A 112,596-nucleotide genomic window follows, 5' to 3' on the forward strand; every position below is an offset into this window, starting at 1 on the left:
CGGCTCTTGAGTCAGCGGGTCGAGATAGATGAATACCTTCTCGTTCTTCTCCTCGACCTCGTAGTATTCGCCAATATAGACGACGTCCTTCGAAATCCACGGGAACAGCCACTCCATGTACGGGCTCTGGAATGATGGGATGATATCGGGGTCAATATCGTTCTCTTCCGCAAAGACTTTCCATCCTTCCGTGCTGAACGGCTGAATGACAGTGCAGTGCTTGGCGTCGCTCTTGTCCTGCTCCTTGCTGTTGCAATCCCAGACCACATGGTTGCATGACTCGTGAAGTGGGCGGCGGCGGATTACCTGGTTGCGGCTGGTTAGGTTGTTGTCCTCATACTCGGTAACGAGTCGCCAGTGGCCGACACCGCATTCAATCTGCTCACGCACCGCGACGTTTACAGCTGAGCGTGCAGCGTTGTGTCGCATGTCGGTGCGGTACATGCCCATCAGCGTATCGGCTGAGTCTGGTTTAGCACCATCTTTAGGCCGGTACAGAACATCAATCGGGTTGCGGCGCATCTCTGCAACGAGCTTGCGCACCACCGGGCGAACCACATCGAATTGCCCACGGTACTGAAGCGTTGTGTATTCACATAGCCAGTCATCCCATTGGCTAACCCGACTAAAGTAAAGGTCGTTTGTCGCCTCGGTTCTGGCTTCATCTCCCGACGACCAGTCTATGTCGAACTGGCACAGAATGGAGTTGAGACGTTCGTTGTCTGCCATCATCTTCTCCGTGCGACAGGTTTAATAGGTGCAGGCATTGTTGGTTTTGGTTTGTTCTTCACGACAGGAAATGCAAATGTCAGTGCCAGCGCATCGGCTCTGTTCGGAGATGGAATCCCGCGGCGTTTCATCTCGTCTTTGGACTCAAGGACGATCTTGCCGTCGAGCTTCACTTTGTATTCAGGGGCTACAATCTCATCTGAGGTTTGCTGGTCATCGATGCTTCCGCCCTCATTCAGCCAACTTTTCAGCGCGTTCCACATCTCGCCACGCTTGTTAAGCATTTGAGGGTCTTTGGACTCGCCAGCAAAGTTAACCAGACGCCATCCCCTGCCCCATGATTTGCCGATGGAGTGAATGCCAGTGCCGTAACCGAAGTCGATGAACACAGCATCTGCTTTATGCTCATCCTCAAAGCCTGCGACAATCTGCGCAAACTTCACGTCGTCATCAGTTTTTGGATAGGTGCCAAGAAGCCTGGAGTGAAGTCCTTGCCTCATGTAAATCGAAGCCTCATCACTGCCGGTATAGGCAGGGTCAACACCGATAATCTTCGGCGCAAAGCCATACTGACTATGCTCGAGCTGCCTGTTCATTGCCGCATCGGCGTAGTTTTGAGGGATAAACTGGATTTCAGATGAAGACGGAAACAGGCCGCGAACACGCACTTTGAAGAAGTCGCTATCTTCGCCGTAGTCGCTGGCCCACTCGGCGATCAGCGCCTTGTTGGTCATCTTGGCAAGTCGGCTATCAATCTGACGACGACGCCAGCGATGCTTGAACTTGCGGAAACATTCACGGAAGCGCCCGGTATTACGTGTCGGGTTGCCAAACGCAAACCAGAACGGCTCTCCGTCAGTCAGTCCACCTTCAGCAACTTCCCATATCCTATCCGGTACCGCAGACGCTTCATCGAAGATATAGAACGGGCTGGAAGTGGCCGCGTGGAGACCAGCAAAGGACTCGCTGTTTTCCTCTCGACATGTCTGACCGTCACAGCGCCATGACTCCATGTGATCCACATGGTAGATGTTCATGTTGCCTTTGCCGTTGTTGTACTCGAACCAGTGTCCGGTAATACAGCGTTTCTTCCACTTGCCAAGCTCGCCCCACGTTTTAGTGCGAAGCTGCTCTGAGGTGTTTGCTGTGACCACTCCCTTACATTGTGGTCTGGTACTCATGATGTAGAGGATGATCCAGGCTGTTAATGCCGACTTACCGATGCCGTGACCTGAACTGGTAGCGCATCGATATGCTTCCACAGGCATCACACCGTCAAAATCATTCTCACTGATAGCTTTCGCCCAATCAGAAAGAAACTCTCGCTGCCATTCATCAGGCCCGTCATAGCCGGTCAACTCTCCCTTTCCCCAATCGAACGCATACATCACCCATCCGAGCGGATCATAGAAGAACTCCCCCATGTCCTCGGCAAGCATTGCCTCAAAGTCTGACATCACTTACCTCTTGCTCGTTTGCGGGCCTCCTGAATGCGGTCAATAAGACTGATTTCACCGGAGTGCTCTACTTTTTCTTTGAATGCCTGGACATCGATATGCTTACCAAGCAGTTCGAGGTTCTTTACCTTGTCAGGCCATTTGATTTTCTTCAGGAGGCCAGCGGAATCGCCAGCCATTTCGGTTACATCCATGCCGGATAAGGTTGTTCGCCACACCTTCGGCCAGTCTTTAATGGCTTTCAGTTCACCATTAGCAAGCACGATATCAAGAACATCCATTCCATCAATTTCAACAAGGCGACGAAGCACATATTCAGCATCAACTTTAACCGCTTCGTTTCGCTCTGCTTTCAATTCGGAGATGCGTTGGGCAATGCTAAGTTTTGCTAAGTTCTGAGCGCCTTGCTCATTAGCGGTTTTCTCGCTGTACCCCGCACGAATAGCCGCTTGAGTGGCGTTCAAATCAACGAGGTACTCATGACAGAACATTTCCTGCTTGTCCGTGAGTGCCATATTTCATCCTTAGCTCACAACGCAATTGCCAGAGACGACAGTCACGCCATGAGTATCTTTAACGGTCATTTTGTAAGTACCTGCCGCTTTACCGGTGGTGTTGAATGAATAGCTTCGTCCCGGCTGAGTCACGACATCGTAAAGCGTGGTACCCGCTTCGGTTCTCACATCAAACGGTGGTACGCCGCCAGTCCATGCCAGTGACAGAGTGTCACCAATGGAAGCCGTAGCCGGTAAGTTGGTTGTGATTTTAAGCTTCACGCCATCCTTGTAAGGAATGACGAAACCAGCTTTGTTTGTGGCTGAACCAAGATCCACTTTTGCAATCGCAGAAGGCATTGGGATAGCTGTTGCCCCTGTTGGGTCTGAGTCCAGATAAATTACGTCATCGACCGGCTCGTTTGTGCGATAGAGAAATACTCGCTCATTACGAGGGTCATCAACGACAGTGAAGAAGCTTGCCATTACTTAGCTCCTTTCTTCGGCTTCTTGAGCACCTTGTTAGCCTTAGCGTCAATCTTCGCTTTGGCTGATGGGGACAGCTTGCCTTCGTTCTCCATCTGAGTAGCGCGAGCCTTTGCGTTAGCTGCGTGAGCTTTATCAGGCATCGGGTAGCTTCGTTCTCCAGGCATGCCGAATTCAGACTTTGGAATCTTCTTGCGCTTTGCTGCAGTTAGCTTTGCCATTTAGTTTCCTATAACGATGTATGGTAGTTGGTCGTGGTGAATGAATCGACATTGCCGCCTGAGTAGCAATCCATCTCAATTGCTACCTGCACCGCCTCGCGAGCGTCTTTACCGCATCGCATTGCAGCTCTGGCAATTAATCCACCAGAACCTATGGCGTAAGGCTCAACCTGAAGCGAAATATTTGCCCGGGTATCGCCTTCTTTTTTACTAATTACGTATGCTCGACCGTGGCCAATAATAGCTATGGCAGAGAACCCGAAAGTTGGTAGAAACTCGGTGGCGTATGTCAGACCATTTGACATGAGTTCTTGCAGTTCCATTTCAGCGCCGCAATCACCAGAACACCCAATGGCAACTATCTTGTCTCCGTACACTTCCCATCCGGATGATGGCGCAGTGTAAATCTTCTGCTCACTGAGAGAACAAACGACATCACCAGTTGAAGCTTGGGTGTCGGATGCCAATGTCTTACCGTCCCATGCGACAGTGGTCATATCATGCTCCGGCGGTGAACAGAGTTAATGCTTCCTGCGCTTCACGTACCGCTTTATCAACCCGAGATACCGGAGTTGGCTGCGCAGCCGCAAGAACCAGTTGGTCTTTGAACAGTTCAAACTTGAGCTTGTTACCGTCCACGAAGGTGATCGCCTTTTCTGCTGCTGCAGTATCACTCTGCACCAGGCGAAGGATATCGAGGTTCATCTGCTGTAATTCTGTCAATGCGGTAATCTCTGCCATTGTTGGCTCCGGTTGTTGTATTGCATCGACTTACAGAAACGCCGATGACCAGATGAAGAATGCGAATCCTGACGCTGCGATAACAAGCGCAGATGCGATGTAGAAGAAGTGGTGTATGAAGGTGATGATTCTGTCAGCCAGCGTTGGCTTTATCTCAGGATGATTGAGAACGTCATCGCGTATGAGTGATATTCCGTAGAGCAATGTTACTTCACGCTCTCGCTTCCTCATGAATCACCACGTTAGTTAATCCCCATTATCGAAGCCCCTCATTGAAGAGCTTCTGTAATGAACTATTCGGATACAGGCTCAGCTAACCAATCTTCGGCAAACAGATCGCCCTGAGATGGAACCCATCCAGGCTGCATATGTCCTTGTGCGTTTTTCAGATCGAGGTGTGGCTGAATAGTGAATTCACCTACAATTCCAGCGCGCGCATAATCAGAACCAGGTCGAGCCTCGCTAACTGTGTAGCCGCCAGCTTTAATGACGAATTGGCCTTTGCCATTCCATCCTTCGCGGTAAATCTTCGCTCCGCTCTTAACAGCTTCAAGTGCTTGTCCGAAATTCATGAGATCTCCAAAATTATTTAAGACACTGTGTGTTGATATAGTCCTGCAGATATTCGACCTGCTTAGTCACTGTGGCAATTCGCTCTCTGAGGGTGAAATAATCCCGTTGAGCGGAGTCTGTAAGTCGGGGGCCGGAAGCATCGCCCAGGCCGCCGGAGCTGGTCGCTCCGTTCGCGGGACATTTTGCGTTGATGCGCAACCCACACTTGCCATCACGAACGCAACGCTGCAAATCATCAAGCTGCTTTTTCGCATCAGCTAATTCCTGAGTGTATTTAGCATCCAGAGCAGCAACATCGCGCTGCCGGGTTACCATATCGGTGATGGTAGCGTTAGCCATATTCAGCGCCTGAGTTTTCTCATCTCGCTGCTTCTTGTATTCAGTGGCGTTGTCGCGGTAGTGATTAACAGCCCAGCCAAGCGACACGATTATACAGAAGACAACGGCAATTATGATTGCGGTTAACCTGCTCATTTCTGACTCCAGGTGCAAACCTCATATTCAACGTCGCGCCTATTCATCAGGCCTTTCCACTTCTTGCCGCCAGCATATACCCAGCGCTTTAGCTCAGAGCATGCTCCAGCGTAGTCTTTGGCGTTGAGTTTCTTCAACAGGGTTGAGTTGATGGTTGCGGTAGCGCCGACGTTGTACGCAAAGCTGTATATTGCAGCTCGCTGGGTTTCAGTGGTCTGCACTTTGATATGCGGATCAACCTGAGCGGAGATGCGTTTTAAATCTTTCCGGGTTAGTGCGTCGCATTCTTTATCGGTATATCGTTTGCCGGTGATGATGTCGGATCCGGTATGCCCATCACAGACAGTCAGCACTCCAACAACATCGCGGTATGCCACATACTCACGACCTTCAAGCCCATCCTTTCCGGATAGCATCACGGTGGCAATTGCGATAGCTCCGCCGCCGATACTGGCTGCGATTTTATTTCTGAGCGCCGGTGACATTCCCATTCAATCTGTCCTCGCGCTCTTTGCGCTTGTAGTACCAGTTGATTCCGAATGTGCCGACAGTACAAAGAATACCCACGATTAGAGCCCAGTCATTTAGGGAGAGAACTCCGCCCATTGCAGTAAGTCCTCCAAACCAGTAACTGAACCATTCTCTGATTTTGTCCATACGGTACATGCTCTACCCCCAAGAGGATGGGGATCTGTTCAAATTAGGAATAGGGATGATGGTCGATTGAACAAATCCAGGATACTTTGATCGGTAACGTGGTTTGCTCGCGATTTAAGGCGTGGGCAGATCAGGCAGGAGGCTGTTATCGCAGTCTCCTGCCACCCATTTTCACGAAGCCCGCCATTGCGCGGGTTTTCTTTTTTGAAGCGCACTAGACCACCGTAGCCACAGATATTCAGCAATGAGTTGGTTGGGTCTGGTTCTTGGTGGTAATGCGCTTTAAAAAAGCCAGCGGCGATGCTGGCAATATGAGGGTGGTGCGTTGAGCTTTCGCTCTTATGGTCCTGGTAGGTATCCAGATACGAAAAAGCCCCAGCGATTAACCGGGGCTCTTTTGTGTAATTAGGTCGACAACCAAAGCTATGGCGACGATATCAGATTTATATGAAATATATGCTTTTCAATCCAGTTTTGCAAGACTTACATCTAAATTTGTCGCCTTTTGTTGTGAACGTGATCGCGTTACTTGCAATAAAGCGCTGCTATCAAGACGCATGAATGTACGTTTCATCTCCAGCCATCGATCGGTAAATGTCTCAGACCAGTTCTTTGGTGTGACGCCAACAAGCTCTGCAAGTTGCTGGTATTCGTAAGTTTCGCGCCCTGCCAGTTCTGCTTTAACGTCCTGCGCCGCTAACCAGATAAGGGCCTTCAGCCTATCCAGCGTCTTCCCTGCTACCTTCTTTGTGCCAAGGGAGGCTTTAAACTCTGTCCATGCCCATTGAGTGATCGAAACCTGATTTTCCCATCGCACATTCTCGCTGTAGTTCCAGAGAAGCCATGCTCTCTGATGCTCATCGAGCGACAGTACTGCACGACGCCATGATGCCGTTGAATACTCAACCGGTTGCACCAGTGCTATAGATGAACCTTTTGCGCGTGATTGCTGCCCGGGAATTGGTGGGCTGGTTGGATTCATCAGGCGACCGTTAGCAGGATTAACCACCTTCAGGCGAGATCGGCTGCGCGGAGTCGCTTCAAACATAGCATTCTCGGCAAACGCTACCAGTTGGCCTTTCGTAGCTCCACTCAGATCAGTCGTCGCTACAATGAGCTGCTCGCGTACAAACTGCAGGTATTGAGTATTCATGCTTCTGCTCCTGATGGTTTATAGCGGCTGATGTAATTGCGTAAAATTCGGTAGTCCGTAGCAAATGAACCAGGGCGACGGTAGATGCGTAACCGATTCCAGCGCAGACGAAGGTGATCAGCAAAGTAGGATTCGAATGTCATGCAGCCTCCCCCATACGCAAAGTGATGCTCTGCTGATACCAGTCAGGTGCGGTAAACTCGATGCGACCTAATACGCCAGTAATTCGCAATTGCTTGAGTCGCACTAACTCCTGCTTGTAGTGCTGATAAAGTTCTTCCTTCTGCCACGGCTTAATCTTCATTGGGTGCAGCGCGGCGCGGGATACCTGCTCAATGGTCATCACGCCATATTCGTATTCGGCATGACGGGCAAACTGGATCGGCTCTTCACCTAATCGCCGATGACAACCTACGCAATGGGCCAGCGCGTTAAGTGGATGCCAACGTGTAGCTGTGTGGCGGCGTCCGTTGATGTGCGAACAATGAAGCGATGCGCGGTTATTGCTGAAATCACGACCACAACTTTCACAGCACCAGTTAGCGCGTTCGCGAACCAGCTCAGAAAAAATGGTGTCGTATTTGTCTCTTTTGAGTGCCATATGCTTTCCTTACTGGTCTTGTTGTTCACGGAGTTGCTGAAATTCGCAGTTGCTTGGGATGGTCAGAGCCAGACCAAACTGAGCGCACCACGCCTCGACTTTGCACAGGAAGATATGCATCTCTCCGGTATCGAGTTGAGACGTGTGGCGAGGTTCCCAGGTGGTTTCTTTGGCACCGGTGATGAAATCGGTGTAGGTGACTTCCTCACAGCCGAGGTATGTCTTTTTGAGGTTGCGCTTGACCCACTCAGGGGTAGCGTCAGTGCGGCCGGATTTAATCAGGTATTCGCTGATTTCCGTGTACCACATATGGCTAAGCGCATTTTGACTAAGGCTACGCTTCTCTCTCCATGGCTTTAACTGGAGGCGATAGCATTGGCCGTCATTGAGATATGGTTGCAGGTGCTGACCGATGGCGGCGAAGTTGCCAGCATGCAGCTTGATACCCTGCTCTGGGATATTCATACGCCACCTCCGAGAGGTAACGCAGAATGCAGAAAAACCTCAGCATTAGATAACGCTGACGGGATATGGTAGGTCGCACTCTTTGTGTTTCGCATCTAATTTCCCAATCAGATGCAGAGGTCACAGCCGGGTGCTCAATCCGACTGCGACATAATTATAACACTAATTTTGAGGGTGAGTAATGTTGCTTGACGTTGCGTGGATTAATATTTGTAGCGGTTTTCCGGGAGAAACGCGTATTCGTAAGTGAAGTTGAACGCCTCGTTTTCAGTGTTAAACCGGTGCTCGGTGATATCTCTCCAGTGCCCTCCCCTGAAATACTTCTGAGCCACCCACTTTCCCTCGAACGGAAATACGGCATACGCGCCTACATACCGGTTATCAGCATGCGGGTCAGGATATGACTCACCTTCTGCCAGAGTGTAAACTTGACGCCGCCAACTATGAGACATCCCATTACTTCTTCTCGTTCTGGGCAGCCATATCCAGATAACGCGGATCGGACGCTTTCGGCAGTGTCATACTTTGCTCGCGGTAGTAGCGAACACGCTCCATGAAGTATTCACGAAGATTCTCTGGCTGCTCGCGGGCTACCTGCTCAGCGATAACTGGCATGTTCAGGCGCTCTTTGTACGCTACGCCACTGGCAGCCAGGTCGACGTTAACCTTGTCCTGCTCTTCTTTCGATTTTGCTGCGATGTTATGACCAGACATGATTAATCCCCCTCGATGCTTTGAGAGGGATTATACATCAATCAGTGTCGGGTGAATTTCCATGGATGGGTAATTCTCGCATTCCTTATAGCATCATCTATCTCTTCCTGAGTTGGCTTCTCTCCGGCGAATGCGATTGTGACACCATCCAAGCTACATTGAATTGTATAAAAACGATGGTAATCTCGATCAGCACTTCCGTTTCTTTCAAAAATACCCTCCGGTCTGTAATAAACAACACCGAGAATTTCAACGGCGTATGACAAATCCGTCACCACTGTATTATCGTTTTTATCAAACAGAATAAATGCCGACATAACCACTCCTTTTTTTTATTAACCCTCCCTATGAATAATATCAGCGATTTTTCACAACACAACACATATAAAAATATAAATTCCTTATATTTCAATATTATAATATAGTTTTGACGGACTTCTTTTGATACTTAATGTAATTGATAGGAATCAATTATCTTCTTGTTGTGGTGCTGCTGGCAGTGACATCCAGTGAGTTGGTTTGCAATAAACGCCACCACCATTCGGAAGCGATGCAAACCTAAACCATCCCTCTGTTTCATTTCGTTCCATGTAGCCAACCATCTGCTCTTTCTTATCAGCGCAGTAAACCTGCACATCAACATCGCGTTCCGGCATCCGCTCACTTACCGGAATCCAACAACCCGGAGCTACCGGAGAGTTGCCAGCCAGCGCTGCCGACTCTCTACCTGCCCTATAGGCAAATTCAGCCATCGTACCAAGCATCTGTTTTGCAGATGTTGTGTAATTATTCTTCTGATAATTTTCATACCAGAACCTGCCAAACCACGAGTAGAAGTTATCATCCTCATCAACAGATACTGACTTAAATTCAGGCATATCAGGACCTTTGCGAATCGCCCTAGCAAGCTCGATTGGGTCATCGTACAACCAGTCACCTGTTTGCGGATGATTGGCCTCTGCCAGTTGTGCAGCCCACTCCAACCCGTCTTTGTGCCCTTGCAGATAGTCCAGAGGTAACTCATCACAATTACTTACATGTTCGGTACCCTGAAGAGCGGCGGCGCAGTGGTTCCACCAAGCAGCTCTAATGATGGCATCACCAATGCTCATGTCGGGATTCTGACGACACAATTCCTCCCAGTGCTGTACTGGAAGATGAAGCTGAGCTGGCGCAGCACCAAACGCCGCAATAGCCGAATTAATCACCTTCACAGCATCAGCCATTGCGTAGCCGAGATTACCGCCGTCGCTTTGTGCTGCTGCTTTGCTGAGTATTTCGCTTATCTGGTGCAGGCGATCTAGTGATACAGGACCGTGCGCCGGGTGGTTGTTAGTTGTCATGGGTTAGTCCTCAACCTTAAATTTTATACCTGCATGCTCAACTGCAGACTGAACATCGTATTCCGACCAAAGGTGAAGAAGTGCGCCGTGAAGGCGACCAATTTTAGGGCGCGAAATTCTCACCGTCCGCGATTCCAGTTCTTCAATCCTCTCCCGATAGTCAGCAACCATCCGGCGTACCTGCTCCAGTGGTGTAACGCTGCCACCATCTGGCGGGTCCATGTACTGAGTGCCGGGTAGGAGTTCGCAGAGGGCATTATCCAGTTCTTCCAGATTTTCACGTGCATCCCGCATATCGTCACGCATAGAAACTGCTACAGCTTCAAGTGAATCATTGTCACGCTGTAGCTCCCTGCACTTGCTCTCGGCGTTAGCGAGCTGTACTGCCATGTCAGTGAGTTTTTGCTCTGATGCTGATTCCGATGCTTTCCATGCTTCCCATCTGGTTCTGATATTTAAGTTTGCATACATGCCCCACTCCATGTGGAAATCAGCATCATCACTCATGACCGTCTTGCACCAAGCTTCAAATTTTTCTCTGCTAGTCATAATCCTACCCTCATAAAAAAGGCCAGCTAAGCAGGCCTGTTAAACTAATTTGCATTCATAGGGATAAATTTCCAGAATGGAATCACCCCACTTGCATTCGTAATATTCAACCTCGCCATCCGAATAAATGATGTCCATAACATCCAGTTTGGAGCCTTTCCTTGGATGGTCAGTCCTGTCGCTAAAATCATGCGTCATCTCAACTTTCACCATTTCCTCCGGGCATAAAAAAGGCCGACTATCACGGCCACGCTTGCAGATAGCTCTGCTATGTAAGGTTCAGTCATGCTCGCTTCACTCCGAATGTCTTAACCAGTGCCGACTCCATGCGACCTACACAAGCGCGTATGCGGGCTATCTCTGTCTCTGGAAACATGCTGTATGCCATCTGCTCCAGTGCGCCTTTAAGTGGCTTGCTCTCAACCTTTTCGATACGTGCCAATGCAAAGGCCTTAAGGGACTGCTTGATGCTTCGACCATCTACGCGAGCACATGCCCGGCATAGTTCGGCGTGGAGGATAGTTTCAGGGAACTCCGGGTAATGCTTTTCGATTACCTCGCGAGTATTCAACCCTTCGTCATTAGCACTCATAGTCATTGTCGATTTCCTGTTGTTCGTTATGCGTAAACGCCACCGGATCCAGACCGGAATAGCGACTGCTGAAGTGATAGGTTTTTTCGGCGCCGGGAGCGTGGCGAGATTTGACGCAGATAATTTCCGTGATGCCTTTCAGTTCGGTGTTCGGGTTGTATTTCTCATCCCGGTACACCATGAAAATTACGTCTGCTTCCTGCTCAATTACGCCGGATTCTCGTAGGTCTGCCGCAACCGGGCGCTTGTTGGCTCTCTGCTCAAGATTTCGGTTGAGCTGCGCCAAAGCGATTACCGGGCATCGCAACTCTTTAGCCAGGTTCTTTAGGCCGGTAGCTATCTCCCCGACACTGCGGTTCATGTTCTCCGGATCTGACATGCGCATCTTCTGGAGGTAATCGACGATAACCACACCGAGTCCGCCAAGTTTCTTGTGCATGCGACGTGCCTCTGCGCGTACCTGATGGACGCTGAGAGAGCTTTTGTCGTTGATGTAAATTGGTGAGTCGATGAAGTCTTTCATGCAGTGACCAACCTTACCCCAGGCGCCATCCATCACGCCGCTCTGCTTGCTGAGCAAATCCTCTTTGCTCACTCGGGCCCGGTGGAAAGCGACGCGCTCGGATATCTGCTCCACTGGCATTTCCAGACTGAAGAACAGGACCGGCTTTTTATTTTTCAGGCCTACTGTCTCGGTTACTGTGGTGCTGAACATGGTTTTACCCATTCCAGGGCGCCCACCTACCACGATGAAATCCGTGTTGTTGAACCCGCCGAACGCATTGTCGATGGTTGCCATTCCAAGCTCTGTTTTGTGCTTCCAGATATCACCACTGATGATCGACTGGATGGTCTCCAGGGACATGTCGATTCCGGTGGTGATGTGCTCTGTTCCGCTTTCGTCCTGGCATTCAATCCCTGATACGTCGGCCTGAATGGCGCCGATGATGTCGCTCAGTGAGTCAGATGTTGGCTCTGATAGTTTCTGTAGGCTGGCCTGGAGGATTAACGCCATCCGGCGCCCGGTAGCTAATTCACGAAGCTTCTCGCAGTATGCCGACAGGTTGGCGTATGACGGCGTGTCTTTGCTGCATTCAGCCAGGTAGGCAAATCCTCCGGCCTCTGCCAGATTACCAGTTCGTTCAAGCTCATCAGTAAGCGTCAACAGGTCAATTGGCGTTCCTGCTTCGTTAAGTCGCTTGTAGGCGCCAAGAATCAGCTTGTGAGGCCTTACGGTGAAATGTTCCTCACCCATTCCCTCGATAGCATCTGTAGCTGCATCAGCACCTTCCGGCTTGCTGGCTGCCAGCATGATTCCACCGATGACTGACTTCTCTGCGTAGAGATCGATAAAACGGCTCATGCAGTAACTCCCTTGCGCTGGCGGTGTTCGTTGATGGCTTGCTCGTAGACTGAACCCCAGTTCTTCGGATTGAGTATCCAGTCCAGAGTCAGCCAGGATTCACCCTGCTTGTTGGTGAACAGTGATGACTTTCCGATCAGGTCGAATGCCCTGCTCATATGTTTCAGCTCTCGCCAGTTACCCTGGCTCGTCTTGCCATTCCATACCGCCTCAAGATCTCGGTAGGCAGGTCGGCGCCGGTTCCACTCATGCTGTGAAACCGCTTTAGCCGGGAATTTGTCATTCCAGAGAGAGATTATTTCGTTGTGGGGGCATGCCGCCGGGTTGCTGCCTTGCTCATCAGCCCAAAGCAAAGCGTCTGACAGGTAGCCATCGAAGCGTGTCATGCGGCAAACGTTCTCCGGCTTGATGCTGTGCTTCCAGTTCACATGAGCCCATCTGATAACCAGCTTCAGCTCTTCAGCTGTGTAGCACTCACCTTTGCTTTTCACGGTGGAGAGAACTTTTTCAAATGGCGCCAGTTTTGAGCAGCGGCTTTTGGTCAGCTCGTTGAAGTAATCCATCACTTCCTGAGCGAGCATGTTTTCCCCCTCGGGGGATTTAGGGGGATCTTGTTTTTCTTTCTTTTGAATAGTGTCTTTTGTGTCCCCCTGTTTTGAGGGATACAGCTCCCTCATTTTGAGGGATGTTTTCTCCCTCGTTTTAGGGGATTTCCCCTCACTTTGAGGGATGCACCATTCTGAGATGTTTTTATTAGGTCCGAACATGCCGCCTTGCTGCTTGATCACGTTCATTCTGACGAGTTCTAACTTGGCTTCATTGCACCGCTTGACTGGCAACTTTGTTATCTCGCTAAGTTGCGAATCGCTTATTCTGTCCATTGGCTTATTCCAACCGTAGGTTTTGCGCAGAATGGCAAGCAGCACTTTAAAATGTCGCTTGGTCAGATCAGCGCCTGAATAAGCCTCAAGGAGCATGTTTGATAGCCTGGCGTAACCATCATCGAGATCTGCCACCTGACGCTCCACGGCCGCCAGAATCGGCCTGATTGGTGTAACTGTTGCTAGGCTACTCATGACCGTTCTCCTTACGTTTGAATTCTTCCAGGATGGCTCTCAGCTTTGTACCGACAGCCGGGTTACAGGATTTGATGAACCGGTCACGAGCAATATTTTTATGTACTGACGCCTGGTAAAAACGAGTTTTCTTAGGCATAATTACTCCTGTGAATTGATCCAGTTATTCGGCTAGAATTTCATGGTTATCTGATCAGAACGCTCTGTTACCGCAGGGCGTTTTTTCTTTCCCAATCCCCTCTCTTCCAGCAAGTCAGCCAATCCCACAACCACACGTGAAATGTCGTCGTCAGTAATCGAGTAACCGATGAATTCGAGTAATGCAGCCATGCGCGGTATGTAGTGTTTCTTCCACTGCGTTACCGATGATTTGTTTACGCCAAGATGCGCAGCGACCTGAGTAGTTCCTAGAATGGCGATGCGGTTTAGAATCCAACTCTCAATGTTGCGAGCGCTGGTTTTGTTGCGTTTCGTTAAGTCATCCATCTGTGATAATTCCTAGTGTGTTAAATAGTTAAAAGGCCATGCGCAGACACGCAGAGCCATGTTTGTTGTTTTTTTTGAAGTTAGCTTTTCAGCTACGTAGGCCGGACGGCCATTGTGAAAAGAGCGGTGTTGCTATGCTGCTTTGCCGTTTTTAGTGCCGTATTGCAGCCACACAGGGTCGCAATTTAACGCTAAAGCAATCTCAAACAAGAAACGTGGTCGCTTTGTGACTCCAGCTTCGATAAGCTGAATAGACTGTTGCTTTACACCTGCTTTGGTAGCCAGTTCAGTCTGGGTCATCTTCATGGATACCCGCTTCTTCTTGAGGCGTTCTGATAGAGTTTGCATATTGCCTCCTTCAACAAACTTTCTTGTATTCTTATACAAACTTTCTTGTTTGTCAATTACAGGATTTCTTGTAAACATGGGAGGTTAAGATGAGGTGAAAAAATGAGCATTGCGACGAGAGTTAAATCAAAGCGTGAGGCTCTAGGGCTAACGCAGACGGAACTGGCCTTGATGGCTAAGACTTCTCAACAGGCTATAGAGCAGTTAGAAAATGGAAAAACTAAAAGGCCAAGATATCTGCCAGAGCTTGCTGACGCTCTGAAGGTGCCAATTGATTGGTTATTAAATGGAGGTGAAGATCCAAATATAACTTATGTTGAAGAAAATAAACCTCGAGGGAAATATCCTTTAATTAGCTTTGTAAAAGCTGGAGCGTGGGCTGAGGCATGCGAGCCATACAATATAAAAGATATTGAAGAATGGTATGACTCAGACATGAAAATACTTGGCGATGGGTTCTGGCTTAGAGTTGAAGGCGAGTCTATGACATCCCCTGCGGGGCTGAGCATCCCAGAGGGTCACTTAGTGCTGGTAGATACAGGAAGAGAACCAAAGAGCGGAGACCTTGTTATTGCCAAGCTAATAGACAGGAATGAAGTTACATTCAAGAAATTAATCATAGAGCATGGCAGGAAAATATTAAGAGGCCTTAATCCAAGTTGGCCCATTATGGAAATTAATGGAAACTGCAAAGTCCTTGGTGTTGTTGTTGAGGCGAGAGTTAAATTAATTTAAAGGAAATTATGAAACTATTATTATCAATACCCCTGCTTTTAATATCGTTAAACTCTCAGGCCCAGTGCTGGGTAATAGCAAACATGCAAGGATATGGAGCATTCAGCGGTGACGAGTACAAATTTGATAAGGATGGGATTGGTGATGGAGTGTTTCAGGTATCAATCAATGGAGACAAAGCATCGGTATACAATGTAAGGGATGGTTATGTTCCTGACATGTCTTATGCCGCACTTTCAGAAAATACCATGATGGGTGCATTCCAGGCTGGAGGCGGTATCACAGTGGAGACCTGGTCAATAACCAAAGATAAAAAAGTACTATACACGAAGGTAATGAACATCCCAGGAATGCAGAAGATGACATCTACAAAAACCTTTGTTGGCGATGTTGTTGGTACCTGCAAAGACTGACCACACAAATTTAATACAAACTATTTATTCATATATATCAATGAAATACATTTTTCACGCCCAAAATTACAATCTTTCTTGTAGACACATTACAAACTATCTTGTAAATTTAACCCATCAGCAGGACGCACTACTCACCAGGACGGTGATGCTCTTTACACAACGTCGAACATTCGACTACGAGGCTGAAAAGCCTGAAAACAAAGCAGTGTGCTTTGGGGTGATGTGAATTGCAGCTGCGAGACAGCAATCACGGAGATAAGCATCGTGACACGTCACCACCAAAGCTCATTCAGGAGATCACCATGACACGTAGAACATCATTCAACGGTTCAGCATCAGGACGTCGCAGAGAGCGTCGTGCAGCGTTACAGAACGAAGTGACGGCAAGCTCTGAGGCATTGCACCGCCCTACCGAGTCACGCGTTCAGTTGCAGTGCAAACGCAAGCCCGCGATGCGCTCAGAGGTGGTAACCATCACCACGATGGTAAATCAGTATTCAGGATCAACTTGCTTGCCGGATGTGGCTTTGTACGCCGCGGGACATCGCAGTAGCAAATCGATCACGGCGCGTTAATTAACTTATGAGGTGAGGCAATGGCAAAAATAACATTTGGTTTTTGCGGTGCAGAAAAGGCTCACGCTGTCCAGAAGGGTATTCGTTCGGCGGGATTTAGAACAATAAATACCAGTGATGAACACGGGTTTTATGTTCACGTTATTACTGCAGAAGAAAATAGACAACATATTGAAGATATTAGGAATCACGAACTGGAAGCGTTAAGGGCAAAAGGATGAGCGCCAATGTAGACACCAATCAATGGTGTGGTCAGTTCAATAGGTGCAAAGGATGCAAACTCGATGCTGAATGCCTGGTTAGGCCGGAGGAAATGGCGCTTGTCATAGAAGATGGTAAATACGTTGACCGGTTGGCAATTATAACCACAGCGATGATTGCCAGAGAGCTTGAAGCTCAGAAAAAACAGGCTGCCAGTTAGGCGGCCTTTTTATTAGCTCACGATACAAACAGAGGGTAAGGCGATGAAAAGTGCATATCCAATGAAAAAGATTGGTCAGGTTTATGAATGCCTATTAGATGGAACTCTTCTTGAAGTCACTTACGCATGGAAAGATGGCAGCTCAATGATGAGACATCTAAATGGCCGCCGTTCTGGTAAGGAAGACTGCATTAACGGACAAAGCATTTTCAAATTGGTGAAAGATGTCGAATAGGTCGCCTACGCGGCCTTTTTTATGGGTGCATACAGAGGGTTAGTGTATGGATGAATACTTCGTTCATGGCGCGATTGAGCGCGATGGTGAAGTTGCGCGGGTGAGTGATGAAGAGGCGAAATTCTGGACTGTCTATAAGCAGATTGGCGGACCAAGTTATGCCGTGTTCGACTGCTGCACAAGGTCTGATGCAGAGGCAGCAGCGAACCTACTGAATAAGTTGAAAGCAGTATCTGAATGACCCGCTCCGGCGGGTTTTTTATTGCTGATACCACAGCGCCTTCACGAGGGTGCTCTGTTATCAAACACCCGGCTAGCCGCTGCCACCAACACGAACGCGGCATACAGAATCGGAGGATTTATGTAACAGGTAACAGTGACGACTGAAAACCAACATTGAGGATTATCACACCGATTTAAACAGGAGGCGCATGCAAAGCCTGCTCATCCTGTCTCTGCTGATAACGGTTTGGCTTAACCGTGAAACAGCTCCGAAACGCAGTTCTTCAGGAAGCAATAACTGCGTTAAATCTACCGGCCTATCGCGTCAATCAGGCGCAGACGCACATCATTTCAGGTGATGGGTAGAAGAGACACTTCTAAGCCTGGTAGCCCATGCCATTTCATGGGCACTCATACCTCAGCGGCTTCTCAGAGGACGCTTAGTTATGAATGGCGGCTATCCACCGCTTAATTTCTTGCAGCGATGAAAATTGCATGCAGAGGTCTTTAGCTCAGCGGCGCGGCTTAAGCGCGGAGATGATTATGAGTAACAAAGAATACGAACAGGCTTTTCCCACTCGCGATGATAACTACGACTCGAAATACTCGGGTCCTGGCATGACTCTGCGCGATTACTTCGCGGCGAAGGCTATGGCAGCAATTGTGCGCAGATGGGACGGGCATTCGTTTGGAGGCGGACCGGAATCACCACAGTACAAAGAATTAGCCGAAGATGCGTATTACATTGCTGACGCAATGCTCCGCGCCAGGGAGGAATCATGACAGTCACCCACAACGGCAAGCAGTACCACGCATCAAAACTCAACGACAACGAGTGGCAGCTATCATCAGTCGATAAACCTCGCGAGAAAATCACAATGAACCGATGGCAGATGCACATTGCTGGGTTATTGCAGCAGGTGGAGGGTAAATCATGATTTCACACTACGGAACGACACCAATGATTCGCCAGTGTGTGATGCCTGGAATGATGGCGCTTCATGAGGGCCGCACCTATCGCGTCTCAGCAGTCATTCAGGAGCGCAAATGGGTGTATCTACACACCGATGCAGAGATTATCCGGCTCACTGACTGCGTGATTGACGTCCTTCTCGACGGACGCGGCAACCCTATCCAGCACTAATTTCAACACCATTCCCCCTACTCGTCCGGCTATCGCAGACGGGAAGCGCACAACCAAATTTCAGGAGCCGATTATGCCTCTCGCTAGAACAGTGAAAGAGAGTCAATTGCAGCGACGACTCAGCACACAGAAAGCTCTCTGGTATCGCTATAGAGGCGATCGCAATGGAATGAGAGCACATCTGAACTTGTCGAGAATCGAGGTTCTTAATCAGCGTTATTTCTTGGGCGGATGCCCGTTCTAAAAAGGTAAACATCATGAAATTCGAAAAAGCCATGAGAAAGAAAGCCAAGCTACGGCTGGCACTTACCGGGCCAAGCGGATCTGGAAAAACATATAGCGCATTGCTGGTAGCAAAAGGCATTGGCGGGAAAGTAGCTTTCATCGATACAGAGAAAGGCAGCGCTTCACTTTATTCAGATATCGCTGACTTTGACGTACTTGAACTGGATCCGCCCTTCTCTCCGGAGCGCTTCATTGAGGCGATCAAGTCAGCGGAAGATGCCGGGTATGAAACGCTGATACTAGACAGTATCACCCACGAATGGGGAGGTGTCGGAGGATGCCTGGAATTGGTAGACACAATAGCCAAGGCAAAATACCGCGGCAACAGCTGGTCAGCCTGGAGCGAAATTAACCCTCGACATCGTCTGTTCCTCGACGCAATTTTGCGTTCGCCTATGCACATCATCGCAACCATGCGCAGCAAGACTGAAACAGCCCAGGTAGAAGAGAACGGCCGCAAGAAGGTCGCCAAGCTTGGCATGAAGTCAGAGCAGCGTGACGGCGTTGAATACGAGTTCACCACGGTACTGGATATAGCGCATGAAACTCACCATGCGATTGCCAGTAAGGACCGTACCAAATTGTTCTCAAACTCGGATCCGGTAATTCTTGGAGAAGACACTGGCAAGCGCTTGCTTGACTGGCTTGAGTCTGGAATCAACCAACACGAAGAAGCACTTAAGCAGTTTGTCTCTGATGCAGAAAATGCACCAGACATGGAGACGCTGAAACCTCTTTTCGAAGAAGCATGGAGAACCCTTCGTGGCACCGAATACCAGGCTAAAGCAAAAGAAGTTTACGACAGCAGGAAGCTAGATTTCTCTCCTAACACTGAATCTGCATAACCAACCTACAAGTAGGCGGCCTACGGGCCGATTCACCATGACTCCTGAAACTATCCTCAGCATTCTGCGCAAGGACGCGCGGAACAATATCACTGCGTTCCACAGATGGAAAACTTCAGCAGGCGCACTAAGCCACTCAGAAGGAATCACCCTCAATTACCACGAGCCATATTACGAGGGATGGGCACCTAACTTAGAGATGCAACAAACATTCATCTCGGGCCCGGCGCTGGACCAGATACAACAACACCTGACCGCTGAGGAATGGGGAAACGGAGCGATCGGCGGCTGTGTGTATCGCCTGAAGGAGAACCAATGAGAGAACTTTGGCAACCGTGGGAAAACCTGTTCCTGCATGAAGTTGGCAGAACAATGCCGGTTCATGTTATCGCAGAAAAGCTTGATCGTTCCGAATCGGCAATCACTCGCAAGGCATCACGCATCGGTGCACCACTTATCAGAAAGATGACCGGCAGACCATGGACACCCGCCGAGCTTCATCTCTTTGGCCGGTTCTCAGAGGAAGAGATAGCCACGGCAACCGGTCGCTCCATTTACTCAGTCAGAAGCAAGCGTGACGCACTGGCCCGCTCTGGAGGATTAACTATGCGTGAATGGTCAACGGAAGAGTTAGCGATTCTCATGCGCTACACCAACTCAGAAGTAGCCGAGATTACCGGTCGGAGTATCGAAGAGGTCGGAGATAAGAAGCTGCAGGTGAATATTGAGCGGAATGGATGGGATGTTAACGATCCTGAGAGGGAGGATTCATGACCGGAAAATACACTCTTATTTATGCGGATCCGCCATGGACATACCGAGACAAAGCAGCAGACGGAGAGCGTGGCTCCGGGTTCAAATATCCGGTGATGAATGTTCAGGATATATGCCGCCTTCCAGTGTGGGATCTGGCTTCCGATAGCTGCCTGCTGGCTATGTGGTGGGTGCCAACTCAGCCAATTGAGGCGTTGAAGGTTGTCGAGGCGTGGGGATTCCGCCTGATGACCATGAAGGGGTTCACCTGGCACAAGACGAATAAGCACAAAGGAAACAGCGCGATCGGAATGGGCCATATGACCCGGGCGAATAGTGAAGACTGCCTGTTTGCGGTACGCGGAAAGTTACCAGAACGAATGGATGCTTCTATCTGCCAGCATGTCACCGCACCGAGGCTGGAGAACTCACGCAAGCCTGATCTGGTTCGAGAAAAATTGGTTCAGTTGCTTGGTGACGTTCCGCGCATTGAACTGTTCGCGCGCCAGTCATCGCATGGCTTCGATGTATGGGGAAATCAGTGCGACGGTCCTGCGGTGCAGTTGCTGCCAGGATGCGCAATTGACGTGATGAAAACGGAGGCAGCGTGAATGAGTTGGCTCTTTTCAAAGGCATTTACCGATGAGCATATGTCGCGTTTGCGAGAAAGAATTCAAACCGAAACGGAAAGAGCAGCGAATTTGCTCGATTCAATGTCGGCAGAAGAACAACGGTGCTGGCCGTCGTGGTCAGAGTACAGGTCCACAGTCGAAGAGCTACAGGCAAAGATTAACCAAGGATGGCTATCTCAGGATGTACGCAGCAAAACACCCTTATGCAAATGGCCGGAAGGAAATCCATGCGCATGTGATGATCATGGAACTTCACATAGGGAGGCAGCTTCATGCATGGGAATGCGTCCATCACATCAACGAAATAAAAACAGACAACAGGCTGGAGAATCTACTTCTGATGAAACACTCGGATCACTCCCTGATGCATTCCAAAGAAAAGACCAAGGGAAGAAAGAGAGATGCGGGAGGCCGGTATGCATGAGCTTGCGCTGTTTGCGGGTGCTGGCGGAGGAATACTCGGCGGACACCTCCTTGGCTGGCGAACAGTTTGCGCAGTTGAACGTGATGCCTACGCCGCACAAGTTCTCGCGCAACGACAAAATGATGGAATTCTCCGACCTTTCCCGATTTGGTCTGACGTGTGCAGTTTTGACGGAAAGCCATGGCGAGGAATTGTTGATGTCGTTTCTGGCGGATTTCCATGCCAGGCATTTAGCAAAGCATCAAGAGGAAGGATTACTGCAAAGAGTATGTGGCCAGAAATGCGCAGAATCGTTAGTGAAGTTAAGCCAAGATTTGTCTTTGCAGAAAACGTCACTAAAGAAGCAATCACCATCGCCGCAACAGACCTCATTACAATGGGTTACAAAGCCAAAGCAATTAATCTTTCCGCGAAAGACATGGGTGCAGACCACATACGGGAAAGATTTTGGCTACTTGCATACACCGACGACGAAAGCAAACTACTCCGCGGAATCGATGCAAAAGTGGGAGTCGGCAAGGAATTTCACCATAGCGTTTGGGATTCCTACGCCCCAGAACCAGTCCTGGTTGATGGGGTTCCCTTTAGGGTGGATAGGTACCGAGCCATTGGAAATGCACAAGTTCCAATCGTGGCTGCGGCAGCATTCTCCCTGCTTAAACCAGATTGAGGACGCAGCATGACGCTAACCAAACGAATCACAAGGTCGCTATGTCGGCCTTTTTATTTTCTCGCGTTCACCTTCAACCGAATTAACCGACAGTTCATGGAGCACTGATTATGAGCAAGTATGAAAAATTAGACCGATTAATCATGAATAAAATTGGCGGTCATCCAACTCCGTTTCACCAGATTTTTGTCAGGGATGTTGAGGAAGAATCGAAACGAATAGCAGAAGAAGATGGAAGTGGTCACCCGTTCCGATTTGTTGACCGCAGACTTCAGTCTCTGCGAAAAAAAGGCGTTATCAGAAACGTAACCGGTAAAGGGTGGGTTAGAGCATGACATCAGAAATCATCGATCAGGCCAGCGCTCTCGAAGAGATGATGCGCGACCATGCTATTCAGGCTCACAGACTCAACCACTCAGCAGTATCAGCAACGCACTGTGAGGAATGCGATGAGGAGTTGCCGGATGCGCGCCGGAAAGCGTATCCGGGATGCACGATGTGTGTCAGTTGCCAGGGCGAGATGGAATTGCGTAAGAAGATTGGGAGGATGTGATGGATTACAGCAAGCTGAGCGACGAAGAAATCAATGAGTTAGTTACCAAGCAACTCATTTTATCAGGCTTTTATACCGACGACGCGCAGGAGGTAAGTCATCGTCAATATGTAAGCAAAGGGTGGTGCTGGGGGCGTGGAACAGAAACAGAACTCAGGAACAGAGATGGCTCTGTTTTCGTCACGCACCAGAATGGATTCCAACTTAACTACTGCAATGACGCCTCGGTTGCATGGCCGATTATTATCAGAAACAGGATATCCATTCTTGACCAATTAACAGAGTGGCGTGTTGACGCTAATGGAGTATGTCCAGTATTCGATAAAAACCCACTCCGCGCCGCAATGATCGTCTTCCTCATGATGCAGGAGTCAGCCAATGTTCCAGCTAATTCAACGGGGTCAGATATACGCTGACAATGCCGGGTGGCCGGTAATAATTCACTCAGTCACATCAGAAATAGTCCGCTACTGGCGACAGGGCCGGATCAACACAGCTTCTATCGACCGCTTTAATAACGATTTCGAGCACCTCGACCCACACGAGGCGGCACAGATACGCGCCGAACTTGAAACAGCAGAACACTTAAAACGCCTCCGCGCTATGCGGGCGGCATGAGGAGAGATTATGGGAAAGATGACTTTCGTATTTGAGTATGAGGACGGCAAGGAGCCGCCAGTTAGCGCTGGCATGGAATTTATGGGCGGGAAGATTGTGGCAGCGTCTTTTCGTGACGCTCTTGAAGAGTCCGAGATATGTAATGAACCAGAACCAGCTGATGATTTGCTGGATAAAATTCTCAAACAGAGTTGACGCAACTGATAGCCAGTTATGAGCTGGCTATTGGGTGCGAATGCACTGCCACGTTATGCCCCATTTGCCCTCCAGTGTGAGGGCGTTCTTTTTACCTGACTTCCAGGTTCGATTTCCAAACCGGAGATGAAACCCATGCAACACCAATTACAGCCCGATTCACTGGTTGATCTGAAATTCATCATGGCAGATACTGGTTTCGGAAAGACCTTCATCTATGACCGCATCAAAGACGGCACCCTGCCAAAAAGCAAACTCATCCATGGTCGCGCACGCTGGCTATATAGTGAACACTGCGAGTTCAAACAAAAGCTCTTAAGCCGCCTCGATGGGTAAAATTGCGGGTAAAATAAAACACACTTCTGAAAATTCCCTTTCCATACAATCCCCTGCCATGCAAATTCGATGTATGCAGGGGACACCATTTCTTCGTTACCCGCCATTTCCTCTCATTACCAAAATCCCTGATATCACTGCCATACAAACATTTCGACGTTACCACACATTACTCAACATGAATTAACTACGCCAAACTTTTGCGGGCATATTGTGGGCATACAGAAAAATGACCATGGATTTATGCCCGCATGCTTACGGTAAAGCAAATCGACGCAGCAAAGCCTGCGGAAAAATCATATCGCCTGGCAGATGCCGGAGGACTATTCCTGTTCGTTCCCCCGTCAGGTAAAAAGGTGTGGCGCATGCGTTACCGGTTCGACGGTAAGGAAAAAACGCTGGTTATTGGGCCATACCCGCAAATACCTCTCACAGAGGCCAGGTCAAAACAGTCAGAAGCAAAAATGAAGTTGCTGGCAGGTGTTGACCCGGCAGAACAAAAGCAAGCTATAAAGAAGAAAGAGAAAGAAGCTGTAACTGATTCGTTCGATGACATTTTCCATGAATGGCATGCTCACAAATCAAAGGTATGGTCGAAAGGATATGCTGACGAGATGATGAGCATGTTCACAGATGACATACTGCCGATCATCGGTTATTTACACATGGAGGAAGTCGAGCCAATGACTTTGTTGAAGGTCATCCGGCTGTTCGAGGACAGGGGCGCAATGGAGCGTGCTGATAAAGCCAGGCGCAGATGTGGTGAGGTTTTCAGTTATGCGATCGTAACTGGAAGAGCTAAATACAATCCGTCTCCAGACCTTGCTGGGGCTATGAAGGGATATCGCAAGAACAACTACCCCTTTCTTCCCATGCATCGCATACATGAATTCCAGCGATCCCTGAATGCTTATGGCGGCTGGATTGTAATGAAGATAGCAGCACAGGTATTGCACTATACAGCCATGCGGACCGTGGAAATGAGATCGCTGGCATGGTCAGGAATAGATTATGAGAACAAGATAATCCATATCGATCCATCGGTAATGAAAGGTCGCAGGCTTCACATCATCCCTATGTCAGATCAGGTTGTTGAGCTATTCAAAGTATTGCAGCATATAACTGGTCAGTATTCGCTTTGCTTCCCGGGAAGAAACGACAGGAAGAAGCCAATCAGCGAAAACGCTGTTCTTGGGGTTATTCGCAGCATTGGCTATGAAGGACAAACAAGCGGCCACGGATTCAGGCACCAGTTCAGCACCGTACTAAACGAGAAGCACTGAAATAGTGACGCAATAGAAATGCAGTTGGCACACGCAAGTGGTGGGACCCGCTCTGTGAATAACCACGCTGAATATCTGGATACGCGATGTGAAATGATGCAGTGGTGGGCTGACTGGCTTGATGAGAAGGTATCATAGGGAAGTGACACAAAGCCTTGCAAACCGATGCAAAGCTTTGTGTGTCCCGTTTTTGTCTCAACTCACTTACCGTTATTTTCTTCGAAAAGTTGATAGTACAGATGAGCTCGTTTTTCACCATCGCCTTTTTCTGAAAACATATCTGATACAATATAATTCTGGTATGGAACAAACGGTATCGATGCATCAGTAGACATCAACTTGTAAACGGATAGCATGCTTAGAGTTACCACAGAAAAATAAACTATAATTCTGTTTCTAATAATTAAATTTTTTAGTATTTTGTACACCAGCACTGCCTGAATAAAGCCGGTTATGTATAATATCCTGTTCCATATTAGAGCGAAGTCAAAAAGCAACGTCTGCGTTGCTATAAGCACAAAAAGCGCTGATAAAAATATATTACCAGATAAATCATTCCTGTTTACAACCTTGCGAGAGTAAAAGAATAAAACACAGTTTGTAAAAGCAAAAAGAATTGCGCCAAATGACTTTTCGGATGCACCAAATGTTACATATATTGATAATTTATTAGATATAAAAGGTATACCTAGAGATGATATAAAATTTACAGCAAACTGACCAATTCCTGCAGGTGAAATAAGATAGAAAGCAAAAAATGCTGGAACAAAAACTGAAGATCGTTTTATTAAGTAAGAGAATACTCTATTAAAGTAAATAAATGAATACATTATAGCAGAGTATTGAAATAGAACGGCAACCATCATAAACATGAATGACGATTTATTCTTATCATCAATCCGTTTCATAATGGCAATCATTGTCATTGATACTGCCAGTGACTGCCTTATGGTTCCCATCCACATTGGAAGGAGTGCCCAGCAAAAAACGAATGCAAAGCAAAACGTTGTGCTTGCGTTGAAATATCTAAAAAACTTGAATGCACATATTATGTTTATAGTTGCAATAACAAATAGAAGCAACTGGAAATCACCAGCACGAGATATAATATAGTTTAGAAGATAATAAAATGGCTCCATGCTAACTGTTTCTCCAGTTAGCGCCATAAAATCACTTGCCTTTACAGCATTAAAATACTGCTGGTATACCATCCAGTCAAATCCAGTCTCATACCTGAATGCAAAGAATATAAATATTATTACTGTAGAAAATAGTAAGCCAACCCCAGATTCAATCCCTCCAATAACTCTTGGCGTTGATAAAATCCACAGAACCAATGCAGTTAGTAAGTAAAATCCCATAATGTGAGCCCTAAATTTTATAGGACTCACATTTTACTTGAATAATATTGTTTTGCAACGCGAGGTGCTACTCTGGATAGGCTGCCAGGTACTGGGTTGCCGCATCACATGATAGCGTACTTCCTGGTTTAAAAGACAGCGCGGTGGTTGTAATTCCACTAAGTGGGTTACCATTTACTGAAATTCCTGATGACGATACAGAAACCAATAACTTGAATGGATATTTATTCAGAATGCTAGTTCCAGGTGCCTCTATCGCCACAGGCATAGAGTGTCCAACTGGCCTCGGTTGTGAACAATAATCCTGTTCTTTGATGCAGCAGAGTTAGCAGCAATGGAGAATGATGCTGATGCCCCAGTTACGTCCTGGCAATCTATGTGATAGAAATCACAATCAGCACCGATGTTAATCCCCACAGCCGCTTGTGGCTGCATTCCCTCACCAGGGTAACTCCTGTTATATGATCCACCTATAATCCTGAAACCCTAGACCTACCACTAAACGAAGCACACGATCCTCCAGCATTCTTGTGATTAAAACCTATAGCATCAACTTCATTGAAAACGATATTTCATGCATTTTGTGCAGCGTAGAAAATGGCCCCAAGACCAAAATCACCCACTCAACGTCCATCTGGACGAAAGTATTGATGAGGCTGTTCAGGACAGTATTGTCGATCGATAGCAGAGCATCAGAAGCTGACATGCTCCTAGTAATGATGCCGGTTAAGGCATTGGACGCATTACCGGCCAGTGCATCAAATGACGCCGCCAGCGCTTCATTGCCTGCGCTCTGGTTGCGAAAGATCTCCCACTGGGCAGCGATGCGCGCCTGCTCGTATTCCTTGTCAGCGCTAGCACGTAACATAAGTGCGTTCTGATGAGTGATAAGCCCCTGCTGCTCGAATGCCTGAATAAGCGCGAGTTTTCTGGCATTCTCGTTCGCCAGTTGCTGAACAGGGTCTACGCTACCGAACGCATCTTGCTGTGGAGTTACCGCCTGCAGGGACACCATAAATTCTTATGCTCCCCGTTATAATTCCTTCATTTACCAGTCAGTTCATCCCTGTGCCAGGCGATAAAAAGGCACATTCCTCACTGTTGCAGTAAGATTGTCGGACACCATTGTCTGCTTTGTCGCTATCCGCATCCCTGCTTTTCTCAGCCTCAACACATCAGCGGCAATACGCTGGCTGCCAAACCAGAAAAGCCCGTCCAGCGCAGTGACATCAAGGCCCGATTCCAGTGCCAGCTTCAGACGTTCACGCGGCGCTTTTACTGTTTTAGCAATCTGCTGATATGGCGCTTCGCTTGAACCTGCAGGACTAATGCGCCGGATACGATGTGACAGGCGGTACTGAAATTTATCCGGTATCCCACCGAGACTCGCTTTCAGGCTGTAAACACAACCAAAGCGTTTGCCGTTAAAGATGACGTTTTTCTGACTAAGCTGCAGCTCTTCACGCACGCTGGCAATCAGTTGTGGAGTACGGAGTAATAACAAGCGGATAGGCAGCTCAAAGCTGGTCACGTAGTCCACATTCAATAAAGCAATACGCAGACGTTCTTGGGGCCCCGCCTTCATTTCCCGGCATTCAGCAATAACATCAGCCCACTGGCCGGTAAGACGGGAACACTCTGTCGCCTCAGTAAAACTATATTTTTCAGCCTGATAATCAATACGCTCGGTCACACTGAATTCCCTTCTGGCCAGATCTCGGTATTGGTTGCTCACTTTACCAGCGACGACATCCCTGTGTCAGAAATCTTTTTCTAACCCACTGAAAGTGCCTGACCAATCTTCCCTCGTATCCTCACCATGAGGATACGACAACTAACCGACCCGGTATGTTTTCCGGGTCGGTTAAACGGCGCCACGTCAGACAACAAAACGGTTAACCAGATCCTTCATGGTTGCCGACAGATTGTCCAGCCGCTGGCTGTCGCTCGCAGCCTGAGATACCAACGCCGCATTTTGCTGTGTGACCTGCTCCATCGGTCGCAATGCCAGGTTTATCTGGGTTACCCCTTGTGACTGCTCCGTCGCCACACGAGCGATATCCGCAATATATTGCTTCATACTGGTGGTATTATCCGCCGCGGCTTCCAGCGCGGTAGCAGATGCAGTAACCCGTTCAACGCCCTCACTAATTTTGACCATATTCTGCGCGACCAACTCACGGATTTGGTTAGCCTCTTTGGCACAACGCTGCGAAAGATTTCTCACTTCACTGGCTACGACAGCAAACCCCCTGCCCATCTCTCCAGCACGTGCAGCTTCCACTGCCGCATTCAGCGCCAGTAAGTTAGTCTGAAACGAAATATCATCAATCGAGGTCACAATATTCGAGATTTTCTCACTGGAAGCGCGAATATCCCCCATGCTCTGGTTCGCCGCACTGGCAACGTTACTGGCCTGTCGGACCTCTTTTTCCAGTCTGATTGTCAGATGCTCAGCTTCGCGGGCATTATCCGCTGTTTGCGTAATCGCAGTTGATAACTGCTCCATGCTGGCCACAGCTTCTACTATTGACGCAGCCTGTTCATCTGTACGTTGAGCCAGATCCTGATTTCCCGCCGTAATACTGCTACTGGCATCGGACAAAACCACGGAGCCTTGCTTAATCTCCTGTACAATATGCTGAATACTTTCCAGCATCGTGTTATAGGCACGATTAAGTGAGGAAAGCTCATCTTTGCCCGGGGTCGCCAGACGTTGAGTCAGATCGCCATTCATACCCGCAATCTTGCGTAGCGTGTCACTAAACTGACGGTGCATATTGATTGCGATGGCCCCAGCGAACGTCAATGATGCCAGGAGCGCTAACAGGCTAACAGCCATATATATTTGCCAGTTTTTTCGTGCATCCTGCGCGAGTTTTTCTGCATTCGCCAACAGACGATTCGCCGTCACATTTTCTATCTGCCGCATCACTTCAATACGCTGGGTTTGTACTTTAAACCAGGTAGTAGGATCGACACCAAATCCACCGTTCTCGACATGGTTAAACGCGATCTCGCGAAATGCGAGGGCTTTTGACGCTTCTGCTGACTGTAAGCGGCTTTTCAACATGGCCGCCTGTTCCGGTGAACTCAGGCGTAACGATTCTGCCAACCAAACGTTCTGTTTACTGACGACATCACTGAGTTGATGTAACTGTCCGTCGGCGAAATGACCGGAGGAAAAGATATTTGATAACAGCGCCCGTTCAATACCCGCCTGTTCTTTCAAATTCAGCAGGTTGTAGTAGGCGGCGAATGCGTTTGCCATCTCGCCTGAATCCGTCAACTGCCCCAATCTACCCACAAAATTCAGCACATCAGCAATGACATTGGTATAAAACTTAACCACATCTGATGCTGGAAGCCCCAACTGCGTGACGTTTTCGCGGATGGTAGCGAGCGAAAGAATATTTTTCTTAAACGCAGCGACAGAAGTGGCGACATCCCCTTCCGGTAAGGCAGTATCGGACAGTGACCGCACAAATATCTCGATCTCGCGATCGGTCAAAGTCCGCTGTGCGTTTAACTCATCTTTGAACGTCTTCCCTTCAGCCCCCAGAAACCCGACACTCATGCCGCGTTCTTTTTGCAATTCATGCACTACATTTCCGGCACTGCGTGCGAGCGCTGTCAGTTGGGCAATATTCTCCATCTGCCGTTCTGTCTCAATGCGCGTTAATATTCCTGAACCAGCAAACCAACATAACGCCAGTAATAATGGTTGTAGCGCAATTATTAACTTCATTTTCATCGGCATTCGATAAACCCACCACATGCCACTTCCCTCCATTATCCATATTTTCATTATGGTTATCGGCGTAAAGAAGCGGCTCTTTAAATTTGAACAATGGGCAACTGTTTGTTTTTTAGATTAAATTTTTGCCAAGATAACTCTATTTAATTACTTCAATTAGAATAAAACTCTAAATAATTAACACATGCGAATATATGCTCCATTTTGCTAACTTATTTGGCATATTATTTTTTATTAAAGAATCAGGTAATCATCAACTGATTCAGATAGAGAGAGAAGCACAGGACAGTGACAGCAGCCCGAGATAACAGCCATGGCGCGGCCATCATTCTGGCGTCCCGCCGAACGTTAAGGTTATAATCCTTGCAACGATTTTTTGGATTAGAAGCGACAATGACAAAACTTACCCTACAAGAACAGATGCTTAAAGCGGGTCTGGTCAGCAGCAAAAAAATGGCGAAAGTGCAGAGAACGGCGAAAAAATCGCGCGTTCAGGCTCGTGAAGCCAGAGAAGCGGTTGAAGAAAATAAAAAAGCACAGGTCGAGCGTGATAAGCAGCTCAGCGAACAGCAGAAGCAGGCCGCATTGTCTAAAGAATACAAAGCGCAGATCAAGCAACTGATTGAAATGAACAAAATAACCATTTCCCGTGGCGATATTGGTTACAACTTTACCGATAATAACCTGATCAAAAAAGTTTATGTTGATAAAGTAACCCAGTCTCAGTTGATCAAGGGCCGTCTGGCCATTGCCCGCCTGACGGCTGAAAGCAGCAGCGAGAGCGAATACGCTATTATCCCGGCTGTTGTCGCCGACAAGATTGCCCAGCGCGATGCAAGCTATATTGTTCTCAATTGCGAACTGAGCCAGGAAGCGAAGGACGAAGATGATCCGTATGCTGATTTTGTCATTCCTGACGATTTGATGTGGTAAGAAAAACACCCCGATAATCACCCGGAGTTCCGTCGCGTATTTCGGTGAACGCTAGCGCCGCCACCGAAATACCGTCAACCGCTCTTCTTCCCCACACGCCATCTGCTAAAACTTATAGTGTTCCTTGCTCAGTCCGTATTTTCTCATGCGCAAATACAGTTTCTTACGCGGAATTTGTAAATACTCCGCCACTTCATTAATACGTCCCTGATGAATATTAAGCGCTTCGGTAATGATCTGTCGCTCGTACTCGTCGACCCGACGATCGAGCGGTGTCGGTTCGGGCAAATGTAGCTGTGGATTCGCGGTTTCAGCCAGTGGCAATAACCCAACTGCAAAAAGCTCGGCGGCATTGGCCAGCTCTCGAACATTGCTTAACCACACGCGGCGCCGCATTCCTTTTAGTAATTCCCCGTCAACCTCGGGCACGGGATGATTCAGGCGCAGACAGGCTTTCTGCAGATAATGGCGAAACAGCGGCTCAATATCATCCGGGCGCTGAGACAACGGCTGGCAACCAATTTGCGTCATCGCAAAACAGTAATAAAGTTCGGCCACAATCTGATTAGTTGCCGCCAGTTCCACCAACGAAGTGGCGCCAATGCCAATTAAGCGAAACGGACGCCGCTCCTGGCTTTGCAAATGCACCAGTTGGTGCTGCTGTTCGCGCGTCAGGCACTCAATATGGCTCAGGACCAGCGTTCCCCCTTGCGCCTGGGCAATAAGGTCATTGAGTTGCCCCGCATTCTCTAACGTCAATTCCCCGCGGATAAACGGTCCTTCAGCGCTGCGCCCAAGCTGATGCAAATAACGGGCTCCGGTCATACGCCCCGTTCCCGGCTCGCCATAAAACCAGACGGCAATATCCGTTTCAGCCAGTTGCCGTAAGCGCTGGCGGTACTGATTAACCCAGTCACTGTAGCCGACCAGTTCAACCTGGAGCTTTTGCTGGCAATAGTGACGACGTGCAATCACAGATTTTCTCTGACGCAACGCATCCTCTACCAACACCAGCAGTTTGCCTGGATCAACCGGTTTTTGCAGAAAATCCCACGCACCTTTCTTCACCGCGTCCACCGCCATCGGGACATCGCCATGTCCGGTGATCAACAGGATCGGAAGCTGATTGTCATCCTGATGAAACAACGTCATCAGGTCAATTCCATTACAGCCAGGCATACACACGTCGCTCAGGACAATCCCTGGCCAGTCGGCCTGCAGCCAATTTCGGGCATCAAAAGGGTTACTGCATGCGAATACATGATATCCCTCCTGTTCAAGCAACAAGGTGTAAGCGTCAAGAACATCGGCATCATCATCAATAAGCAGAACAGAATATTCATCACTCAACATCGTTTACATCCGTCAGATTAAATTGCAGAACGACGCAGGCATTGCGCCCCGGGGTCGACGCCAGGCGCAGTTCGCCGTTCATTTGCATCATTAACGATACACAAATCGATAAGCCAATACCGAGGCCAACATCCTTACTGGTGGTAAACGGTTTTAACAGTGATGGTAATAATGCTCCAGGCCAACCGGGGCCGTTATCGCTGATAAATACGCACAACCGGCTGCCTTCGGTCTGCCAGTGAACCTCTATTTTCGCCGCAACCGGACAGGCATCCAGCGCATTTGCCAGGACGTTTACCAGCACCTGCTGGATACGCACTTCATCACCAGCCACCCACACGCCCCGGTCTGGGAGCGTCAGCGTACCCTGCTGTGGCTTGTGTCGCATGGCCAACAGTTCCCAGGCAGCGTTGAACGTTTGTCGGAGATCGACCGGATGCAGAGGCGTGCCAGGTTCGGCCCGGCGAGCAAACTGACGCAGTGAACGGATAATGGCATCGATGCGAGTAATCAGCCCTTCCGCTTTGGTTAATGTGCTTCTGGCCTGAGCGGGTTGCCCCTGTTCGATTGCCCTCCCTGCCGTAAACAGGTACATCGACAGCGCATTCAGCGGTTGATTAATCTCGTGCGCCAGCGTGGTCATAGTCTGGCCGACCACCGCCAGTTTTGCCGTCTGGATCAGCTCATCTTGCGTTGCACGAAGATCGGATTCAATCTCCTTGCGCTCGGTCACTTCCTGCTCCAGCTGATTTTTTTGCGCGCTCAACTGGCCCAGGGTATGACGCAGTAAGCCTGCGATACGCCCCAGTTCATCGCGTCCATATACCGGGATAGAGGCATCCGTTCTGCCAAGACCAATTTGCACCACGGCCTGGTTGAGCGCAGTAAAACGCTTCACCAGACGCGAGCGAATGAAGTAGTGGTTAAGCCCCCAGGCGAGAAGTAGCGCCAGCAGCGTCGCCAGCAGGATAAGTCCACCGCTGACGCGAACAATTTGTTCCAGCCGCTGGTTAAACGTCTGCATTTGCTGATGGCTACTCCCCAGTTGCGCTTCCAGCAGTGTTCGAAAGCGCCCAAGCGTGGCCTCTCTGGCATGGCTGGCATCAACCAGCGCTTTTTGCGCTGCGACATAATCGCGCATCGTATCGGGCATTTTATTTTTCATCATCCCGATTTCCAGCAGCTCATCGATAGTTTGTCGCAGTGTGATAGTACTGGGCCAGTCATCGAGGGTACGGATATTTTCATCTGCCGTTTTCTTCAGATTTTCCAGGTAGCGGATGTGATTCTCCACCAGCATGCCATCGTCGCTACCCGATTTCAGTTCATTGAGCCTGTCGCGTAAATCATCAACGATCTGGTTTTCAATTCTTGCCAGGGTGTAGACCTGCTGCTGCTCGTTTTGCACCTCTCGGGCACGTTTGAGATACAGCGCCGCATCACCATTTTTGGCCTCGATTTGATCCAGCAACGTCCCCTGCTGCCAGGTAAAATCCTGCACCAGTGAATTCAGCTCAGTAGTAAAATCATCATGTAGCCAATCAATGCGCGCGGAAAGCTCGCTCACTTTTTCGCGTACAAGGAACATGTTGTAGAGCACCCGGTCCAGTTCCGCCATCAGCGCCCGGCTATCCTGCAAAATCACCGCCAGCTGCTGCTGTTCTGCTGGTTGCAACCCCCTGCTCAGCACTTCGATTTTATCCAGATGCGAGATTATCTGATTGCGCAGTTGCAGCCTTACTGTTGTATTGGGAGCCAGCAGGAATTCATTTAGCTGGTCCACAACCAGGTTAAGATTTCCTTCAATCAAGAAAGCGGAATGCACGCGCGGGAAGTAATCATCAAGCGAATAGCGTATCTGCGAGCTCTGCTCATGCCAGGAGTACAAACTGACGCAGCTTACGCTCAACGTCAGTAATGCGCCCGTTAGAAAGGCTCCCCGCAGGCTGCTGCTGATGCTGAGTTGGCGAAGGCGTTGCAGTATCGATCCACCTTTCATTTTAATTCTTCCAGTTTTGATATCGCCTGACGCTGGTTTTTAAGAAACCAGAGCTGCCACTCCATCATCTGCTGTTCGGCAACGCTTTTATTATCAAACTGCGCAAGCCAGGCTTCATCTTCACTACTTTTGGCATCTATCGGAACGCTGGTCAGTAAGGCTCTGATTTCGGGTAGCGGGCGTTTCAGGCGTGCTTCCGCACTGTATAGTGCCCGCCATGCATCCTTCAGTTGCGCAAGACGGAAACTGATGGCGGTATCAAACATCCGCTGGACTAACTGTTGTCGCTTAAGGATCAGCCGATAATTAAGCGGAGGCTGGTTCAGTAAAATAGCCTGCTGAGCAGCGCGGGGATTATCAGATGCGAGCTGCGTTACCGGATATTTCCCCGTATTCGCATCAGCAAGGATCCGCTGTCCCTCCGGGCTTAACAAATAGCGGATAAAACGACGCGCTTCATTGGGGTGCTGGCTGTTCTTGAGAACAGCAACATAGGTTGGCGATACCGCCGAGCGTGGAAAATAAGTAAAAGCCAGGTGAGGATCGTTAAGCAACAGGTTGGCATAGTTATCAATGACCGGCCCCGCCACGCCCAGGCCACTCTTAATTTTGTCGGCTACGCCAAAACTGCGTGATGAAATCGTCACCAGATTTCCAGCACTCGCCAGCAGCGTCGCCCACCCCGCTTCCCACCCTTTTTGCTGTAGCAATGACTCAACCATCAGATGGTTGGTATCCGAACGCGATGGGCTACTCATCAACAGCGCGTTCTGATATTTGGGCAGCGTTAAATCCCCCCAGTCGGCAGGAGGCGACAGATGCCGTGCCACCAGCGCAGAACGATTAATCAACAGACCAAAACCAGATATCGCCACTGCCACGGAGGTCGAACGGATAGAGTCTGGCACCAGCCGCTGGCTTTCCGGCAACGCATTTTCGAAAGGCGCCAACTTCTGATGCTCCTGCAGATGCTGCAACAGCATAGGGGATGAGGTCAAAATCAGATCAACATTTTCCGCATTCGCGGTATCCAGCAGTTGCTCCAACGAACTGCTGGTCCGGTTTAACGTGCGAATCATCACCGACCCCGGTTCAGTCTGCCAACGCTGAATAATCCAGGCCGTTGCCCCAGGGGAAAAGGTTGTCGCCATTACCAGCTCTTTACCCTGCGCCAGGCAACTCACCGACAACGACATAAAACAGAGCGAGAACGCCCAACAACGCCCCCGGCCCAAAAGTCTGTTTGTGATCCCGTTCATAAATACCAACATATGCAAAAAATAATATTGAGACAAAACTTACCCGTTTATCACCGACTGGGGGAAGAATAAGGTTATTCGTAGAATAACCAAACGGAAAGTGACGACATCGGTAAAGAATACCCGAAAACGCAGTCTGAATTTGTTAATATCCGCACACGCCGATGATAAAAGCGTCCGTAAAAGAATAAAATTGAAAAGCCATTATTTAAAAAGAGTCAAAATCAGCCACGTAATCCACAAATTGTGTCAATAGTGACACATTTCATCTATTTGAGTTTCTCGCCCGCCTATTTCACTCTTCACTGCGAAAAATCCTGATATTCACATCAATATAGATTTAGGTGATGATATGTTATCCATATTTAAGGCAGGGCCTTCAGCAAATAAAGTCCCGGAGGAGAAAGTCCAGGAAACTTATGGCCGATACCGCATTCAGGCATTACTCAGCGTATTTCTTGGCTATCTCGCGTACTATATTGTGCGCAATAACTTCACGCTCTCAACACCGTACCTGAAAGAACATCTGGATCTCAGTGCCACGCAAATTGGTCTACTCAGCAGTTGTATGCTTATTGCCTATGGGATCAGTAAAGGCATTATGAGTAGTCTGGCAGACAAGGCCAGCCCTAAGGTCTTTATGGCATGCGGCCTGGTTCTGTGCGCCATCGTAAACGTCGGTTTAGGATTCAGTACCGGATTCTGGATTTTTGCCGCTCTGGTCGTTTTCAACGGTTTGTTCCAGGGAATGGGCGTTGGTCCTTCATTTATTACCATTGCCAATTGGTTTCCGCGTAAAGAACGTGGACGCGTCGGCGCATTCTGGAATATTTCTCACAACGTTGGCGGTGGTATTGTCGCTCCGATTGTTGGTGCCGCCTTTGCCATTTTAGGGAGCGAGCACTGGCAAAGCGCCAGCTATATTGTCCCGGCCGGTGTTGCCGTACTGTTTGCTTTTATTGTGCTGATTCTGGGGAAAGGTTCACCGCGCCAGGAAGGCTTACCGGCTCTGGAACAAATGATGCCGGAAGAAAAAGTAGTATTAAATTCCCGACACACTGACCAGGCGCCAGAAAATATGAGTGCCTTCCAGATCTTCTGCACCTATGTGCTGCGTAATAAGAATGCCTGGTATGTTTCACTGGTAGATGTCTTCGTCTATATGGTGCGTTTTGGCATGATTAGCTGGTTGCCTATTTATCTGTTAACCGAAAAACATTTCTCGAAAGAGCAAATGAGCATCGCTTTTCTGTTTTTTGAATGGGCGGCAATCCCTTCCACATTACTGGCGGGCTGGCTTACCGATAAACTGTTTAAAGGCCGTCGCATGCCGCTGGCCATGATTTGTATGGCGCTGATTTTCGTCTGTTTGATCGGCTACTGGAAAAGTGAATCCCTGCTGATGGTCACTATTTTTGCCGCCATTGTGGGTTGCCTGATCTATGTTCCACAGTTCCTCGCTTCTGTTCAGACGATGGAAATCGTCCCCAGCTTCGCAGTAGGTTCTGCAGTAGGACTGCGCGGATTTATGAGCTACATTTTTGGCGCATCGCTGGGCACCAGTCTGTTTGGCGTAATGGTCGACAAAATGGGGTGGCACGGCGGCTTCTATCTGCTGATGGGGGGTATTGTTTGCTGCATCCTGTTCTGCTACCTCTCTCATCGCGGTGCGCTGGAACTTGAGCAACAGCGAAAAAATGCTCAGCAAGAGGAAGCATCACTCCAGTTGGCGGATGCCCGGTAATTCATTTCGGTCTCACAAAAAAGTGCCAGCGATGCTGGCACTTCAATAAACTCAGATAAATAATAAATAACTCAAAGTGATAATTTATTGCTAAACGTAACATTGCAAATTATTGCTTACCATCCGCGACCATAAAGCGAATGATCAAACCACATGTCGGAGCAAGAAACAGGAATAATCCAGTTACCATTTCGTTACCATTGGTCAGCCGCATAGTAAAAACGTAAATTAATGCCGTAAGGATGGCCATGCCGAGAAAAGCGCTAATTGACGCCGCAGCGCCTATAACCTGCCAGATATAGCAACTGACGCACAGAATGCTCAGTATGAGAAAGGTCCAGAAATAGAGCATAGCGATACCTCCTGTCTGCCGTAAACTTAACGTAAGTCCTTACACTCCCTTAACTTTATATTCTAAGACAATTCCTATCTGCATGCAATTTGAGCAACATTTTATTCACAAAAATCATTCGACCGCTTACTATTACACTGTTTCTCCGTCGTTTATTTAATCATCATAAAAACAACGAATTATATATAGGCGAAATTTTGCCCTTAATCGCCCTAAAAACATTTACGAATCTTGAGTAATTATTTCTGGCTGACATTAATTTTCGGGTGTACATTGTGCGTCCGATCATTCATGCCCCCTCGTGGTTTTGTCCTGACTCAGTTTTACACTCTTAACAGGAACCAATGTCGTTCATGGCGGCCTAACGATCAGTGCAGAGTGTAAAGCGACAGGCAAAGAATCTTCGCGATACATCTATTTCGTATCAACAACAGGTGCTTATGTTCCCCCAATGTAAATTTTCACGCGCGTTTTTGCATCCGCGCTACTGGCTCACATGGTTTGGTGTTGGTGTGCTCTGGTTACTGGTACAGCTTCCCTATCCCGTATTGTGTTTTCTTGGTACCCGTACAGGAACGCTGGCTCGTCCATTTTTAAAACGCCGTGAATCTATTGCACGTAAAAATCTCGAACTCTGTTTCCCAAATCTGTCACAGGAAGAAAGAGACAAACTGGTCGATGAGAATTTCCGTTCGCTCGGCATGGGGCTGCTTGAAACAGGTATGGCCTGGTTCTGGCCGGACCGTCGGGTGCGTAAATGGTTTGATGTAGAAGGGCTGGACAACCTGAAGCGCGCTCAGATGCAAAACCGTGGCGTGATGGTCGTTGGCGTACACTTTATGTCGCTCGAGTTGGGTGGTCGCGTAATGGGGCTTTGCCAGCCAATGATGGCAACCTATCGTCCGCACAATAATAAGTTGATGGAGTGGATCCAAACCCGCGGTCGTATGCGCTCCAACAAGGCGATGATCGGCAGAAATAATCTGCGTGGTATTGTCGGCGCCCTGAAAAAAGGCGAGGCAGTGTGGTTTGCCCCCGATCAGGACTATGGTCGTAAAGGGAGTTCTTTCGCCCCCTTCTTCGCAGTCAAAGACGTGGCGACCACCAACGGAACCTACGTGCTGTCACGATTATCGGGCGCAGCAATGCTGACCGTAACCATGGTGAGAAAAGCAGATAACACCGGTTACCGCCTGTTCATCACCCCAGAAATGGAAGGTTACCCGGCAGATGAAAGCCAGGCTGCGGCGTATATGAACAAAATTATCGAAAAAGAGATCATGCGTGCACCCGAGCAGTATCTCTGGATCCACCGTCGCTTCAAAACTCGCCCGATGGGTGAAGCTTCGTTGTATATCTAAAAAGAAAGGCCGTAAGGCCTTTCTTTTTTTCTACGGTTGAATTACTTAACGCCCCATTTGCTGTGCAGTTCAGCCATTCGCTCGTTGTAGTTGCGGGCGATGCAGGCTGATTTATCCTGTTCCTTCCAGCACTCGTTACGCCCTTTCACCCAACCGCGCTGCTCTGCTTTCAGCGTCGGGTTATTGCTCGATTTAACCAGCGCCTGCTTGTAGGCCCCGTTTAACGCTAAATCCATTTCTGAGAGCGAAGGACTCTGGCAGATAATCTCTTCGATACTGCCCTTTGCAACCGCAGCGCAGGAAAAAGAGGGTCCAGTGCTGGTCGATTTTTTGGCCCCAGAAAAGTCAATATTATCTTCAGGCAGGCATACCCCGTGCTTTCGATTCGGCCCACTCCAGGAAACGTCCGGATTTCCGTCATCTTTACGAGAAATAGAAACCGTATTGTTCCCGCTTTTGGCTTCCCAGTAATTTTCATTGAAGGCCTTCACCGTCGCCTTCGAGCCATCAATCCAAACATTGCCTTTGCCATCACTATTCACACCACCAATACTTGCGCAGCTGAAATTAAACGCCAACGGTGAGGCCGCCATCGACGTCAGTGGCGTAAAAACGAGTGCTAACATCATTAATCTGGTCATTTTTAACCTTTTCATTATCTCATTCCGCGAAAAATTAACCGCATTAACATCATGGCGATATGAGAATTCTCCGAGTAACCATTCCGTCGCTCAATAGCAATTTATTACCGGCAGAAATTAAACTGTCGCCGAATCACGACAGTTGTAAGTTATTAAAATTAAATAAAAAAATGCCTCTTGTCTCTCCTCATTTTTAGGCGTACATTAGCGCCGTCTGGAGCATTAAAGCTCAGAATTCTGAGGTGATGCAGCCAAGCAAATGAGGGGTATTCTCCCTTTCGTTCGCGAGTGCATCAGCTCTCTGTCAGGTAAGCATATGTTCATTTAGACGTACCCCAGGTACGCGGAGAGATGAAAAGTGAAATATTTCTTTATGGGCATTTCTTTTATGGTCATCGTTTGGGCCGGTACTTTCGCCCTGATGATCTAAATTAAAAGACGCAGCAAAAAAACAGGAGCCATCAGGCTCCTGTTTTGCATTTTGGGGGAACATTCTGTCAGTCGGTACTTTCAGAAGTCGATTTTGCACTGGTCGGTAACAGGCCATCTGCGCGAAACATCGCCTTGATGCCGCGAATAGCCTGGCGGGTACGGTCACGGTTTTCAATCAACGCAAATCGCACATGCGTATCACCATAATCACCAAACCCAATCCCTGGCGAAACGCATACCTTCGCTTCGTTCAGCAGCTTCTTGGCAAACTCAAGTGACCCCATCCCGGCGTATTGCTCTGGAATTTTCGCCCAAACGTACATTGAGGCCTTTGGCATCTCGACCATCCAGCCTGCTTCATGCAGTCCTTTGACCAGCACATCGCGACGACGTTTATATTGCTCAGCGATATCCCGCACACATTGCTGATCGCCTTCCAGCGCGGCAATTGCCGCAACCTGCAGTGGCGTAAAGGTCCCGTAATCGTGATAGCTCTTGATTCGCGCCAGCGCGTTCACCAGCGTTTTGTTGCCCACCATAAACCCGATACGCCATCCCGCCATGTTGTAGCTTTTCGACAGGGTAAAAAATTCAACAGCGACGTCGCGAGCGCCGGGTACCTGCATAATCGATGGTGCCTTCCAGCCGTCATAAACAATATCAGCGTAGGCCAGGTCGTGAACCACCAGCACGTCATAGCGTTTAGCCAGGGCCACCACTTTCTCAAAGAATTCCAGCTCGACGCACTGCGCGGTCGGGTTGGATGGGAAACCTAAGATCATCATCTTCGGCTTCGGGTAACTTTCGCGTATTGCGCGTTCCAGCTCATTAAAGAAGTCGACCCCCTCAACCAGCGGCACTGAACGCACCTGCGCGCCGGCAATCACCGCGCCATAGATATGGATGGGATAACTTGGGTTGGGCACGAGGACCGTATCACCGTGATCGAGTGTTGCCAGCATCAGGTGCGCCAGCCCCTCTTTGGAACCGATGGTCACAATGGCTTCGGATTCAGGATCGATCTCAACGTCATAGCGTTCCTGGTACCAGCGGGAAATCGCCCGACGCAAACGCGGAATGCCGCGTGAGGTGGAATAACCGTGAGTATCCGGGCGCTGCGCCACGGTACACAGTTTTTCGACAATGTGAGGAGGCGTGGCCCCATCCGGGTTCCCCATACTGAAATCGATAATATCTTCGCCGCGCCGACGCGCAGCCATCTTCAGTTCAGCGGTGATGTTAAAAACGTACGGGGGAAGGCGATCAATACGCGTAAAGCGACGTTCAGGGCGGGAGTCAGCCATAATATCCTCAGATTAACGTTAGCGCCCGGACCGTCCGAGCGACGCTGCCACGATGGTGGCACGTTTAGAAAATAGCCTGAATAATTTCCTTCTGTCGAGAGGCAAAACAAAATATTTTTTCCTGACGAAAAAGAGGAACAGCTGAGTAAAATGAGGAAATAACCATTTTCACAACCCGCCAAAAATTACCATCATTTAACATTTTGTTGTTAAATACATTACCTTGAACGCAGCACTCACAGGACAGGTATTGTAAATACAACAATCATGCAACAATCCCCTTTTAATATTATGGTTTTTCCCCATTAGCTCTGAACTGCGGGGGTGCTGGTCATCCTGCCTCAGGTTACCTATCATAGTGGTTTAACCCTTGCGCAAGAGTCACCCGTGCACGAAATATTCAATATGCTGCTGGCGGTATTTGACCGGGCAGCACTGATGCTGTTCTGTCTGTTTTTCCTGATTCGTATCCGCCTGTTTCGCGAACTGTTGCACAAGTCAGCCCACTCCCCAAAAGAGCTGCTCGCCGTTACCGCGATTTTCTCCATGTTTGCCCTGTTCAGTACCTGGTCAGGCGTACCGGTTGAAGGTTCTCTGGTTAATGTGCGTATTATCGCGGTCATGTCAGGAGGGATCCTGTTCGGTCCATGGGTTGGCATTATTACGGGGCTGATCGCAGGCACCCACCGTTACCTGATCGATATTGGCGGCGTAACTGCCCTACCCTGCTTTATTACCAGCATTCTGGCTGGCTGCATTGCCGGGTGGATCAACCGTAAGATCCCCAAAGCGCAGCACTGGCGCGCGGGTATTTTAGGCGGAATGCTGTGCGAATCACTGACCATGATACTGGTCGTCGCCTGGGCACCCACCACCGAACTGGGGCTGGATATTGTCTCAAAAATCGGTATTCCAATGATCCTAGGCAGCGTCTGTATTGGTTTTATCGTGATGCTGGTACAAAGCGTTGAAGGTGAGAAAGAAGCCAGCGCTGCAAAACAGGCCAAGCTGGCGCTGGATATCGCCAACAAAACGCTGCCGCTCTTTCGCCAGGTCAACAGCGAGTCGTTACGTCAGGTGTGCGAAATTATTCGCCACGATATCCACGCAGACGCGGTTGCCATCACCAATACTCAGCACGTTCTGGCCTATGTTGGCGTTGGAGAGATTAACTACCGCGATAACGATGACTTCGTCAGCCCCACCACGCAGGAAGCCATAAATCACGGTAAAATCATCATAAAAAACAATGATGAAGCACATCGCACCCCGGAAATTCACTCTATGCTGGTGATCCCGCTTTGGGAGAAAGGCGTCGTGACCGGCACGCTGAAGATCTACTACTGTCACGCTCATCAAATCACTTCCTCGTTACAGGAAATGGCGATCGGTCTGTCGCAAATCATCTCCACCCAGCTTGAAGTCTCCCGCGCAGAGCAACTACGAGAAATGGCAAATAAGGCAGAGCTACGCGCGCTGCAAAGCAAAATAAATCCCCATTTTCTGTTTAATGCCCTGAACGCGATTTCATCGTCGGTGCGGCTTAACCCGGACACAGCACGTCAGCTCATTTTTAATTTGTCGCGCTATCTTCGCTATAATATTGAATTAAAAGACGATGAGCAGATCGACATCAAGAAAGAGCTGTATCAAATCAAGGATTACATCACCATCGAACAGGCCCGCTTTGGCGACAAGCTGACCGTTATTTATGATATCGATGAAGAGGTAAGCTGTTTTATTCCCAGCCTGCTGATTCAGCCGTTGGTCGAGAACGCTATCGTCCATGGGATCCAGCCCTGCAAAGGGAAAGGTGTGGTCACTATCAGCGTTGCGGAGTGCGGCAACCGGGTACGGATTGCCGTACGAGACACGGGTCATGGTATCGACCCAAAAGTGATTGAACGGGTCGAGTCCAATGAAATGCCGGGCAATAAAATTGGTCTGTTGAATGTGCACCATCGCGTTAAGCTGCTCTACGGTGAGGGATTACATATCCGCCGTCTGGAGCCAGGCACAGAGATTGCCTTTTATGTACCTAATGTGCACTCGCCCGCAGCCGCGCCAACTACATTATTGCTTTAACCAGGAGTGAAGTCGTGAAAGTCATCATTGTTGAAGATGAATTCCTGGCCCAACAGGAACTGAGCTGGCTGATAAAAGAGCACAGCCAGATGGAGATTGTCGGCACGTTTGACGATGGTCTGGACGTGCTGAAATATCTCCAGCACAACCGCGTTGACGCCATTTTTCTGGATATTAATATTCCCTCGCTGGACGGCGTATTGCTGGCACAAAATATCAGCCAGTTCGCACATAAACCCTTTATTGTGTTTATTACCGCGTGGAAAGAGCATGCCGTTGAAGCCTTCGAACTGGAAGCTTTTGACTACATTCTGAAGCCGTACCAGGAATCACGCATTGTCAGCATGCTGCAAAAGCTGGAAGCCGCCTGGCAGCAACAGCAAACGGGAACGTCCCCTGTAAGTCCGGTGGCCCGCGAAAACGATACGATCAACCTGATCAAAGATGAGCGGATCATCGTGACCCCAATCAACGACATCTACTACGCTGAAGCGCATGAAAAGATGACGTTCGTCTATACGCGACGAGAATCATACGTCATGCCGATGAACATCAGCGAATTTTGCAGCAAACTGCCGGCTTCGCATTTCTTCCGCTGCCACCGCTCGTTCTGCGTAAATCTGAATAAAATCCGCGAGATCGAACCCTGGTTTAACAACACTTATATTCTGCGTTTAAAGGATCTGGAATTTGAAATCCCGGTTAGTCGGAGCAAAGTGAAAGAATTCAGACAATTAATGCATTTATAGTGCTGAAAAAGCGTGACGAATGGAAAGTACAGCGCACGCTTTCAGTCGTTTCCGCAACGAACGGGATAGCTGATCTAAGTTTGTAGTATATTGGTCGTCACTCTATTTTTTACAGGTGATGTCATGGCGAAGCTGAGCGAAAAATATCAACGTACATATCTACGCGAATACGCAAAAGAAGCGGAAAAAAATGCCCTGATATGGATAAGTACGGACGATTATTTAGCTGAGTGCCTAGATATTCATGAACAATGCCATCTGGATTATTCACTGCAACAACAGCTGAGTTCATGGCTTTTTATGCTGCGCATGAAGCGCAGCCCGGAGTTATTAGGATATAAAACCGCGATACAGTCAAATGATATGGAATCTCTACACTTATCCCTGCGACAGTCTGCGATGATTAAACATGTGACGCAGGGTGTGGACTCAGGCTGCGATCACAGTATTAATGTATGGACGACACTAGAGATTCTTGCCGCGGGTTTATTTGACCGAGTACCACTCTTATTGCCTGAAAAATTGGGTATGAGTGATAACGGTCACCCTGTTAACCTGGCCATGACGAATTTAATGATGGCGTTGTGGTACAAACGTGCAGACTTTGCAGTGGATGCCAGAAAAAGAGCGCAAAAGGTACTGACCACGAAGCAAACGGTAAGCGATATGTTCATCCTCAGCTATCTGATGGCGCTCCTGGATGAGGATGTGACAGAAGCAGGCACGCAACTCGATTTATATTGTAAAAGCGTGTCTGCATTGAGAGAACCAGGGCTCACTATGCCCCATAAAATGTTCTGGCCATACGCGCACGGGTTATACAACCTGGCTTATATTGTGTTGGGCAAAGATAAAGCCAGCGCGATGCCGAAACCAACCGCAGAGTGTTTTATGGACGATCTGGCGGAATGGCAAAATAAACATAACTATCGCCATGGCCCGCTATTTATAGAATACCCTAAACCAATTGACCTTATTAACACCCTGATCTCATGCACGCCGCCAGAATGTTGTTTGCATCAACCCTATCTGGATACCGATAAAAAATATAAAAACACAAGATACCTGCATGCCGATTTATTTGAACAACAGATGATCAAGATAATTTTAGAAAATATGAACAGCCAGAACGACAAGGCCGGAGAAGCGCTGAGCGCCATCCGGCCCTGACCTTACAAAATATGGCCCAGCGTCTGACGTAAATGCGCACCAGCGCCAAGTAGTCCAGGATTATCGTGCACGATCAGATACACCGGAATATCCTGCACGTAGGCTTTAAAACGGCCTTTATCTTCAAAACCACCGCGGAAGCCCGACGCTTTAAAGAAGTCGAGGAAGCGCGGCACAATACCGCCGGCGATGTACACACCGCCAAATGTGCCCAGCGTTAACGCCAGATCGCCACCAAAACGTCCCATGATGACGCAGAACAGCGACAGCGCACGACGACAGTCAATGCAGGAATCTTCCAGCGCCCGTGCGGTGATATCCTTCGGCTGCAGATTTTCCGGCAGGCGTCCGTCAGACTTGACGATCGCGCGATACAGATTCACCAGTCCCGGACCAGACAGCACGCGTTCTGCGGACACGTGACCTATTTCCGCGCGCAGAACCTCAAGGATAATTCCCTCTTCCTCGCTGTTAGGCGCAAAATCCACGTGGCCGCCTTCACCAGGGAGACTTACCCAGCGTTTATCCACGTGGACCAGATGCGCCACGCCAAGCCCGGTTCCTGCGCCATAAACCGCAATAGGTTTACCTTCAACAGGTTCCGCGCCACCAAACTGGATTAAATGCTCTTTTTTCAGCATCGGGATCGCCATCGACACAGCGGTGAAATCATTGATGATTTCCAGATGGCTGAAGCCCAGGTTTTTTTTCATCTCAGCAATAGAGAACGCCCAGGTATGGTTGGTCATTGCCACCCAGTCGCCGGTTATCGGACAGGCAATGGCAATACAACCATCTTCAACGCTAACGCTATGCTCATCCAGGTACACGCGCACCACCGCCTCCAGACTTGGATAATCCAACCCGGAATAGGTTTTTGCCTGCGAAATCTCGCCACTGGCAATATCGCACAGAGCAAGACGCGCGTTGGTGCCGCCAACATCCCCTACTAAAGCATATTTTGTCATTCTTCCACTGCTCCGCTAAAGTCAGAATAAATCTTTGCCACACTGTAAATTCATGGGGACATAACAACAACGGTCTGAAGGCTGATGCCCGTGGAAAATCGATCCAGATCACACAATTACTTTATCGTTTCAGCACCATTTGCAGCGATGTCGTCAGGCAGGCTGTGCAAACTATGTCTATGACTCTGTTTTAAGGAATAGAAAATGCTCCATCCGCGAGCCAGAACGATGCTCTTGCTATCAACCCCAGCGCTAATCATTGGCATAGCGTCCAGCCTGGTGTTGATCGTTGTGATGAAAGTGGCTTCCGTTTTACAGCAGTTTTTGTGGGAACGTCTGCCTGTTAGCATCGGTATAGCCCAGGACTCTCCGGTCTGGATTATCGGTATGCTGACACTCACGGGGATCATGGTCGGGTTAGTTATCCGTTACAGCCATGGCCACGCGGGCCCGGATCCGGCCTGTGAACCGTTAATTGGTATGCCGGTGCCAACGTCAGCAATACCGGGCCTGCTGGCAGCGCTAATCCTCGGCCTCGCGGGTGGCGTCAGTCTGGGTCCGGAACACCCCATCATGACCGTGAATATCGCACTGGCAGTGGCACTTGGTAGCCGCATGTTTCCGCGCATTGCCAAGCTGGACTGGACCATTCTCGCCTCTGCCGGCACCATCGGCGCGCTATTTGGTACCCCCGTTGCCGCCGCGCTGATATTTTCGCAAACGCTAAATAGCTCAAACGATGTGCCCTTGTGGGATCGCCTGTTTGCACCGTTAATGGCCGCCGCCGCGGGTTCGCTAACCACCAGCCTGTTTTTTCACCCCCATTTTTCACTGCCCATCGCGCACTACACGCAGATGCACTTGATCGATATCCTCAGCGGCGCGGTTGTTGCTGCCATCGCCATTGCCGCTGGGATGGTTGCCGTCTGGTGTCTGCCGCGTTTGCACCATTTAATGCATCGATTAAGACACCCGGTGCTGATCCTCGGGGCAGGCGGTTTTATCCTTGGTATTTTGGGTGTTATCGGCGGGCCGCTTACCTTGTTTAAGGGACTGGACGAAATGCAGCAAATGGCATTTAGCCAAACGCTGGGGACATCAGATTATTTCATGCTCGCCGTGATCAAACTAACGGCATTGGTGGTAGCAGCGGCGAGTGGTTTTCGCGGCGGACGAATCTTCCCGGCGGTATTCGTTGGCGTCGCGCTTGGCCTGATGCTGCACGCCCATGTTGAAGCTGTGCCGGCTGCCATCACGGTTTCTTGCTCTATTCTCGGGCTGGTGCTGGTCGTCACCCGTGACGCCTGGCTGAGCCTGTTTATGGCAGCAGTGGTGGTGCCAGATTCCACCCTGCTGCCGCTGCTGTGCATCGTCATGCTGCCCGCCTGGCTGCTGCTGGCAGGCAAACCGATGATGGTCGCTGAGCGCCCTGATAAATAGCTATCCGCCGTTGCGAGATTCCAGCGCACGGGTCACCGTGCGCAATAATTCAGGAAGATCGGCTTTCGGTAGCACCACCTCAATTAACGACAGTCGTTGCGGATGGGACAACCGGGCCAGCACCTCGTCCAGCTGTACCGCCTGCTTCACCCGCCAACATTCGGCCTGACATTCACGACTAAACGCCTGCGGCACCGACGTCCAGCTCCAGGCGGCGATGTCGTTATAGCGCTGATTTGCCCCGTGTATGGCCCGCTCCACGGTATAACCGTCATTGTTGAGCAGTAAAATAACCGGCGATTGCCCGTCTCTGAGCATCGATCCCAGCTCCTGAATGGTGAGCTGCGCCGCGCCATCGCCAATAATCAGGATCACCCGACGGTCCGGACAGGCCGTTTGCGCACCAAATGCCGCCGGGAGCGCGTAGCCGATAGATCCCCACAACGGTTGAACCAGTACTTCCGCCCCGCAAGGTAGTGAGAGCGCAGCCGCGCCAAAGGCAGCAGTTCCCTGATCGACGAGGATAATGTCATCAGGCTTCAGAAACTGCTGCACCGTGTGCCAGAAGTTTTCCTGCGTCAGTGGGCCCTTCTCAACCTGAACATGCCTAATTGGCGGACGTTCTGGCGGTAGAGAAAACGACATTTCCAGGCACAGCTCACGTAATGTGGTGACCGCCTGCTCCATCGGGATGTTAAACCAGTGGGATCCAATTCGTGACGCATGGGGCTGAACGTCAATGGTGCGATCCTGCGGTAGCTGTTGTGTAAACCCAGCAGTGAGGGTGTCGACAAATTGTGTGCCGACACACATTATCGTATCGGCATCTTCTATCGCCTGACGTACATAATCGCTGCTGGCTCCAGCGCTGTACGTGCCAACAAACGCCGGGTGACGCTCATCAAACAGTCCTTTGCCCATCAACAACGTGGCATGAGCCATCGGCGTTTCCACCATCCAGCGCTGTAAAACCGGCTGCAGGCCAAAACGCAGCGCGAGGAAGTCGGCCAGCAACGCTACGCGTGGGCTGTCCAGCAATCGTTCACGGGCATGGTAGCGAAACGCCTCTATCACGCTGCTTTCCGGCTCGCTCAGAGGAACAATCATAATATCATTCGGTGGCGTAGCAGGCTGTTTAGCCACATCAGCAGGCAGCATCAGATAGCCCGGCCTGCGCTCGCTGAGCATCATTCGCAACACACGGTCAATTTCATAGCAGGCATTTTGTTCATCCAGTATCGCGCTGGCCGTTGTTACTGCCTGCTGCATGCGGTAAAAATGCTGAAAGTCACCGTCACCCAAAGTGTGATGCATCAACTCTCCGCGACGCTGCGCGCCGCGACAGGGTGCGCCGACAATATGCAAAACAGGAACATATTCCGCGAAGCTACCCGCGATACCGTTAATTGCGCTTAACTCCCCCACACCAAACGTGGTGAGCAGCGCCCCAACCCCGGATACCCGGGCATAGCCATCTGCCGCATAAGCCGCATTCAATTCATTCGCACACCCGACCCAACATACGTTGGGATGTTCAATCACGTGGTCAAGAAACTGCAAATTATAATCGCCCGGCACACCAAAGAGATGGCCGACGCCACAGCCTGCCAGCCTGTCCAGCAGATAATCAGCAACGGAATACGGGGTTTGCATGACAGCTATCCTTCTGACGGTAACCTCATGTTGAGTATCGAAGAACTGTGATGACTGTCCAGGAAAGTCGCTGTGAAAGGGTGGAAAGCAGGATTTACAGTTTTGGCGGTTAAAATTCATTGAAGAATCGACGGTGTAACCGTATACACTGAAAGACACACGCATTGTGGAAGGGAGGTGACATGGTTTATCACGCAGATGAAAATCGTTATCAGACAATGGAGTACCGCCGCTGCGGTCAAAGCGGCCTTAAGCTCCCGATTGTCTCTCTGGGTTTGTGGCACAATTTTGGCGATACCACGCAGGTCGAGAACAGTCGCGCATTACTACAGCGCGCATTCGATCTGGGGATTAACCATTTTGATCTGGCAAATAACTATGGTCCACCGCCGGGTTCGGCAGAACGAAATTTTGGTCGGATCCTGCAGGAAGATTTTTTACCGTGGCGAGATGAGCTTATTATCTCCACAAAAGCGGGCTACACCATGTGGGAAGGTCCCTACGGTGACTGGGGTTCACGCAAATATCTGATTGCCAGTCTCGATCAAAGCCTGAAGCGTCTGGGGCTGGAGTATGTCGATATCTTCTACCACCATCGCCCCGACCCTGAAACACCGCTCAGGGAAACCATGCGCGCGCTGGATCACATCGTCCGTCAGGGCAAAGCGCTGTACGTCGGGTTGTCTAACTATCCAGCAGATCTTGCCAGGCAGGCGATTGAAATACTCGACGATTTAGGTACGCCATGCCTTATTCACCAGCCCAAATATTCCATGTTTGAACGTTGGGTCGAAGGCGGCTTGCTGTCGCTATTACAGGAAAAAGGTGTCGGCAGTATCGCCTTCTCACCGCTGGCTGGCGGACAGTTAACCGACCGCTATCTGAACGGCATTCCTGCGGATTCTCGTGCGGCAAGCACCAGTCGCTTTCTGAATCCGGACCAGATCACTCCACAAAAACTGGAAAAAGTGCGGGCGCTGAATGTGCTGGCAGAACGACGCGGGCAAAAGCTTTCCCAAATGGCGCTGGCATGGGTGTTACGGGATGACAAAGTCACGTCCGTGCTGATTGGCGCGAGTAAAACGGCGCAGATTGAAGACGCTGTCGGTATGCTGGCAAACCGTCGCTTTACGTCTGAAGAGTGCGCGGAGATTGATGCTATCCTGAGTTGATTGAAATAAAGACACATTTATTAACAAAAAGTGCTCTCACTTGCGATTTAAGAGTTAAGGCGATGAAACGGGGCTTTACTGCCCCGTAATATTACGTTAACAGGCCGGCTACGGCTCGATCGTGAAGGAGAGAAAACATGTTCAGGTCACTGATTCTGGCGGCAGTCTTATTGGCTTTTACACCGCTGGCCGCGAACGCTGGCGAAATCACCCTGCTGCCATCAATAAAGTTACAAATTGGCGATCGCGATAACTACGGTAACTACTGGGATGGCGGCCGCTGGCGCGACCGGGATTACTGGCACCATAACTATGAGTGGCGCAAAAATCGCTGGTGGCGTCATGACAACGGCTACCATCGTGGCTGGGACAAACGCAAAGCTTATGAGCGTGGTTATCGTGAAGGCTGGAACGATCGTGACGACCACCGCGGTCGCGGGCGTGGCCACAAACATCATCATTAATGTAACAAAAGGGCCAACGGGCCCTTTTGTTTTTACAAACCGAGTGCAGTTCCTACCAACAGCCAGATATTAAGCGCCACCACCAGTACAACAATCACCCAGCCTACCTGTTTTACCCAACGGGTATTCACCAAATCGCCCATCAGCTTACCGTCACTGGTAAAGATCAGTAGCGGCACCAACGCCAGTGCAATACCAAAACTGAGCAATACCTGGCTCATCACCAGAATACGCGTCGGATCCAGTCCCATCAAAATCACAATAAATGATGGCATCATGGTGACGGTACGGCGTACCCAAAGCGGAATGTGAAAGCGGATAAACCCTTGCATCACCACCTGCCCGGCCAACGTACCGACCACGGTAGAAGAAAGTCCCGCAGCCACCAGGCTTAAACCGAATACCGTCGCCGCAGCGTGACTCAACAGCGGTTCAAGTGTCAGATACGCTTGATCGAGATCGGCAATACCGGTATGCCCGCTAAAGTGAAATGCAGCGGCAGCCGTCGCCATCATCGCAAGATTGACAAATCCAGCAATCGTCATGGCGATTGCCACATCCCATTTCGTGGCCGCATAGCGCTGTTGACGTGTTCCGCCGTGCAGATGCTGAGTTAAGGAAGAGTGCAGATAAATGACGTGTGGCATGATAGTCGCGCCGAGCACGCCAGCCGCCAGGAACACCGCTTCGGAATTAGGCAGGCTCGGGATAACCATTCCCTTGCTAAGTTGCGCGAAGTTCGGCTGGGAAAAGATCAGTTCCACAATGTAAGCCGCAGCCACAAACAGCAGCAAGCCGCCAATCACTTTTTCCAGCGGTTTTTGCCCACGGCGCTGCAACATCAGAATCAAAAAAGTCGCGATACCGGTGAGCACGGCCCCCTGCAATAACGACACGCCGAGGATCAATTTGAAACCAATCGCGGCGCCAATGAATTCAGCAAGGTCTGTCGCCATGGCGATAATTTCGGCCTGCACCCAGTAGAACCACACCACCGGACGAGGATAGTGATCGCGAATTTGCTCCGCCAGGTTTTTACCCGTGGCAATACCCAGCTTTGCCGACAGCACCTGAATCAGCATTGCCATCAGATTTGCCCAGACCACCACCCACAACAGTTTATAGCCAAAGCTGGCCCCTGCCTGGATGTTGGTGGCGAAGTTGCCCGGATCGATGTAGCCGATCGCCGCGATGAACGCAGGTCCCATTAATGCGAGCTTCAACTTGCGCGCTGCCCGTCCACTGCTACTCTCAACGCGATCGTTAGTCATTTTAGTGCCTCAGAAACATAGCCTTTGCTATGTTTCAAGCTACGCCTATTGAGAATGATTATCAAATTCATTTTAATGGGTGAAGTTGATTTCTCTGATAGCGTTTGTCTATGGATCGATAAGGATTCTGGAAATACCGGTGAGATGTTTAATTACTGTTATGAGATTAGCACAATGACATAACTTTTCACTTCCATACTAAACATAACAGAAGTGTATCACCGATCACTAATTTTGAATCTCGTCACAGGTCCTTATTATAGTGTGTGTTTGATCTCGTTTTCTTTATGGTTGTTACATAGAATGTGCACGAAAACTAAACCTGCCTCATATTTGGAGCAAATATGGACCGCGTTCTTCATTTCGTCCTGGCCCTTGCCGTGGTTGCGGTACTCGCACTGCTGGTAAGCAGTGACCGTAAAAAAATCCGCATTCGTTATGTTATTCAATTGCTTGTTATTGAAGTGTTACTGGCATGGTTCTTCCTGAACTCTGATGTCGGTCTGGGCTTCGTGAGAGGCTTCTCCGAGATGTTTGAAAAACTCCTCGGATTCGCTAATGAAGGGACAAACTTTGTCTTCGGCAGCATGAACGACAAAGGCCTGGCATTCTTCTTCCTGAAAGTGCTGTGCCCAATCGTATTCATTTCCGCTCTTATCGGTATTTTGCAGCATATCCGCGTTCTGCCGGTTATCATCCGCGCGATTGGTTTCCTGTTATCCAAAGTGAACGGTATGGGCAAGCTGGAATCCTTCAACGCCGTCAGCTCCCTGATCCTGGGTCAGTCCGAGAACTTTATCGCCTATAAAGATATTCTCGGCAAAATGTCTCGCAACCGTATGTACACCATGGCTGCAACGGCGATGTCGACCGTTTCCATGTCTATCGTCGGCGCGTACATGACCATGCTGGAACCGAAGTACGTGGTTGCGGCGCTGGTTCTGAACATGTTCAGCACCTTTATCGTGCTGTCGCTGATCAACCCGTACACCGTTGATGCCAGCGAAGAAAACATTCAGATGTCTAACCTGCACGAAGGCCAGAGCTTCTTCGAAATGCTGGGTGAATACATCCTGGCAGGTTTCAAAGTGGCAATTATCGTTGCGGCGATGCTGATTGGTTTCATCGCGCTGATCGCAGCCCTGAACGCCCTGTTCGCCACCGTGACCGGCTGGTTTGGTTACAGCATCTCCTTCCAGGGCATCCTGGGCTACATCTTCTACCCGGTTGCATGGGTAATGGGTGTGCCGTCCAGCGAAGCGCTGCAGGTGGGCAGTATCATGGCAACCAAACTGGTTTCCAACGAATTCGTTGCGATGATGGATCTGCAGAAAATTGCCGCCACGCTCTCTCCGCGTGCAGAAGGTATCCTGTCCGTGTTCCTGGTCTCCTTCGCTAACTTCTCTTCCATCGGTATTATCGCCGGTGCGATTAAAGGTCTGAACGAAGAGCAAGGTAACGTGGTTTCCCGCTTCGGTCTGAAGCTGGTGTACGGCTCTACGCTGGTGAGCGTACTGTCTGCATCTATCGCCGCACTGGTGCTGTAAGCGTAAAACAACGTCGTATTGATAAGACCGGGGAGATTCTTCTCCCCGGTTTTTTTATGCCTGCTATTCAGCAAACCGAAGAGATACAGGGTAAGAACAGGTAGGATACAGAAACAAAAAACCCCCGCTTTTCAGCGAGGGTTTCAATTTTGGTGGAGCTAAGCGGGATCGAACCGCTGACCTCTTGCATGCCATGCAAGCGCTCTCCCAGCTGAGCTATAGCCCCACGATGCTATTACGTACGTACCAAATTTATTGGGATTAAATTTGGTGGAGCTAAGCGGGATCGAACCGCTGACCTCTTGCATGCCATGCAAGCGCTCTCCCAGCTGAGCTATAGCCCCATTACGTAAAGCTTGTCGAGTTGACGGGCGGCATCATATGAATTCCCTTCGCGTGTGTCAACGGCAAAATTAACTCATAGAATTCAATCGCTGAAAAAGCAGTCAAATGAAGAACATTGCGTAACAACTCGCATTCAGTAGTTAAACGCGTCACGGTTTCTACTAAAATGGTGCTATAAAATGAGCCACTAATTAACCCCACGACTATTCAGGGAATCGTTATGTTCAAGGAACGGATGACGCCAGAAGAACTTGCTAATCTGACCGGATACAGCCGACAGACCATCAATAAATGGGTGCGCAAGGAGGGTTGGGCTACATCACCAAAACCAGGCGTACAGGGCGGTAAAGCGCGTCTGGTTCACGTCACCGAACAAGTTCGTGAATACATTCGCAGTGCTGAGCGTTCAGCCGAAGGTTTATCAGATAATTTATCGTTATCCGGCGATACCTCTATCGAAGCTCTACTGATTAGGCTCGCCAAAGAGATGACTCCGTCAGAACAAAAAATGTTTACGTCACTGATCCTGCGTGAAGGCATTACGGGTTTGTTACAACGCTTAGGGATCCGCGACAACAAATAATATGAAAAAATTACGCAGCAAAATGACGACCGAAGAACTGGCGGAATGTCTCGGGGTTGCCAAACAAACCGTCAATCGTTGGATCAGAGAACAAAACTGGACCACCGAAAAGTTTCCCGGCGTTAAAGGGGGTCGTGCAAGGCTGATCCATATCGACTCCAGCGTCCGTACGTTTCTGCTCAATATTCCGGCTTTTCGCAAAGTCCCTGAAATTTATCAGGCTGAGGAACCGCTGGCAGAATATACCCACGTGGTGCGTAGCCACGCCTGTCGCCAGATAATTAGCGCACTGGACAACATGTCCCCAACGGAACAAGAAAAGCTGGCAATGTATATTTCGCGCGAAGGTATTCGCACTTTCCTTACCCGTCTGGGTATTGATGAGTCTGAATAACAGGCAAAAAAAACGGCAGGATGCGCTCCTGCCGTTGTTTCATCGCTCAACCGGTCTTACTGCTGGCTTTCACGCTCAGCAATAAACGCCAGCGCTTTATTAATACGCTCAATGCTGCGTGATTTACCAATCGCATGCACCGTTACGTCTAACGCCGGAGACTGACCCGCGCCGGTTACGGCTACGCGCAGCGGCATCCCAACTTTACCCATACCCACTTCCAGCTCATCAGCGGTTGCCTGAATCGCGTGGTGCACGTTTTCTGCCGTCCACTCGCTGATAGCAGCCAGCTTATCGCGAACCACTTCCAGCGGCTGACGCGCTACCGGACGCAGGTGTTTCTTAGCTGCATCCGCGTCGAACTCAGCAAAGTCTTCGTAGAAGTAGCGGCAGCTCTGCGCCATCTCTTTCAGCGTTTTGCAGCGCTCACCCAGCAGTTTAACCAGCTCAGACAGCTGCGGGCCGACGCGAGTATCGATATTTTCCTGCTCAATGTGCCATTGCAGATGCGTTGCCACATATTCAGGTGCCAGCGAATTAATGTAGTGATGGTTCAGCCACTGCAGTTTTTCGGTGTTGAACGCACTGGCAGACTTGCTCACCGCACCAAGGGAGAACAGTTTGATCATCTCTTCACGGGTGAAGATTTCCTGATCGCCGCTGGACCAGCCCAGACGCACCAGATAGTTCAGCAGCGCTTCCGGCAGGTAACCGTCGTCGCGATACTGCATAACGCTGACCGCACCGTGACGTTTAGAGAGTTTTTTACCGTCGTCGCCGTTGATCATCGACACGTGTGCATAAACCGGCACCGGCGCATTCAGCGCTTTCAGGATGTTAATCTGACGCGGAGTGTTGTTGATATGGTCTTCACCACGAATAACGTGAGTGATTTCCATATCCCAGTCGTCGACCACAACACAGAAGTTGTAGGTCGGGGAACCGTCAGTACGGCGGATGATCAGATCGTCCAGCTCCTGGTTGCTGAATTCGATCGGCCCACGGATCTGGTCGTCAAAAATAACGGATCCATCCTGCGGGTTGGCAAAACGCACCACGCATGGTTCATCAGCAGCATGATGTTCATGCCCGTGGCGGCAGCGACCGTCGTAACGTGGCTTCTCACCGTTTGCCATCTGCTCTTCGCGCAGTGCGTCCAGACGCTCTTTGGAGCAGTAGCATTTATACGCGGTACCGGCTTCCAGCATCTCATCAATCACGGCATTGTAGCGATCAAAACGTTTGGTCTGGAAGTACGGGCCTTCATCCCATTCCAGATTCAGCCAGTTCATGCCATCCATAATGGCTTCAATAGCTTCCGGAGTGGAGCGTTCGAGATCGGTGTCTTCAATACGCAGCACAAACTCACCGTCATGGTTACGTGCAAAAAGCCAGGAATATAGAGCAGTACGCGCACCACCGACGTGCAGGTAACCTGTCGGGCTTGGCGCGAAGCGAGTTTTGATTTTCATGAAATGGCCTTACGTTTATAAAGATGCCGACAACCGGCAAATCCTGGAAAGATTATCAGGCTCGTATTCTATCACTGTGGTCTGATTCCTCAATGTTGTTCAGGTTGGAACATCACGCTTTGCCATTTTCGTATACAAATCATGCCGCATGGATTGATTTGCGATCGTTTTGTTTAAATTTACGACGAACGAACAAATTCTTTAGAAAATGCGTTGACTCATTTTCAACTCTCCCTATAATGCGACTCCACACAGCGGGGGTGATTAGCTCAGCTGGGAGAGCACCTCCCTTACAAGGAGGGGGTCGGCGGTTCGAACCCGTCATCACCCACCAACTACTTTATGTAGTCTCCGCCGTGTAGAGTAAGAAATTGAGAAGTGGGTGATTAGCTCAGCTGGGAGAGCACCTCCCTTACAAGGAGGGGGTCGGCGGTTCGATCCCGTCATCACCCACCACTTTCTCGCCAGCTGGATTTCTTACAATAAAATTGAAGTACCGAAGTGGGTGATTAGCTCAGCTGGGAGAGCACCTCCCTTACAAGGAGGGGGTCGGCGGTTCGATCCCGTCATCACCCACCACTTCGGGTCGTTAGCTCAGTTGGTAGAGCAGTTGACTTTTAATCAATTGGTCGCAGGTTCGAATCCTGCACGACCCACCAATGTAAAAAGGCGCCCTAAAGGCGCCTTTTTGCTATCTGCGATTTATAAGATTCGAACCTGCATCGCCTGATGCGCTACGCTTATCAGGCCTACAGACAATACCCCACACCTAGGCCGGATAAGACGTCAGCCGCCATCCGACACAGACAACACTACACGCGTAGGCCGGATAAGACGTCAGTCGCCATCCGGCGCAGACAACACTACACGCGTAGGCCGGATAAGACGTCAGTCGCCATCCGGCGCAGACAACACTACACGCGTAGGCCGGATAAGACGTTAGTCGCCATCCGGCACAGACAATACCGCACACGTAGGCCGGATAAGACGTCAGTCGCCATCCGGCACAGACAATACCGCACGCGTAGGCCGGATAAGACGTCAGTCGCCATCCGGCACAGACATCACATCGTCAATGCCGCTACCAGTTTCTCCAGCGCGGGTGTCGCCTGCAGTTGGTCATACACAATATACAAATCCGCCGGAATACGTTCCTCTAACGGTCGAAATACCACTCCAGGCCAATTCATCTGCGCATAGCTGTCAGCAATTAATGTAATACCAATCCCCATGCTGATCATCGCCAGCACCGTTTGCGGCTCCCTCACCTCACGAATAATCATCGGGGAAAATCCAGCACTCAGGCAAACTCGCTGCAAAAATGCCCAGTCAGTATGAATGGAAGGCATTGTGACAAAATATTCATTTCTCAACGCCTCCAGCGGTATGGACTCACAGGCAGTAAGAGGATGTTCTTCCGGCATGGCAACCAGAAAAGAGGACTCATGCAAACGCAAACTGGTAAACCCGGGAGAAAGCTCCGTAGCCATCCGCCAAATTCCCGCATCCAGTTCACGCCGTTCCAGCATCGTCATCTGCATCGCGGGCATGTTCTCGCGAAACAGCACCTCAACATTGGGATTATCCTTCATAAAACGCCGCATCACCGGACGCATTTTTCCCCACATCGCTGTACCGATAACGCCAAGCTCAATTCGCCCTGCCTCACCACGACCAATTTGCTCCACTCTCGCCAGCGCCTGATTAGCACTGGATAACAGTCGGCGCGACTCTTCCATCAATATCTTTCCCGCGTGAGTTAACGCCACGCTGCGGGAATGACGGATAAATAGCAAAGTGCCGAGCTGTTGCTCCAGCTCTTTAATATGGGTACTGAGCGGCGGTTGCGACATATTCAGGCGAGCAGCAGCACGTCCAAAATGCAGTTCTTCTGCGACAGCAAGAAAATAACGCAGTAACTTCAGATCGATGCGGTGCGTGCGTTCCATGGATAATGCGCTCCTGAAATAAGGATAATGCGCAAAGTTACCACATTGCCTCGCAGAAAATGAAACGGCGGGTATCAGAACCCGCCGCCAATGGAGTGTTAATGTGCCGGTGATTTCTGTGCCAGTCGTTCAGGCTCATGCTTGTACTTAAAGAACAATGCAAAGATAACCGCCAGAGCCAGCGCATACGCGGCAAACACCAGCCAGATAGTTTGCCAATCCTTGACGCCATCGACAGAAAAATAGTCCACCGCCATACCACTCAGAATTGATCCCACCCACGCGCCAACGCCGTTTACCATCGTCATAAACAGCCCCTGCGCGCTGGCGCGAATGTTAGAGCTAACCTCCTGCTCGACAAATACCGATCCCGAGATATTGAAGAAATCAAACGCACAGCCGTAGACGATCATCGACATCAGCAGCAGCACAAAACCAAACGGCGACGGATCGCCAAAGGCAAAGAAGCCAAAGCGCAGCGTCCATGCCAGCATGCTCATCAGCATCACCGTTTTAATGCCAAAGCGTTTAAGGAAGTACGGAATAGTGAGAATAAAGCCCACCTCCGCCATCTGTGAAACGGAAAGCAATATGGAGGGGTACTTCACCACAAAGCTGTCGGCAAATTCCGGGTTACGGGCAAAATCATGCAGGAACGGATTGCCAAAGACGTTGGTGATTTGCAACACCGCCCCCAGCATCATCGCAAACAAAAAGAAGATTGCCATCTGCGGTTTTTTAAACAGAACAAAGGCGTCCAGACCGAGCTTGCTGGCAAGCGTGGTGTTTGCTTTCTTCTCAGCAACCGGGATTTTCGGCAACGTAAGTGCATACAGAGCCAGCAGCAGCGATGCGCCTGAAGCGATATACAACTGCGCGCTGCTCAGTTCCAGTCCCATCAAACTGACTGTCCACATCGCCACAATAAACCCAATGGTGCCAAATACACGAATTGGCGGGAACGCGGTGACCGGATCCTGACCTGATTGCGCCAAGCACGAGTATGAGACGCTATTCGATAACGCAATCGTCGGCATATACGCCATTGCGTTAACCAGCATCACCCAAAACATGGTCTGCGGATCGGTAACGGTTGTGGCATATAGCAACACGCCCGCACACACCAGATGACAAAGCATATAGGCGCGCTCGGCGCGTAGCCATTTATCGGCAATGATGCCCATAATGCCCGGCATGATAATCGCCGCCAGCCCTTTCGAACTGTAAATCATACCGACGTTCGCGCCGGTAAAATCCAGGGTATTAATCATGTAGGAACCCAGGGTTACCAACCAGCTTCCCCAGATGAAATATTGCAAAAACGACATGAGCTTTAAGCGAGATGCGATACCCATTTTTCCGTTCCTTGCCATAAAGTAAGACCCCGCAAGCGGGGTCATTTTTTAGTTATTCAGGCCAGTTTGCGCAAGAATCCGCAGATCAAATTGATGAAATTCTGCCGGGAGAGTTCCGCCGCAGCCAGCGTCTGCGCGTGAGATAATTTAACATCACCCAGACCTTCCGCCAGGTTGGTGATGGCCGCCACCGCAACCACTTTCAAACCGCAGTGGCGCGCAGAGATAACTTCAGGCACCACCGACATCCCCACCACGTCGCCACCGATAATTTGCATCATGCGGATTTCTGCCGCGGTTTCAAAGTTCGGCCCCGGATAAGAGACAAAAACCCCTTCACTCAGCGGGAATCCTTCCTCAGCGGCAACAGTTTGCAGGATCGCACGGTAGTCAGCATCATAGGCATTCGCCAGTGAAAAGAATCGCTCGCCAAAACGCTCATCGTTTGGCCCTACCATCGGCGTACCCGGCATCGTATTGATGTGATCGCTAAGCGCAACGAGGCTACCCGGTCCGACTTCGGGACGCAAAGAGCCTGCAGCATTGGTGCAAAACAGCAGCTCACAGCCCAGCAGCTTCAGCGTACGAATGGCGTCCGTCATCACCGTCATACCGCGACCTTCATAGAAATGTCCACGTCCTTTCATACAGGCCACCGGAATTCCCGCCAGATTTCCCAACACCAGTTCACCAGCATGACCGTGTACGGTACTCACCGGGAACCCTGGTAGTTTCTCGTAAGAGATGGCAACCGCATCCTCAATTTGATCCGCCAACGCCCCCAGGCCTGAGCCGAGGATAAAGGCTACGCGCGGCGTAAAATCCGGTTTGTTACCACGAATGATATCAGCGCTATACCAGGGATTTTGCGAGAAAAGAGAGTGGCTCATGAGATGTCCTTAATACTGAGTAATCGAAATAACGTAGCGTACCGCATTGTTATAGCGAGACTACGCAATCGATTACCAATACCGTTTATCCCGATAACCGATAGTAAATCGGTATAGATGGCATGTGCTAAATCGGCCTGAACTCACATTTTTTTTCTGCCAGAAATGGCAAGGAGTACCAACACATCAGGAATTCGTCAGACGAGTGGGCTGACAAAGCCCGCCTTGCAAATGACTGACTAACATTTGTTGATTATTAATAAGCGAAAGCAGGTACAACAACGCACTTTCGCTAATCAATAATTAAAACGGGGGAAACTGCTGTTTACTTCTTATAGAGTTCGCTGGTCACTACAGCCTGAGAACCATTGCCTATAGAAGAGAAGTTCTTAATGACAAAGAAATCAGCACCTTCTTTATCTGCCATTTTCGAAATTTTGTGCATACATTGATTCACCGTATTTTCCGTTACGGTGATTGACTTGACATGCTTTAAACTATTGGCTTCTTGTTGCGAGATTTCTGTAGCAGCAAAGGCAGACAGACTGAGAAAACACAAAGAAGCGGCCAATGATGTGACTAATGTCTTTTTCATAACTATCCTCATAACTTTCATATTAATATTTGAGCGTCAAGATATACTCTTCACATAATATTGCAAACAAAAAATCGTCTATTTATAAAATAGACGAACCGACAAACATTGAAGAGTAATGAACATCATGTGTATTATTCAATAGGTTTATTATAGCGGGTTAAACACTTGCATAATAAACGCAGAAAAATAACACTAAATATCCACGAGGCATTTAGTGTTATTTGCAATTAATTACCGGCCACTTCGTTAAGAAGGGTTGTCAGGATGCTAACTGGAGCAACAATATTATGTGCAACATCATAGTCAAACTCCAGAACAGTACTTGCATCCTGATAATCTATATGGGTATCACCATTATCATCCTGCCAAATAACCACCCTTAGGGGTAACTCTATTGCCGCATGAGGATTTGCTTGCATGGCAGGAGTACCACCCTTTGGGTTACCAAACAGAAATAACATCGTCGGTCGCAGAGCAAGACCTGCTTCCGTTGCCGCTTGCTGTTGATCAACCTGTACAAAAATACGAATATTTTTAGCATTCAATACGCTGACGAGTCTGTTTACAGTATCATCAAAATTGAACTTACTAGGCAGCGTTTTTGTCCGCTCCGGCTTTCTCATCTGTCGTTCCTTTATTTATAGAATATTCATGAAAATACCCGCCAGCGAATGACGGGTATTGATAAATGCTAGCACAGTTATTTAGGCGTCACTTCGACAGAGCCCCAGCTGATACCATTTGGGTTGTTGTCTACCGGAAGCGTATTCACTACCTTACGCTCATTAATGTCAATCATCGAAACAGAGTTTGCAAATGAGTTAGTTACGTAAGCATATTTGCCATTTTTATCCACAACCACGCCATGGGCCCCATCGCCAGTGGTGATGGTTTTCGCTACCGTAAGGCTTGCGATATCAATCATGTTTATTGTGTTACCCGGCCTGCTCTTCGAGCCCTGATTGGTTACCAGCATGCTTTTACCATCCGGAGTGCCAAACAGCTGGATTGGTACGGTACCGACATTAATTTTCTTCACAACTTTACGCGTTGCTGTATTAATCACCGCTACAGCATCTTCACCAGACAGGGAAACAAACACCCGTTTTCCGTCCGGTGAGAAACCTACCTGGGCTGGCATTTTACCTAATGGGATCTGCGCGACTTCTTTATTACTGGCTGTATCGACGACGGATACCGAGCCCCCTTTCATATTCGCGATATAAACTTCTTTACCGTCAGGACTCACTCTGAGGCCATGAGGGAATTTACCTACATTAATTGTCGTTAAATTTTTCAAATGTTCTGCATCAATCACGCTGATAGTGTTATCTGCACTATTTGAGATATACGCCATTTTCCCATCAGGGGTGACGACAACATGCGCAGGGTGTGCGCCAACCGGAAGTTTTGCAATAACCGTATCATTTTCGGCATTAATAACCCAAACTTCGCCATGTTCCTTTTTGCCTGCATGAGAATCTTTGCCCATATCCATTTTCTCAGAATGGGCATCTTTACTCATATCCATATGTTCAGAGCCTGATGAATGTGTCCCGTTAGCACCAAGGTTGGTTACCCAAACTGTTTTATTGTCTGGTGACACCTGAACGTTATGCGGCATTTTACCAACATGTACTTTATCTACAGTCTTTAAAGACGCAGCATCAAGTACATTAACTGAATCTGCACCTTCATTTGCTACATACACTCTGTCTGCTGCAAACGTATAACCAGACCATGCCAGCATACTAATTTGCATTGCAATTAAAATTTTATTTTTTCTTATCATCGCCGCCAATACCCCATTAGTTAAATATATTTACCGGATTAGTTTCAGCAACCAGCTATTGTAGGATTATTTAACATGTCACTAATATTACTCCATCGGGATCGTGTTAATTCTACCTATAACGAGTTACTGTATAAATTGCTTAGTCATTTCATTAATCAATCGCTATACATCATTGTATTAGATACTGCTATCCGTACTTGCGTATAAAGAGTATCAACCTTCCAGCAAGTGGAAGGTCAAGAAAAAAGTAATAATTTAAAATAGCCTTACAAATCCGCAAGCTAAGCAATTGCCTAAGAATAACGCAGGAGAATTTATAAATATAAAGAGGTAGTCCGGTGCCGGGTAAAAATATAAAAGTTAACGATCAGTTCATCGATACTGAAAGCCAAACTTAACGACATGACAAACACCAGCCATATCGTTAAAGCTGGTACAAAGGATCCCGTGCCCGACCGGCGGTTAATTCACTGGCCTGCATCCGTACTACGTCCCACAGCGCCTGGGCCGCAGTCGATAAAGAACGATTTTTACGTCGTGCCAGCATCAATTGTCGTTCCACAACCGGCGTCAGGCGTTTAACCTGCAAATGGCTGCCCTGTGGCAGAGGAAGCGCCAGCGCAGGCAGCACGCTGATACCAATCCCCGCCTCAACCATCGGGAAAAGCGTGGCAGGGTGACCTATCTCCTGAACGATATTGGCCTCAATGGAAAAGTGAGCCAGTGCCGCATCGATCAACGGTCGACTGCCGGAAGCGTAATCCTGTAATACCAGGCGCTCATGATATAAATCCTGCCAATTTACCCATTCGCGTTGGGCTAGCGGATGATCCTCTCGACACAACAGCAGGAACGGTTCGGATAACACCGCTTCACACTGTAGATCGGTCACAGCACCTGGATCTATCACAATGCCAAAATCCACCTCGCCCTGACGAATACTCTCCAGCACCCACTGTTGCGGACGATCGTGCAGCACAAAATCGATTGCTGGATAAAGCTGATTACTCTGGGCAATACACTGTGGAATAAGGTGAGCAGATATTGTCTGGCTGGCGGCAACGCGCACCGTTCCGGTTAACTGCGTTCCCACCTGGCCTGCTTCGCGCAGCGTGCTGTGCAGTTCATCCAGAATACGTTCCAGCCGCGCCGCCAACTGGTGCCCTGCTTCTGTCAGCACCACTTCCCGCGTTGTTCTATCTAACAACCGCACACCCGTCTGCCCTTCCAGCTCTTTAACGCTGTGGCTGACCGCAGACTGGCTTAAGCCAATGATATCCCCCGCCCGGCTAAAGCTTTTGGCCTGAGCGACGGTAACAAAAATACGGAGCTGACGCAGAGAGTAATTCATCTATTCGATTCATATATGGATGCAATAAATCAATTTTATTTCTCAAACAGAAAAACGCAAAATGTTCCTACCGAATTTCAGGAGCTTTTATGAAACTTTTTCGTATCCTTGATCCGTTCACGATAACGTTGATTACGGTCGTTTTACTGGCGTCCTTTTTCCCGGCCGAGGGTGGCTTTGTACCTTTCTTTGAAGGCTTAACCACCGCTGCCATTGCCCTACTGTTTTTTATGCACGGGGCGAAGCTTTCGCGTGAAGCCATTATTGCCGGCGGTAGTCACTGGCGTTTACATCTGTGGGTGATGTGCAGCACGTTTGTTGTTTTCCCGGTGCTGGGCGTTCTGTTCGCCTGGTGGGCACCGGTAAATGTTGACCCGATGCTGTACACCGGTTTCCTGTACCTGTGTATTTTGCCGGCCACGGTGCAGTCGGCAATCGCTTTTACGTCGCTGGCGGGGGGTAACGTTGCTGCCGCCGTGTGTTCCGCTTCGGCCTCCAGCCTGCTGGGTATTTTTCTCTCGCCGTTACTGGTTGGCCTGGTAATGAATATGCATGGCGCAGAAGGCAGTCTGGAGCAGGTGGGGAAAATCATGCTGCAGCTGCTGCTGCCGTTCGTACTGGGACATCTTTCACGTCCGTGGATTGGTAACTGGGTGTCCCGACATAAAAAATGGATCGCCAAAACGGACCAATCCTCCATCTTGCTGGTGGTGTACTCCGCCTTCAGTGAAGCCGTGGTTAACGGGATCTGGCACAAAGTGGGGATTGGTTCGCTGTTGTTTATCGTGGTGGTCAGCATCGTATTGCTGGCAATCGTGATTGGCATCAACGTCTTTGTTGCGCGGAAATGCGGCTTCAACAAAGCCGATGAGATCACCATTGTCTTTTGCGGATCGAAAAAGAGCCTGGCAAATGGGATCCCAATGGCAAATATTCTGTTCCCGACGTCAGTGATAGGAATGATGGTGCTGCCGTTGATGATCTTCCATCAAATTCAGCTGATGGTGTGTGCCGTGCTGGCACGTCGCTACAAGCAACAAACAGACGCATTGCAGGCGCAGCAGAAAAGCCGCGCCGCAAAGGCTTAGAACGGGCGTTTCAGGGGCTGCACCAGTTGCGTCAGCCCTTCAGTTTTAATCAGCAGCGTGATTTGCATCAGCTCGCCGAGCTTGCCCGGCGGGAATTCATCTTTACGGGCAAACCACAGCAGATACTCTTCCGGTACATCAATCAGCCGACGCCCTTTATATTTGCCAAAGGGCATCACGGTATTGGCGATTTCAACCAGCTGCTCTTTTTCCATCTCAGGCACCCAGTAAGCGGATCATTTCAGCTTCATCGATCACGGCAATACCCAGTTCCTGCGCTTTTGCCAGCTTCGAACCCGCCGCTTCACCGGCAATCACCAGGTCGGTTTTCTTCGATACGCTGCCGGCTACTTTTGCACCCAACTCGGTCAGTCGCGCTTTGGCGTCATCGCGTGACATCAGGCTCAGGCTCCCGGTCAGCACTACCGTTTTACCCGCGAAGGGGCTGTCGATTTCTTCAGCGTTGATGACCACCGGCGCCGGCCAGTGAATCCCCTGCGCCAGCAGTTGGACGATCACCTCGCGGTTGCTCTCTTCAGCAAAGAAATTAAACACGTGGGTCGCTACCACAATGCCGACATCCGGCACTTTTTGCAGCTCTTCAATGGAAGCCGCTTCCAGCGCCTCAAGGGTGCCAAAATGCGCCGCCAGACCAGCCGCCGTGGCTTCACCGACTTCGCGAATACCCAGCGCGTAGAGGAAACGGGCAAACGTCGTTTCTTTCGCTTTTTCCAGCGCATTCACCACGTTTTGCGCCGATTTCGGCCCCATACGATCGAGTCCGGTCAGCTTACCTGCGGTCAGTGTGAAGAGATCCGCTGGCGTGTGGACATACTCTTTCTCGACCAGTTGATCGATAATTTTATCGCCCATGCCGTCAACGTCCAGCGCGCGGCGGGAAACGAAGTGTTTCAGCGATTCCTTACGCTGCGCCCCGCAGATTAAACCACCGGTACAGCGAGTGACCGCTTCGCCTTCCACACGCTCAACGTCAGAGTTGCATACCGGACAGTGGGTGGGAAACTCAATTTCACGCGTATCGTCCGGGCGCTCGGAAAGCACGACATTCACTACCTGCGGGATGACATCGCCCGCACGGCGAATGACGACTTTATCGCCAATACGCAAACCAAGACGCTCAATTTCATCCGCATTGTGCAAGGTGGCGTTACTGACCAACACCCCGGCAACCTGAACTGGCTCAAGGCGAGCGACAGGCGTAATCGCCCCGGTGCGTCCAACCTGAAACTCAACATCACGTACGAAGGTCATCTGCTCTTGCGCCGGGAACTTAAAGGCCACCGCCCAGCGCGGCGCGCGGGCAACAAAACCCAGTTGTTCCTGCAACACCATGGAGTTGACTTTGATCACCACACCGTCGATATCGAATCCCAGCGTCGGTCGGTCTTCTTCAACCTTGTGATAGTAAGCAAGTACTTCCTCCGGAGAGTCGCAAAGCTTAACTCTGTCGCTCACCGGCAATCCCCACTCTTTAAATTGCAGCAGACGGCCCTGGTGGGTATCAGGCAACACACCACCTTCCAGCACACCAACGCCATAGCAGAAGAAAGTAAGCGGTCGCTTCGCTGTAATACGTGGATCGAGCTGACGCAATGACCCGGCCGCTGCGTTACGTGGGTTAGCAAACACTTTGTTGCCAGTACGGCGGGCCTCTTCGTTAATTTTTTCAAATCCGGCCTGCGGCAGGAACACTTCACCGCGCACTTCCAGACGCGTCGGAATGTTATCGCCTCGCAGTTTTAATGGGATCGCACGGATGGTGCGCACGTTCGAGGTAATATCCTCACCCGTAGTACCATCACCACGCGTTGCGGCACTGACCAGCACACCGTTTTCATACAGGATACTGACCGCCAGCCCGTCCAGCTTCAGTTCGCAGCACCAGGTTAGTTTGTCCGTACTCTTCAGTCTGTCCTGCACGCGCTTGTTGAAGGCGAGAAAACTCTCTTCATCAAACACGTTATCCAGTGACAGCATTGGCACTTCATGGCGAATCTGGCTGAACGCTGCTAACGGGGCGGCGCCAACACGCTGGGTTGGCGAGTCGGGGGTGATAAGTTCCGGATGCTGCGCTTCCAGCTCGCGCAGTTCACGCATCAGGCGATCGTATTCCGCATCGGGAATTTCCGGCGCATCCATCACATGGTAGAGATACTCATGATGGCGAAGCGTGGTTCGCAGTTCTGTCAGTTGTTGTTCGATTGATTCCATATCGCACCATCAATGATAAAAAACCCCCGACAGGCGGGGGTTTAGCAAGGAGATGTCACGCCAGAGGAGAATCAGGCGTGAGATTCTTTAACTTCGCGGATGCGGTCCTGATACTCGCGCAGTTTCTGCGGCGTCATCATGCGACGTTGATCGTCGAGCACCACACCACCCACTTCATCGGCAATGTGCTGTGCCGACTGCAGCATCAGCTTAAAGTTTTGCAGCTCGTCACCGTAGGACGGAACCTGCATAAAAATAGTCACGCCAGGGGTGCTGAAATCACCCGTCATTTCGGGGTCAAACGTTCCTGGGTTAACCATATTGGCAAGGCTGAACAGCGAAGGACCGCTGCCATCCGGGCTCAAATGACGATGGAAAATATTCATATCGCCAAATTTAAAACCGGCTTGCTGAATGCTGTTGAGCAGCACTTCACCGTTGAGCTCACTACCGTGATGCGCCGCAACGTTCATAATAATGACCGCTTCTTTACGCTGCGGTTTTTCAGCAACAGGCGCTTCTTCAACTACCGGCTCAGGCTGCGGTTGATGTTCAACGGCAGGCTCTGCGGGCTGGAAAGCCTGCGGCGCAGGTTGCGGTGCTTGCTGCACGGGCTGCTGAACCTGCGGAGCAACGGGCTGATGCTGCATCGGCTGCTGCACAGGTTGTTGCTGAACAGGCTGATGTTGCACCGGCTGCTGCGGTTGTACAGGCTGCGGCTGCGGCTGCTGCTGAGCATGCGGCGGCGGCACCGGCGCTTGTGCAGGCTGCGGCGCGGGTTGACGCGGCTGAGCAGACGCATAAGGCGGCTGGTACTGGTGTTGCGGCGACTGAGGAGGAACACCATGTTCCTGCGCGTTACCGGGAGCATGATTCACACGATGAACGCGAACTTCGCCCACGCCTTCGTCTTCCTCGACGTTGTCGTCGAACGAATCCTCGTCTTCACGTTTAGACTTCATGCGTTTCAGTGGGCGATCGCGGAATATAGAAGACCGCTCTTTACGGCTAGTCCAAAAACCATGTACCAGTAAAGCGATTATGGCGATCGCGCCAACAATGATTAATATCAGACGCAAATCCTGCATCATTATATTCTCTGTTGTTCTAACACCTTGCCACCACGGCAAACATTTACTCACTAAGAGTATTTGTCGATTACGCCAAGTGCAAGTGCACTCTTGGCTTTCACGGCATAAAGATGAACAAAATTGTGCTTTTTGCTGTTTTTTCGAACATTTCTGAACAGCTTAACGCTCAACAACCCGGTAAGATACGCAAAGTTTACCAGAGCTTATATAACAAGGAGTATGTCCTGACCATGGTTTCATCATCTGCAGTCGTACCTCGCAGCGGCCTTTATTACTTTTCACAGGGATGGAAGCTCATCACCCAACCGGGCATTCGTCGCTTTGTCATCCTGCCTTTGCTGGTGAATATCCTGCTGATGGGCGGCGCATTCTGGTGGCTATTCACACAACTCGATAGCTGGATCCCCGCGCTGATGAGTCACGTCCCTGACTGGCTTCAGTGGCTCAGCTACTTGCTGTGGCCGATTGTCACTATCTCCGTACTACTGGTGTTCGGCTACCTGTTTTCCACCATAGCCAACTGGATTGCCGCGCCGTTTAACGGTCTGCTGGCAGAACAGCTGGAAGCACGCTTAACGGGCGCAACACCGCCTGATACCGGCGTTCTCGGCATCATGAAAGATGTTCCCCGTATTATGAAACGTGAATGGCAAAAGCTGGCGTGGTATCTCCCGCGCGCCGTCGTGTTGCTGATCCTCTATTTTATTCCGGGTATTGGTCAGACCGTAGCCCCGGTGCTGTGGTTCTTGTTCAGCGCATGGATGCTGGCCATTCAGTACTGCGATTATCCGTTTGATAACCATAAGGTGCCTTTTAAGGAGATGCGCGTCGCGCTGCGCACACGCAAGGTCACCAATATGCAATTTGGCGCATTGACCAGCCTGTTCACCATGATTCCGGTGCTCAATCTGTTCATCATGCCGGTCGCGGTTTGTGGTGCCACGGCGATGTGGGTAGACTGCTATCGTGCTAAGCACGCGTTATGGAAGTAATGCAAAAATGTGTAAAAGCGGGCTGGCTTATGCCCGCTCTTATTCCATACTGCAACGCATTATTTCCTGGTGGCATATAGATATACGAATTCCTTACTTCCCCATACTTTCTCAACAGGTATGCTGAAGCGGTATCCCAATTTCATACAGTTAAGGACAGGCCATGAGTAAGATTTTTGAAGACAACTCGCTGACTATCGGTCATACGCCGCTGGTTCGACTGAACCGTATCGGTAACGGACGCATTCTGGCGAAGGTGGAATCACGCAACCCAAGCTTTAGCGTCAAATGCCGTATCGGTGCCAACATGATTTGGGATGCCGAAAAACGTGGTGTACTGAAACCGGGTGTAGAGCTGGTCGAACCAACCAGCGGCAACACAGGGATTGCGCTGGCCTACGTTGCCGCAGCTCGCGGTTACAAACTGACTCTGACCATGCCTGAAACCATGAGCATTGAGCGCCGCAAGCTCTTAAAAGCGCTGGGCGCGAACCTGGTGCTGACCGAAGGCGCAAAAGGTATGAAGGGCGCGATTCAGAAAGCGGAAGAAATTGTGGCCAGCGATCCGGAAAAATTCCTGCTGCTGCAGCAGTTCAGCAACCCGGCAAACCCGGAAATCCACGAAAAAACCACCGGCCCGGAAATCTGGGAAGATACCGATGGCCAGGTTGATGTCTTTATTTCCGGCGTCGGTACTGGCGGTACGTTGACTGGTGTGACCCGTTACATTAAAGGCACTAAAGGCAAAACCGATCTGATCACCGTCGCGGTTGAACCTACCGACTCCCCGGTTATCGCCCAGGCGCTGGCAGGTGAAGAACTCAAACCAGGCCCGCATAAAATTCAGGGCATTGGAGCAGGCTTCATTCCGGGTAACCTTGATCTGAAGCTTATCGATAAAGTCGTTGCCATCACTAATGATGAAGCTATTTCTACTGCGCGTCGTCTGATGGAAGAAGAAGGTATTCTGGCTGGGATCTCTTCCGGTGCTGCGGTTGCTGCCGCGCTTAAGCTCCAGGAAGATGAAACCTTTACCAATAAGAATATAGTGGTTATTCTACCGTCATCGGGTGAGCGTTATCTGAGCACTGCACTGTTTGCCGATCTCTTTACAGAGAAAGAACTGCAACAGTAGTGCCAGCATGTTAAAAACGCGTAAAAAAGCACCCTTTTGGGTGCTTTTTTGTGGCCTGCTTCAAAGTTTCAACTCGCCTGGCATTGATTCAGCCCGCCGGAACTGGTATTTAACCAAACTAATTATTTTGATGCGCGAAATTAATCGTTACAGGAAAAGCGCTAGCTGAATCGATTTTATGATTTGGTTCAACTCTTCCTTTCGCGGCATAATGTTTAATGACGAACGAAACGTCAGCGGCAAGAAGTTGCCAGCAACGGATTGCACCGAACTCCTTTTGTGTCGCGTCCAGTTTACGCCGATGCTAACAATACAGGCTAAAGTTGAGCCGCCAGGCTAGACTTTAGTTCCACAACACTAAACCTATAAGTTGGGGAAATATAATGTTCCAGCAAGAAGTTACCATTACCGCTCCGAACGGTCTGCATACTCGCCCTGCTGCTCAGTTTGTTAAAGAAGCAAAAGGCTTTACTTCTGAAATTACTGTGACTTCCAACGGCAAAAGCGCTAGCGCCAAAAGCCTGTTTAAACTGCAGACTCTGGGCCTGACTCAGGGTACCGTTGTCACCCTGTCCGCAGAAGGTGAAGACGAGCAGAAAGCAGTTGAGCATCTGGTTAAACTGATGGCTGAACTCGAGTAAGTTCAACGAGTTCTTTTAAATATCAGTCACAAGTAAGGTAGGGTTATGATTTCAGGCATTTTAGCATCCCCGGGTATCGCTTTCGGTAAAGCATTGCTGCTGAAAGAAGACGAGATCGTCATTGACCGGAAAAAAATTTCTGCCGACAAGGTTGATCAGGAAGTTGAACGTTTTCTGAGCGGTCGTGCCAAGGCATCTGCGCAACTGGAAGCGATCAAAACCAAAGCTGGTGAAACGTTCGGTGAAGAAAAAGAAGCCATCTTTGAAGGGCATATCATGCTGCTCGAAGATGAGGAGCTGGAGCAGGAAATCATAGCCCTGATTAAAGATAAGCACATGACGGCTGATGCAGCTGCGCATGAAGTTATCGAAGGTCAGGCCACAGCCCTGGAAGAGCTGGATGATGAATACCTGAAAGAACGTGCGGCTGACGTACGTGACATCGGTAAACGCCTGCTGCGTAACATTCTGGGTCTGGCAATTATTGATCTGAGCGCTATCCAGGACGAAGTTATCCTGGTTGCCGCAGACCTGACCCCGTCAGAAACCGCACAGCTGAACCTGAACAAGGTGCTGGGTTTCATCACTGACGCGGGCGGACGTACCTCTCATACCTCTATCATGGCGCGTTCTCTGGAACTGCCTGCCATCGTAGGTACGGGTAGCGTCACCTCTCAGGTGAAAAACGACGACTATCTGATTCTGGATGCCGTAAACAATCAGGTTTACGTCAATCCGACCAACGACGTTATTGAGCAACTGCGTGCCGTTCAGGAGCAGGTTGCAACCGAGAAAGCGGAACTCGCTAAGCTGAAAGATCTGCCGGCTATCACGCTGGACGGTCACCAGGTTGAAGTTTGCGCCAACATCGGTACCGTTCGTGACGTTGAAGGCGCCGAGCGTAACGGCGCTGAAGGTGTGGGTCTGTACCGCACCGAATTCCTGTTCATGGACCGTGAATCGCTGCCAACTGAAGAAGAACAGTTTGCTGCGTATAAAGCCGTTGCTGAAGCCTGTGGCTCTCAGGCGGTCATCGTCCGTACCATGGACATCGGCGGCGATAAAGAACTGCCGTACATGAACTTCCCGAAAGAAGAGAACCCGTTCCTGGGCTGGCGTGCCGTGCGTATCGCCATGGATCGTAAAGAGATCCTGCGTGACCAGGTTCGCGCTATCTTGCGCGCCTCTGCTTTCGGCAAACTGCGTATCATGTTCCCAATGATCATCTCTGTTGAAGAAGTGCGTGCACTGCGCAAAGAGATCGAAATCTACAAACAGGAACTGCGCGACGAAGGTAAAGCATTTGACGAGAGCATTGAGATTGGCGTGATGGTGGAAACACCAGCTGCGGCAACAATTGCGCGTCATTTAGCCAAAGAAGTTGATTTCTTTAGTATCGGCACCAATGATTTAACGCAGTACACCCTGGCAGTTGACCGTGGTAATGATATGATTTCACACCTTTACCAACCGATGTCGCCATCTGTGCTGACGCTGATCAAGCAAGTTATTGATGCTTCTCATGCTGAAGGCAAATGGACTGGCATGTGTGGTGAGCTTGCAGGCGACGAACGTGCTACACTTCTGTTGCTGGGGATGGGTCTGGACGAATTCTCTATGAGCGCCATTTCTATCCCGCGCATTAAGAAGATTATCCGTAACACGAACTTCGAAGATGCGAAGGTGTTAGCAGAGCAGGCTCTTGCTCAACCGACAACGGACGAGTTAATGACGCTGGTTAACAAGTTCATTGAAGAAAAAACAATCTGCTAATCCACGAGATGCGGCCCAATTTACTGCTTAGGAGAAGATCATGGGTTTGTTCGATAAACTGAAATCTCTGGTTTCTGATGATAAGAAAGACACCGGAACTATTGAGATCGTTGCTCCGCTCTCTGGCGAGATCGTCAACATCGAAGACGTGCCGGATGTAGTTTTTGCTGAAAAAATCGTTGGTGATGGCATTGCTATCAAACCAACCGGTAACAAAATGGTTGCTCCTGTTGATGGCACCATCGGCAAAATCTTTGAAACCAACCACGCTTTCTCTATCGAATCCGACAGCGGCATTGAGCTGTTTGTTCACTTCGGTATTGATACCGTTGAACTGAAAGGCGAAGGCTTCAAACGCATCGCTGAAGAAGGTCAGCGCGTGAAAGTGGGCGACCCGGTTATTGAATTCGATCTGCCGCTGCTGGAAGAAAAAGCCAAGTCTACCCTGACTCCGGTTGTTATCTCCAACATGGACGAAATCAAAGAGCTGATCAAACTGTCCGGTAGCGTGACAGTGGGTGAGACTCCGGTTATCCGCATCAAGAAGTAATTCTTTTTGCAGAGAAAGATGGCGCCTGATGGCGCCATTTTTTTATATACTTCATCCTTCAGATTGCCTCTGTGTTGGCTGCAGTCGCTCACCCCAGTCACGTACTCATGTACGCTCCCGGGGATTCTCTCCTTTGCCGCCTTGATGCAACCTGAATGATTTTGTATATACCCGATAACGATTTTTATCTTTTGTAGGTCGGAAAAGCGTTAAATTTGTGAGGTGACCGGTCGGTAACACGCCTCGCGCATCAGAATCTTCATCCCTTCCGGCCCGCTTTCCAGCATCCGTCGCTCCGAGTCTGCCACTAACAATTCACAGTCGTAGCCACCCGCAATACCAAACATGGCCCGCGCTACACAGATATCTTCCAGCGCTGCTGCCCCGTTGGTGTCAAAATGTCCAACCATACGCCCATTCTGGCGAACTACCAGCCGGTAACTCTTCATCGCGCCTCCCCTGCCGGTGGCAGAATTAATTCATCACAACCGCACAGGTGCGTCCACGTCATCACGTCCATCACCCGCTGCGCGGCGTCGTGCGTCGCGGTCGTCAGCGCTTTCCCCAGTACAAGGCCGCTCACCAGCTCTGCACAAAACAGATCGCCAGTCCCCTTCAGATCCGTTTTCACTCGCGGATGGGCTAACACCTCAACCGTTTCAGCCGTCACCACCGCAACGTTAATAATCTCTTCGGTATCCCCCGGCGCGCTGGTTATTACCACCCATTTCAGGGTGTCAGTGAGCAGTGATTGTGCCGCCGTAATGGCTTCATCAAGCGTACGACACGGCTTTCCGCTTAGCATTTGCAGCTCGAACACGTTCGGCGTCAGCCCCTGTGCCAACGGCAGCAGGTGCTGACGATAAGCTTCCGGGATTTCGGCTTTCACATACATGCCGCTATCCGTATCGCCAATCACGGGGTCGACCAAAATGCACAGGTCCGGATGTGTGGCCCGAACGGTTTCCAGCCACTGTGCCAGCAAGGCGATTTGCTCCGCGCTGCCCATGTATCCTGTTGTCACCGCCTTTAGCTCACGCAAGGCATCACGCTCGCTTAAGGCGCGGAGATAGCCGCTAAACCAGTCAGACGGAATAACGCCGCCGTAAAAGGTTTCATAATGCGGGGTATTACTGAACAGCACCGTGGGTACTGCCGTCACGCGTAACCCCTGCGCTTTAATGGCCGGGACGGCGATGCTGTTGCCTACGCTGCCATACACCACCTGTGACTGGACGGCGACGATATCGGTCTGTAACGCCCGATTCGTGTCGTCAAAGAGCACTGACTGGATATCACTCTCCTGCTCCATAAATTTCTCCTCTCGCTGGACAGCGCGCTTACGCCTCACTATTATCGTCATATGCTAAAATTCATTTTGTCATAGGTCAATAATGATCGACGGAAAAACCGCTAACGAAATTTTTGACAGTATCCGTCAACATGTCGCTACAGGCACGCTGGCAGCGGGAGAAACGTTGCCACCAGTGCGGGAACTGGCAACGGAATTAAACGTGAACCGTAATACTGTCGCGGCGGCTTACAAACGCCTGGTCACCTCCGGGTTGGCGCAGAGCCTGGGACGCAACGGCACGGTGATTAAGGGGATCAATGCCCCCGTTGCGCTGGAAGGTGGTAATCCGGATACCCCGCTTATCGATCTTTCCGGCGGTAATCCAGCGCCCTCGCGTCTTCCTGACCTGAGTAGTTATTTCGCGAAGATAAATAAGAATCCGCGGTTGTACGGCGATGCCGCTGTTTCACCAGGGCTTAGGGTATGGGCATCACAATGGATGCAAAATGCAATGCCCGGCAAAGGGGAAATTGATATCACCAGCGGCGCCATTGATGCTATCGAACGGCTACTGTGCGCCCATTTACTGCCTGGAGATAGCGTTGTCGTAGAAGATCCATGCTTTTTGAGCAGCATCAACATGCTGCGTTATGCTGGTTTCTCCGCCAGTCCGGCCAATGTTGACCACGAAGGCATACTGCCGGACCAACTGGAACTCGCGCTACAGAAAGGCGCGCGGGCGGTGATTCTGACACCGCGCGCGCATAACCCGACAGGATGCAGCCTGAGCGCCTCACGCGCGGCACAATTGCAGGAAATCCTGGCCCGCTATCCGCAGGCGCTGGTGATCGTCGACGACCACTTTGCGCTGCTATCTGCTTGCCACTGGTATCCGGTGATTGCGAAGGAAACCACGCACTGGGCGATTGTCCGTTCGATGTCAAAAACGTTAGGTCCGGATTTACGCCTGGCCATTGTGGCCAGCGATCCGCTCACTTCAGGGAAGCTACGTTTACGGCTCAACTCCGGCAGTCAGTGGGTCAGCCACCTGCTGCAGGATTTGGCCTGCGCCTGCCTGAGTGACGAGATTTATCAACACACGCTGGCGCAAACTCAGCAGTTTTACGCCGCCCAGCAGCAAACGTTGGCGGCAGCACTGCGGCGACATAGCATTGAGTTGCCCGTTGGTGACGGTCTGAATATGTGGCTACCGCTGGAAGATAACAGCCAAGCGATCGCTTTTGCGCTGGCAAAGTCCGGCTGGCTGGTGCGGGAAGGCGAAGTGTTTGGCGTCAACACGCCTGCCCACGGCCTGCGTATTACGCTGTCAACCTTAACTGACAGCGACATTGATAAGCTGGCGGCTGATATTCATCAGGCGCTAAAACGCTAACAGGAGAGAAAAAGTGCGAGTTCATTTTGTTATTCATGAGTCTTTCGAATCTGCTGGCGCGTATCTGCCGTGGGCCGAATCACGCGGCTATAGCGTCAGTTGGTCGCGCGTTTATGCCGGAGAAGCGGTCCCTGCGAACGCCGATGATTTCGATATGTTGGTGGTGTTTGGCGGTCCGCAGTCACCACGAACCACGCTGGCAGAGTGCCCGTACTTTGATTCTCAGGCCGAGCAGCATCTGATCAACCAGGCGATTGCGGCACGTAAAATTGTGGTGGGGATCTGCCTGGGTTCACAGTTAATCGGCGAAGCGCTGGGTGCGAAGGTGTGCCAGAGTCCGGAAAAAGAGATTGGTCACTACCCCATCGTTCTGACCGAAGCCGGTCAACAGCACCCGCTGTTCAGCCATTTCGGCTCACCGCTTACCGTCGGTCACTGGCACAACGACATGCCAGGATTAACCGACCAGGCGACCATTCTTGCTGCCAGCGAGGGCTGCCCACGACAAATCGTGCAATACGGTAATTTTGTTTATGGTTTTCAGTGCCATATGGAGTTTACGGCTGATGCTATAGAAGGGCTTATTCAACACTCCGAACAAGAACTGGCGGAAGCTAAAGGCAAGCGTTTCATCCGTTCCGTTGAAGAGATGCGAGCATGGGATTATCAGCAGATGAATGAGAAACTGTGGCAATTCCTTGATAAGCTTGTGGAAAAACGTAACGATTGATTATGGCAGGCCGGATAAGACGCTTTACGTCGTCATCCGGCGCTCGTGCCGTACGTTTGCCTGATAGTGCTATGGTTATCAGGCTGAAAACTAAATCCCTAATCCCTGGTTAAAGTGCTCTTCGCCAAACACGCCGGTTGAAAGGTAGCGATCGCCGCGATCGCAGATGATCGCCACCACCACCGCTCCCGGGGTCGCGCGCGCCACACGTAACGCCCCCGCTACCGCGCCACCAGAACTGACACCACAGAAAATCCCTTCGCGAACGGCCAGTTCACGCATGGTGTTTTCCGCATCGTTCTGATGAATATCCAGCACCTCATCCACCAGCGAGGCGTTAAAAATGCCCGGCATATATTCCGCAGGCCAGCGGCGAATTCCCGGAATACTACTGCCCTCTTCCGGCTGCAGGCCAACGATAGTGACCGCTTTTTCTTGCTCACGCAGAAAACGCGACACACCGGTAATGGTGCCTGTCGTTCCCATACTGGAGACAAAGTGGGTAATACGACCTGACGTCTGCTGCCAGATTTCCGGTCCGGTGGTAGTGTAATGCGCGTACGGGTTATCCGGATTATTAAACTGATCCAGCAGCTTGCCTTCTCCCCGCTGCGCCATCTCAAGGGCTAAATCGCGCGCGCCTTCCATCCCCTGCTCTTTGGTGACCAGAATCAGCTCGGCACCATAGGCGCGCATCGCCGCACGGCGCTCCTGGCTCATGTTGTCTGGCATCAGCAGCTTCATGCGATAGCCCTTCAGCGCGGCGATCATTGCCAGCGCAATTCCGGTATTACCGCTGGTCGCCTCAATCAGCACGTCGCCTGGCTTAATTTCTCCGCGCTTTTCCGCTTCGACGATCATCGACAACGCGGCGCGGTCTTTCACCGAACCTGCGGGATTATTGCCTTCCAGCTTGACCCAAATTTCACTACCGTTATCCGGCGCCAGACGTTGTAATTTCACCAGAGGCGTATTGCCAATTGTTTGTTCTAATGTGTTCACGTTTTCAGCTCAATAAAAATGCCGGGTGGCGCTGTACTTACCCGGCCTACAGGTCATGCTGCACCTGGTAAGCCCGGTAAGCGCAGCGCCACCGGATGATAACTATACGAATTAACCTATCAGGCGCTTTGCGCCAGGGCAAGTTCCTCTTCCCGCGTTTCAATACGCTGGTCGCCGTTATACAGGCGCGCATTTTGCAGCCCGACAAACAGACGTTCGCCGCGGCCAGGGGAATCATCGCCCTGCATGACTACCGTCAACGGTTCGTTATACCACCCCAGGGGTTGCACAACTAATTGGGTGTAGTGTCCTTTCGGGCTGGCTTCCAGCACTTGTACCGGCAACGGCGAATCCAGGCTGGTACGACGGCTCACGTCCACTTCCCACGGGCGCAGGAACAGATCCACCGGTCCCTGATAGCCAGGCGTATAACCCAGCGGCCAGCGGTGTGCGCCCACATGGAATTGGCCGCCACGAATCGTCCCCTGCAGGCGGTTAACCTCACCCATAAATTCCAGGACGAAACGAGTAGCCGGTTCGCGCCATACCTGATCCGGCGCATCAGCCTGTTCGATATGACCCTGACTCATCACCACCACGCGGTCTGCGACTTCCGTTGCTTCTTCCTGATCGTGGGTAACAAACACGCTGGTAAATTTCAGCTCTTCATGCAGCTGGCGCAGCCATCGACGCAGCTCTTTGCGCACCTGCGCATCAAGCGCGCCAAACGGTTCGTCGAGCAGCAGGATCTGCGGCTCTACCGCCAGCGCACGCGCCAACGCCACGCGCTGTTTTTGCCCGCCGGAGAGCTGTGCCGGGAAACGGTCCGCCAGATGAGCCAGTTGAACCATTTCCAGCAGTTTGGTCACTTTTGCTTTGATGGCCGCCGCATTCGGGCGCTCACGCCGTGGCAGGACCGTCAGACCAAACGCGATATTGTCGAAAACGGTCATATGACGAAACAGCGCATAGTGCTGGAACACGAACCCCACCTTACGGTCGCGGGCGTGCAATCGGCTGACGTCGGTACCGTGAAAACGGATATGCCCGCTGGACTGATGTTCCAGCCCGGCAATAATGCGCAGCAGCGTGGTTTTGCCCGAGCCGGATGGCCCCAACAGCGCGACCATCTGACCTGAAGGAATATCCAGCGAGATATCGTTCAGCACCTGGGTGCGACCAAAAGACTTCTTAATATTGGCAATCTCAATGCTCATGATTTTCCTCCTGCTGCGCGCGTTTTTCCTGGTTCTCCAGACGCCATTGCAACATGCTCTTCAAAAACAGGGTAATAATCGCCATCAGCGTTAATAGCGCCGCGGCGGTAAAGGAGCCGACCGTGTTGTAGTCCTGCTCCAGTAATTCAATCTGTAGCGGCAGCGATAAGGTTTCGCCGCGAATCGAGCCGGAAACCACTGACACCGCGCCAAACTCACCAATCGCACGGGCGTTGGTCAACACCACACCGTACAGCAATGCCCAACGGATATTCGGCAGCGTAACGCGGCGGAACATCTGCCAGCCGGATGCACCCAGCAACACAGCCGCTTCATCTTCATTGCTGCCCTGGCTTAACATCACCGGCACCAGCTCACGCACCACAAACGGACAGGTCACGAACACTGTCACCAGCACCATCCCCGGCCAGGCAAACATAATTTGCAGGTTATGCTCATCCAGCCACCCACCAAGCGGGCCGTTAGAGCCGTAAAACAGCAGATAGACCAGACCGGCGACCACCGGCGAGACAGCAAATGGAATATCCAGTAACGTTAGTAGTAGTTGGCGTCCTGGGAAGTTAAAACGGGTCACCAGCCAGGCCAGCAACACACCAAACACCAGGTTCACCGGCACCGCAATTAGCGCAATCAGCACCGTCAGCCAGATGGCATGCAGCATGTCCGGATCCGCCAGGTTCTGTAATACCGGCATTAATCCCTTGCTGAACGCCTGCACGAAGATGTAAATCATCGGCACCAGCAAAATAAACGCGGAGACCAGCATGCCCGTGCCGATCAGAAACCATTTCCCCCAGTTGATGCGGGGTGCGCCATAGCGTTTCAATTGGGTAATGTCTGCCATCAGTGACCTACCACACGTCGACCAAAGCGACTTTGCAGAGTGTTAATTGAAAACAGCAGCAACAACGACGCCCCGAGGATCACAGAAGCAATCGCGCTGGCGGCCGGGTAGTCAAACTCCTGCAAGCGAACAAAAATCATCAGCGAGGTCACTTCCGTCTTCCATGCGATGTTTCCGGCGATAAAAATAACCGCGCCAAACTCACCGAGGCTGCGGGTAAACGACAGCGCAACGCCCGCCACCAGCGCAGGAGACAGCTCCGGCAGCACTACTTTACGGAAACTTTGCCAGCGCGTAGCACCGAGCGTTTCAGCTGCTTCTTCATATTCCGGGCCTAACTCTTCCAGTACCGGTTGCACGGTACGCACCACAAACGGAATGCTGGTAAAGGCCATCGCTACCGCGATACCGAGCCAGGTGTAGGTCACCTTGATATCCAGCTTCGCCAGCCACTCGCCGTAGAAGCCATTAACCGAAAACAGTGACGCCAGCGTCAGACCTGCCACCGCCGTAGGCAGTGCGAACGGCAGGTCCATCAGCGCATCCAGCAGCGTACGACCCGGAAAGCGATAGCGGGTTAAGATCCACGCCATCAGCAAACCGAACACGCCGTTAAAAATCGACGCCACAAACGCCGACAGCAGCGTCACTTTATAAGCCGCCACCACCTGCGGATTGGTAATCACATCCCAGTATTGCGCCCAGCTCATTTGCGCCAGTTGCATCACCAGCGCGCTCAGCGGCAGCAGCAATATCAGGCAGACAAACAGTAAGCTGGTGCCCAGGCTCAAAGTGAAGCCAGGCAGCACGCGTCGGGAAGAAACAGCAAACATTTACTTACGCCCCGCCGCCAGCAGTTTGTCCAGCTCACCGCCGCTGACAAAGTGCGTTTTCATCACTTCAGGCCACGAGCCAAACTTATCTTCCACACGGAACAATTCGGTCTGCGGGAATTTATCTTTCAGCTTGTCCATTACCTGCGGGTTATTCACGCGGTAGTAGAAATCGGTAATGATGGTTTGCGCCTGCGGGCTGTACAGCCAGTTCAGGTAAGCTTTCGCCGCTTTTTCAGTACCGTTGGCCTGCACATTTTTATCTACCCAGGCCACCGGGAACTCCGCCAGAATGTTGACCTTCGGCACCACCACTTCGAAGCCCTGGTCTTCGTACTGTTTACGGATATTGTTCACTTCCGATTCAAAGGTAATCAGTACGTCGCCCAGACCGCGCTCCACGAAGGTGGTAGTTGCACCACGACCGCCGGTATCAAATACTTCCACGTTTTTCAGAAACTGGGTCATGAACTGTTCGGTTTTAGCTTTATCCCCACCGTCCGCTTTATCTGCCGCGCCCCACGCAGCCAGATAGGTATAGCGTGCGTTACCGGAGGTTTTCGGGTTCGGGAAAATCAGCTTCACGTCCGGGCGAACCAGATCGTTCCATTCGTGGATATTCTTCGGGTTGCCCTTACGCACCAAAAACGCCATGGTGGAATAGAATGGCGAACTGTTATTCGGCAGGCGGCTTTGCCAGTCGGCAGGGATCAGCTTGCCTTTGTCATGCAGGATCTGCACGTCGGTCACCTGGTTATAGGTCACGACGTCAGCTTTCAGCCCCTGCAAAATCGCCAACGCCTGTTTTGATGACCCGGCATGAGATTGTTTAATCGTCAGTTTGTCGCCGCCGTTATCCTTCGCCCATTGTTGTTCAAACGGCGGATTAAGGGCGGCAAACAGCTCGCGGGAAACATCGTATGAACTGTTCAGTAGTTCCGTTGCCTGCGCCTGCCCCACCAGCAACAGCATGGCTGCCAGCGTCAGTGTTCTTTTTTTCAGTAAGTTAACGGCCATTGCGCACCCTTATAAATTAAATGACTTTCTTATGGTCATCATATTTATAACCAGTGCTAAAGGAGTAACGGTTTTATATACCGTTTGATGATTTGAAAGTTGAAAAGAGAATAAGGGGTACCTCCTCCCCAGCACATGGGGAGGAGACCGGCATCAATCAGACGCCGACGCTAACGCTTTCAGGCAGGGTGCTGCCGCCATCAATCACGTTTTGCGTGCCAGTTAAATAACTGGACTCATCCGATGCCAGGAACGCCGCCAGTTCACCGACCTCAAGCGGGCAGGCCAGACGACGCATCGGGATCGCTTTCGCCATTTCGACTAAAACGGATTCAGGATCTTCCGGGTTAGACTGACGCGCAATGCTTTCCGCCATCGGCGTACGAACGTAGCCCGGGCAAATGGCATTCACGCGAATGCCGGACTGCGCATATTCTACCGCCAGGGATTTGGTCAAACCGATGATCGCGGCTTTCGACAGCGCGTAGGCCGTTTCGCCCGGGTCAGCAACCATATCGCCGGTCACCGATGACATCATCACGATGCGCCCATCTTTGCGCGCAATCATCTCCGGCAGAACGGCTTTCGTCACGTTCCAGACGCCTTTAATGTTGATATCAATGTGGAAATCGCGATCTTCATCGCTCATATCAAGGAAGTTGCCGAGGCGGCATACGCCGGCATTGTTCACCAGAATATCGATTTTGCCTTCAATCTGCTTCGCGCGCGTCACCGCTTCCTTGACCGACGCAAAATCTCTGACGTCAGCGTGAACAGCTGTGCAACGGTGCCCTCGCCCAGCCAACTCATCCGCCAGTTTTTCAATCTCATCGGAGATATCCAGCAGGATTAAGTTCGCACCATGGCGGGCAAACGTTCTGGCGATACCCTCGCCAATACCCTGAGATGCGCCCGTAATCAATGCTGTTTTGCCCGTGAGTTTTCCCATTTCAATATTCTCCTTTTGAATATGAAGCCTTCGCTTCATTCACGCAGAAGATACAGCAATAACAAATTAGTGCTGAGGAATAGCTCACTAAATCAGGTTAATCTCAGGTAAAAAAAATCCCCGACGATGCGGGGATGTCTATTTCGTGGCCGATAACAGGCTCAGCTCACCATTACAGCGCCATTAAACGGTCCAGCGACGGTGCAAAGTAATAACCGCCGGTTACCGGTTTGGTGAAGCGCAGCATCGCATCACGCTTACCGTCGGTGTCACCAAACATGCTCAGCAATTGTTGTTCAATGTTGTGCAGACGAGCGCAGTAGGCGCAGAAATAGAGACCATGCGTGCCGCTGGCAGTACCGTATGGCAGGCTCTGGCGCACAATTTTCAGCCCTTTACCGTCTTCTTTTAGGTCAACACGGCTCAGGTGAGAGGTGACCGGACGGTCATCACCGTCGATCTCTTCGTTGGCTTCCTTGGTACGACCAATCATCATTTCCTGGTCATGGATGCTCATGCGATTAAGCTGCTTCAGGTTATGTTCCCAACGCTGCACAAACACATAGCTGCCACCGGCATCCACACCATCTTTGATAACGGCAACTTCACGGCGCGTTTCTTCGCCTGCCGGGTTTTCCGTACCGTCAACAAAGCCGCTGAGATCGCGCTCTTCGACCCAACGGAAACCGTGAATTTCTTCTTTAACTTCAATACAGTCGCCAAATGCTTCCATTGCCGCCTGTGCAACGGAGAAATTCACGTCATGACGCAAAGAGAGAATATGGATCAACACGTCATATTGGGTTGCTGGTGCCAGACCTTTACCGTAAGGGATAAAGTCTTTTAACTCTTCAGCACCGACGCCGCCGCTCAATGCACGCCAGGTGTTGTTGCCAAAAGCGACAACCGCGCCCAGATGCGCATCCGGGAACTTAGCTTCAAAGGTCGCCAGCTTATCGGCGAAGGTTTTGCTGGCCGCACGCAGGGCATCAACGTCGTCTTTAACATTGGCTTCAATCCAAATCGCCGCACGGCAATGTTCTGGCAAAATGCCACTCTGAACCTGAGACATTGTTCCTCCTGAAAAAAAGATGCCACGACATCGTGGCATTGATGGGCGCTATTCTACCTGTTTTTTTAACAAGCCGATTTGTTCAGACGCAAATTAACGCCGCCAGATAATTTTGCTTACTTTCCACGCTTTCAGCGTGTCGTCAGACGGCATTATATCCTCAGGCCCGCTCCATTCACCGGAAAAAATATAGCTAATATGTTGACTTCCTTCAGCTTTACACTCAACGCCCGCGCTGTCATCTCCGGTTGCTTTTTGGCAATTACCGAAAGCTTTAGTGTAAAGGTCGCTAAACGGTGTACCGATTTCGACACCCGCGGCTGACGAAATATCGTGATCTAATACATCAATACGACTGATGGTTCCCTGGCTGCCGTTGATGACTATCGCCAGCTTGTCGTCTTTCATCGCTTCATAGAAGCGCACCACATTACCGTTATCGGTCTTCATTCCGCTACGCAGGCGGTAATCACCGTCCAGCGCATCAGCAATGGCTTTTTCATCCAGCGGCGTAGCGCCCGTTAACGCTCCTACGCCCTGCTCTGTGACCTGCGTTGAAGAACCAAACCAGTTCCACGGATTGGCGGCAGACCAGTTCACCGAGGACAACGTTGAACACCCGGCCAGTAGCAGCGGCATCGCGCATAAAGTCAAACGCAGTGATTTCATTTCACTTCCTTCCTTATTTATCAACGTTGCTTGGAGTCCGGTTTCCCCAAAAAGTGCCGTTATTCTTTCTCAAGGGAAAAACAGGCGCGCAGACGTTGATTGGTTAACAGCCAGATCAGCGCGACAATATCCGCCACCAGCAGCGCCAGCCCGACGCCATTGAGAGGATCGCCTGCCAGCCACATCACCGGCTGCCAGCACAGCAGCACCAGTTGAGCGAGAATCAATAATCCGCGCAGCCAGCGCCAGAGCACCGGAAACGCAAAGCGTCGCCCACTGAGTAAAAACGCCAACACGGCGGGAACGCCGGGAAGCAACCCAAGCCAGAATGCGTCATGATCGGGATAAAACAGATTCAGCAAGGTGTTGCCCTGCTCACGGGAAGAACCGGCAATCACAAACAAAACCCAGGTGCGTGCCTGCAACAGCAGTACGCACCAGAAGAGAAAAGGCAGGCGCAGACGCCCATGACCGTCATAGTCGGCCGGATGAAACTCAGTACTCTTCATCTTCGATCAAACGCTTGCCCAGATTGAGTACATCCGCATGTTCATAGCCCAAACGTTCATACATGCCCTGTACGACGTCGTTATCGTCACGCACCATGATTTGAATCTTCGGACAACCGCGGGCAATGAGCTTTTTCTCCAACCGGTTGAGCAGCGCATTGGCAATACCGCGTCCGCGAAACTCAGGATGCACGCCCAGGTAATAGGCGGAACCGCGATGCCCGTCGTATCCGCCCATCACCGTGCCGACCACCTCGCCGTTCACTTCAGCAACGAGGAACAAGCTGACGTCATGATTAACTTTACGTTCGATGTCCATTTCAGGGTCGTTCCATGGACGCAGCAAATCACAACGCTCCCAGAGGGTGATCACCTCTTCGAAATCTTCCTGGCGAAAAACGCGTATTTCCATGGTATTGGGTACCTTTTCAGGACGTTAAAAAGCGATTATGGCGCGAACGGCTGATTTAGCCAATATCTGACGCGAAGCGGCGGAAAAAATGGCATAATACGGAATTGTCACGTATTGAAATGAAAAGTAAAACAATTCTTATCTCGATCCGTCGCAACGGACTACGCGATACGATATAACGTTTAGAACCTTTTTTTTACAACTCAGGCCGTATGAGCACTTTTAAACCACTAAAAACACTCACATCGCGCCGCCAGGTGCTGAAAGCCGGGCTGGCCGCCCTGACGCTGTCAGGCATGTCACAAGCCATCGCTAAAGAAGAAGCGCTAAAGACCAGCAATGGACACAGCAAACCGAAAGCGAAAAAATCCGGTGCTAAGCGCGTTGTTGTCCTTGATCCGGGGCACGGAGGGATTGATACCGGCGCAATTGGTCGCAACGGCTCGAAAGAAAAGCACGTTGTGTTGGCTATTGCCAAAAACGTGCGCTCGATCCTACGTAACCAAGGGATTGATGCACGCCTGACCCGCTCCGGCGATACGTTTATTCCGCTCTACGATCGCGTCGAGATCGCCCACAAACATGGTGCCGATCTGTTCATGTCGATCCACGCCGACGGTTTTACCAATCCGAGCGCTGCGGGTGCTTCGGTCTTTGCCTTATCCAATCGCGGTGCCAGTAGCGCCATGGCGAAATATCTGTCCGATCGTGAAAACCGGGCCGATGAAGTCGCCGGAAAGAAGGCCACTGATAAAGATCATTTGTTGCAGCAGGTGCTGTTCGATCTGGTGCAAACTGACACCATAAAAAACAGCCTGACGTTAGGCTCGCATATTCTTAAGAAGATCAAGCCGGTACACCGTCTGCACAGTCGCAGCACGGAACAGGCCGCCTTCGTGGTGCTAAAATCACCTTCGATTCCGTCGGTCCTGGTCGAAACCTCGTTCATCACCAACCCGGAAGAAGAACGATTGCTGGGTACGGCGGCGTTTCGTCAGAAAATCGCCACCGCTATCGCCAATGGCATCATCAGCTATTTCCACTGGTTTGATAACCAGAAAGCACACTCGAAGAAACGTTAACCATGAAGCCCGATGCACAGCGCGTAAAACAGTTCCTGCTCAGCCTGCAGGATGAGATTTGTCAGCAGTTATCCACCGTAGACGGCAGCGAATTTGTTGAGGATAACTGGCAACGCGAAGCGGGTGGCGGCGGGCGCAGTCGGGTGTTGCGTAACGGCGGTATTTTCGAGCAAGCAGGCGTCAACTTCTCCCACGTCCACGGCGATGCAATGCCGGCCTCGGCTACCGCACATCGCCCGGAGCTTGCCGGGCGCAGTTTTGAAGCCATGGGCGTCTCGTTGGTGGTGCACCCGCAGAATCCCTACATTCCAACCAGTCATGCCAACGTACGGTTTTTTATCGCGGAAAAACCGGGGGCCGATCCCGTGTGGTGGTTTGGCGGCGGCTTTGACTTAACGCCCTACTACGGATTTGATGAGGATGCGGTTCACTGGCATCGCACGGCGCGGGATCTGTGCCAGCCGTTTGGCGATGACGTGTATCCACGTTACAAAAAGTGGTGCGATGACTACTTCTTCCTCAAGCACCGCAACGAGCAGCGCGGCATTGGCGGGCTGTTTTTCGATGATTTGAATACCCCTGATTTCGACCACTGCTTCGCTTTTATGCAGGCGGTAGGTCAAGGATACACCGAGGCGTATCTGCCCATCGTCGAACGCCGCAAAATGATGAGCTGGGGCGAGCGCGAGCGTAATTTTCAGCTTTATCGTCGTGGGCGCTATGTGGAATTTAATCTGGTGTGGGATCGCGGCACGTTGTTCGGTTTGCAAACCGGCGGACGCACGGAGTCGATTCTGATGTCGATGCCGCCGCTGGTACGCTGGGAGTATGACTGGCAGCCGGAAGCGAACAGCCCGGAAGCTGCCCTTAGCGAGTTTATTCAGGTCCGCGACTGGGTGTAATTGCCTGATGGCGCTACGCTTATCCGGCCTACAACAAAGGCAAACCCGTAGGCCGGATAAGACGCGTTAGCGTCGCATCCGGCACAATAATCTCATCATGCCCACTGGCGCATACGCTGATGCAGCGTCAACGATGGTTTCTCCGCAAACAGCTGCTGGTAGTCGGTGGCAAACTGCCCTAAATGCCAGAATCCCCACTGCATGGCGGCGTCTTTCACCGTCGCACTCTGCGACCATGGGCTTATCAACTCACGGCGCACGGCGTTCAGCCGAATACGTTTCAACCAGGCATTCGGGCCAATACCGAGGATCGCGTGAAAGGCGTTTTGCAACGTCCGGCGGCTAACGTGCAGCTGATTGCATAAGTCGAGCACGGTCAGCGGCTCTGACATATTTTCCAGCACGTATTCGCGCGCACGTGACAGCAAGCGACGATAGCTCTGATGGCTGATGCTTTCCGCAGTCATAATCGGCTGCGCTTCTTCCAGCATGGTGCCCATCGCCAGCAGCAGGTTATCCCCTAACACTTTACGCACCGCGGGTTGGTGAAGGTTTTCAGGATTCTCACTAAACGTCGCCAGCGCCTGCTGCACAAAGCCCCATAGCGCGGCTTTGTGTTGTTCTTTAACTTCCAGCGCCGACTGATTGCGCAGCATATGTAGCACCCTTTCCGGGTTATGCAGGAAGTTGGCCTGACGAGCAATGGCCTCTTCCGAAATGACGACACCCAAAATGGTGTAATCATCCGGCGTACTCAGTTCAAACTCCGTCCCGCCTGGGCGGGTGGCAATTTCAGCGCTACCCAAACACTGGGTACCAATAAATCCCTGCTCGCCGCGCGTGGCCGGAATGCCAAACCAAAATGAGTTTGGCCAGACAAGGCACGACTGGCGCAGCGCCAGTCCGGTGTATTCACGGAACACCTGAATATCATCGAGCAGGATTTCCGTGAACTCGCCATGAAATTTTCCCGGATGCAGCTGGTCGTAGATCTGCTGCCAGGCGGTAATCGTCAGCGCGTGCTCATACACATCCGTTGTTCGCCGTTGGTGAACGTTGTCCACTTCCACTTTCGGCGTCAGTTTAACGTCTTCGGGTAATACTTCATGATAAAGATGGTGCAAGTTTGCAGTACGGTTCTTTTTCATGATCTTTTAAGCCGGAAGCTTCAACGAAGCCCCCGGCCCTCCGACAGGTTAATTTTTTAAGCGGTAGCGACTACTGCGTTTACGCAACGCTCCATCAGAAAAGAGCTGTTCCAGCGCATTTCTGGCTTCATCAAGTGACCAGCCAAAGTGGGCCGCCACTTCCCCTGCCGTCATTCCTTGACGGACCGATGCTAACAGCGTCAGAAGTTGGGCAGAGGATTCAGACGTCACTGGGGCGTCCTGTGTCTTCTCTGGTTTCACTTCTGTTTTCGCTTCTGGCTTCTGTTCAGGTTTCTTCGGCTGGCGTTTAAAACCGCCGATCAGCCACTGGGTGTCATCGTCCGGCCGGCCTATTTCCTTACGGCTGATAACACGGCCCGTACGCGCTGCGGCTGCACTGCCAGCATCCAGCGCTGCGCGGCATGCCGCCAGATCGCCTTCCACCACCAGCGTCAGCCGACCAGGATCGAGCACTTCGTGGCTAAGCAGACGCACGTTCGCGGCTTTCAGCATGGCATCGGCCGCGTCCACGGCAGCCACCATGCCATCCACTTCCAGTAATCCCAGTGCATTGATCATCACTACCTCTCTTACGCGCGCTGGATTGGATTACGGGCAATATCCAGAACGGCATCGGCAAAGGCGTTACATGCGGCTTTACAAGCGGCCTGGCTACCGGTCAAAAACGCGGCTGAATAGTTAGTTTCTGACGGCGGTGGTACATAGGTCACCAGTTGTACATCGGCAGATTTCAGCGCGGCATCAATACCAAATGTCGCTTCCAGCGGCGGTGCTACCAGATACGCCATCGGATCGCCCAGTCGGCATCCCGCGGTTGCGGAGAGATACGAACCGGTACGCGAAACCACATGCGCCAGGAAGGCGGTATCTTCTGCGTCATTCGCCCACTGGAATGCCGCCCCGCTTTCAATATTGGCCACCATCGCGTCCAGACCCGCGCGAACTTCGGCCGGGTTTGGTCCACCGAGCATAATCAGCACTTCGCCCGATGTTGGAGAGGGACTGTGCGCCGCACCGGCATACAGCGAGCGGCCATAAACCACTTCGACCATTGCCTGTTTTGTCGCTTCGTCTGCGGCAATATACGCCACGTCATCAGAATCTGCTGTGATGAGTCCGAGGCTACGTATATGTGGCGGTAATTTAAGTTCGCGGGCAAAACCGTCATTTACCGAGGCAATCACACGCATTGCGGTGACTGAAGGTCTAATTAAATCTAATGCTGGCATGATGCCTCCTTAACGGGTCATATTGATGCCGGATGCTTTTTGCTCCAGCATGCGCTTGGCCAAATCCACAATCACCGCCGCCGCTTCAACCGGTGGCGTACCGCCCTGGTGAATGTTCGAGATACAGGTACGATCAGCCTCAACGGTGGTCGCCACACGCGGCGAATAGACGGCATAGCAAGAAAGACTTTCCGACTGGCCGAGGCCCGGACGTTCACCAACCAGCAGGATCACCGCTTTTGCACCCAGCAGTTCGCCGATCTGATCTTCGATTTTCACGCGCCCATAGCGAACAAAGAACGGCGTCCCGACCTTCAATCCGGCCTGTTTTAAGCCCGACAACAGCGGCGGCAGGATCTCTTCATAGTTCGCGGTAATCGCGTCGGTAGACAGGCCATCAGAAATAATCACCTGCACATCCGGATTCATTACACACTGTGATTTCAGTGCTTCAATGGCTTCCGCACTCAGACGACGCCCCATATCCGGACGCGTCAGATACAGGTTTTTGTCGCTGATTTCCGAGCGCACTTCCAGCAGCCCCTGGGCTTTTACCCACTCTTCCGGCACTTCTTTCAATACCGTATCTTTCGAACGCGAGTGGTCAGCCAGGAAACGCAGCAGCGCCTGGGTACGCGGACGAGGACCGGCACGACCGGTACATACACGCGCAGCGGTGCTACGGCGAAGTTCAGTCAGCACCTCTGCACGGTGCGGATTCTCAACGCCAATCCACGCTTTGGCTTCGGCTGAGCCTAAGTCCATCGCGCAGCTTTCACCGGTCGGCGCGGCGCACTGCGTGGTGCTGCATTTTGCTGGTGCTGACGGTTCTTGAGCCTGCGGTTGAGACTCACCCATTGACGCCATTACGCTGCGTACAATTTCTTCAATCTGTTTTTGATCCATCGTGTGTCATCCCCGCGTCATCAGAAGAACAGTGACGGATCGCCCGCCCGTTTGGTCAGGCGACCGTTTGCCATAATGCCCATGGTTTCCAGCCAGCGTTCAAACTCCGGCGACGGACGCAGGTTCAGCAGCTGACGCACGGTCGCGGTGTCATGGAAGGCGGTGGTCTGATAGTTGAGCATGATGTCGTCACCGAGCGGCATGCCCATGATGTAGTTGCAGCCAGCGGTGGCGAGCAGAATCATCAGGTTTTCGTTAAGGTTCTGGTCAGCATCAGCATGGTTGGTGTAGCAGCAGTCGCAGCCCATTGAGATGCCGCTCAGCTTGCCCATAAAGTGATCTTCCAGACCCGCGCGAATAATCTGACGGTCGTTGTAGAGATACTCCGGCCCGATAAAGCCCACCACGGTGTTCACCAGGAACGGATCATAGTGGCGTGCCAGCCCGTAGTTACGCGCTTCCATCGTCACCTGATCGGCGCCGAAGTTCGCGCCCGCGGAAAGTGCAGACCCTTGCCCGGTTTCGAAGTACAGGCAGTTTTCCCCGGCGATACGGTTGAACTCAGCGCCCACTGCGCGCGCTTCATCCAGCATGGCCAGCTCAACGCCAAACTCTTTTAAGCCTTTTTCGCTACCGCAGATACTCTGGAAAATCAGCCCGCCCGGCGCGCCGCGACGAATCGCTTCGATCTGGGTAGTCACGTGTGCCAGTACGCAGCCCTGGGTCGGGATGTTGAATTTGTCGATAACGCCGTACACGGTATCCAGTACGCGGCTTAAGTTTTCCACGTCATCTGTTACCGGGTTTACGCCGATCACCGCATCGCCCGCCCCGAAGGACAGCCCTTCGTAGATTTGTGCGGCAATACTCTGCACGTCATCACGGGTGTCGTTCGGCTGCAAACGGCAGCTGAAGGTGCCCGGCAGACCGATGGTGGTATTGGCCTTTTTGATCACCGGCATTTTCTTACCGCCGTAGATCAGGTCCGCGTTAGAGCAGATTTTTGCTACCGCAGCGACCACTTCCGACGTTAACCCTTTGCGCGTAAACGCAATGTCATCAACGGAGGTTTCATCGCTCAGCACGTACTCGCGCAGCTCGCTGATACTCCAGTTTTTGATACGGTTATAGGCCGTCTCGTTGACGTCATCCTGAATCAGACGAGTAACACAGTCCTCTTCATAGGAAATCACCGGGTTATTGCGGATATCCGCCACCGTCATTTCCGACAGTACCTGCTTGGCCGCCACGCGCTCCTGCGAACTGGTTGCGGCCACTCCTGCCAGCACATCCCCCGAACGCAGTTCGTTGGCTTTTGCCAGCACCTCTTTAACATCCTTAAACTGATAAACATTGCCGAACAATGTGGTCTTTAGTTTCATAAGTCGTTCCCTCAGGAAGGAAATGCGAGTGATTTCACCGTCACCGGCACAACCGATCCGCCAAAAAGAGGCGTACCAATGTCGATATAGTCCCCCGCCCGGACAACCACCTCATCGATGACTGCCAGCGGGTGTTGCTGTAACTGTGGGCGTAACAGCATGCCCAGGGCCTTACCAAAATCCTGCTCGGCTACCACCAGCAGGGGATGCGGATTCGGATAGCGCGCGACAAAGGCCAGCAGCGCATCAATCACCGTTAACAGCGCGGCATAGCGCACCGGCAGCGAACCGGGCAGCGCCAGCACGTAGGCGTCCGTTTGCGGGTCCAGATCGAGCTGCATTAGCGCCTGTTGCCAGGCGGCCACCAAATCAGCCTCATCAACCGGAATCGCCACCGGCAGATTGCGCAGCGGAAGCGCCACACCTTCCAGCCAGATGGTGCTGCCCGAAAGCGACAGCGTATGCGCACCGGCGCCAATCACCGTGGCGCGCACGGTTTGCGCCGGGAACTGCACGTTCATCTCACGCAGGCGCGGATGTTCATGCAGCGCCGTCGCTAACAGCGGGCCAATGTCGGAAAAACAGAACGGATCGGCTGGTTGGTTGCGGTAGCACTCGCCCACCCCGCCGGACAACGTAATCACTTCCGGTTTCACGCCCGCCGGTAACAGGCCGGTTTGCATCAGCGCCTGCGCCAGCGGTGATAACGTGCCGTCAATCACCTCCACAATCAGCGCCGCCATCCGTCGGGCTACCTGAACAAGCTGCGCCGCATTGAGGGTTCGGGCGTCGGTGCCCGGACCAAATACGTCATCAACAATCATCTGCCCCGGCTGATGCGCATGTACTACTCGCCCCTGGCCGTCCGTTTCCAGCAGTCGTCCGCCGACGTTCAGGCAAGCCGAACCGCTGACCTTTCCGGCATCAAACAGAACGTAGTTCGACGTACCGCCACCAATGTCGATATTCAGTACGCGGCACAACTTCTGCTCGGACAGGGTTTGTGCCCCCGCACCGTGACCGGCAATCACCGATTCCAGATGCGGACCGGCGCTGGCCACCACAAAATCCCCCAGCGACTGAGAGAGCGCCATCACCGCCGGACGCGCATTACGGGTTTTGGCACTTTCTCCGGTGATGATGATCGCACCGGAATCAACAGTCTCAGGCGCAATACCCGCCGCCTGATACTGGGCGAGGATCAGCGCCTTAAGTTCGGCCTCTTTCAACCCGCCCTGCTTATCAACGGGGGTAAAGAACACCGGGCTTTGCCAGCTAATTTCGCGTTTGATGAATTCGTAGCGCGGCACCTGCGACACTGCCGCACGGTTGACTAACTCAAGGCGCGAGAAAATCACCTGAGTGGTAGTGGTGCCGATATCGATACCGACGCTCAGTAGCTGGCGAGTATTCACGATTGCGCCTCCGGGTTGGTTTCTACTTCTGCTGGCACATCTTCATCTTTCGGTACCAACAGCATAGCCACACCAATCGCCGTCACGCCGCCAATCAACTTGCCGACAATCATCGGGAAGATCATCGCGTTCATGTTGGCAGCGGCGAAGCCTAAGTGGTCACCCAGTGCAAAGGCCGCGGAGACCGCAAAGGCGCAGTTGATCACTTTGCCGCGGGTATCCATATTCTTCATCATGCCGAACATTGGGATGTTGTTCGCCAGCGTCGCAACCATACCGGCAGCCGCAATATTATTGATTTTTAACAGATTACCGACGCTCATCAGCGGTTTTTCAAACCAGCGGGTCAGCAGCAGTACCATTGGGTACGCACCGAGCAGTACGCAGGAAATAGAACCGATAACTTCGATGGCGCGCATCACTTCACCCGGCTTGTCGCCCGGAGCCATGAAGATAGGATCAAGACCTGGGATCAGCTCCCAGCCGAGCAGGAATTTGACCACTGCTGCTGCCAGGCCGATGGTGATCAGCGCTACCAGGAATTTCGCGAAGATCTGGAAGCCGTTGATCATTTTTTCCGGGATGAATTTCAGTCCCAGCGCCACCAGCACAGCCACGATCAGCACCGGGATCATATTCATCAGGATCAGCGCGAAGGTGAATTCCACCGGCTGTCCGTTGATTTCGACGCCGGAGTACATCGCAATCAAACCGCCCGCAATACAGCCAATTGGAATGGTGACAATACCCGCCAGCACGCCCAGCGCCAGATAACGACGGTCAGACGGTTCAATAATCCCCAGCGCAACCGGAATAGAGAACACCAGCGTCGGCCCCATCATCGCCCCGAGGATCAGGCCAGAGTACAGCCACGCCGCAACGTCGCCGCCCGCCAGTTCTTTCGCCAGGAAGAAGCCGCCCATATCGCACGCCAGCAGCGTTCCGGCAAACATCGACGGGTTCGCGCCCAGCATTTCATACAGCGGAATAATTACTGGCCCGAGCACATGCGCCAGAACCGGTGCCAGCGCGGTCATACCGACCATCGCCAGACCCAGCGCGCCCATCGCCATAAAACCTTCTTCAAACTGGCCGCCCGATCCCTCAATACTCTTACCGAACTTACCGAGGAAGCGTGCCGAACCGCCGAACTGCGACAGGATCCTGTCCACGGCGGCAATCAGCATAAAGAACATCATGATGTACATGATGATTTCGTTAATTCCCATAGCCCCTACTCCCTGTCATTTGTGATTTGTAGGCCGGATAAGACGTTTACGTCGCCTCCGGCATTAACGCCGTGTTATTGCCGGATGGTGGTGCGAGCACCTTATCCGGCCTACAGGCATTACCCGGCAGCCGCGTACAGGTCGATGATCTGTGCCTGCGTGGCGGTGCGTGGGTTACTGCGAATACAAATATCCTCCAGCGCGGCGTGAGCCCATGCGCTGTACTGCTCGGGCTTTGCCCCAACGTCAGAGAGTCGTTTGGTCTGGCCCACTTCGCTAATCAACTCGCTGACCGCGTTGATAGCATCACGATCGTCCGATTTCTTGTTGGTTAACGCGCGTCCGATATGGCTAAAGCGCTCACGACACACCATGCGGTTGAACCCCATTACCGTGGGAAGCAGCATGGCGTTAGCCTGTCCGTGTGGAATGTGCAACGTCGCCCCCGGCTGGTGCGCCATCGCATGGCACAGGCCAAGCCCAGCGCTGGAAAACGCCATCCCGGCCATACAGGAAGCCAGCAGCATGCTTTCGCGCGCAGCCAGATCCTGACCGTAGCCGACGGCCTTCGGCAGCGATTTACCGATCATCGCTATCGCGCCAATCGCCAGGCTGTCGGTAAACGGCGTCGCGTTCAGTGCGCTATACGCTTCAACGGCGTGCGTCAGTGCATCAATCCCGGTCATCGCCGTTACGTGTGCAGGCACGCCTTCCGTCAATGCGGCGTCAAGGATCGCCACATCCGGCATCAGGGTTGCGTGGGCCAGCACTTTTTTGAGTCCGGTCGCGGCGTCGATAATCACCGTGACGTTCGTGGTTTCTGAGCCCGTTCCGGCGGTAGTCGGTACGGCAATCAGCGGCAGACGCGGGCGTAACACGCTGCGCTCGTCCATGTCAGCCAGCGTCTGAGTAGGATTGGTCACCAGCAACGCCACTGCCTTGGCGGCATCCAGCACGGAACCGCCGCCGAAAGCCACGACACCGTCGCACTTCGATTCACGCAGTTGCGCGACTGCCGCGCAGACGTCCGTAATGCACGGTTCGCCCACCGGGCACGGCCACAGCGTCATCGCCACACCTTTCATCGCCAGGCTGCGCTCCAGTGCCGCGGTCATCCCAGCCTGATGCAGAAAGCTGTCTACCATGACGAACATGTGCGTCAGTCCGCGCGTTTGTGCTTCCTGACCGCAGGTACTGAGCGCTCCCAATCCGCAAAGGGTGACCGGTGGAACGCTAAACGTTTTAACGCGTTGCAGATTCAGGGTATCGAATGCCTGAAAGAGCGCGGTCTGCAATTCAGCTTGCATAGATTCCTTCCGCTTTTTCTTTTCCGCTGTTTGCAATCGCCAGCGGAGTCATAAACAGGCTGTGCTGGGGTAAATGCACCTGCAGCTCCGGGAAACGCTTACGGAACAGTTCATCAACGCCTGGCTGCATACAGGAGCCACCCGCCAGCCACAAATCAGCGACATCCTGTCCGGCAATATGGTGCGCCACGATTTCCGCCATCTTTTCGTAGACAGGCTTCACCACCGGCCAGATTTCTTTGCCATTGCTGCGCTTGTACTGCTCGGCTTCTTCCAACTGGATACGACGGTTCCCGGCCAGCGTCAGAGAGATATGGTGCCCGCCAGTCGCTTCATCAGCGGAGTAAGTCACTTTGCCCTGTTTAACAATCGCAATCCCGGTAGTGCCACCACCAATATCCACCACGCCGGCGTTATCAAGCTGCAACAGATCCGCCACCGCGGTTGGTTCGTCGAGGACATGGCTCACTTCAAGCCCGGCAGACTCCAGCACGTTAATAGAGATGCGTGGGTCAGTTCCCGGTGGAAACGAGGTTGCCGCATGGGTAAAACGGCAACCCAGTTGTTGTTCGAGCGTATCGAGATGGCGACGAACGATGGTCACCGCACCAAAGAAATCCCAAACGATGCCATCGCGCACGACATCGGCCCAGTCCAGGCAAACCGCGACCGGCTGTCCGTCACTGTCCACAACCATCGACACCACATCACACGTTCCCAAATCAATGCCCAACCACAGCGGTGAATCGCTCTTTGCGGGCGTCTGGTTACATAGCGTTGCCGCTTTTAGCAGTCTGGGTGTCAACCAACGTTGTTCGTCGTGCGCCATCTCATTTACTCCTTATACAATTCTGAAGGCGTCTACCAACACACAGCGACGCAGACGCACAAACGTACGCGCACTGGTCACCCCTTCCCCGGTTGGTGTGGTAATAGTCATCGTGGTCCAGCCTTCACCGCCCAGTCCAAGACCGGCAATGCACGGTCCGTTCTTAACGAAGATGCTGGTATCAATGGCGTTTGCCATACGGTTCATATTTTCGATATTGCGTGAGTGCATCGCCGCCGTATGGTGGCAGCCGCCTTCCAGCTTGACCGCCAGTTCAATGGCTTCATCGACGTTGGCAACCCGCACGACCGGCAGCACCGGCATCATCAGTTCGGTAACGGCAAACGGATGCGTCGCGGAGGTTTCGACGAATAACAGACGGGTTTGCTCCGGTACGTTCAGACCAATCGCCGCAGCGATTTTTCCGGCATCGCGCCCGACCCAGTCACGACTGACTGTGCCTTTACCGCGCTCATCGATATTTTTCAGCAGCACCGGCTGCAGCTGTTCGGCCTGAGCCGCGGTCAGTTTCACCGCATGCTGGCTTTCCATCAGACGCATCAGTTCATCAGCGACGCTATCGACCACGATCAGCACTTTTTCATCGGCGCAGATGATGTTGTTGTCAAACGATGCACCTTTGACTATCGACTGCGCCGCGCGTGCCAGGTCAGCCGTTTCATCAACCACCACTGGCGGATTACCCGCACCAGCGGCAATCAGACGTTTGTTGGTGTGCTTACGCGCGGCGTCCACCACGGCTTCACCACCGGTCACCACCAGCAGGCCGATACCCGGGTACTTGAACAGACGCTGGGCAGTCTCGATATCCGGGTTGGCAACCGTCACCAACAGGTTTGCCGGACCGCCTGCGGCAACTACCGCCTGGTTAAGCAGAGTGATAGCGCGCTGAGAGACTTTTTTCGCCGCCGGATGCGGTGCGAAGACCACGCTGTTACCAGCGGCAATCAGGCTGATGGCGTTGTTAATGACGGTCGCGGCCGGGTTGGTGGATGGAGTTACCGAGGCCACCACGCCCCACGGTGCGTTTTCAATCAGCGTCAGACCGTTATCGCCGGTCAGAACCTGTGGAGACAGGCATTCCACACCCGGCGTGCCGCGCGCCTGCGCCACGTTTTTGGCAAATTTATCTTCGACGCGTCCCATGCCGGTTTCAGTGACGGCAAGTTCCGCTAATTCTCTGGCGTGCTTTTCGCCCGCCTCACGTAGGGCCGTGATAGCCAGTTGGCGCATGGCGACGCTTTTCAACCCCTGCTGGGCTAGTTTTGCTGCCGCCACTGCGTCATCCAGGGAGGCAAAAACGCCCATTTCTTGAACGGCACTGACGGGTTGGCTGCTGTCTTTCATTTTCAGCAGTACCGCTTTCACGACCTGTTCAATATCCTGTTGATTCATGATTTTCTGCCTTATTTATGGAAGATCACCTGACCACCTGCCACCACTTCATCGACAATGCCAATCACGCACAGATCGACAGGCGATGATTCATTCCGGTGCGCCTGACGGGCGGAGCTTCCGCTGACCAGCAGCACCCACTCTCCGGTTCCCGCCCCGATGCTGTCGATAGCAACAGCACATTGCCCGTCGGGATTTCCATGGGCGTCAATCATTTCCACCATCAGCAACTTGTCGTGCGCGAGCCCCTGATGGCGTACGGTACAAACAATTTGTCCTGTAACGATTGCCAGTTTCATACGCGCCTCCGTGGCATATTTCAGGTAAAACCTCCCCCTACCCTCCGCAGAAGGTAATGTGAAAAGGAGAGAGGGTGACGCCAGCAATGAAGTCTGTGGCGTCACATGGACGACTTACATGTCGTTGCTGTCGCCTTTAAAGCTGATCGGGAACACTTCTTCCAGATCGCCGTGCGGACGTGGGATCACGTGTACTGAAACCAGCTCGCCAATACGCTGTGCTGCCGCAGCACCTGCGTCCGTTGCAGCTTTACATGCCGCTACATCGCCACGGACCATGGCAGTGACCAGACCGCCACCGATCTGCTTCACGCCAACCAGTTTCACGCGTGCCGCTTTAACCATTGCGTCAGAAGCCTCAATCAGTGCAACCAGGCCCCGGGTTTCAATCATTCCTAATGCTTCCATTATGCTTTCCTCTTAAGTCAAAGGGGGTCCAGAACGGGACCTTATACAACCAGTGTGTGCGAGGCGTTTTCACGACTCATGTCAGTCTGGCGCGGCACTGCTGCCACCAACGCCAGTTCGATAATTTCCTGTACGCTACAGCCACGAGAGAGATCATGAAGCGGTGCGGCAAGCCCTTGAATCAACGGACCTACTGCGCGATATCCTCCCAGACGCTGAGCGATTTTGTAGCCAATATTGCCTGCCTCCAGCGATGGGAAGACCATCACATTGGCATTGCCCTTTAACGGACTGGCGGGCGCTTTTTGCGCTGCGACATCCGGAACAAAGGCGGCATCAAATTGCAGTTCTCCGTCCACGGTAAGCTGCGGGGCACGCTCACGAACGATCTCGGTCGCCTGCTGCACGTTAGCGACGTTAGGATGGCGAGCACTGCCATTACTTGAAAACGACAGCATAGCCACGCGCGGCTCTTCACCAGTGATCGCCTGCCATGTCTGCGCGCTGGCAATTGCAATATCCGCCAACTGTGCGGCGGTGGGCTGCGGCACGACGCTGCAATCGGCAAAACCTAATGACGGACCAAGGTACTGCGGCAGCATCAGGAAAATTGACGACAGCGTTTTACAGCCAGGCTGTAGCCCGATAATGCGTAATCCGGCACGCAGCACGTTCGCTGTTGATGAGAGATTGCCCGCAATACAGACGTCAGCTTTACCCGCGCTGACCATTGCAGCGGCGAACATCAGCGGATCGTTGAGTTTTTCCAGCGCATCCGCAGGCGTTTTATCTCCCGCGCGAGCCAGCCAGCGCAGCGCAAACTCTTCGCGCATTGGCTGATTGCTTTGCGGATCGATAACCTGAATGCCATCCATTGCCACCCGGTGGCTGAGGGCAAACTGGCGCAGCGCAAACGGGCTGGCGACGAGAATGGGATGTGCCAGACCGTGCTGATGCAGGTAATTCGCCGCCTTCAGCACCCGGACATCCAGCGCATCCGGAAACACCACCCGTGCCGGTGAGCGTTGGGCGAGTTGACGAGCACGTTCAATGATCATTGCTTCTCCCCCAGTCGCTGTTGAATTTGGTTAACCGTCAGCGGATGCTTCGCAACGCTCAGAATCATCATCACGTAGACCGTACTGGAAAGGCGGTTGAGCGCCTGCATAATGTCCGGTCGCATAACCTCAAAACTGCGAGTGATGAACACCTGGGCCGCCACCGTCTCCGTTTCACGGACTTTGGTACGCAGCAGATTAAGCAGCGCGCAATCACGTCCGTGGCTGGCTTCAGGCACCAGATGGTCGTGGTCCAGATAGCGCAGCGGTTGATGCGAAAGACGGTGTAAATCTTCGTCACTTAAACCCACGACAGCTTGTGCTGCCAGCGGCTCATCCATGGCGTCAGCGCGCATAATATTGCCCAGGCGCGAGCGGATATCCGCCAGCCACGGCTGCCACGGTTCTGCCATCTCAATCTGCAACCACACAGCCAGGGCGATGGTGCTGTCCAGCGCGGCGCGAAATCCCAGCCGAGGGTCACTTTTGGCGACCATCTTGTCCGCCGTCAGATGCGTCAGGGTGTCCGGTTTCTTCGCCACCGGTTGATGGCACAGTTCGCAGCTGGCCTGTGGATGCGTATCACTGCTGGTTAATCCATGCACCGGCTGCGGCTGCTGTTCTTCGTCATCAATAAACAGGCTGCCCTGCTCGTCGATAAACTTAATACGCAGATGTCGGCTTTCCAGTAATTCCCGGGCAGACGGCGTCAGGCGAGCGTCAGCGGGGAGATGAATTTCAGCCCCTTCGCTGAGCGTATGATTCGCTCTGAGCCATGCTTCGGTAATGAAATCCTTCATACATCCGCCTTAGCAGGACTGCCAGTTCGCAGGCCAGGCCACATACAGAAACTTCACCGTCGATGGCGTACCAAATTCGATGCTGGAACCTTTCGGGATAAACATGACGTCCCCGGCTTTTGCAATCATGGTTTCGCCTTCGTGGCGAACGTGCAGCTCGCCTTCCAGAATCATGTCGATTTCGTCGTAGTTCAGCGTCCATGGGAAAAAAGCGTTATCCCACTGCATGAACCCGGCGGCCATGCTGCTACCGTCCTGGTCGGTCACCAGATCGGTTAAGCCCACGCAGTGCGGCTGCGCGCCGTCAAAACGACCAAACTTCACGCTGCTGCCGTCGATGACTTTGACGCCGCCTTTGCCGGTTACCGAGTTAAAACTCGGCTGCATTCCGCCCTGCTCCAGCGACTGCTTCTCCTTCATAACTTTGTCCATCAGCTGGGCGACCAGGCTTTCGGTAAACTGCCCTTCCGGTAACTGCGCAATGATGGTTTCGCGAATGCGCTGGCTTTCCGTTTTGCCATCATCAACCGCCGCCGGTACAGCAGCAGTTGGCGCGGATTCATCGCATTCACTGATGGTAACGCCCAGCAGCTCCGCAACTTCGCGCGCCTCCGGGGTAATGATGCTGGCGCGCAGAACAACCGACATTTCCTGTTCGCCGCGTGCGTGGGCCGCACGAATATCGTTAGCTGTGATGAGTTTTTTCACCTGCCCTTTCCTCCTTTTGGCTGAGCTCAGTCAGATAATCCACCAGGTGCTGCACGCTGCGCGGGTCATGGCTATTGAGCTCAAAAATCGGCTCCTGAAACCCCATCCCGCGAAGTAGTTGTCGCGTTGCGGCGACGTCGGCATCCGGCATGTCCGTTTTACTGATAACGGCGATTTGTCGTTTACTGGCGCCGATATCCAACAGCCCGGCAGGTAAGCGACTTTCTTTATCATTTGCCGCGTGTATATAAATCAACGTATCGACATCCTGCAGCGTGGTAATTAAGGCGTGATACCAACGCGGATGGCTAAAATATTCCCCTGGCGTATCGATATCGCCATTTTCATTAAACTCCACGGCCTGTGTTTTTCTGGCGAGGGAATAATTCCCCTGTAGCGCATTAAAGAGCGTTGTTTTCCCCGCCCCCACCGTACCGACAAATGCAATACGTTTCATCGCCGCCTCTGATTAACTTTTTGTCAGGTTGCACAAAGTGAAATTTAATAATCGACCCAGACCGCTTACCGTCTGTAATAACGCTTCTTCTACTGCGCCTACCGAACCGTAGATCACCAGTGCGCCGCTGAATCTATCGAGAAAACCGATATGTACATCCGCCGCCTTCATGGCTAAGTCACCGGCAATCATCGCGGTTTCGCCTGGCGTCAGCGTCATGATGCCGATAGCGCCCGCTTCGGGAACGCCGATCTTTTTCGCTAATTCCTCGCCGGGGTGCGCAATGAGATGCGCCAGCGTGACCTGTTTCCCCGGCACAAATTCCTGAATAATGCGTTCTTTTTCCATTGCTCACCGCCTCCGCTAAAACTGCCCTCATCGTGGCAATTTTTTGTCAGAGTAAATAACAAAATTCGGCAACCAGGTTTAAAAGGTGAAGTAGATCACTAAGAAAGGGAAAATAAAAAGGCGCGGGAGAAACCCGCGCCGGAAATAAATTAAAGTGAAATTACAGCGGCTGCGTTTGGGCTTCTACAACCGCCAGCGCCACCATATTAACGATACGACGAACGGAGGCGATCGGCGTTAATACGTGAACCGGTTTCGCAACCCCCATCAGCACCGGGCCAACCGTTACGCCTTCAGAACTGGAAACGCGTAGTAAGTTGTAACTAATACGGGCAGCTTCCATATTCGGCATCACCAGAATATTCGCTGAGCCTTTCAACGGACTGTCCGGCATGCGGTCATTACGGATGCTTTCCACCAGCGCGGCGTCGCCGTGCATTTCGCCGTCAATCATCAACTCTGGCGCGCGCGCCTTAATCAGCTCCAGCGCGTCGCGCATTTTGCTGGCCGACGGACAGTTAGAGGAACCAAAGTTGGAGTGCGACAGCAACGCCACCTTCGGTTCGATACCAAAGCGACGCACGGTCTCTGCCGCCATCACGGCGATTTCCGCCAGTTGCTCAGGCGTAGGATCGTCGTTGACGTAGGTATCGGCGATAAAGGTGTTACCGCTTGGCAACAGCAAGGCGTTCATCGCCCCGGCAGTATGCACTCCGTCGCGATGACCAAACACCTCTTTCACCACGCTGAAGTGCTCATGGTAGTCGCCAATCGTACCGCAGATCATCGCATCCGCTTCGCCACGCTGTACCATGATTGCGCCGATCACCGTAGTGTTGGCAATCACCGCACGCTGCGCCTGCTCCTGGGTAATCCCACGACGCTTCATAATCTGGTAGTACTCGCTCCAGTACTCTTTAAAGCGCGGATCGGACTCATTGTTGACGATTTCAAAATCGACGCCCGCTTTGATCTGCAGACCCAGTTTCTGGATGCGCATCTCGATCACGCTCGGACGACCGATCAGGATCGGTTTTGCCAGCCCTAACGTGATCAGCTCCTGGGTAGCGTGCAGTACGCGCGCTTCTTCCCCTTCGGTCAGCACCACGCGCTTCGGCGCTTTGCGTGCCAGGGAGAAAATCGGCTTCATGAACAGGTTGGTTTTGTAGACGAATTCAGTCAGCTTATCGATGTAAGCGTCAAAGTCGGCAATCGGACGCGTTGCCACGCCGGAGTCCATCGCCGCTTTCGCCACAGCAGGGGCGATTTTGACGATCAGACGCGGGTCGAACGGTTTCGGAATGATGTATTCCGGGCCGAAGCTCAGGTCCTGATCGCCATAAGCAGAGGCCACCACTTCACTCTGCTCGGCATGCGCCAGCTCAGCAATGGCGTGCACCGCCGCCAGTTTCATCTCTTCGTTGATGGCCGTCGCACCAACGTCCAGCGCACCGCGGAAGATGAACGGGAAGCACAGGACGTTGTTAACCTGGTTCGGGTAGTCTGAACGACCGGTACAGATGATGGCGTCGGAACGCACCTCTTTTGCCAGCGGCGGCAGGATTTCCGGCTCCGGGTTGGCGAGTGCCAGAATCATTGGCGCACGCGCCATCTTCTTAACCATTTCCTGCGTCAGCACTTTCGGGCCCGAGCAGCCGAGGAAAATATCTGCGCCGTCAATGACATCATCCAGCGTACGCTTACCGTCATCCACCACCGCGTAAGCCGCTTTGGTTTCCGCCATGTTCGGTTCGCGGTCTTTGTAAATCACACCTTTGGAGTCACAGACCACAATATTGTGTTTCTGCATACCCAGCGCTACCAGCAGGTTCATACAGGCAATCGCCGCCGCACCTGCACCAGACACCACCATGCGCACGTCAGAGATATTTTTCTCAACCACCCGCAGACCGTTCAGAATAGCGGCAGTACTGATGATTGCCGTACCGTGCTGATCATCGTGGAAGACCGGAATATTCATGCGCTCGCGCAGTTTTTGCTCAATGTAGAAGCACTCCGGCGCTTTAATATCTTCGAGGTTGATACCGCCAAACGTGGGCTCCAGGGCCGCAACCACATTGATAAACTTATCCGGATCGAGTTCATCGACTTCAATGTCGAACACGTCGATCCCGGCGAATTTCTTAAACAGAACGCCTTTACCTTCCATCACCGGTTTGCCGGCCAACGCGCCAATGTTGCCGAGACCCAGCACCGCTGTGCCGTTGGAAATAACCGCAACCAGGTTGCCGCGCGCGGTGTATTTGTAGGCTGCCAGCGGGTCCTTTTCAATTTCAAGACACGGTGCAGCCACGCCCGGCGAGTAGGCCAGCGCCAGGTCGCGCTGCGTTGCCAGAGGCTTGGTCGGAGAAACCTGGATTTTACCGGGTACCGGAAATTCGTGGAAATCGAGGGCGCTTTGTTTTAACTGGTCATCCATCTTGTTGTTCCTTTCACGTATCTATCAAAAAAGTGGCGCGGGTAACCATTCTACTGAGCCGCACATTATCACCTCAGTCAACGGTACAAACTTTGAAGGTCCCCAAACTCTCACCATTCAAAGAAAGAATTTGTTATCAATTTATAACAACCATGTTACCTGCTTAATCCAGCAATACCATGCCTGTCTGCTATGCTTTTTGCTGACAACGCCCGCAATTTTCCCAAAAGTGTGAATCACAACACGCATCTAACACTTTACTTTTCAAGGAGTATTTCCTATGACCCGTAAAGAGCTTGCCAATGCCATTCGTGCGCTAAGTATGGATGCCGTCCAAAAAGCTAACTCCGGCCACCCTGGAGCACCAATGGGGATGGCCGATATCGCCGAAGTTCTGTGGAACGATTTTCTACGCCATAACCCGACCGACCCCACCTGGTACGATCGTGACCGGTTTATTCTGTCCAACGGCCACGCCTCAATGCTGCTTTACAGCCTGTTGCATCTTTCCGGTTACGATCTGCCGATCGAAGAATTAAAGAACTTCCGTCAGCTCCATTCGAAGACGCCAGGGCACCCGGAAATTGGCTACACGCCGGGCGTGGAAACCACGACAGGACCGCTGGGTCAGGGTTTAGCCAACGCCGTCGGCATGGCCATTGCCGAGCGTACGCTGGCAGCGCAGTTTAACCAGCCGGACCATGAGATTGTTAACCACTTTACCTGGGTCTTTATGGGCGACGGCTGTCTGATGGAGGGTATTTCACACGAGGCTTGTTCGCTGGCGGGCACGCTGGGGCTTGGCAAACTCATTGGCTTCTACGATCACAACGGCATCTCGATTGATGGTGAAACCGACGGCTGGTTTACCGACGATACCGCGAAACGTTTTGAGGCTTATCACTGGCATGTGGTACACGACATTGACGGTCATGACCCAGAGGCGGTGAAAAAAGCCATTCAGGAAGCGCAGGCTGTTACCGATAAACCATCGCTGATTATCTGCCGCACGGTGATTGGTTTTGGCTCACCAAATAAAGCAGGGAAAGAGGAAGCGCACGGCGCTGCGCTGGGCGAAGAAGAGGTGGCACTGACCCGGCAGAAGCTGGGGTGGCATCATCCTGCTTTTGAGATCCCCAAAGAGATTTACCGGGCGTGGGACGCACGCGAGAAAGGCGAAAAAGCGCAACAGGGCTGGAAGGAGAAATTCGCAGCTTACCAACAAGCCTACCCGGAACTGGCGGCAGAGTTTTCTCGCCGGATGAGCGGTGGGCTGCCGAAAGAGTGGGAGGCAACAACCCAGAAATATATTACCGAGCTGCAGGCCAATCCGGCCAAAATCGCCACCCGTAAGGCCTCGCAAAATACCCTTAACGCCTACGGGCCTATACTGCCAGAGCTGCTTGGCGGTTCGGCGGATTTGGCCCCCAGCAACCTGACCATCTGGAAAGGCTCTTCCTCTCTTAAAGAGGATCATGCAGGAAACTACATCCACTACGGCGTGCGTGAATTTGGTATGACGGCGATTGCCAACGGTATCGCCCATCACGGGGGCTTCGTACCGTACACCGCTACGTTCCTGATGTTTGTCGAATATGCCCGAAATGCCGCGCGTATGGCGGCGCTGATGAAGGCCCGACAAATCATGGTTTATACCCACGACTCGATTGGCCTGGGGGAAGATGGTCCTACGCACCAGGCCGTTGAACAGCTCGCTAGCCTGCGCCTGACGCCTAATTTCAGTACCTGGCGACCGTGCGATCAGGTTGAGGCGGCGGTAGGCTGGAAGCTGGCAGTCGAACGTCATGACGGGCCAACGGCGCTGATCCTCTCGCGGCAGAATCTGGCACAGGTTGAGCGCACGCCTGAGCAGGTGCAGCAAATTGCCCGCGGCGGCTATGTGCTGAAGGATGGCGGCGGTAAGCCGGATGTTATTTTGATTGCTACCGGTTCAGAAATGGAAATCACGCTGCTGGCAGCGGAAAAACTGACCGGAGAAGGTCGTAACGTGCGAGTGGTTTCTCTGCCCTCAACCGATATCTTCGACGCCCAGGATGAGGCGTACCGGGAATCGGTCCTTCCAGCAAACGTCAGCGCTCGCGTGGCGGTAGAAGCAGGAATTGCTGACTACTGGTACAAATATGTCGGGCTGAAAGGGGCAATTGTTGGGATGACGGGTTATGGAGAGTCGGCTCCAGCGGACAAACTGTTCCCGTTCTTCGGCTTTACGGTAGATAACATCGTCGACAAAGCGCACAAGGTGCTTAACGCGTGATCCACAGTGTGGGCCAGGCATCTGGCCCATGCCAGTTATCGCAGCTTGGCTCCTGGGCATAGCGTACCAGGCGAAAACGTTGACCGTCGTAGCGCCAGCGGGTCTGGATACCGCAATCTGCCAACCCTCGTCCTTTAGCGAGGGTGACCAGCTCCCGCGACTTCTCGTCAAACGTAGCGTTGGTCAGCTCCATATCGCGACTTTCTGCATCCGTTTTAAACGGCAGGCTTAACCGTACCGCGCGTGAAGTCAACGGAGTCGTACGTGAAACCACCCACGCCAGATCGATGGTGTTATACGCCCCGGCCTCACAGCCAATCATCAGCAGCGCTTTATCATCTGTTAGGGCCGTGACGCGCATCTCGCGACGCAGCGGATCGATAGAGCAACGAATACCGTTGATCCGCCAGTTACCATAGTCCAGCAGTTCACCGCGCTCCTGCTGTGAGAGAGGCGTTGGCGTTGGATTAATGACCGCTACACCTTTCAGCGCGGGGGCCGGAGGTACGCTGAGCGGAGGCTCGTCACCTTTTTCAATCCATGCGGTTTCGCTCCCCACCCGTTTTTGCTGGGCGTCGATAAACAACAATGCGGCTTTTAGCCCGACCAGCGAAAGGTTTTGCGCACCTTTTTGCAGGGTAATCGCCTTCGCGTCCTGTACGGTTTGTAAAAATGCGCTGATGGTGGCGGGATCATCGGTCGTCAGCTGCCAGGGAGTTATGCGCCAGTGCTCGCCGCTCAGCGAGAGTGGCGCACCATCCAACAGCAGACGCGGCGCAATATCGCTCTCTTTGACGCTGGACGATTCCAGCCCGCCCAGCTCAATACGCAACACGGCGTCGGTATGTGCCCCGGCGCTGCGGCTCAAGGTCATGACCAGGCCGTGGTGCTCTCCGGTATTACGCGCCACGCAAAAATTTTGGTTATTACACGTTACCTGCCAGTCAGAAAATGCCTGTTGCGCGGGCGCAGCCCACAGCAATCGGGCGGGTAGCAACCCGAGCAGGAAAAGGAGAATAACGCGATAGCGCATGGACGGTACAACCCCGAAGTCAAAACACACAGCCTAAGCGGTATCTTCCTTGCGCGACTGATGTGGCTCAATAAGAATCGTCGGATTGGCCGTAAATTTGTAAAGAAATATAAATCCCGCGCATTAGTCCATGAGATGCGATGACTGCAAATAGTTCAGCAATAGCACCGTTTTACCGTCACGGATCTCACCCGTTTTGATCATTTCCAGCGCCTGTGTGAACGGCAGTTCCAGAACTTCAATATCTTCATCTTCCACGCCGCCACCCGCGTTTGTCCGCTGACTGTCACGGTATTGCGCGATGAAGAAGTGGATTATTTCCGTCACACCGCCCGGCGACATGTATAGCTCAAACAGTTTACGTACTTCACCCACTTCAAAGCCGGTCTCTTCAATCGCCTCTTTTCGAATACATGCTTCCGGTTCGTCGTTATCCAGCAGCCCGGCGCAGGTTTCAATCAGTTGACCGTCTTCGTTACCGTTGACCCATGTCGCAACGCGAAACTGGCGGATGAGCACCACCGTTTTCTTCTCCGGGTTATACAGCAGGATTGTGGCGCCGTTGCCACGATCGTAAACCTCACGTTTGTGACGGATCACCTCTCCATTCTTACGGGTCAGGTCATAAGTGATATTGCGCAGGACGAAGTAGTTATCGGAAAGGACTTTATCTTTGATGAGGGTAATTTTTTGCGACATACCGGCTCCACAGCAAGAAGTGAGAAATAATACTACGCCGTGAAACCGGGTTTGTCTTGGAACAATATAGGCCTGATAAGCAAAGCGCCATCAGGCATTCATGCGGCACATTGCCGGATGGCAACGCTAACGCGTTTTATCCGGCCTACTCGCCGATTAATGAGATTTGACTGATTTTACGCCCAGCCAGTCGACGATCCCCTGGGCGGCGTGCCGCCCTTCCGCCATAGCCGTAACCACCAGGTCTGCACCGCGTACCGCGTCACCACCGGCAAAGATTTTCGGGTTACTGGTTTGATAACGGTATGCACTTTCAACATCGGCGGCAATGCGCCCCCAGTTATCGACTTTAACGCCATGCGACTCCAGCCACGGCATGCCGTGTGGGTGAAAACCAAACGCCATAATCACCGCATCTGCGGGCATCACAAACTCACTCCCGGCAATGGGAACCGGGCGGCGACGGCCCTGCGCATCAGGTTCGCCAAGTTGAGTACGTAAGAAACGCACACCGCTGACTCGCCCATCGGCATGCAACACCAGCTCAACCGGCTGAACGTTAAACTCGAAATTTGCCCCCTCTTCCCGGGCGTTCTTCACCTCTTTTTTCGAGCCGGGCATGTTGGCTTCATCACGACGATAGGCGCAGGTCACCTGGCTTGCGCCATGACGCAGGGCGGTTCGCACACAGTCCATTGCCGTATCGCCTCCGCCCAGCACAACCACGTTTAGTCCGGCGGTATCGATAAACGGTTCTTCAGGCAGTTCCTCCAGCCCCATCACCTGCTTGGTGTTGGCAATCAGGAACGGCAGCGCATCATACACGCCTGGCGCGTCTTCATTTGGCAGGTCAGCCTTCATGGAACGATAGGTTCCTACACCCACGAACACGGCATCGTAATCCTCCAGCAGCTTTTCAAGCGCGACATCCTTACCCACTTCACAGTTAAGTTCAAAATGAATGCCCATGGCGCTGAAGATTTCACGGCGACGCGCCAGCAGCGATTTGTCCAGCTTGAAGGCCGGAATACCGAACGTCAGCAAACCGCCAATTTCAGGATGGCGATCGTAAACGGTGGCGCTGACGCCGCTGCGCGCAAGCACATCCGCACAGGCCAGACCCGCCGGACCCGCACCGATGATGGCAACACGCTTGTCCACTTTCTGCACATGGCTTAAGTCCGGTCGCCATCCTTTACTCAGCGCCCGATCGGAGATGTAACGCTCAATATTACCGATGGTAACTGCGCCATGCTCGCTACGCACCGTACATGCCCCTTCGCAGAGTCGATCCTGCGGGCATACGCGTCCGGTCACCTCCGGCAGGCAGTTGGTCTGGTGAGAAAGCTCAACCGCCGCGTCGATATTCCCGGCTTTGACCAGTTCAATCCACTGCGGAATGTGGTTATGCAGTGGACAGGTCCATTCGCAAATACTGTGGTCGCCGCATTTCAGGCAGCGAGAGGCTTCGCGCTCCGCCTGCGCCGTACGAAACGGCAGATAGATCTCTTCAAAGCTGGTTTTCCGGGCCTCAATCGCCAGTTTATCCGGCTCCCCGCGCGCAGGCGTCGCCTGCATTTGCTCACGTTTAGTGATGACATGTGGAACAAAATCGGTAGTGCTGGCATGCCATGGCTGGCTTTCCAGACTTGCGGTACGCAGCCTGCGCGCTTTTGACAGACCGGTAAGCGAATTTTCCGTCACCAGCTGTAACGCCTGCGCCGGACAGTTCTCTACGCAGGCGGGTCCCTGTTCACGCCCCTGGCACAGATCGCATTTGTGCGCGGTAGCTTTCACCTTCCCTTTGGCGACGGGAGTGAGTACGATCTGCATCGTGCCGAAAGGACAGGCTACAACGCACGATTTACAGCCAATACACTTTTGCGGGTTCACCTGAACGCTGTCGTTATCATGGCTAATTGCCCCGTTTGGGCAACTTCTGGCGCAGGGTGCATCTTCGCAGTGGTGGCAGGTCACCGCGCTGCGCTGCTGCTGATGCTTAATGACGGTAATTCGGGGCTGAAAATGCCGTTGGCTCAGGACATGCTGTTCGCCATTGTGAGCCATGACGCAGGCGACCTCACAGGCATGGCATCCCAGGCACTGCTGGCTATTGACCATAATAAAACGATTCATGGCTTCCTTCTTTTTTGGTTGCAAAAACCTTATTCTTTATAAGAGTGTTATTAACCGACACGGAAGGAAGCGGCAATGTTCATTTGCCCAGGAAGCACAACTATTTATCCAGAACCTGTGGCAGATCAATTTATTTCATCGCATATGAAATTGCGTTTCAGTTACCATCCAGTTTCATGGCGTTTTATTAACATTTATCAAATACACCGCATCGTTCACGCTGTTTTCAGGCGCGACGTGTATTGTGTGAGGATGCACAAGTGACGGTAAAGCGTCCGGTCTCGGCCAGTCTGGCTAAAGCTTTTTTCTACATAGTGATGCTGTCGATTCTCTCAACGGGTATTGCGCTGCTCACGCTGACCAGCAGCTTGCGAGATGCCGAAGCCATCAACGTTGCTGGCTCATTGCGCATGCAAAGCTACCGTCTGGGTTACGATCTACAAAGCCAGAGCCCGCAGCTTAACGCCCACCGCCAGCTTTTCCAGCAGGCGCTAAACTCGCCAGCATTACAGAATCTGAACGCGTGGTATGTGCCACAAGCGGTAAAAAGCCGCTATGGACGTCTGCATGCTAACTGGCTGGAAATGAACGCCCGCCTGATCGACGGCGATTTAAAATGGTACCAGGCCAACATCAACAACTACGTCGATCAGATCGATCTCTTCGTGCTGGCGTTGCAGCATTATGCCGAGCGTAAAGTAATGCTGGTATTTGGCATCTCGCTGGCGGGCGGGATCGGCATATTCACCCTCGTCTTCTTTACCCTGCGGCGCATTCGCCAGCAGGTGGTGCGTCCGCTGAATAAACTGGTGATGGCCAGTCAGCAAATTGAACACGGTCAATTTGATATCCCACCGCTGGATACCGGTTTGCCTAATGAACTGGGGTTGCTGGGCAAAACATTTAGCCAGATGTCGAGTGAATTACACAAACTGTATCGCTCGCTGGAAGCGTCTGTGGCCGAGAAAACTCACGATCTCCACGAAGCCAATCG

At 51.6% G+C, this 112,596-nt stretch carries 128 protein-coding genes, 6 tRNA genes and 2 pseudogenes (2 of these 136 cut by a window edge); 52 read left to right on the plus strand and 84 right to left on the minus strand.

Annotated elements, in window-relative coordinates; genetic code table 11:
* The 24 genes from OGX83_RS16975 to OGX83_RS17090 form a co-directional block, all read right to left on the minus strand.
* Positions 1–729 carry the beginning of a portal protein gene (locus OGX83_RS16975; RefSeq protein WP_286588658.1) on the minus strand. The gene continues 1,437 nt to the left of window position 1, outside the view, so 729 of the gene's 2,166 nt are visible here — the first part of the coding sequence; it begins with the start codon at positions 727–729; its stop codon lies off the left edge, out of view.
* Entirely contained in the window at positions 729–2,189 is a 1,461-nt protein-coding gene (locus tag OGX83_RS16980) for a terminase (protein WP_502873521.1), read from the minus strand. The genes OGX83_RS16975 and OGX83_RS16980 overlap by 1 nt, the downstream gene beginning before the upstream one ends.
* Positions 2,186–2,701: a terminase small subunit gene (locus OGX83_RS16985; protein ID WP_286588662.1), complete on the minus strand. Its 516-nt coding sequence runs from the start codon at positions 2,699–2,701 to the stop codon at positions 2,186–2,188. The genes OGX83_RS16980 and OGX83_RS16985 overlap by 4 nt, the downstream gene beginning before the upstream one ends.
* A gap of 9 nt (positions 2,702–2,710) precedes the next feature.
* Positions 2,711–3,166: a hypothetical protein gene (locus OGX83_RS16990; RefSeq protein WP_286588663.1), complete on the minus strand. Its 456-nt coding sequence runs from the start codon at positions 3,164–3,166 to the stop codon at positions 2,711–2,713.
* On the minus strand, positions 3,166–3,387 hold the full coding sequence (locus OGX83_RS16995) for a hypothetical protein (RefSeq protein ID WP_286588666.1): 222 nt from the start codon (positions 3,385–3,387) through the stop codon (positions 3,166–3,168). The genes OGX83_RS16990 and OGX83_RS16995 overlap by 1 nt, the downstream gene beginning before the upstream one ends.
* An 8-nt stretch (positions 3,388–3,395) precedes the next feature.
* Positions 3,396–3,884, minus strand: a complete 489-nt coding sequence (locus OGX83_RS17000; protein WP_286588668.1) for an Ntn hydrolase family protein — start codon at positions 3,882–3,884, stop codon at positions 3,396–3,398.
* Position 3,885: 1 nt separating this feature from the next.
* On the minus strand, positions 3,886–4,128 hold the full coding sequence (locus OGX83_RS17005; RefSeq protein ID WP_286588670.1) for a DUF2560 family protein: 243 nt from the start codon (positions 4,126–4,128) through the stop codon (positions 3,886–3,888).
* A 293-nt stretch (positions 4,129–4,421) separates the two neighbouring features.
* Entirely contained in the window at positions 4,422–4,700 is a 279-nt protein-coding gene (locus tag OGX83_RS17010; RefSeq protein WP_286550270.1) for a DUF2829 domain-containing protein, read from the minus strand.
* 13 nt (positions 4,701–4,713) lie between these two features.
* Complete coding sequence (locus OGX83_RS17015) at positions 4,714–5,175, minus strand: lysis protein (protein WP_286588672.1); 462 nt, start codon at positions 5,173–5,175, stop codon at positions 4,714–4,716.
* Positions 5,172–5,666: a lysozyme gene (locus tag OGX83_RS17020; RefSeq protein ID WP_286588674.1), complete on the minus strand. Its 495-nt coding sequence runs from the start codon at positions 5,664–5,666 to the stop codon at positions 5,172–5,174. The genes OGX83_RS17015 and OGX83_RS17020 overlap by 4 nt, the downstream gene beginning before the upstream one ends.
* Positions 5,638–5,832, minus strand: a complete 195-nt coding sequence (locus OGX83_RS17025; protein ID WP_457809861.1) for an HP1 family phage holin — start codon at positions 5,830–5,832, stop codon at positions 5,638–5,640. The genes OGX83_RS17020 and OGX83_RS17025 overlap by 29 nt, the downstream gene beginning before the upstream one ends.
* Before the next feature lie 463 nt (positions 5,833–6,295).
* Positions 6,296–6,985 carry a bacteriophage antitermination protein Q gene (locus tag OGX83_RS17030; protein WP_286588676.1) on the minus strand — a complete coding sequence of 230 codons (690 nt, stop codon included), beginning with the start codon at positions 6,983–6,985 and terminating at the stop codon, positions 6,296–6,298.
* Positions 6,982–7,128 (minus strand): YlcG family protein, encoded by a 147-nt coding sequence (locus OGX83_RS17035; RefSeq protein ID WP_286588679.1) that lies wholly within the window; start codon positions 7,126–7,128, stop codon positions 6,982–6,984. Before OGX83_RS17035 ends, OGX83_RS17030 begins: the two co-directional genes overlap by 4 nt.
* Positions 7,125–7,586, minus strand: coding sequence for a hypothetical protein (locus OGX83_RS17040; protein ID WP_286588681.1), 462 nt, complete (start codon positions 7,584–7,586; stop codon positions 7,125–7,127). Before OGX83_RS17040 ends, OGX83_RS17035 begins: the two co-directional genes overlap by 4 nt.
* Before the next feature lie 9 nt (positions 7,587–7,595).
* Positions 7,596–8,051: a YbcN family protein gene (locus OGX83_RS17045; RefSeq protein ID WP_278085696.1), complete on the minus strand. Its 456-nt coding sequence runs from the start codon at positions 8,049–8,051 to the stop codon at positions 7,596–7,598.
* Positions 8,052–8,507: 456 nt separating this feature from the next.
* On the minus strand, positions 8,508–8,765 hold the full coding sequence (locus OGX83_RS17050; RefSeq protein ID WP_286588682.1) for a DNA polymerase III subunit theta: 258 nt from the start codon (positions 8,763–8,765) through the stop codon (positions 8,508–8,510).
* 41 nt (positions 8,766–8,806) lie between these two features.
* On the minus strand, positions 8,807–9,082 hold the full coding sequence (locus OGX83_RS17055) for a hypothetical protein (RefSeq protein ID WP_267454418.1): 276 nt from the start codon (positions 9,080–9,082) through the stop codon (positions 8,807–8,809).
* A gap of 150 nt (positions 9,083–9,232) precedes the next feature.
* Positions 9,233–10,108 (minus strand): DUF551 domain-containing protein, encoded by an 876-nt coding sequence (locus OGX83_RS17060; protein ID WP_286588686.1) that lies wholly within the window; start codon positions 10,106–10,108, stop codon positions 9,233–9,235.
* 3 nt (positions 10,109–10,111) lie between these two features.
* The gene (locus tag OGX83_RS17065; RefSeq protein ID WP_286588688.1) at positions 10,112–10,657 is read right to left on the minus strand and encodes a phiTE_015 family protein; all 546 of its coding nucleotides are present in this window, start codon (positions 10,655–10,657) and stop codon (positions 10,112–10,114) included.
* 581 nt (positions 10,658–11,238) lie between these two features.
* On the minus strand, positions 11,239–12,612 hold the full coding sequence (locus OGX83_RS17070; RefSeq protein WP_286588689.1) for a replicative DNA helicase: 1,374 nt from the start codon (positions 12,610–12,612) through the stop codon (positions 11,239–11,241).
* Complete coding sequence (locus tag OGX83_RS17075; RefSeq protein ID WP_286588691.1) at positions 12,609–13,688, minus strand: replication protein; 1,080 nt, start codon at positions 13,686–13,688, stop codon at positions 12,609–12,611. Before OGX83_RS17075 ends, OGX83_RS17070 begins: the two co-directional genes overlap by 4 nt.
* Complete coding sequence (locus tag OGX83_RS17080; protein WP_133085964.1) at positions 13,681–13,827, minus strand: DUF2740 family protein; 147 nt, start codon at positions 13,825–13,827, stop codon at positions 13,681–13,683. The genes OGX83_RS17075 and OGX83_RS17080 overlap by 8 nt, the downstream gene beginning before the upstream one ends.
* A gap of 32 nt (positions 13,828–13,859) precedes the next feature.
* Complete coding sequence (locus OGX83_RS17085; RefSeq protein WP_286588693.1) at positions 13,860–14,174, minus strand: CII family transcriptional regulator; 315 nt, start codon at positions 14,172–14,174, stop codon at positions 13,860–13,862.
* 132 nt (positions 14,175–14,306) lie between these two features.
* Positions 14,307–14,522 (minus strand): helix-turn-helix domain-containing protein, encoded by a 216-nt coding sequence (locus OGX83_RS17090; RefSeq protein ID WP_208743903.1) that lies wholly within the window; start codon positions 14,520–14,522, stop codon positions 14,307–14,309.
* A 102-nt stretch (positions 14,523–14,624) separates the two neighbouring features.
* Here OGX83_RS17090 and OGX83_RS17095 point away from each other — a divergent pair, with 102 nt between their 5' ends.
* The 23 genes and pseudogenes from OGX83_RS17095 (at position 14,625) to OGX83_RS17200 (ending at position 25,002) form a co-directional block, all read left to right on the plus strand.
* On the plus strand, positions 14,625–15,257 hold the full coding sequence (locus tag OGX83_RS17095) for a LexA family protein (protein ID WP_286588696.1): 633 nt from the start codon (positions 14,625–14,627) through the stop codon (positions 15,255–15,257).
* A gap of 8 nt (positions 15,258–15,265) precedes the next feature.
* On the plus strand, positions 15,266–15,670 hold the full coding sequence (locus tag OGX83_RS17100) for a hypothetical protein (protein ID WP_286588697.1): 405 nt from the start codon (positions 15,266–15,268) through the stop codon (positions 15,668–15,670).
* A 305-nt stretch (positions 15,671–15,975) separates the two neighbouring features.
* Positions 15,976–16,248 (plus strand): transcriptional antitermination N peptide, encoded by a 273-nt coding sequence (locus OGX83_RS17105; protein WP_286588698.1) that lies wholly within the window; start codon positions 15,976–15,978, stop codon positions 16,246–16,248.
* Positions 16,249–16,268: 20 nt separating this feature from the next.
* Positions 16,269–16,469, plus strand: coding sequence for a hypothetical protein (locus OGX83_RS17110; protein WP_286588699.1), 201 nt, complete (start codon positions 16,269–16,271; stop codon positions 16,467–16,469).
* Positions 16,466–16,669, plus strand: coding sequence for an antirestriction Ral family protein (locus tag OGX83_RS17115; RefSeq protein WP_286588700.1), 204 nt, complete (start codon positions 16,466–16,468; stop codon positions 16,667–16,669). The genes OGX83_RS17110 and OGX83_RS17115 overlap by 4 nt, the downstream gene beginning before the upstream one ends.
* A 43-nt stretch (positions 16,670–16,712) precedes the next feature.
* Positions 16,713–16,904, plus strand: coding sequence for a hypothetical protein (locus OGX83_RS17120; protein WP_286588701.1), 192 nt, complete (start codon positions 16,713–16,715; stop codon positions 16,902–16,904).
* Between the two features lie 46 nt (positions 16,905–16,950).
* A complete protein-coding gene (locus tag OGX83_RS17125) occupies positions 16,951–17,145 on the plus strand; it encodes a hypothetical protein (RefSeq protein ID WP_286588702.1) in 195 nt (64 codons plus the stop codon).
* A gap of 524 nt (positions 17,146–17,669) precedes the next feature.
* The gene (locus OGX83_RS17130) at positions 17,670–17,909 is read left to right on the plus strand and encodes a hypothetical protein (RefSeq protein WP_286588703.1); all 240 of its coding nucleotides are present in this window, start codon (positions 17,670–17,672) and stop codon (positions 17,907–17,909) included.
* Entirely contained in the window at positions 17,906–18,064 is a 159-nt protein-coding gene (locus OGX83_RS17135) for a hypothetical protein (protein ID WP_167789655.1), read from the plus strand. The genes OGX83_RS17130 and OGX83_RS17135 overlap by 4 nt, the downstream gene beginning before the upstream one ends.
* Entirely contained in the window at positions 18,061–18,270 is a 210-nt protein-coding gene (locus OGX83_RS17140; protein ID WP_128611476.1) for a cell division protein FtsZ, read from the plus strand. The genes OGX83_RS17135 and OGX83_RS17140 overlap by 4 nt, the downstream gene beginning before the upstream one ends.
* Before the next feature lie 257 nt (positions 18,271–18,527).
* Positions 18,528–19,400, plus strand: coding sequence for an ATP-binding protein (locus OGX83_RS17145; protein ID WP_286588704.1), 873 nt, complete (start codon positions 18,528–18,530; stop codon positions 19,398–19,400).
* 37 nt (positions 19,401–19,437) lie between these two features.
* Positions 19,438–19,719, plus strand: a complete 282-nt coding sequence (locus tag OGX83_RS17150; protein WP_286588705.1) for a hypothetical protein — start codon at positions 19,438–19,440, stop codon at positions 19,717–19,719.
* Entirely contained in the window at positions 19,716–20,174 is a 459-nt protein-coding gene (locus OGX83_RS17155; protein ID WP_286588814.1) for a hypothetical protein, read from the plus strand. The genes OGX83_RS17150 and OGX83_RS17155 overlap by 4 nt, the downstream gene beginning before the upstream one ends.
* Positions 20,171–20,764 (plus strand): MT-A70 family methyltransferase, encoded by a 594-nt coding sequence (locus OGX83_RS17160; protein WP_286588706.1) that lies wholly within the window; start codon positions 20,171–20,173, stop codon positions 20,762–20,764. Before OGX83_RS17155 ends, OGX83_RS17160 begins: the two co-directional genes overlap by 4 nt.
* Positions 20,765–21,023: 259 nt before the next feature.
* Positions 21,024–21,209 (plus strand): HNH endonuclease, encoded by a 186-nt coding sequence (locus tag OGX83_RS22810; RefSeq protein WP_353622197.1) that lies wholly within the window; start codon positions 21,024–21,026, stop codon positions 21,207–21,209.
* Positions 21,202–21,879 (plus strand): DNA cytosine methyltransferase, encoded by a 678-nt coding sequence (locus OGX83_RS17165; protein WP_286588707.1) that lies wholly within the window; start codon positions 21,202–21,204, stop codon positions 21,877–21,879. The genes OGX83_RS22810 and OGX83_RS17165 overlap by 8 nt, the downstream gene beginning before the upstream one ends.
* Positions 21,880–21,989: 110 nt before the next feature.
* Complete coding sequence (locus tag OGX83_RS17170) at positions 21,990–22,214, plus strand: hypothetical protein (protein ID WP_286588708.1); 225 nt, start codon at positions 21,990–21,992, stop codon at positions 22,212–22,214.
* Positions 22,211–22,432, plus strand: coding sequence for a TraR/DksA family transcriptional regulator (locus tag OGX83_RS17175; RefSeq protein WP_286588710.1), 222 nt, complete (start codon positions 22,211–22,213; stop codon positions 22,430–22,432). The genes OGX83_RS17170 and OGX83_RS17175 overlap by 4 nt, the downstream gene beginning before the upstream one ends.
* A complete protein-coding gene (locus OGX83_RS17180) occupies positions 22,432–22,848 on the plus strand; it encodes a phage protein NinX family protein (protein WP_286588712.1) in 417 nt (138 codons plus the stop codon). Before OGX83_RS17175 ends, OGX83_RS17180 begins: the two co-directional genes overlap by 1 nt.
* On the plus strand, positions 22,811–23,050 hold the full coding sequence (locus OGX83_RS17185; protein ID WP_101700634.1) for a DUF4222 domain-containing protein: 240 nt from the start codon (positions 22,811–22,813) through the stop codon (positions 23,048–23,050). The genes OGX83_RS17180 and OGX83_RS17185 overlap by 38 nt, the downstream gene beginning before the upstream one ends.
* A gap of 9 nt (positions 23,051–23,059) precedes the next feature.
* Complete coding sequence (locus OGX83_RS17190) at positions 23,060–23,245, plus strand: hypothetical protein (protein ID WP_286549709.1); 186 nt, start codon at positions 23,060–23,062, stop codon at positions 23,243–23,245.
* 135 nt (positions 23,246–23,380) lie between these two features.
* A complete protein-coding gene (locus OGX83_RS17195; protein WP_023294204.1) occupies positions 23,381–23,581 on the plus strand; it encodes a helix-turn-helix transcriptional regulator in 201 nt (66 codons plus the stop codon).
* Positions 23,582–23,832: 251 nt separating this feature from the next.
* Positions 23,833–25,002 (plus strand): annotated as a pseudogene (locus tag OGX83_RS17200) (tyrosine-type recombinase/integrase).
* 62 nt (positions 25,003–25,064) lie between these two features.
* Here the strand turns inward: OGX83_RS17200 and OGX83_RS17205 are convergent.
* The 4 genes and pseudogenes from OGX83_RS17205 to OGX83_RS17220 form a co-directional block, all read right to left on the minus strand.
* Positions 25,065–26,225, minus strand: a complete 1,161-nt coding sequence (locus OGX83_RS17205; protein WP_081364666.1) for an EpsG family protein — start codon at positions 26,223–26,225, stop codon at positions 25,065–25,067.
* A 616-nt stretch (positions 26,226–26,841) separates the two neighbouring features.
* A pseudogene (locus OGX83_RS17210) lies at positions 26,842–27,228 on the minus strand (tail protein (tape measure)); the annotation flags it as partial.
* A gap of 57 nt (positions 27,229–27,285) precedes the next feature.
* Positions 27,286–27,918, minus strand: a complete 633-nt coding sequence (locus tag OGX83_RS17215; RefSeq protein WP_286588716.1) for an ECs1377 family protein — start codon at positions 27,916–27,918, stop codon at positions 27,286–27,288.
* A gap of 186 nt (positions 27,919–28,104) precedes the next feature.
* Complete coding sequence (locus OGX83_RS17220) at positions 28,105–30,003, minus strand: methyl-accepting chemotaxis protein (RefSeq protein ID WP_071445189.1); 1,899 nt, start codon at positions 30,001–30,003, stop codon at positions 28,105–28,107.
* 372 nt (positions 30,004–30,375) lie between these two features.
* On the opposite strand from OGX83_RS17220, the gene OGX83_RS17225 reads away from it, so the two are divergent.
* Positions 30,376–30,915: a DUF2058 domain-containing protein gene (locus OGX83_RS17225; RefSeq protein ID WP_020996692.1), complete on the plus strand. Its 540-nt coding sequence runs from the start codon at positions 30,376–30,378 to the stop codon at positions 30,913–30,915.
* A 105-nt stretch (positions 30,916–31,020) separates the two neighbouring features.
* Here the strand turns inward: OGX83_RS17225 and pgtA are convergent, their stop codons facing one another.
* From pgtA to pgtC, 3 genes are read right to left on the minus strand one after another with little or no spacing between them, the layout of a single operon-like run.
* A complete protein-coding gene (pgtA, locus tag OGX83_RS17230) occupies positions 31,021–32,268 on the minus strand; it encodes a two-component system response regulator PgtA (protein WP_032944112.1) in 1,248 nt (415 codons plus the stop codon).
* Positions 32,258–34,252 (minus strand): two-component system sensor histidine kinase PgtB, encoded by a 1,995-nt coding sequence (gene pgtB / locus OGX83_RS17235; RefSeq protein WP_172111188.1) that lies wholly within the window; start codon positions 34,250–34,252, stop codon positions 32,258–32,260. Before pgtB ends, pgtA begins: the two co-directional genes overlap by 11 nt.
* Positions 34,253–34,263: 11 nt before the next feature.
* Positions 34,264–35,463, minus strand: coding sequence for a phosphoglycerate transport regulator PgtC (pgtC, locus tag OGX83_RS17240; protein ID WP_103285598.1), 1,200 nt, complete (start codon positions 35,461–35,463; stop codon positions 34,264–34,266).
* Between the two features lie 415 nt (positions 35,464–35,878).
* On the opposite strand from pgtC, the gene pgtP reads away from it, so the two are divergent.
* The gene (pgtP, locus tag OGX83_RS17245) at positions 35,879–37,270 is read left to right on the plus strand and encodes a phosphoglycerate transporter PgtP (protein ID WP_286588718.1); all 1,392 of its coding nucleotides are present in this window, start codon (positions 35,879–35,881) and stop codon (positions 37,268–37,270) included.
* A 109-nt stretch (positions 37,271–37,379) separates the two neighbouring features.
* Here the strand turns inward: pgtP and OGX83_RS17250 are convergent, their stop codons facing one another.
* Positions 37,380–37,622 carry a DUF2545 family protein gene (locus OGX83_RS17250; protein ID WP_008785383.1) on the minus strand — a complete coding sequence of 81 codons (243 nt, stop codon included), beginning with the start codon at positions 37,620–37,622 and terminating at the stop codon, positions 37,380–37,382.
* Positions 37,623–38,062: 440 nt separating this feature from the next.
* Here OGX83_RS17250 and lpxP point away from each other — a divergent pair, with 440 nt between their 5' ends.
* Entirely contained in the window at positions 38,063–38,983 is a 921-nt protein-coding gene (lpxP, locus tag OGX83_RS17255; RefSeq protein WP_020996694.1) for a kdo(2)-lipid IV(A) palmitoleoyltransferase, read from the plus strand.
* A gap of 41 nt (positions 38,984–39,024) precedes the next feature.
* On the opposite strand, the gene OGX83_RS17260 is transcribed toward lpxP, so the two are convergent.
* Entirely contained in the window at positions 39,025–39,639 is a 615-nt protein-coding gene (locus tag OGX83_RS17260) for a lysozyme inhibitor LprI family protein (RefSeq protein WP_032944115.1), read from the minus strand.
* A gap of 343 nt (positions 39,640–39,982) precedes the next feature.
* Between OGX83_RS17260 and ypdK the strand changes: the two genes are divergently transcribed.
* Positions 39,983–40,054: a membrane protein YpdK gene (gene ypdK / locus OGX83_RS17265; RefSeq protein ID WP_010723117.1), complete on the plus strand. Its 72-nt coding sequence runs from the start codon at positions 39,983–39,985 to the stop codon at positions 40,052–40,054.
* 67 nt (positions 40,055–40,121) lie between these two features.
* Here ypdK and alaC read toward each other — a convergent pair whose 3' ends face one another.
* The gene (gene alaC, locus OGX83_RS17270) at positions 40,122–41,360 is read right to left on the minus strand and encodes an alanine transaminase (RefSeq protein WP_008785386.1); all 1,239 of its coding nucleotides are present in this window, start codon (positions 41,358–41,360) and stop codon (positions 40,122–40,124) included.
* Between the two features lie 387 nt (positions 41,361–41,747).
* Here alaC and OGX83_RS17275 point away from each other — a divergent pair, with 387 nt between their 5' ends.
* The 3 genes from OGX83_RS17275 to OGX83_RS17285 all read left to right on the plus strand — a co-directional run bounded on the left by OGX83_RS17275 (position 41,748) and on the right by OGX83_RS17285 (position 45,364).
* Entirely contained in the window at positions 41,748–43,445 is a 1,698-nt protein-coding gene (locus OGX83_RS17275) for a sensor histidine kinase (protein ID WP_008785387.1), read from the plus strand.
* A 14-nt stretch (positions 43,446–43,459) separates the two neighbouring features.
* The gene (locus OGX83_RS17280) at positions 43,460–44,194 is read left to right on the plus strand and encodes a LytR/AlgR family response regulator transcription factor (RefSeq protein WP_003834866.1); all 735 of its coding nucleotides are present in this window, start codon (positions 43,460–43,462) and stop codon (positions 44,192–44,194) included.
* Positions 44,195–44,317: 123 nt separating this feature from the next.
* A complete protein-coding gene (locus OGX83_RS17285) occupies positions 44,318–45,364 on the plus strand; it encodes a hypothetical protein (RefSeq protein ID WP_286588720.1) in 1,047 nt (348 codons plus the stop codon).
* A 2-nt stretch (positions 45,365–45,366) separates the two neighbouring features.
* On the opposite strand, the gene glk is transcribed toward OGX83_RS17285, so the two are convergent.
* Positions 45,367–46,332 carry a glucokinase gene (glk, locus tag OGX83_RS17290; protein ID WP_003028256.1) on the minus strand — a complete coding sequence of 322 codons (966 nt, stop codon included), beginning with the start codon at positions 46,330–46,332 and terminating at the stop codon, positions 45,367–45,369.
* A gap of 204 nt (positions 46,333–46,536) precedes the next feature.
* On the opposite strand from glk, the gene OGX83_RS17295 reads away from it, so the two are divergent.
* Positions 46,537–47,772 (plus strand): ion channel protein, encoded by a 1,236-nt coding sequence (locus OGX83_RS17295; RefSeq protein WP_032944118.1) that lies wholly within the window; start codon positions 46,537–46,539, stop codon positions 47,770–47,772.
* Here the strand turns inward: OGX83_RS17295 and OGX83_RS17300 are convergent, their stop codons facing one another.
* Positions 47,773–49,425 carry an alpha-keto acid decarboxylase family protein gene (locus OGX83_RS17300; RefSeq protein WP_286588722.1) on the minus strand — a complete coding sequence of 551 codons (1,653 nt, stop codon included), beginning with the start codon at positions 49,423–49,425 and terminating at the stop codon, positions 47,773–47,775.
* A 182-nt stretch (positions 49,426–49,607) separates the two neighbouring features.
* Between OGX83_RS17300 and mgrA the strand changes: the two genes are divergently transcribed.
* Positions 49,608–50,597, plus strand: coding sequence for an L-glyceraldehyde 3-phosphate reductase (gene mgrA, locus OGX83_RS17305; RefSeq protein ID WP_286588724.1), 990 nt, complete (start codon positions 49,608–49,610; stop codon positions 50,595–50,597).
* Between the two features lie 137 nt (positions 50,598–50,734).
* On the plus strand, positions 50,735–51,061 hold the full coding sequence (gene ypeC / locus OGX83_RS17310; protein WP_003834889.1) for a DUF2502 domain-containing protein YpeC: 327 nt from the start codon (positions 50,735–50,737) through the stop codon (positions 51,059–51,061).
* Positions 51,062–51,093: 32 nt separating this feature from the next.
* On the opposite strand, the gene OGX83_RS17315 is transcribed toward ypeC, so the two are convergent.
* Positions 51,094–52,332, minus strand: coding sequence for an Nramp family divalent metal transporter (locus OGX83_RS17315; RefSeq protein WP_008785392.1), 1,239 nt, complete (start codon positions 52,330–52,332; stop codon positions 51,094–51,096).
* The gene (locus OGX83_RS22900; RefSeq protein WP_418219455.1) at positions 52,329–52,403 is read right to left on the minus strand and encodes a hypothetical protein; all 75 of its coding nucleotides are present in this window, start codon (positions 52,401–52,403) and stop codon (positions 52,329–52,331) included. The genes OGX83_RS17315 and OGX83_RS22900 overlap by 4 nt, the downstream gene beginning before the upstream one ends.
* 273 nt (positions 52,404–52,676) lie before the next feature.
* Here OGX83_RS22900 and nupC point away from each other — a divergent pair, with 273 nt between their 5' ends.
* Positions 52,677–53,879 carry a nucleoside permease NupC gene (gene nupC / locus OGX83_RS17320; protein WP_003834893.1) on the plus strand — a complete coding sequence of 401 codons (1,203 nt, stop codon included), beginning with the start codon at positions 52,677–52,679 and terminating at the stop codon, positions 53,877–53,879.
* A gap of 150 nt (positions 53,880–54,029) precedes the next feature.
* Here the strand turns inward: nupC and OGX83_RS17325 are convergent.
* Positions 54,030–54,105: transfer RNA gene (locus OGX83_RS17325), tRNA-Ala, on the minus strand.
* 42 nt (positions 54,106–54,147) lie between these two features.
* Positions 54,148–54,223, minus strand: a tRNA-Ala gene (locus OGX83_RS17330).
* Between the two features lie 221 nt (positions 54,224–54,444).
* Here OGX83_RS17330 and OGX83_RS17335 point away from each other — a divergent pair.
* Together OGX83_RS17335 and OGX83_RS17340 are read left to right on the plus strand one after the other, a co-directional pair.
* Positions 54,445–54,807: a YfeC-like transcriptional regulator gene (locus OGX83_RS17335; RefSeq protein WP_003028277.1), complete on the plus strand. Its 363-nt coding sequence runs from the start codon at positions 54,445–54,447 to the stop codon at positions 54,805–54,807.
* Position 54,808: 1 nt separating this feature from the next.
* Complete coding sequence (locus OGX83_RS17340; RefSeq protein WP_003834896.1) at positions 54,809–55,201, plus strand: MerR family transcriptional regulator; 393 nt, start codon at positions 54,809–54,811, stop codon at positions 55,199–55,201.
* A 56-nt stretch (positions 55,202–55,257) separates the two neighbouring features.
* Here the strand turns inward: OGX83_RS17340 and gltX are convergent, their stop codons facing one another.
* The gene (gltX, locus tag OGX83_RS17345; protein ID WP_008785393.1) at positions 55,258–56,673 is read right to left on the minus strand and encodes a glutamate--tRNA ligase; all 1,416 of its coding nucleotides are present in this window, start codon (positions 56,671–56,673) and stop codon (positions 55,258–55,260) included.
* A 258-nt stretch (positions 56,674–56,931) separates the two neighbouring features.
* Between gltX and OGX83_RS17350 the strand changes: the two genes are divergently transcribed.
* The 4 genes from OGX83_RS17350 (at position 56,932) to OGX83_RS17365 (ending at position 57,332) form a co-directional block, all read left to right on the plus strand.
* Positions 56,932–57,007: transfer RNA gene (locus tag OGX83_RS17350), tRNA-Val, on the plus strand.
* Between the two features lie 46 nt (positions 57,008–57,053).
* Positions 57,054–57,129, plus strand: a tRNA-Val gene (locus tag OGX83_RS17355).
* A 47-nt stretch (positions 57,130–57,176) separates the two neighbouring features.
* Positions 57,177–57,252 (plus strand) — tRNA-Val (locus OGX83_RS17360).
* Between the two features lie 4 nt (positions 57,253–57,256).
* Positions 57,257–57,332 (plus strand) — tRNA-Lys (locus OGX83_RS17365).
* Positions 57,333–57,737: 405 nt separating this feature from the next.
* Here the strand turns inward: OGX83_RS17365 and OGX83_RS17370 are convergent.
* The 7 genes from OGX83_RS17370 to OGX83_RS17400 form a co-directional block, all read right to left on the minus strand.
* Entirely contained in the window at positions 57,738–58,622 is an 885-nt protein-coding gene (locus OGX83_RS17370; RefSeq protein ID WP_048234780.1) for a LysR family transcriptional regulator, read from the minus strand.
* A gap of 98 nt (positions 58,623–58,720) precedes the next feature.
* The gene (locus tag OGX83_RS17375) at positions 58,721–59,977 is read right to left on the minus strand and encodes a nucleoside permease (protein WP_003834901.1); all 1,257 of its coding nucleotides are present in this window, start codon (positions 59,975–59,977) and stop codon (positions 58,721–58,723) included.
* Between the two features lie 56 nt (positions 59,978–60,033).
* The gene (gene xapA, locus OGX83_RS17380) at positions 60,034–60,867 is read right to left on the minus strand and encodes a xanthosine phosphorylase (protein WP_286588727.1); all 834 of its coding nucleotides are present in this window, start codon (positions 60,865–60,867) and stop codon (positions 60,034–60,036) included.
* 325 nt (positions 60,868–61,192) lie between these two features.
* On the minus strand, positions 61,193–61,462 hold the full coding sequence (locus OGX83_RS17385; RefSeq protein WP_008785396.1) for a YdgH/BhsA/McbA-like domain containing protein: 270 nt from the start codon (positions 61,460–61,462) through the stop codon (positions 61,193–61,195).
* A gap of 230 nt (positions 61,463–61,692) precedes the next feature.
* Positions 61,693–62,088 carry a DUF302 domain-containing protein gene (locus OGX83_RS17390; protein WP_286588729.1) on the minus strand — a complete coding sequence of 132 codons (396 nt, stop codon included), beginning with the start codon at positions 62,086–62,088 and terminating at the stop codon, positions 61,693–61,695.
* Between the two features lie 77 nt (positions 62,089–62,165).
* Positions 62,166–63,257, minus strand: coding sequence for a YVTN family beta-propeller repeat protein (locus OGX83_RS17395; protein WP_153687443.1), 1,092 nt, complete (start codon positions 63,255–63,257; stop codon positions 62,166–62,168).
* 427 nt (positions 63,258–63,684) lie between these two features.
* Positions 63,685–64,611, minus strand: coding sequence for a LysR family transcriptional regulator (locus tag OGX83_RS17400; protein WP_003834913.1), 927 nt, complete (start codon positions 64,609–64,611; stop codon positions 63,685–63,687).
* Positions 64,612–64,700: 89 nt separating this feature from the next.
* Here OGX83_RS17400 and OGX83_RS17405 point away from each other — a divergent pair, with 89 nt between their 5' ends.
* A complete protein-coding gene (locus OGX83_RS17405; RefSeq protein ID WP_003038103.1) occupies positions 64,701–65,699 on the plus strand; it encodes a bile acid:sodium symporter family protein in 999 nt (332 codons plus the stop codon).
* Here the strand turns inward: OGX83_RS17405 and OGX83_RS17410 are convergent.
* The 3 genes from OGX83_RS17410 to zipA all read right to left on the minus strand — a co-directional run bounded on the left by OGX83_RS17410 (position 65,696) and on the right by zipA (position 69,022).
* The gene (locus OGX83_RS17410; RefSeq protein ID WP_111465276.1) at positions 65,696–65,914 is read right to left on the minus strand and encodes a DUF3820 family protein; all 219 of its coding nucleotides are present in this window, start codon (positions 65,912–65,914) and stop codon (positions 65,696–65,698) included. The two genes, OGX83_RS17405 and OGX83_RS17410, sit on opposite strands and share 4 nt — an antisense overlap.
* 1 nt (position 65,915) lies before the next feature.
* Positions 65,916–67,931 (minus strand): NAD-dependent DNA ligase LigA, encoded by a 2,016-nt coding sequence (gene ligA / locus OGX83_RS17415; protein ID WP_286588734.1) that lies wholly within the window; start codon positions 67,929–67,931, stop codon positions 65,916–65,918.
* Positions 67,932–68,002: 71 nt separating this feature from the next.
* Positions 68,003–69,022: a cell division protein ZipA gene (zipA, locus tag OGX83_RS17420; RefSeq protein ID WP_286588736.1), complete on the minus strand. Its 1,020-nt coding sequence runs from the start codon at positions 69,020–69,022 to the stop codon at positions 68,003–68,005.
* A 230-nt stretch (positions 69,023–69,252) separates the two neighbouring features.
* On the opposite strand from zipA, the gene cysZ reads away from it, so the two are divergent.
* From cysZ to crr, 5 genes are all read left to right on the plus strand, one after another.
* Positions 69,253–70,014 carry a sulfate transporter CysZ gene (gene cysZ, locus OGX83_RS17425; RefSeq protein WP_057066948.1) on the plus strand — a complete coding sequence of 254 codons (762 nt, stop codon included), beginning with the start codon at positions 69,253–69,255 and terminating at the stop codon, positions 70,012–70,014.
* A 163-nt stretch (positions 70,015–70,177) separates the two neighbouring features.
* Positions 70,178–71,149 (plus strand): cysteine synthase A, encoded by a 972-nt coding sequence (cysK, locus tag OGX83_RS17430; RefSeq protein ID WP_003038091.1) that lies wholly within the window; start codon positions 70,178–70,180, stop codon positions 71,147–71,149.
* 383 nt (positions 71,150–71,532) lie between these two features.
* On the plus strand, positions 71,533–71,790 hold the full coding sequence (gene ptsH / locus OGX83_RS17435) for a phosphocarrier protein Hpr (RefSeq protein WP_002913505.1): 258 nt from the start codon (positions 71,533–71,535) through the stop codon (positions 71,788–71,790).
* A gap of 45 nt (positions 71,791–71,835) precedes the next feature.
* A complete protein-coding gene (gene ptsI / locus OGX83_RS17440) occupies positions 71,836–73,563 on the plus strand; it encodes a phosphoenolpyruvate-protein phosphotransferase PtsI (protein WP_008785405.1) in 1,728 nt (575 codons plus the stop codon).
* Positions 73,564–73,603: 40 nt separating this feature from the next.
* Positions 73,604–74,113 (plus strand): PTS glucose transporter subunit IIA, encoded by a 510-nt coding sequence (crr, locus tag OGX83_RS17445; RefSeq protein ID WP_000522253.1) that lies wholly within the window; start codon positions 73,604–73,606, stop codon positions 74,111–74,113.
* Between the two features lie 209 nt (positions 74,114–74,322).
* Here crr and OGX83_RS17450 read toward each other — a convergent pair whose 3' ends face one another.
* Both OGX83_RS17450 and pdxK read right to left on the minus strand, forming a co-directional pair.
* Complete coding sequence (locus OGX83_RS17450) at positions 74,323–74,562, minus strand: hypothetical protein (protein WP_008785406.1); 240 nt, start codon at positions 74,560–74,562, stop codon at positions 74,323–74,325.
* Positions 74,559–75,425 (minus strand): pyridoxine/pyridoxal/pyridoxamine kinase, encoded by an 867-nt coding sequence (gene pdxK / locus OGX83_RS17455; protein ID WP_286588738.1) that lies wholly within the window; start codon positions 75,423–75,425, stop codon positions 74,559–74,561. The genes OGX83_RS17450 and pdxK overlap by 4 nt, the downstream gene beginning before the upstream one ends.
* An 82-nt stretch (positions 75,426–75,507) precedes the next feature.
* Here pdxK and ptsJ point away from each other — a divergent pair, with 82 nt between their 5' ends.
* Positions 75,508–76,800: a MocR-like B6 salvage transcription factor PtsJ gene (gene ptsJ, locus OGX83_RS17460; RefSeq protein WP_286588740.1), complete on the plus strand. Its 1,293-nt coding sequence runs from the start codon at positions 75,508–75,510 to the stop codon at positions 76,798–76,800.
* A gap of 13 nt (positions 76,801–76,813) precedes the next feature.
* On the plus strand, positions 76,814–77,530 hold the full coding sequence (locus OGX83_RS17465; RefSeq protein ID WP_071446817.1) for a type 1 glutamine amidotransferase: 717 nt from the start codon (positions 76,814–76,816) through the stop codon (positions 77,528–77,530).
* Between the two features lie 90 nt (positions 77,531–77,620).
* Here the strand turns inward: OGX83_RS17465 and cysM are convergent, their stop codons facing one another.
* The 10 genes from cysM to OGX83_RS17515 all read right to left on the minus strand — a co-directional run bounded on the left by cysM (position 77,621) and on the right by OGX83_RS17515 (position 86,075).
* Entirely contained in the window at positions 77,621–78,532 is a 912-nt protein-coding gene (gene cysM, locus OGX83_RS17470; RefSeq protein ID WP_003835014.1) for a cysteine synthase CysM, read from the minus strand.
* A gap of 119 nt (positions 78,533–78,651) precedes the next feature.
* A complete protein-coding gene (gene cysA, locus OGX83_RS17475; protein WP_048234762.1) occupies positions 78,652–79,749 on the minus strand; it encodes a sulfate/thiosulfate ABC transporter ATP-binding protein CysA in 1,098 nt (365 codons plus the stop codon).
* A complete protein-coding gene (gene cysW / locus OGX83_RS17480) occupies positions 79,739–80,614 on the minus strand; it encodes a sulfate/thiosulfate ABC transporter permease CysW (protein WP_003038064.1) in 876 nt (291 codons plus the stop codon). The genes cysA and cysW overlap by 11 nt, the downstream gene beginning before the upstream one ends.
* Complete coding sequence (cysT, locus tag OGX83_RS17485; protein ID WP_003038061.1) at positions 80,614–81,447, minus strand: sulfate/thiosulfate ABC transporter permease CysT; 834 nt, start codon at positions 81,445–81,447, stop codon at positions 80,614–80,616. Before cysT ends, cysW begins: the two co-directional genes overlap by 1 nt.
* Complete coding sequence (gene cysP / locus OGX83_RS17490; protein WP_003835019.1) at positions 81,448–82,464, minus strand: thiosulfate/sulfate ABC transporter substrate-binding protein CysP; 1,017 nt, start codon at positions 82,462–82,464, stop codon at positions 81,448–81,450.
* A gap of 157 nt (positions 82,465–82,621) precedes the next feature.
* Positions 82,622–83,413: an SDR family oxidoreductase UcpA gene (gene ucpA, locus OGX83_RS17495; RefSeq protein WP_003835020.1), complete on the minus strand. Its 792-nt coding sequence runs from the start codon at positions 83,411–83,413 to the stop codon at positions 82,622–82,624.
* A 172-nt stretch (positions 83,414–83,585) separates the two neighbouring features.
* Positions 83,586–84,485, minus strand: a complete 900-nt coding sequence (gene yfeX / locus OGX83_RS17500) for a porphyrinogen peroxidase (RefSeq protein ID WP_286588742.1) — start codon at positions 84,483–84,485, stop codon at positions 83,586–83,588.
* Positions 84,486–84,578: 93 nt separating this feature from the next.
* Positions 84,579–85,154: an RpoE-regulated lipoprotein gene (locus OGX83_RS17505; RefSeq protein ID WP_048215807.1), complete on the minus strand. Its 576-nt coding sequence runs from the start codon at positions 85,152–85,154 to the stop codon at positions 84,579–84,581.
* A gap of 59 nt (positions 85,155–85,213) precedes the next feature.
* Positions 85,214–85,663 (minus strand): DUF2919 domain-containing protein, encoded by a 450-nt coding sequence (locus tag OGX83_RS17510; protein ID WP_008785415.1) that lies wholly within the window; start codon positions 85,661–85,663, stop codon positions 85,214–85,216.
* Positions 85,650–86,075 (minus strand): GNAT family acetyltransferase, encoded by a 426-nt coding sequence (locus OGX83_RS17515; protein WP_003038048.1) that lies wholly within the window; start codon positions 86,073–86,075, stop codon positions 85,650–85,652. The genes OGX83_RS17510 and OGX83_RS17515 overlap by 14 nt, the downstream gene beginning before the upstream one ends.
* Positions 86,076–86,287: 212 nt before the next feature.
* Between OGX83_RS17515 and amiA the strand changes: the two genes are divergently transcribed.
* Complete coding sequence (amiA, locus tag OGX83_RS17520; protein ID WP_003038046.1) at positions 86,288–87,157, plus strand: N-acetylmuramoyl-L-alanine amidase AmiA; 870 nt, start codon at positions 86,288–86,290, stop codon at positions 87,155–87,157.
* A gap of 2 nt (positions 87,158–87,159) precedes the next feature.
* Positions 87,160–88,059 (plus strand): oxygen-dependent coproporphyrinogen oxidase, encoded by a 900-nt coding sequence (gene hemF, locus OGX83_RS17525; RefSeq protein ID WP_048224960.1) that lies wholly within the window; start codon positions 87,160–87,162, stop codon positions 88,057–88,059.
* Positions 88,060–88,154: 95 nt separating this feature from the next.
* Here the strand turns inward: hemF and eutR are convergent, their stop codons facing one another.
* The 18 genes from eutR to maeB all read right to left on the minus strand — a co-directional run bounded on the left by eutR (position 88,155) and on the right by maeB (position 105,459).
* Positions 88,155–89,207, minus strand: a complete 1,053-nt coding sequence (gene eutR / locus OGX83_RS17530) for an HTH-type transcriptional regulator EutR (RefSeq protein WP_003835032.1) — start codon at positions 89,205–89,207, stop codon at positions 88,155–88,157.
* Positions 89,208–89,255: 48 nt separating this feature from the next.
* The gene (eutK, locus tag OGX83_RS17535; protein ID WP_003835033.1) at positions 89,256–89,786 is read right to left on the minus strand and encodes an ethanolamine utilization microcompartment protein EutK; all 531 of its coding nucleotides are present in this window, start codon (positions 89,784–89,786) and stop codon (positions 89,256–89,258) included.
* 11 nt (positions 89,787–89,797) lie between these two features.
* Positions 89,798–90,457 (minus strand): ethanolamine utilization microcompartment protein EutL, encoded by a 660-nt coding sequence (gene eutL / locus OGX83_RS17540; RefSeq protein ID WP_003838537.1) that lies wholly within the window; start codon positions 90,455–90,457, stop codon positions 89,798–89,800.
* A gap of 9 nt (positions 90,458–90,466) precedes the next feature.
* A complete protein-coding gene (gene eutC, locus OGX83_RS17545; RefSeq protein ID WP_008785418.1) occupies positions 90,467–91,363 on the minus strand; it encodes an ethanolamine ammonia-lyase subunit EutC in 897 nt (298 codons plus the stop codon).
* 20 nt (positions 91,364–91,383) lie between these two features.
* Complete coding sequence (gene eutB, locus OGX83_RS17550; RefSeq protein ID WP_003038029.1) at positions 91,384–92,745, minus strand: ethanolamine ammonia-lyase subunit alpha; 1,362 nt, start codon at positions 92,743–92,745, stop codon at positions 91,384–91,386.
* An 11-nt stretch (positions 92,746–92,756) separates the two neighbouring features.
* Entirely contained in the window at positions 92,757–94,160 is a 1,404-nt protein-coding gene (gene eutA, locus OGX83_RS17555; RefSeq protein ID WP_103285613.1) for an ethanolamine ammonia-lyase reactivating factor EutA, read from the minus strand.
* Positions 94,157–95,389 (minus strand): ethanolamine utilization protein EutH, encoded by a 1,233-nt coding sequence (eutH, locus tag OGX83_RS17560; RefSeq protein ID WP_003835043.1) that lies wholly within the window; start codon positions 95,387–95,389, stop codon positions 94,157–94,159. Before eutH ends, eutA begins: the two co-directional genes overlap by 4 nt.
* A gap of 119 nt (positions 95,390–95,508) precedes the next feature.
* Entirely contained in the window at positions 95,509–96,696 is a 1,188-nt protein-coding gene (eutG, locus tag OGX83_RS17565) for an ethanolamine utilization ethanol dehydrogenase EutG (RefSeq protein ID WP_008785420.1), read from the minus strand.
* On the minus strand, positions 96,686–97,525 hold the full coding sequence (gene eutJ / locus OGX83_RS17570) for an ethanolamine utilization protein EutJ (RefSeq protein ID WP_048234757.1): 840 nt from the start codon (positions 97,523–97,525) through the stop codon (positions 96,686–96,688). Before eutJ ends, eutG begins: the two co-directional genes overlap by 11 nt.
* A 12-nt stretch (positions 97,526–97,537) precedes the next feature.
* Positions 97,538–98,941: an aldehyde dehydrogenase family protein gene (locus OGX83_RS17575; RefSeq protein WP_003835050.1), complete on the minus strand. Its 1,404-nt coding sequence runs from the start codon at positions 98,939–98,941 to the stop codon at positions 97,538–97,540.
* 11 nt (positions 98,942–98,952) lie between these two features.
* A complete protein-coding gene (gene eutN, locus OGX83_RS17580; RefSeq protein WP_267445478.1) occupies positions 98,953–99,240 on the minus strand; it encodes an ethanolamine utilization microcompartment protein EutN in 288 nt (95 codons plus the stop codon).
* Between the two features lie 114 nt (positions 99,241–99,354).
* Positions 99,355–99,648 carry an ethanolamine utilization microcompartment protein EutM gene (gene eutM, locus OGX83_RS17585; RefSeq protein WP_003835054.1) on the minus strand — a complete coding sequence of 98 codons (294 nt, stop codon included), beginning with the start codon at positions 99,646–99,648 and terminating at the stop codon, positions 99,355–99,357.
* A gap of 41 nt (positions 99,649–99,689) precedes the next feature.
* Positions 99,690–100,706 carry a phosphate acetyltransferase gene (pta, locus tag OGX83_RS17590; protein ID WP_048224970.1) on the minus strand — a complete coding sequence of 339 codons (1,017 nt, stop codon included), beginning with the start codon at positions 100,704–100,706 and terminating at the stop codon, positions 99,690–99,692.
* Positions 100,703–101,506 carry an ethanolamine utilization cob(I)yrinic acid a,c-diamide adenosyltransferase EutT gene (eutT, locus tag OGX83_RS17595; protein ID WP_003835057.1) on the minus strand — a complete coding sequence of 268 codons (804 nt, stop codon included), beginning with the start codon at positions 101,504–101,506 and terminating at the stop codon, positions 100,703–100,705. The genes pta and eutT overlap by 4 nt, the downstream gene beginning before the upstream one ends.
* Before the next feature lie 9 nt (positions 101,507–101,515).
* Positions 101,516–102,214, minus strand: coding sequence for an ethanolamine utilization acetate kinase EutQ (eutQ, locus tag OGX83_RS17600; protein WP_032944171.1), 699 nt, complete (start codon positions 102,212–102,214; stop codon positions 101,516–101,518).
* Positions 102,192–102,671, minus strand: coding sequence for an ethanolamine utilization acetate kinase EutP (eutP, locus tag OGX83_RS17605; protein ID WP_003037998.1), 480 nt, complete (start codon positions 102,669–102,671; stop codon positions 102,192–102,194). The genes eutQ and eutP overlap by 23 nt, the downstream gene beginning before the upstream one ends.
* 12 nt (positions 102,672–102,683) lie before the next feature.
* Positions 102,684–103,019, minus strand: coding sequence for an ethanolamine utilization microcompartment protein EutS (gene eutS / locus OGX83_RS17610; RefSeq protein ID WP_003037995.1), 336 nt, complete (start codon positions 103,017–103,019; stop codon positions 102,684–102,686).
* A gap of 160 nt (positions 103,020–103,179) precedes the next feature.
* Complete coding sequence (gene maeB / locus OGX83_RS17615; protein WP_003835063.1) at positions 103,180–105,459, minus strand: NADP-dependent oxaloacetate-decarboxylating malate dehydrogenase; 2,280 nt, start codon at positions 105,457–105,459, stop codon at positions 103,180–103,182.
* 280 nt (positions 105,460–105,739) lie between these two features.
* On the opposite strand from maeB, the gene tkt reads away from it, so the two are divergent.
* The gene (tkt, locus tag OGX83_RS17620; protein WP_003835065.1) at positions 105,740–107,734 is read left to right on the plus strand and encodes a transketolase; all 1,995 of its coding nucleotides are present in this window, start codon (positions 105,740–105,742) and stop codon (positions 107,732–107,734) included.
* Here tkt and OGX83_RS17625 read toward each other — a convergent pair.
* The 3 genes from OGX83_RS17625 to aegA all read right to left on the minus strand — a co-directional run bounded on the left by OGX83_RS17625 (position 107,724) and on the right by aegA (position 111,602).
* Positions 107,724–108,767 (minus strand): DUF1176 domain-containing protein, encoded by a 1,044-nt coding sequence (locus OGX83_RS17625; protein WP_079935173.1) that lies wholly within the window; start codon positions 108,765–108,767, stop codon positions 107,724–107,726. The genes tkt and OGX83_RS17625 overlap by 11 nt on opposite strands.
* A gap of 123 nt (positions 108,768–108,890) precedes the next feature.
* The gene (gene nudK / locus OGX83_RS17630; protein ID WP_008785426.1) at positions 108,891–109,466 is read right to left on the minus strand and encodes a GDP-mannose pyrophosphatase NudK; all 576 of its coding nucleotides are present in this window, start codon (positions 109,464–109,466) and stop codon (positions 108,891–108,893) included.
* 156 nt (positions 109,467–109,622) lie between these two features.
* Complete coding sequence (gene aegA / locus OGX83_RS17635) at positions 109,623–111,602, minus strand: formate-dependent uric acid utilization protein AegA (RefSeq protein WP_008785428.1); 1,980 nt, start codon at positions 111,600–111,602, stop codon at positions 109,623–109,625.
* A 260-nt stretch (positions 111,603–111,862) separates the two neighbouring features.
* On the opposite strand from aegA, the gene narQ reads away from it, so the two are divergent.
* Positions 111,863–112,596: the 5' portion of a nitrate/nitrite two-component system sensor histidine kinase NarQ gene (narQ, locus tag OGX83_RS17640; RefSeq protein ID WP_020996701.1), read on the plus strand. 964 nt of this gene lie beyond the right edge of the window; 734 of the gene's 1,698 nt are visible here — the first part of the coding sequence; the start codon lies at positions 111,863–111,865; its stop codon lies off the right edge, out of view.

It is taken from the genome of Citrobacter sp. Cpo074 (assembly GCF_030332745.1).
Lineage (GTDB): Bacteria > Pseudomonadota > Gammaproteobacteria > Enterobacterales > Enterobacteriaceae > Citrobacter > Citrobacter portucalensis.

Coding starts and splice junctions, on each gene's coding strand:
- OGX83_RS16985 (WP_286588662.1), bottom strand. CDS start 2,701: ATGGCACTCACGGACAAGCAGGAAATGTTCTGTCATGAGTACCTCGTT.
- OGX83_RS16990 (WP_286588663.1), bottom strand. CDS start 3,166: ATGGCAAGCTTCTTCACTGTCGTTGATGACCCTCGTAATGAGCGAGTA.
- OGX83_RS16995 (WP_286588666.1), bottom strand. CDS start 3,387: ATGGCAAAGCTAACTGCAGCAAAGCGCAAGAAGATTCCAAAGTCTGAA.
- OGX83_RS17000 (WP_286588668.1), bottom strand. CDS start 3,884: ATGACCACTGTCGCATGGGACGGTAAGACATTGGCATCCGACACCCAA.
- OGX83_RS17005 (WP_286588670.1), bottom strand. CDS start 4,128: ATGGCAGAGATTACCGCATTGACAGAATTACAGCAGATGAACCTCGAT.
- OGX83_RS17010 (WP_286550270.1), bottom strand. CDS start 4,700: ATGAATTTCGGACAAGCACTTGAAGCTGTTAAGAGCGGAGCGAAGATT.
- OGX83_RS17015 (WP_286588672.1), bottom strand. CDS start 5,175: ATGAGCAGGTTAACCGCAATCATAATTGCCGTTGTCTTCTGTATAATC.
- OGX83_RS17020 (WP_286588674.1), bottom strand. CDS start 5,666: ATGGGAATGTCACCGGCGCTCAGAAATAAAATCGCAGCCAGTATCGGC.
- OGX83_RS17025 (WP_457809861.1), bottom strand. CDS start 5,832: ATGGACAAAATCAGAGAATGGTTCAGTTACTGGTTTGGAGGACTTACT.
- OGX83_RS17030 (WP_286588676.1), bottom strand. CDS start 6,985: ATGAATACTCAATACCTGCAGTTTGTACGCGAGCAGCTCATTGTAGCG.
- OGX83_RS17035 (WP_286588679.1), bottom strand. CDS start 7,128: ATGACATTCGAATCCTACTTTGCTGATCACCTTCGTCTGCGCTGGAAT.
- OGX83_RS17040 (WP_286588681.1), bottom strand. CDS start 7,586: ATGGCACTCAAAAGAGACAAATACGACACCATTTTTTCTGAGCTGGTT.
- OGX83_RS17045 (WP_278085696.1), bottom strand. CDS start 8,051: ATGAATATCCCAGAGCAGGGTATCAAGCTGCATGCTGGCAACTTCGCC.
- OGX83_RS17050 (WP_286588682.1), bottom strand. CDS start 8,765: ATGTCTGGTCATAACATCGCAGCAAAATCGAAAGAAGAGCAGGACAAG.
- OGX83_RS17055 (WP_267454418.1), bottom strand. CDS start 9,082: ATGTCGGCATTTATTCTGTTTGATAAAAACGATAATACAGTGGTGACG.
- OGX83_RS17060 (WP_286588686.1), bottom strand. CDS start 10,108: ATGACAACTAACAACCACCCGGCGCACGGTCCTGTATCACTAGATCGC.
- OGX83_RS17065 (WP_286588688.1), bottom strand. CDS start 10,657: ATGACTAGCAGAGAAAAATTTGAAGCTTGGTGCAAGACGGTCATGAGT.
- OGX83_RS17070 (WP_286588689.1), bottom strand. CDS start 12,612: ATGAGCCGTTTTATCGATCTCTACGCAGAGAAGTCAGTCATCGGTGGA.
- OGX83_RS17075 (WP_286588691.1), bottom strand. CDS start 13,688: ATGAGTAGCCTAGCAACAGTTACACCAATCAGGCCGATTCTGGCGGCC.
- OGX83_RS17080 (WP_133085964.1), bottom strand. CDS start 13,827: ATGCCTAAGAAAACTCGTTTTTACCAGGCGTCAGTACATAAAAATATT.
- OGX83_RS17085 (WP_286588693.1), bottom strand. CDS start 14,174: ATGGATGACTTAACGAAACGCAACAAAACCAGCGCTCGCAACATTGAG.
- OGX83_RS17090 (WP_208743903.1), bottom strand. CDS start 14,522: ATGCAAACTCTATCAGAACGCCTCAAGAAGAAGCGGGTATCCATGAAG.
- OGX83_RS17095 (WP_286588696.1), top strand. CDS start 14,625: ATGAGCATTGCGACGAGAGTTAAATCAAAGCGTGAGGCTCTAGGGCTA.
- OGX83_RS17100 (WP_286588697.1), top strand. CDS start 15,266: ATGAAACTATTATTATCAATACCCCTGCTTTTAATATCGTTAAACTCT.
- OGX83_RS17105 (WP_286588698.1), top strand. CDS start 15,976: ATGACACGTAGAACATCATTCAACGGTTCAGCATCAGGACGTCGCAGA.
- OGX83_RS17110 (WP_286588699.1), top strand. CDS start 16,269: ATGGCAAAAATAACATTTGGTTTTTGCGGTGCAGAAAAGGCTCACGCT.
- OGX83_RS17115 (WP_286588700.1), top strand. CDS start 16,466: ATGAGCGCCAATGTAGACACCAATCAATGGTGTGGTCAGTTCAATAGG.
- OGX83_RS17120 (WP_286588701.1), top strand. CDS start 16,713: ATGAAAAGTGCATATCCAATGAAAAAGATTGGTCAGGTTTATGAATGC.
- OGX83_RS17125 (WP_286588702.1), top strand. CDS start 16,951: ATGGATGAATACTTCGTTCATGGCGCGATTGAGCGCGATGGTGAAGTT.
- OGX83_RS17130 (WP_286588703.1), top strand. CDS start 17,670: ATGAGTAACAAAGAATACGAACAGGCTTTTCCCACTCGCGATGATAAC.
- OGX83_RS17135 (WP_167789655.1), top strand. CDS start 17,906: ATGACAGTCACCCACAACGGCAAGCAGTACCACGCATCAAAACTCAAC.
- OGX83_RS17140 (WP_128611476.1), top strand. CDS start 18,061: ATGATTTCACACTACGGAACGACACCAATGATTCGCCAGTGTGTGATG.
- OGX83_RS17145 (WP_286588704.1), top strand. CDS start 18,528: ATGAAATTCGAAAAAGCCATGAGAAAGAAAGCCAAGCTACGGCTGGCA.
- OGX83_RS17150 (WP_286588705.1), top strand. CDS start 19,438: ATGACTCCTGAAACTATCCTCAGCATTCTGCGCAAGGACGCGCGGAAC.
- OGX83_RS17155 (WP_286588814.1), top strand. CDS start 19,716: ATGAGAGAACTTTGGCAACCGTGGGAAAACCTGTTCCTGCATGAAGTT.
- OGX83_RS17160 (WP_286588706.1), top strand. CDS start 20,171: ATGACCGGAAAATACACTCTTATTTATGCGGATCCGCCATGGACATAC.
- OGX83_RS22810 (WP_353622197.1), top strand. CDS start 21,024: ATGATCATGGAACTTCACATAGGGAGGCAGCTTCATGCATGGGAATGC.
- OGX83_RS17165 (WP_286588707.1), top strand. CDS start 21,202: ATGCATGAGCTTGCGCTGTTTGCGGGTGCTGGCGGAGGAATACTCGGC.
- OGX83_RS17170 (WP_286588708.1), top strand. CDS start 21,990: ATGAGCAAGTATGAAAAATTAGACCGATTAATCATGAATAAAATTGGC.
- OGX83_RS17175 (WP_286588710.1), top strand. CDS start 22,211: ATGACATCAGAAATCATCGATCAGGCCAGCGCTCTCGAAGAGATGATG.
- OGX83_RS17180 (WP_286588712.1), top strand. CDS start 22,432: ATGGATTACAGCAAGCTGAGCGACGAAGAAATCAATGAGTTAGTTACC.
- OGX83_RS17185 (WP_101700634.1), top strand. CDS start 22,811: ATGTTCCAGCTAATTCAACGGGGTCAGATATACGCTGACAATGCCGGG.
- OGX83_RS17190 (WP_286549709.1), top strand. CDS start 23,060: ATGGGAAAGATGACTTTCGTATTTGAGTATGAGGACGGCAAGGAGCCG.
- OGX83_RS17195 (WP_023294204.1), top strand. CDS start 23,381: ATGCAACACCAATTACAGCCCGATTCACTGGTTGATCTGAAATTCATC.
- OGX83_RS17205 (WP_081364666.1), bottom strand. CDS start 26,225: ATGGGATTTTACTTACTAACTGCATTGGTTCTGTGGATTTTATCAACG.
- OGX83_RS17220 (WP_071445189.1), bottom strand. CDS start 30,003: ATGTGGTGGGTTTATCGAATGCCGATGAAAATGAAGTTAATAATTGCG.
- OGX83_RS17225 (WP_020996692.1), top strand. CDS start 30,376: ATGACAAAACTTACCCTACAAGAACAGATGCTTAAAGCGGGTCTGGTC.
- pgtA (WP_032944112.1), bottom strand. CDS start 32,268: ATGTTGAGTGATGAATATTCTGTTCTGCTTATTGATGATGATGCCGAT.
- pgtC (WP_103285598.1), bottom strand. CDS start 35,463: ATGTCGTTGTCGGTGAGTTGCCTGGCGCAGGGTAAAGAGCTGGTAATG.
- pgtP (WP_286588718.1), top strand. CDS start 35,879: ATGTTATCCATATTTAAGGCAGGGCCTTCAGCAAATAAAGTCCCGGAG.
- OGX83_RS17250 (WP_008785383.1), bottom strand. CDS start 37,622: ATGCTCTATTTCTGGACCTTTCTCATACTGAGCATTCTGTGCGTCAGT.
- lpxP (WP_020996694.1), top strand. CDS start 38,063: ATGTTCCCCCAATGTAAATTTTCACGCGCGTTTTTGCATCCGCGCTAC.
- OGX83_RS17260 (WP_032944115.1), bottom strand. CDS start 39,639: ATGAAAAGGTTAAAAATGACCAGATTAATGATGTTAGCACTCGTTTTT.
- alaC (WP_008785386.1), bottom strand. CDS start 41,360: ATGGCTGACTCCCGCCCTGAACGTCGCTTTACGCGTATTGATCGCCTT.
- OGX83_RS17285 (WP_286588720.1), top strand. CDS start 44,318: ATGGCGAAGCTGAGCGAAAAATATCAACGTACATATCTACGCGAATAC.
- glk (WP_003028256.1), bottom strand. CDS start 46,332: ATGACAAAATATGCTTTAGTAGGGGATGTTGGCGGCACCAACGCGCGT.
- OGX83_RS17295 (WP_032944118.1), top strand. CDS start 46,537: ATGCTCCATCCGCGAGCCAGAACGATGCTCTTGCTATCAACCCCAGCG.
- OGX83_RS17300 (WP_286588722.1), bottom strand. CDS start 49,425: ATGCAAACCCCGTATTCCGTTGCTGATTATCTGCTGGACAGGCTGGCA.
- mgrA (WP_286588724.1), top strand. CDS start 49,608: ATGGTTTATCACGCAGATGAAAATCGTTATCAGACAATGGAGTACCGC.
- ypeC (WP_003834889.1), top strand. CDS start 50,735: ATGTTCAGGTCACTGATTCTGGCGGCAGTCTTATTGGCTTTTACACCG.
- OGX83_RS17315 (WP_008785392.1), bottom strand. CDS start 52,332: ATGACTAACGATCGCGTTGAGAGTAGCAGTGGACGGGCAGCGCGCAAG.
- nupC (WP_003834893.1), top strand. CDS start 52,677: ATGGACCGCGTTCTTCATTTCGTCCTGGCCCTTGCCGTGGTTGCGGTA.
- OGX83_RS17335 (WP_003028277.1), top strand. CDS start 54,445: ATGTTCAAGGAACGGATGACGCCAGAAGAACTTGCTAATCTGACCGGA.
- OGX83_RS17340 (WP_003834896.1), top strand. CDS start 54,809: ATGAAAAAATTACGCAGCAAAATGACGACCGAAGAACTGGCGGAATGT.
- gltX (WP_008785393.1), bottom strand. CDS start 56,673: ATGAAAATCAAAACTCGCTTCGCGCCAAGCCCGACAGGTTACCTGCAC.
- OGX83_RS17370 (WP_048234780.1), bottom strand. CDS start 58,622: ATGGAACGCACGCACCGCATCGATCTGAAGTTACTGCGTTATTTTCTT.
- OGX83_RS17375 (WP_003834901.1), bottom strand. CDS start 59,977: ATGGGTATCGCATCTCGCTTAAAGCTCATGTCGTTTTTGCAATATTTC.
- xapA (WP_286588727.1), bottom strand. CDS start 60,867: ATGAGCCACTCTCTTTTCTCGCAAAATCCCTGGTATAGCGCTGATATC.
- OGX83_RS17385 (WP_008785396.1), bottom strand. CDS start 61,462: ATGAAAAAGACATTAGTCACATCATTGGCCGCTTCTTTGTGTTTTCTC.
- OGX83_RS17390 (WP_286588729.1), bottom strand. CDS start 62,088: ATGAGAAAGCCGGAGCGGACAAAAACGCTGCCTAGTAAGTTCAATTTT.
- OGX83_RS17395 (WP_153687443.1), bottom strand. CDS start 63,257: ATGATAAGAAAAAATAAAATTTTAATTGCAATGCAAATTAGTATGCTG.
- OGX83_RS17400 (WP_003834913.1), bottom strand. CDS start 64,611: ATGAATTACTCTCTGCGTCAGCTCCGTATTTTTGTTACCGTCGCTCAG.
- OGX83_RS17405 (WP_003038103.1), top strand. CDS start 64,701: ATGAAACTTTTTCGTATCCTTGATCCGTTCACGATAACGTTGATTACG.
- OGX83_RS17410 (WP_111465276.1), bottom strand. CDS start 65,914: ATGGAAAAAGAGCAGCTGGTTGAAATCGCCAATACCGTGATGCCCTTT.
- ligA (WP_286588734.1), bottom strand. CDS start 67,931: ATGGAATCAATCGAACAACAACTGACAGAACTGCGAACCACGCTTCGC.
- zipA (WP_286588736.1), bottom strand. CDS start 69,022: ATGATGCAGGATTTGCGTCTGATATTAATCATTGTTGGCGCGATCGCC.
- cysZ (WP_057066948.1), top strand. CDS start 69,253: ATGGTTTCATCATCTGCAGTCGTACCTCGCAGCGGCCTTTATTACTTT.
- cysK (WP_003038091.1), top strand. CDS start 70,178: ATGAGTAAGATTTTTGAAGACAACTCGCTGACTATCGGTCATACGCCG.
- ptsH (WP_002913505.1), top strand. CDS start 71,533: ATGTTCCAGCAAGAAGTTACCATTACCGCTCCGAACGGTCTGCATACT.
- ptsI (WP_008785405.1), top strand. CDS start 71,836: ATGATTTCAGGCATTTTAGCATCCCCGGGTATCGCTTTCGGTAAAGCA.
- crr (WP_000522253.1), top strand. CDS start 73,604: ATGGGTTTGTTCGATAAACTGAAATCTCTGGTTTCTGATGATAAGAAA.
- OGX83_RS17450 (WP_008785406.1), bottom strand. CDS start 74,562: ATGAAGAGTTACCGGCTGGTAGTTCGCCAGAATGGGCGTATGGTTGGA.
- pdxK (WP_286588738.1), bottom strand. CDS start 75,425: ATGGAGCAGGAGAGTGATATCCAGTCAGTGCTCTTTGACGACACGAAT.
- ptsJ (WP_286588740.1), top strand. CDS start 75,508: ATGATCGACGGAAAAACCGCTAACGAAATTTTTGACAGTATCCGTCAA.
- cysA (WP_048234762.1), bottom strand. CDS start 79,749: ATGAGCATTGAGATTGCCAATATTAAGAAGTCTTTTGGTCGCACCCAG.
- cysW (WP_003038064.1), bottom strand. CDS start 80,614: ATGGCAGACATTACCCAATTGAAACGCTATGGCGCACCCCGCATCAAC.
- cysT (WP_003038061.1), bottom strand. CDS start 81,447: ATGTTTGCTGTTTCTTCCCGACGCGTGCTGCCTGGCTTCACTTTGAGC.
- cysP (WP_003835019.1), bottom strand. CDS start 82,464: ATGGCCGTTAACTTACTGAAAAAAAGAACACTGACGCTGGCAGCCATG.
- ucpA (WP_003835020.1), bottom strand. CDS start 83,413: ATGGGAAAACTCACGGGCAAAACAGCATTGATTACGGGCGCATCTCAG.
- yfeX (WP_286588742.1), bottom strand. CDS start 84,485: ATGTCTCAGGTTCAGAGTGGCATTTTGCCAGAACATTGCCGTGCGGCG.
- OGX83_RS17505 (WP_048215807.1), bottom strand. CDS start 85,154: ATGAAATCACTGCGTTTGACTTTATGCGCGATGCCGCTGCTACTGGCC.
- OGX83_RS17510 (WP_008785415.1), bottom strand. CDS start 85,663: ATGAAGAGTACTGAGTTTCATCCGGCCGACTATGACGGTCATGGGCGT.
- OGX83_RS17515 (WP_003038048.1), bottom strand. CDS start 86,075: ATGGAAATACGCGTTTTTCGCCAGGAAGATTTCGAAGAGGTGATCACC.
- amiA (WP_003038046.1), top strand. CDS start 86,288: ATGAGCACTTTTAAACCACTAAAAACACTCACATCGCGCCGCCAGGTG.
- hemF (WP_048224960.1), top strand. CDS start 87,160: ATGAAGCCCGATGCACAGCGCGTAAAACAGTTCCTGCTCAGCCTGCAG.
- eutR (WP_003835032.1), bottom strand. CDS start 89,207: ATGAAAAAGAACCGTACTGCAAACTTGCACCATCTTTATCATGAAGTA.
- eutK (WP_003835033.1), bottom strand. CDS start 89,786: ATGATCAATGCACTGGGATTACTGGAAGTGGATGGCATGGTGGCTGCC.
- eutL (WP_003838537.1), bottom strand. CDS start 90,457: ATGCCAGCATTAGATTTAATTAGACCTTCAGTCACCGCAATGCGTGTG.
- eutC (WP_008785418.1), bottom strand. CDS start 91,363: ATGGATCAAAAACAGATTGAAGAAATTGTACGCAGCGTAATGGCGTCA.
- eutB (WP_003038029.1), bottom strand. CDS start 92,745: ATGAAACTAAAGACCACATTGTTCGGCAATGTTTATCAGTTTAAGGAT.
- eutH (WP_003835043.1), bottom strand. CDS start 95,389: ATGGGAATTAACGAAATCATCATGTACATCATGATGTTCTTTATGCTG.
- eutG (WP_008785420.1), bottom strand. CDS start 96,696: ATGCAAGCTGAATTGCAGACCGCGCTCTTTCAGGCATTCGATACCCTG.
- eutJ (WP_048234757.1), bottom strand. CDS start 97,525: ATGGCGCACGACGAACAACGTTGGTTGACACCCAGACTGCTAAAAGCG.
- OGX83_RS17575 (WP_003835050.1), bottom strand. CDS start 98,941: ATGAATCAACAGGATATTGAACAGGTCGTGAAAGCGGTACTGCTGAAA.
- eutN (WP_267445478.1), bottom strand. CDS start 99,240: ATGAAACTGGCAATCGTTACAGGACAAATTGTTTGTACCGTACGCCAT.
- eutM (WP_003835054.1), bottom strand. CDS start 99,648: ATGGAAGCATTAGGAATGATTGAAACCCGGGGCCTGGTTGCACTGATT.
- pta (WP_048224970.1), bottom strand. CDS start 100,706: ATGATCATTGAACGTGCTCGTCAACTCGCCCAACGCTCACCGGCACGG.
- eutT (WP_003835057.1), bottom strand. CDS start 101,506: ATGAAGGATTTCATTACCGAAGCATGGCTCAGAGCGAATCATACGCTC.
- eutP (WP_003037998.1), bottom strand. CDS start 102,671: ATGAAACGTATTGCATTTGTCGGTACGGTGGGGGCGGGGAAAACAACG.
- eutS (WP_003037995.1), bottom strand. CDS start 103,019: ATGGAAAAAGAACGCATTATTCAGGAATTTGTGCCGGGGAAACAGGTC.
- maeB (WP_003835063.1), bottom strand. CDS start 105,459: ATGGATGACCAGTTAAAACAAAGCGCCCTCGATTTCCACGAATTTCCG.
- tkt (WP_003835065.1), top strand. CDS start 105,740: ATGACCCGTAAAGAGCTTGCCAATGCCATTCGTGCGCTAAGTATGGAT.
- OGX83_RS17625 (WP_079935173.1), bottom strand. CDS start 108,767: ATGCGCTATCGCGTTATTCTCCTTTTCCTGCTCGGGTTGCTACCCGCC.
- nudK (WP_008785426.1), bottom strand. CDS start 109,466: ATGTCGCAAAAAATTACCCTCATCAAAGATAAAGTCCTTTCCGATAAC.
- aegA (WP_008785428.1), bottom strand. CDS start 111,602: ATGAATCGTTTTATTATGGTCAATAGCCAGCAGTGCCTGGGATGCCAT.